Here is a 115,343-nt window from a genome sequence, read left to right as displayed (position 1 = left end):
CCTGCGCTCTTTTTTTCTCAATCAGATAAGGAATTTTTCGTTTAATATGAGACTTGACCCGCACCGCGTCATCCTCGTTTAAGAGCGGGCTGACCATAATGTAATCAATATGCTCATAGGGGATCGGCACGGTTGATACGATCATGTCATAGCTTGCAGCGTCGATTTCCTTTAGCTCCATTAAGGAAGATAGATCGAATTTGGCGATCTCAGGCAATTCTTTTTTTAATCGTGATGCGAGCATTTTTGACGAACCGATACCGCTTGAGCAAACGACCAATGCATGAATCTTGGTTTCTTCTTTTTTAATTTCAAGCACCGAACCAAAATGAAGCACGATAAAGGCAATTTCATCCTCTGGAAATTCGATCTCAGGAAAGAAGCGCTCCACACCTTCTTCAATCGCCATGAACAGCAAGAAGTAGTCTTTTTTTATTTGTTGTGTGAGCGGATTATAAATCCGCATCTTTTCTTTTAATCGGTTCATAGCTGGTTCAAGATGAGACACGAGTCCCTCATACAATGAATCGTTTTCATTTAAATGATAGCCTGTTTTATGAGAAATAAAGTCAATGAGTTTCTTCGTTCTCAGCGCGATATCTAACTCAATCTCATCAATGCGGTATTCTGCCGTAAAGCTTCGATTTGCACTGCGCAAATGGATGGTCATGTATCCAACTTCAGCTTCAGGAATCTCTACATTAAACATGCGTTCTAATGCTCGTGCGATTCTGAGTGAAGATTCAAATTCCTTCGTCCGCTTTAATTCAAGCAATTCTTCCTCTTCCATCCGAATGGTTTCACCAATTTGAATGCGTTCAATGGCATAGGTTAAGTGAACGACAAGTGCAATATAGGCACTATCTGACAAAGAGAGAGAGAGTCTGTTTTTCAAATGAAAGAGCAGCCTTTCTACCTTGAGCAGCTGTCCTCGACTGACTACCCCAAACACCTTTTCAGTCGCTTTCGTTCGATGTTTAATATTCATCTCAATCGTTTCGAGAAATAATTGAATGTCGAGACGGTCCACGATCAGGTTCCCGACAATTTTTCGTTTGGCTTCCTCCGGTCCTTTTAATTCAATGCCGTACCCACGCTTGCGGATAAGCAGTAAACCGTAAGGAGCGATCCAGTCCGTCAGTTCATCTAAGTCGTAGCTGATGGTCGCATTTGTGACCTGCAAGTCAGCTGCAAGTGTATATAATTTCACCGGTTCTTTTGCTTCAAGCAGGGCACATAGGATTAAGAGCTTCCGTTCATCAGAACTATATTCAATTTGGTCTTCATTTGAAATATGAGACAGAAGCCGCTGTTTGTCTTCCTGTTCACCGACCGCCTTCAAGCCCTTCCCCGGCTGTTTATCAAGTGATAGGTTGTAATTCTTTAAAATAGGTTTAATGGATTTAAGTTCTCTATGAATGGTTCTTGTACTTACTTGAACAGAATCGGCGATCTCACGAATGGTGACATAACGATTTTGCTGAATCATATATTTGATCACTTTCTGTTCTCGTGCCGTTATGTACATGAAATGCCTCCTTCTGCTTAAATAGGTCTATTGTCACACTTTAATATAAAACGCTTTCACTGATCGATGCAACCTGAAGTTGATCTAAATTTGGCACACAGGCTGTGACAAAATGAAAGACTCACACGTTTCTCCAAAAGGAAGGTCCATAATCCTTTTGATGAAATTGAATCGTTTGTTCATGAAATGGCAGTGTGCCCCCGACCTTTAATGAATAGGTAGGATTATAGACGGGAGAGCCAAAGCAATACTCCATCGTCCCTTCCTCCGGCCGAAACATGACGGTTCGCATCGTCCCAAACAGCTCTTCATAATTGTGTACAGTCAGACCAGCAGGGTATTCTGTCTGAAATAGTTCCGTAAGAGACTCGCTTGACGGCTGTTCTTCTAAAGCTTGAATTAACATGTCGTACCTGACAACAGAATGATGTTTCGTCAACCCTTTTGCCGTGTGATCAGCGAGCGGATGGTTCGTAGCCGCAATAAATCCACGCTCCGGCCTTCTCACCTTTTTTTGCCCATCTATCATTTCAATCACAGCCGCCTCTCCCTTCCGGTCAGCAAGCATGAGGTGAACATTAGACGCGACGGGCATTTCCTGTACCAAACGGACGGCATCCTCCACCGTTTTACAGGACTCTAGCACAGCACGAATGACATGATATACTTGCAAGCCAGCAACAGCCGGCGGCTTTAAGCCTGGTTCGTTGCCAACAGGCGGACCGCATGCAGAAAATGTTACCGATAGACCATGCTCATTCATCCCATCCGATCGACCAAATAAGATTAATGATGAGCCTGTATGGACTGCTGAGCCCTTCACATGTGTAGATACAAGACGCATATCATCAAACAGCGGAGAAAAATCATAGTTGCGAAGCATCACCGTCTGTTGATTGGCAGCCTCATTCCCCTGCATCACACAATGGGAACAGCCTGGCTGAAGATGCGAAGAATAGAAAAAGGTCAAATCGCTTTCATCTATTTGCATTTCATCACAAAATCCCGAGAGCTCTTCTTCTAACTGAGGAAGAAACGGTCGAATCAGCTGCTTTGTTTCCTTCACAGCCTCTTTTGATAACGGTTCTGATTGAATGTATTGTTTCTTAAGCAAAGGGCGTTCCTTCAGCCAAATAGCCTGCTGCTTTCCTACCTCATAAGCTGTTCCTTTCAATTCATGAAAATACGCACTCATCTCCTGCATGCATGCACCTCTTTTGTCTTTGTTTCTTTTATCATATCGAAACAGCCCTTCATTTAAAAGAATGAAAAAAACTGTAATCCCGCGGGATCACAGTTGCTTAGCGGATTTTTGAAACAGCGCTTCTGCCATTGCTTCATATCCTCTGTGGTTTGGATGAAATTGATCAATCGATAAGTATGCGCTTTGATGACCTTCAAATACACCGTAAATATCCACCACTTCTACATGTGGATTCGTAGCAAGCTGGCGAAGGTGATGGTTGTATTGCTTCAGCCATCTCTCGGCGATCGGAATCTCAGGAAAAGGATTATATAAATTCAATAAATATACGCAGTATGGTTGATGCTGCCCTCTTTTTATCAGGGCGATTTCTTGAACCATTTTGCTGAAATTCACCTGACAATGCATAGACGCTTGCAGCAGTGTCTTTTCATCTTCACCTTTTTCATACTGCAGAACAGCTTGAACAAGATCATTCCCGCAGCCTGTGATGGTGATGATGTCAGCATGAGCAATCGCCCGTCTTACATCAGACCGCTGAAAAAGCTGCAAGATTTCTTCCGTTGTTAACCCTGATTTCGCAAATACGGACAGTTTCACCGGTATATGCAGCTTCTTTTCAAGCTTCGCCGCATATCGCTCCGTAAAACCGCCGCCAAATAAACGTGCCCCCACCCCAACCGTTAAGGAATCTCCAATCGCAACATAGGATCGTCCCACTCTTATCCCTCACTCTCTCCTGCCTTCTCTTATATATACGAAAAAGAAGAAGAAATGCTTGTAGCAGATGGCTTAAAGGCATCCACCTTTTTTTCAAAGACGCAGGATGAGCGCATTTACAAACACTTTACTTGCGATATCGATCCATTTTTTGTTCAATGGAAGTAGGGTTTTTTGCTTAAATCGCGGACTTGAAGCGTTTCAGAAAAATTTACAAACTTTTTATCTTGATTTCAAGACTTTATACCTTGACTTCAAACTATATAGTGATTACAATGAAAATATCAGTTTTTATGTAACTGTGCTTGTTACATCTTTTTCATAGCATTCCAATATGATTAAAGATGCCACATATTCAGTGTATCTTTGGGATACGCTAAAAAAATCATTGAAACAGGAAGGATTGAATGAACATGGCAAAAGTTTTATACATCACTGCACATCCGCATGATGAAACAGTTTCTTACAGTATGGCTACTGCTAAAGCATTTATCGAATCTTATAAGGAAGCAAATCCAAGTGACGAGGTTGTACATATCGATTTGTACAAAGAAAACATTCCTCACATTGATGCAGATGTATTCGCTGGATGGGGCAAGCTTCAATCTGGTGCTGGCTTCGATACACTTTCAGCTGAAGAGCAAGCGAAAGTTGCTCGCCTAAACGAATTAAGCGATCAATTCGTTTCTGCTGACAAATACGTATTTGTTTCACCACTTTGGAACTTCTCATTCCCACCAGTTCTTAAAGCATACATCGACTCTGTTGCTGTAGCTGGTAAAACATTCAAATACACTGAACAAGGTCCTGTTGGATTACTAACAGACAAAAAAGCGCTACACATCCAAGCACGTGGCGGATACTACACTGAAGGTCCTGCTGCTGAACTAGAAGCAGGTCACCGTTACCTTGGAACAATTGCAAACTTCTTCGGTATTCCTTCTTTCGAAGGTCTTATTGTTGAAGGTCACAATGCTGAGCCTGCAAAAGCAGAACAAATTAAAGCAGATGCGATCGAACGTGCAAAAGCTTTAGGTAAAACTTTCTAATCATGAACACGCAAAAAGCCAATGATCTTAACGGTCATTGGCTTTTTATTTGTTCAGTTGCAAAACCTAACTCTTTTGAAATGCCGCTGGCCGCTTTTTTGACCTGCTCAATTAAATAAGGAAGCCGTTCCTTTTGATAGCCGGCCTCAAACCCTGCAATACTAATGCCTGCTGCCACTTCTCCGTGATGATTGAAAATGGGCGCTCCAATAGCCGCAGTATAGTTTTCAAGCTCTGAATAGCTTAACGTATATCCACGCCTGTTTGATTCTTCGATCATGTTTCGCAGGACATCTTTATCGGTAATGGTTCCGATCCCGATTTTCCCGAGCTCTACCGAATCAATATAGGCAAGTCTCTCTTCCTCTGGCAAAAAGGAGAGAATACTTCTCGCACAAGCTCCCGCATATAATGGGGATCTTCTTCCGACAGCGGTATAGAGCCGGACAGGCTGCGTTCCTTCCATTTTCTCCACATAAATGGCTTCATCTCCTTCACGAATAATGAGCTGAACAGCCTCACCTACCTCATCACGCAAGTTTTCCATAAAGGGCCTTGCAATTCTACGGATATCAAGGCGGTCTGCGACAAGCTGACCGTATCCAAGGAACATCAATCCTAATCGGTAAACACCTGAAGGATGCTTTTCTAATAACCCCATATCGGCTAACGAGTTGGCCATTCGGTGTACAGATGTTTTGGGCATGCTCGAGAGCTCAATCATGTCATTTAACGTTAATTGTTCGTGTGTGATAAAAAGCCGTAATATCTCCATTGATTTCACAACAGTTTTATTTGTGTTCTGCATGTTCCTCACCTTTTCTAAAACGAAAATGCTTCGAGTTTTAATCTTGCCGTCAGGTCCTTCATCTCTGCTTCTTGTGTGAATAAGGCTTTCTCTGCTTCTTGGCGGTCAATTTGTTGAAACGTGAGATTCGCTCCAGGCATCGCCTGCGCAATGAGCGGCAAATCGACTGTTGCCACCTCACCAATTCGGGGATATCCACCTGTCGTTTGACGATCTGCGAGTAGAATAATCGGCTGGCCGTCAGGAGGAATTTGAATAGAGCCAAAAGCAACCGCTTCTGAAATCAATTCAAGTTTTTGCTTTAAACGAATCGGTTCCCCTTTCAATCTGCATCCCATACGATCAGATTGGGGAGTGACCTGATAAGACCGCTCGAAAAAAGCTTGCTGCGATTCTTCCTGAAAATGAGATAAATGTCTGCCTGCAAGCACCCGAATGACTGGTGATTTCCCGAGAGGCAAAAAATGCGCATGATTGACTGTCCAGTCTGGCGCACGTTCCCCTTTGCTTTTTAACATGTGAACGAGGCGCTCCGCCAGTGGTGACGGTTCTCCAATTGGCAGGACGTCTCCTTTTTCTAGCGGACGCCCTTCTATTCCGCCTATCTTCGCTCTGACGTACGTACTTTTACTTTTCATCACCGGCTCAACATCAAATCCACCGGCTACAGCGAGGTAGGAGCGGCATCCCCTCTTACAAGGGCCAAAGGTGATCGTGCTTCCTGCTCGAATGAAGAGTGGTTTCCATAGAGGCGCTTGTTCCCGGTCAATCTCAATCTCCACATCAGCACCGGTCACGGCGATCAGCTGATCCTTCTGACATGTCAACACTGGGCCGGGCCCCATTAAAGTGATTTCCAGCACCGCTTCGTTTTCTTGATTCCCGGTGAGGATGTTGGCGATTCGGAGTGAGAGCGGGTCCATGCTGCCGCTCGTTAACACACCGTACTTCTGATAGCCTATTCTCCCTTTATCTTGAATGGTGGTGAACATTCCTGGCTTGATGACATGCATACTCAACGATCTTCCTCCTTCATGCTGAAAAATTCCTTTTCAGACAGTTGAACAAATCGAACCTCGTCCCCTGCCTTTAGTAGACTAGGTCTCTCAGCATTCGGCCGAAATAAGGACAAAGGGGTTTGTCCAATGAGCTGCCAGCCTCCGGGTGTAGATATCGGATAAACCCCTGTCTGCTTCCCCGCAATACCCACAGACCCTTTTGGAATCGACATTCTTGGTGTTTGTCTGCGCGGAGCTGCAATTTTTTCAGAAAGTCCGCCTAAAAACGGGAACCCAGGAGCAAACCCAATCATATAGACAAGATACGTCCCGGAGGTGTGAATGCGTACAACTTCTTCAGGCGTCAAATCATTGATACGGGCGACTTCTTCTAAGTCAGGGCCGAGCTCTCCTCCATAACATACAGGAATGTCGACGATCCGGCGCTTTGCCTGATTCCCCTCCTGCCAGTTGTCTTCAAGGAGGTTTTCAATATAATCTTTGACCCATTCATACGGAGAGATCGCACGTTGCTTAAGCTGAGCAGATTGATACACCTTATAGGGCTCATAAAAGACGGTCACATTTGTAAAAGCTTGAACAGCTTCCACATATCCTTCAAATGGATGCTGTTCAATACATGAAAACAGCTGCTTCACACGCTCATGAATGTCTTCACTTATGTCAGTCCCGGCTTGGATGACAATGGCTGCGTCTCCTAGCGGATGGAACGTGATCGTATCTTTTATCGTTGAAAATGCCACTCTTATGACACCTCTCTTTCTACAGGACACCGAGCTTTTGATCTCTTACATCTGTTATAAACATATGACCGGGTGCATGGGTGATCGCAATGTCTGGCTTAGTGTGCATGACGATGGCTTGCGGCGTCACACCACATGCCCAAAACACCGGAACTTCCCCTTCTTTGATCACAGATGGTTCTCCAAAGTCTGGTTGATCTACATGTTCAATGCCAATCACAGCTGGATCACCTATATGGATAGGACCGCCATGTACCGATGGGAATCTAGACGTCACCTGAACACTTCTTGTGACTTGATGCGCTGGGATCGGCCTCATGCTGACAACCATCGGACCATGGAATACACCTGCCCTTTCACATGAAATGTTCGTTTGATACATTGGGACATTATGTCCATTTTCAATATGACGGACAGGAATGTCATTCAGCATGAGTGCATGCTCAAACGTAAAGCTGCATCCGATGAGAAAGCCCACCATATCATCCTCCCAATAGGAAGAAATATCTGTTATCTCTTCTTGAAGAACCCCTTTTTTGTAAACACGGTATTTAGGGAAATCCGTTCGAATATCGGCATCAGGTGCTGAACGCCTTGGCACTGGATCACCTGGGTCGAGCACATCAAGCAAAGGACACGAAGCCGGATTCCGCTGACAAAATAAAAGAAAATCGAAGGCCAGCTCTTTTTTGACGATCATTAAGTTGGCTTGCGCAAATCCCTCAGCAAAGCCAGCCGTTGGTCCTGTGATCTTCTGCTTACGAATCAATTCCCTTATTTGTGACGGCTTATAGGTTTGATATGCTTTCATGTGATCAGCTCCATAGTTTTGGAATTTCATTCATGATGGTATATCCGCCCATGATTGCCATGATGACAACAACAAACGCACCTGTTGCGGTCAAAAAGAATGGATGGCGATAATCACCGACAATTTCTTTTTTATAGGCAGCAATCAGCAATGTTCCGAGTGCAAGCGGCAAGATCAATGCATTGATGGCCCCAACCAAAATCAATATGTTCACAGGTCTTCCAATCGTTATAAAACAAATGGTCGAGAGCGCAATGAATCCAACGATAATGCCTCGTTGATTTTTCTCGATTTTTGGTGAGAAGGTTTTAAAGAAGGAAACGGAGGTGTATGCTGCTCCAATGACTGAGGTAATGGCAGCAGCCCACATAATAATCCCGAACATTTTATATCCAACATTTCCAGATGCTAATTGAAAAACAGACGCAGGCGGGTTCGACGGATCAATCTGTAAGCCTTTTGAGACAACTCCTAGAACGGCTAAAAATAAAGCCACACGCATTACGGATGTGATCAAAATACCGAAAATGGAACTTTTCGTCACTTGCGGCAATGCTTCCTTCCCCTTAATGCCAGCATCCAGCAGACGATGACCACCAGCAAAAACGATATAGCCACCAACTGTCCCGCCGACAAGTGTGACAATGGATAACATGTCAATTTTCTCTGGCACGAAAGTTCTCATGACCGCTTCTCCAACTGGCGGTGCTGTGGAAATAGCCACATACAGCATCAGACCAATCATGACAAAACCAGCGATTTGTGTGAATCGGTCCATCGCTTTTCCTGCCTCTTTGATGACAAAAATGAGAATGGCAATGACTGCACTGACCCCAGCCCCTATGCGGGGATCGACGCCGAATATGACCTGAAAACCGAGACCCGCACCAGCGATATTTCCAATATTAAAGGCAAGACCCCCAATGACAATCAAACAGGCTAACACATATCCGAGCCCCGGCAGAACCATATTGGCAATGTCCTGTCCTCTTTTTTCCGAGACGGCAATGATACGCCATACATTTGTTTGCGCAAAAATGTCTAGCAAAATGGAAATCAAGATGACAAACCCAAAGCTAGCTGCGAGCTGCTGTGTGAACACCGTTGTTTGTGTTAAAAATCCCGGTCCAATGGCGGACGTTGCCATTAAAAAGGCTGCGCCCATCAGCATAGAACGGTTCCCTTTTGGAGCTTTCATCTGTTTGGCTTTCTCTCTTTTCATGCTGTTTCCCCCTTTGATGACGATTTATCGAAAGGCCTTGAGTTGAATAGTGGCTTCTTTTAGCTTCGCTGTAATGGTTTTTGCAAATTGAAGCGCGTGACTGCCATCCCCGTGGATGCATACCGTATCTGCTTTGAGCTGAACATCTTCCCCTTGCACTGTCTTCACTTTTCCCTCTCTTACCATACGGATGACCTGCTGAACCGCCCTTTCATCCTCTTCAATAAGTGCATGAGGTTCACGGCGGGATGTCAGTGTCCCGTCTGGTTGATACGTCCGATCAGAAAAAACTTCATGTGCCACTTGAAGACCGATTCTTTCCCCTGCTGACGCAAGTTCACTGCCTGACAGCGCAAATAACACAAGGTTAGGATCAATATCATACACAGCCTTCGCAATCGATTCAGATAATTCAGTATTTTTAGCCGCCATGTTGTAAAGGGCGCCATGTGGTTTGACGTGCTGCATCATGCCGCCTTCTGCTTTCAGAAAAGCTGATAGTGCACCAATTTGATAGATCACAAGATCATAGGCTTCCTCTGCTGAGATCGCGATTGGACGTCTGCCAAAACCGACTAAATCTTGCAGACCTGGATGTGCACCAATTTGAACCCCTTTATCCAGTGCCATTTTAACCGTCTTTCTCATCACAGTTGGATCTCCCGCATGAAAACCGCATGCAATATTGGCTGAGGTAACATATTCAAGAATTTGTTCATCTGAACCGATGGTGTATTGACCAAAACTTTCTCCCAAATCACAGTTAATATCCACTTGATACATAGGACCCCTCCTTGTCGTTCCGAATTGCGGAATAGAAAGTCCGAATATTCGAATTTATATTGATTATACCAACTTTGGATAGACTGCACATGAAATTGTCAGAAAATATAACAATAGAACTAGGAGAAAACAAAAAAAGTGAGAGGTCATGTCCTCTCACTTTTTCTACTCGTTTATTTAGACAGCACCCAATGTTGGATGGCTTTTGCTACCCCGTGCTCTGTATTAGGAGCTGTAATCCAATCAGCCGCTTCTTTCACAACTTCTTGTGCATTGCCCATTGCAATGCCTAATCCGGCTTCTTGAATCATCGCCATATCATTCAGACTGTCGCCAAGTGACATGACGTTGTCCATTGTGCAGCCAATGCGTTCTGCTACTTTCGCAAGAGCTGCCGCTTTGTTAATGCCTGCTGCATTGACTTCGATATTGGTTGGACTGGAATTCGTGATTTCTAGCTGTCCATTTGTTTTCAATGTATGGAGGACTTCCTCACGAACAGCATCGTCATGAATATCAAAACCAAATTTCAACCATTCGTGGTCATGAATGCGTTCTGGGAATTCTCCTCTCCACACTTTATCCACAGTAGATGCCCAGTAATCGGTTTCGTATCTGTTTTTTAGATCCCACATCATCTGAACGTGATCGGGATGCAGCAGTTCCCGTTCGATCAACTGGAAGTTTGAATCCCAAATTTCACTTCCGTTCGCTGTGACAAGATAAGAAGAGAGTTTCAACGGCTCGACCAGCTCTCGACATGTCATCAGCGTACGTCCTGTACTAATCACCACATGGACCCCTTTGGCTTCTGCTTCTTTAATGGCTTGTTTATTTTCCTCAGGAATGACGTGCTCACTGTTTAACAGCGTGCCATCCATATCAATGGCAATCAATCGGATGTCTTTCTTATCAGCTTGTGTTGACAAATTGAGTACCCCACTTTGTATCATTTTTTGAATCTATCTTTATTTTAATATAAAGATGAAGATGGCACAAAGGGACGAGTTTGATCCCAAAGAAAAAAGACCTTGTGACAGGTCTTTTTTCTTCTTCTTAACGTTCACATGCGATGCCGTCTTTATCACGGTCAAGGTGTGTATTTTTTAAGTAGAGTGCTTTTGATACATAAGGCTTGTACTTCGTTTTTCCACCTTTGTTTTTCGTATTTTTGCTTTTTGCCACGCCGCCTTTATACACTTTGTTGAGTGCTTTGCAGTTTTTGTACTTGACTGTCTTTGCATCCGCTGTGTGAGTGTCAACTTGTGTAAAGCTTAGTAAAAGACCGAAAGATATGACAGCCACCATGATTTTTTTCAACATGTAAGTTCCCCCTATTTTTTCTCATTTTACATTTTTATCATATGTCACCACATTTTGTTTTTCAAGACGAATGAGGTAGGAATATTGGTTTTTTTGGAATTAAATGAATCTTATTGCCTATGTGGTAAAATGAGTGGGAAACCTTTCCGGTTTTGACACGTATATGAAGAGAGGAGCTTTCCACATGAAAATGAAATATACCATTCTATATGTAAACGATGTTGAAGCAAGTATTCAGTTCTACCATCATATCCTCGGTTTCCCGATTAAATTGAGAGTTGAATCCTATGTTGAGTTTGATACAGGAGAAGTGACTTTATCGATTAATTCACGCCAAGATGTGAAAGAGTCACTTGGTCTGCCTGTTCCAGAGGCAGTTAGCTCGTCACAAACGTTTGAGATTGGCTTTGTTGTGGATGATGTGAATGAAACAATTGCATCCTTGAAGGAAAAAGGAGTACCTGTCATCAAGGAACCTGCCAAGAAGCCGTGGGGACAAACGGTCAGTTATGTGTCTGATCCTGATGGACATTTCATTGAAATATGTGATGCGGTCTCCTAATACCTGTCTGAAGGAGTGAAGCATAATGAGAAAGAAACATGCTTTTTTTGCTGGTGTTTGCTCCATGCTGTTGATTTGCAGTGCGGCGCTCATATTACAGCACCATGAATGGATTGGATTCGTCAGTGGTGGAATCTCTATTATTGCGTTCGTTGCATCTGGATTTCTTATGGGTGCATGGACCAACGGGGAAGAGGCACGAGCGGCCTATCACTCTGAAACAAAAGAACACCGGATGTTTCGTCTTGATACGGCTTTTCTTTTCATCATCTTTGCCCTTCCGCATATGGGTGCAGCACTGTTGTATGTTTTTATGTAAATAGTTGATTTGGTTCAAAGGAGTAATTAACATGGCTGTTTTTGTCTTATTCGTTGTATTTGGTTTCCCTATGATCTCTGTGCTGATTGGTATTTTCGGCACATTGTTTTTAAAGAACATTTGGTTTCCTACATTGATTGTGCTGGTTGCGAGTGTGATTCTGATGTTCACCTCTATTGGTGGAAATGAATCTTTTCTCATTTGGGTCATCATTTACACAGTCTGTGCATTTCTCGGTGCATTCATTACAAAGCGATTCAAAGCTGTTTCATAAATACTCATCAAAAAAAAGAACAGTTTGCACTGTTCTTTTTTTGATTAAATATCGGCACACCATAGCTCTATTTCGATTTTCAGCTCTGGCCACCCTAATGCAGTCACATAGGCAACGGTCATTGATGGATATGCCGTTTTGAAGATTGCATCCCACTGTGGATATAGATGATCCCAATCAATTTTTTCTGTTGCCCAAATATTGACTTTGATGACGTGTTCTTCATTCAACCCTTCTGATGCAAGGATTCTCTTTATATTTTCAAACGTATTGGTGACTTGGTCGTTTAAGCTTGATGGGATCTGTCCATCCGCTCCTGTCCCTACTTGACCTGATGTCACAAATAACCCCGCACCCTTTGGCACCCTTGTGATATGACTGTAGTTGCCAACGGGTTTCGGCATACTTTCTGGATTTTTTCTCGTGATTTTCTCCATGTAAATCCCTCACTCACTATGATTTTTCTGCGTGTTTTTCTTCCTGTAGACAGACTTCACCAATTTTTGTCTATCCTAAAAGAAAACAGCAGTGGAGTATCCGTAGCCACAAGGTAAGAACATCAATATTTTCTTTTTCATGGACGAAACACTCCTTTTTGATTGCGTGAGCAAGGTTTAGATTCATTTCATCCTACCTGATAAATGAACCACAGTCAAAAATAAATGATAAACGATAACGTGCAATATCTTGATTCTTATTGCCTATTATCTAAAATCGTTCTTTTCTTGTTCATGATTTGTTCAAATTTCTTCTATATAGTAGATCGTAATAGGAGGTAGGATACATCATGGCAAAAATAAATAAGAAAATGATTAGTCTTTGCACCGCAGCTATCAGCAGCTTATACATCACTGGTTATGCAACTACCCATCACGCGCAAGCCGTTCAGACAGCACAATCAAATACACAAACAGACGCTTCTAATCATACATCTCTCACATCAGATACTACCGCCACTCAAACAGAAGATACCACTTCAGAAACTGAACTCAAGGATGGTACTTTCTCTGGTACTGGATCAAATGAGATTGGCTCTATCAGTGTATCTGTTACCATCAAACAAGGAAATATCACTTCTGTCGAGATTACGAGTGATAACACTAGATACGGACAAAGCTCCATTTCCTCATTACCCAATGAAGTGGTCATCAGACAAAGTGCTGATGTAGATACGGTGAGCGGCGCAACATTAAGTACTCAGGATTTTGAAACAGCCGTTGCTCAGGCTTTAGAGCAGGCAAAGGCATAGAGAGGAGACACCATGATGAAATGGTTAGGACAACAAAAACTCATTACTTTTCAAAAATCCATGCTGGCTATGGGAACTGTTATCAATATTCAAGTGGTTGCCTATGAAGAAGATCGACGGGCTGTTTTAGAGGACATCAACCGTGCCTTTTCCATTTTTTACGATATCGAGCATCGTTTTAGCCGTTTCCGCTCTGATTCGGAAGTCATGAAGTTAGCCAATCGTTCAAAGCAAGAGGTATTAGTCAGTGAAATGCTTTTCGATTTAACAGCCTATGCGCTAGAGTTAGCCGAGTTAACAAATGGCAAGTATGATCCAACCATCGGAAAAATCATGGAACAAAAAGGATTCGATCGTTTATATACGACAGGACAAACTTTTTCATCACATGACGTTCCACATGCAGCCGTTCATTATCGTGACGTCCAGTTAAACGAGAAGAATCGGACGATTTATTTGAACAAACCGCTGATTTTGGATTTCGGTTCTATTGCAAAGGGATTTGCGTGCGATCTTGCCGCAAAAGAGCTTGAAGCATGGGAAGGCTTTATGATGAATGCTGGTGGGGATGTGTTGGTATCTGGATTTAACGAACAACAAGAAGAGTGGACAATTGGGATTCGGCATCCCATCCACAAACAGACCAACATCTCGGTCATTCAAACCACCAATTGTGCGATTTGTACATCTGGAAGCTATGAACGGATCAGTCGTTATGATCCTCATACGCACCATTTGATACACCCTCAAACGAAACAGTCTGAACAAAGTTTGTTAAGCTGTACCGTCATTGCACCACTTGGTATGCTCGCCGATAGTCTATCCACAGCTGCTTTTTTATTAGGTCGAGAAGAGGGTTATTCATTTTTAGCCGAACATGAAATACCTGCCGTGATGGTAGATCAAACCGCTGATATGATCGTAACACCGGAGATGAAGGAGGTTCACTCATGGAATCACAACCAGCACCTATCACAAACCAAACATTTTTGAAACCATCACCCTCACTAAAAGCCTACATTCGGACACCAAAACGGTATGTCATCGCCATTCTTTTGGTCCTTTTAGCCGCCGGGAGTCTGCACGCTGGTTTTCTTAGTGGTCTCGCTACAGTTGCTACCAGCATCGGGACAGCACTAATTCTTGACTCTTTCATCTCAAGAGTGATTTGGAAAAACAATAAACACACATTCCCTGATGGAGCTCTGCTCACAGGGCTGATTATTGGCATTGTTCTAAGTCCAGCTACTTCTTTTGCTGTTTCTGTTTTCACAGCCGCAGCAGCCATTTTATCTAAGCATGTCATCACTTATCAAAAGAAACCGATTTTGAATCCAGCTGCGTTTGGTTTATGGCTCTCAGTCATTTTATTTTCTTCCAATCAAAGCTGGTGGGGCGGTATGTCTCTTCTACCTTGGTGGACCCTATTCCTTGTGGTGGTCGGCGGTTATTTGGTGACAAGCCGCGTACAAAAATTCCCGCAAGTTTTCGCCTTTTTAGCAGCATACGGCCTGATCCACCTCATATTGGGATTCATTGGCTTAACGGATGCATCATCTGCTTTTATTACGCCCTACTTGAATGCTGTCTTGTTTCTTGCGTTCTTTATGTTGACTGATCCACCTACTTCACCAGCAAAGAATCGTGATCAAATCATCTTTGGTATTCTGTGTGCTGTCGTTTCGTGTGTGGACTTCTATTTATTTAACAGCCTATCTTACTTACTCACAGGGCTTTTATGTGCCAATGCTTGGAAAGCCTATCGAACGTACCAAACAAATCAAAAGCGACGGGCAATAAGGACGAAAGTTGTCTAAATAAAAAAACGGCCATCGACTTCTCGACGTCCGTTTGACCATACCTTATAAACGATAACGTGCAATATCTTGATTCAATCGCATGCTTAGCTCATTGAGCCTTTCTGCTGCCTTCGCCACATTGGAGATGGCGGTGACTTGTTCGTCTGTAGATGCAGTGATTTCTTCAATCGCTGCGGCATTTTCTTGAGAAATATGGGCTGCACCATGCATCGCTTTTGTGATGAGGTCGTTTTGTTCCAGTAATGTGTTCAGCTCTTTTGCCATCGCATTTGTTTCAACGATGGTTTGTGAAATCGATGTAGAGATGGAATTGAATTCTTGTTCTGTTGCGTGAACCGCTTCATCAAGCTCGGCAAAACGATCCATTGTTTTGGACATCATGCCAGCTGTAGCCGTCGTTTCTTCTTTAATGCCTTGAATCATCTGCTGGATTTGAACGGCTGATTGCTTTGTCTGTTCAGCTAAATTCCGCACTTCACTCGCCACAACCGAGAATCCTTTGCCATGCTCTCCTGCACGAGCTGCTTCAATGCTCGCATTCAGGGCCAGTAAGTTCGTTTCATTTGAAATGCTTTCAATGGTATCTGTGATTTGAGAAATATCTTGTACTTTTGTACTTAACTGCTCAATCCCTGATCGAATGCCTTGAGATGCCTGAATGGATTGCTCATTTGATTGTTTTAATTGCTGGACAATTTGCTGACCCTGCTCGGAAGATTGGTTCGACTGGTCTGAAATTCGTTTGATCTGGTCGCTTTGTTCTTTGACGTTTTCAATGGATTGATTGAACTGAGTCATTTGTTGATTGGCTACCTCAAGGTCTGATGCCTGATGAAGGGTTCCAGTTGAGATATCTCCAATCGCTCGGCCAATTTCTTCACTGCTAGCGGATGTTTCTTCAGAGATGGCGGATAGATCTGTCGCAGATTCGAGGAGCTGGCTGCTCGTTTCCTGCAAACCGCTCACAAGTGCTCTAAGCTCTCCTGACATATGATTAAAGCCTTTTGCCAACTGCCCAATTTCATCCGAGGTTTCTTTTAAGCTGGTGCGTTCAATATTGCCCGCCGCAATTTCTTTTGAAGCAGCCGTAACTTGCTTGAGCAGTCTCACTTTTCCTCGGGCTGCCAAATAAAAGACACCCATACTTAAAAGAGCGACACCTGCTGTAATGAGAATAATATAGAGCTTCATCTGCTCTAGTTCTTTATAAAATTCATCCTGAAATACGGCGATTCCTATACTCCAATTCCACGGTGTAAACTGGTTCATATAAGCGAGTTTTTGCTTTTCTTCCCCCGTGGCATCATCTTTATCCATATAGGTGATATAGTGTGCATCCTCGCCTTTTGCTGTAGCGCCAGCGACCATTTTTTGACGATTTGTCGTGTTATCTGGGATGACGCCGATGTCGTTAACCGGATGAACCTGTGATGAATAATCGGCTCCATATGCGACAAGGTAGCCTTTATTTTTATAGATGAAATCTGATTTTTGAAATTGATACCCTTTGCCGTCGTCATTTTTAGGCCCGTTCAAATAAATACGGGCTTGTTCCTGCGCATGTTCAAGCGTCAGTTCTTTTTTCTCCACACGGTCGTTCAATTGTTCAAGAGTGGCCATCGCTCCATTTACGATGTGTTTTAAATCTGCTTTCCCTGCATCAATTAAGACATTTTTCGCTAAAAAATACCCCGTTGTTCCTACAAGTCCGCCTGTTAAAATTGTAATAACGATAATGGCTGACATCAATTGAAAAAAGACACTTCTTGAAGCAAACGCTTTCTTTTTCATGTTCTAATTCCCCCTTACTACATATATCGTCATGCAGGGGAAAGTATTAAAAAAGTCATAGAAAAAAATCCCTTTCACGTTAGAAAGGGATCTTTTGATTATCGCTCGGTTTCTTTGAGGATGGCTTGATAGAGATCGTCTTCAGGTTTGAGTCCACATACCTCTTGAAGCACACCTTCAATGCCTTTTTCTTTCCTTAATGCCTGCAAGCGAACCGCTTCTTCGTCTTCTGCAAAGTCGTAAGCCAAAGCAGCAGTGATCCCTTTGATTAAGTACACTGGCTGCTTGATCTTTTTCGCTGGACCGATTAAACGGTCATCTGCTCCCAGCTTTCTAAGAGGAGAGCGTGCGACACGAGTCACTTCATCGGAAATAAACGCATTCTCAAATCGCTTGATGATTTTTTGAATATACGCATCATGTTCTTCTTTTCGGAAGCCATACGCGTCAATTAAATAACTGCCCGTTTCATGAAGGGCACCTTCGACAACTTGACGAATGTCTTGTGTATCAACAGCTTCTTTAATGGTTTTTACGCCTTGCTGATACGCGACATAAGCCGCTAGTGCATGTCCTGTATTGACGGTGAAAAGCTTCCGTTCAATATACGGCGTCAAATCTTGGACAAAGGTCGCTCCGTCAATTTGCGGAACATCTCCAATAAAGCCCGTCTCATCAATGACCCACTCGAAAAATGGTTCAACTGACACTTTGAGAATGTCCTCATGGTGCTGAATCGGAACAATGCGGTCAACCGCAGCGTTTGGAAAGCCAACGGTTTGTGATATCGCTGCTTGCTCATCTGCTGTTAAATGAGAGAACACCGCTTCTTTTAAATGAGCACTTCCCCCAATCATATTTTCACATGCCACGATGTTGATGATATGGTCAGGCTTTTTTTGTTTTAATCCTTCAGCAATCGATGAGGCAATGATCTTCAATACGGCTGGTCCAACAGCTGTTGTAATCAAATTGGCTGTGGCAACGGCCTCTGTTAATGCTGCTGGATTTTGCGAAGAATTAATCGCTGATACGGGCCCGACTAGTTCTTGCTTCTGCCCTGGTGCTGCCAGTTCAACCGTGTATTCTCCTCTTTCATTCAGCTCATTGATGACCGCTTCATTCACATCGGTAAAGACAAGCTCAAAGCCTGATGTCTTTAACAAAGATCCGATAAACCCTCTGCCGATATTCCCTGCTCCAAAATGAAGTGCCTTCATGTTAGTTCACCTCGTTAAAGATGGCGATCAGTTCATCCTGATCCTTTGCATGAATGATCCGTTCTACATTTTCTTCTTCTGAACAGACAATCGCAATTTGAGACAGAATATCAAGATGCTCGTTGTTTTTCCCAGCGATCCCAAAGACGACTTTCGCCACATTTCCTTCACCATATTCAACACCATCTGGAATTTGGATAATCGAAATCCCTGAATGAAGGACAGCCGCTTTCGCATCCTCTGTTCCATGAGGGATTGCAATGCCGTTCCCCATAAATGTAGAAGAGATCTCTTCTCTTTCAAACATTTTGTCGACATAATCACTTGTGACATAGCCGTTTGCTACGAGGACTTCGCCTGCTTTTTTGATGGCTTCTTCTTTAGAACCTGCTTGTTCGTTTAGAAAAATATTGTCTTTAGAAAGTACTTGTTTCATACATGATCACACACCTTTTTTAGAATAAAAATCAGGAAAACAACCAAAACGGGGAGTTCAATTAGGAAAAATTGGACTCAACCCGTTTCGTCATGTTATTTTTTCAATTTCTCAATCAGCTCATCATATTTCGGGCTGTTTAAGAAATTATCCACTGAGATATGCACAGCGCCTGGCAGCTTTGCCTTTGCTCTGTCTGTTAAATCTTTATGAGTAAAGACAACATCCGCATCGTCTGGGATGTTGCTGATAGATGTGTTTGTCACATCGATATCAAGCTCTGCCTTTTTCACTTTGTTTTTCAGAATGGACGCACCCATTGCACTTGAACCCATCCCTGCATCGCAGGCAAAGATGATTTTGTTCACGTCATCTGGATTGACATCACTTGGAGATGCTGCTTGCTCGTTTGCTTGAGCGTCTTCTTTTTGTGCCGTAAGAGCAGCGGCTGCTGCACTTTTCTTGCCTTTCATGTCCTGCATCTTTTCTGTTGCTGCTGTTAAATCTTCGTCAACTTCTTTAGACGCTTTCAAAATGACAGATGCGACAAGGAACGATACGATAGCTGCTACGACAACCCCTGCTAAAACGGCAAGGTGACCGCCTTTTGGAGACATCAGCATAAGCGCAATAATACTTCCTGGTGACGGCACAGCTTTTAATCCTGCATTTAATAATGTGAACGTCAGGACACCACTTGCTCCCCCTGCAATGACAGCCAAAATGAGTTTTGGTTTCATTAAGATGTACGGGAAGTAAATTTCATGGATTCCTCCTAAGAACTGAATGACAATGGCACCTGGTGCAGACTGTTTCGCATTTCCTCTTCCAAAGAACATATACGCAAGAAGAACCCCTAAGCCTGGCCCTGGGTTTGTTTCAAGCAAGAACAGAACAGATTGCCCTGTCTTCGCTGCTTGCTCGACCCCTAACGGACCTAAAATACCTTGGTTAATCGCGTTGTTTAAGAATAATACTTTTGCAGGTTCAATGAAGATACTTGCCAGCGGTAGTAAATGAGCATTGACAATGATATCTACACCTGCCGCAAGGGCTTTATTCAGACCTAGTACCACTGGGCCGATGGTGTAGAAAGCAATGACGACTAAAATGGCACCGAGGATACCTGCCGTAAAGTTATTCACAAGCATTTCAAAACCTGATCTGATTCGATCTTTAAACAGCTGGTCGATTTTCTTAATAAGATAACCGCCCAGCGGCCCCATGATCATGGCACCTAAAAACATTGGAATGTCTGAGCCAACAATGACCCCAATCGTAGCCGTAGCACCGAGCACTCCGCCTCGATGGTCATAGACGAGTTTACCGCCTGTGTAACCAATTAAGAGCGGCAGTAAGTAGTTAATCATCGGTCCAACGAGTGTAGCTAATTGCTCATTCGGAAGATAACCACTTGGAATGAACAAAGCTGTAATCAGTCCCCATGCAATAAATGCACCAATATTCGGCATAATCATGCCGCTTAAATAGCTTCCAAAGCGCTGTACTTTCACGCGGAATCCGCTTTTTTCCTGCATCTGTGAAAACCCCTTTCTTCTCTCCCTTTATTTCGGGCTTTATAGGTCAAAAGATATAAGAACAAGAGTCAGTGAAGCCCTTATACCTATCGTAAAACGCTTTCACTTTCCCTTCAATTGAAACTAAATGTCACTTTGTCACTTAGTGTGTGACAAAATTGAAAAATAATGTGACACCTCTCGGCATACCATAGATGATAGCGGGGTAAAAGTTGAATCTACTGTTGTTTTGGCGCAAAATTCATTGGAATTTCACAACTTTCAAATGGTCACTTCTTGTTTCCTCTACTTAAATCGAATAGGCTTATATTGATCAAACATTCAAGAAACGTCTGCGCAGACAAGACATGACACAGAAAAAGTGAACCATCTTGCTATTTGTTTCGTTTACCTTTTAGAGTGGGCGGTACAATAGAAAGAGCGGTTTTTCTGTGACTCACAGTTTACTGCCGCTTTCTTTCTGATACATGAGACATTTTCATAGGTAGAAAGGCGGTTATTCACATTGTTGAAATATAGTAAGTGGCTTTTGCTGCTCATCTTCATGTTCTCCTTCTTCATGCCAAAAGAGGCATTTGCTCATGCATATGTAGTGAGCTCAAATCCAGTGGCAAATGAAGAGCTGGATCAGCAGCCTCCTGCAGTCTCGATCACCTTTAGTGAAGGAATCGAAAGTGGATTTCATGCCATTAAGGTGTTCAATGCAAAAGGGGATCGTGTAGATCGAGGAGATACGGTCATCAAAGAGCAAAAGATCATGGAAGCAGCTTTAAAAAAGAATTTACCTAAAGGAATTTACACCATTCAATGGAATGCGGTATCAGCCGATGGACACTCTGTGTCTGGCATGATTCCTTTTAGTATCGGAAAAGCGGATGGAGGATTTGATCAATTAGATCAAGGACAGTCGAGTGAATCCATCGATATGGCTTCAACCATTGACAAAGCCTTTCTGTATACGTCATTTAGCTTATTTCTTGGAACCATTTTATTTGGGCTTCTATGGTTTAAAGCGGCCATAACCGACGTTTTAGCCCGGCGAATGAAGCGACTCTTAACTGTTTCATTGATCATGATGGGCGGAGCACTCTTGTTCCAGCTGCCGATTCAAACTAAATCAGCGGCAGACGTGTCCTTTTTAGGGGCATTTCAACCATCTCTTTTACAAGAAACCATTGCGTCGACTTCGGGCGGGAGTCTGTGGATGATGCTAATGGCGTCATTTGTTCTACTGACGATCTGGACAATTGTGGCGATGAAAAAAGGAAACTTCACTTCCTTCCGGGTATGGCTGTTTCCACTGCTCATTTTCATCGTGCTCCTTTGGCTGAAAGCACAAATCGGTCATCCAGCCGCAACAGATAATAAAATACTGACAACGTCACTTGACTTCATTCATCTCATTTCTGCATCTATTTGGGTCGGCGGCTTAACAGCCATTGTCCTTCTTTTGATGAAGAAACTGCCGAATGAAGATCAGCCGCTCATACGCAGCACCCTGACAGCTTTTCATCCGTGGGCACTGCTCTCGGTTGGACTGATTGTGTTTTCTGGGTTTGTGAATGCGATTTTTATTCTGCAATCATTTGATGCCCTTTTCCAATCAGCTTATGGACGCACCTTCTTAATCAAACTTGGTTTATTTATCATCATGGGTCTTCTTGGGCTCGTCCATTATTTGATGCTGAGATGGGAAAAGAAGCAGAAACGAAACGTATCTTTACGAGCAGAGTGGATCATTGGGATCGCTATTTTACTATTAACAGCCGTATTCACCAATATCCCAAGTCCTCCGCCGCCTGCACCAGAGCCATTCTTTGCAGCCAATCAGGTGGAGCATCGTGACCTTGTGTCTTTGAGCATTACCCCGAATGCTCCTGGTAAAAACACGTTCGAGGTGGCATTTACGAAGAAGGATGGACAAACGATCACAGACATTCAATCTGTGACAGCTAAGATCCACAAAGTCTCCTTGTTCGGTGATGAAACGCCTAACGAGTTTCAGCTGAAACGATTAAAGAATGGACACTTCTCGGCTGAAAACCTCTTACTAAATGAAAAAGGCACTTGGAAAATTAACATTCATGCGTTAACTGGTTCTTTTGACAACATCGATACGACATTCATTAGAAGAAACTAAAAGGAGTTTATATGATATGAAAAAATACATTAAAGCTTTATTACCAATGCTTCTCGCTTCATTTTTACTGGCGATTCCTGTAAGTGCACACGTGACAGTCAAACCTGATACATCCGCAACTAATGCTTGGGAAACCTATACGTTAAAAGTACCTTCTGAAAGCGACAGTCCGACAACAAAGGTTGTCATCACGATGCCTAAAGGCGTAGAATTCCAGCAATACGAGCCAGTGCCTGGCTGGAAAACAACAACTGAAGAGAAAAACGGAAAAGTCACAAGAGTCACTTGGGAAGCAACTGGCGATGGTGTCCTTGCTGGGCAGTTCCAGCAATTCGTGTTTGTCGCAAAAAACCCTGAAAAAGCCGGCGAAGCGGCATGGGATGCGTATCAATATTATAAGGATGGATCAGTAGTTGAATGGACTGGCGACAAGGACGCTGATAAGCCTCATTCGATCACAAATATTGTTGCGTCTAATACCGTAACGGATTCACATGGGCAAGAAAAACCAAAAGAAGAAAAGGCATCTGAAACAGCTTCTGCTTCTTCTTCACCCCTTGTTCTTGGTCTGTCCATTGCAGCCTTAGTTGTGGCATTGATTGCACTTGGGCTTGCTTTTAGAAAGAAATAAACCTTACATGAGCGATCGTTTTTTCAAGCGGTCGCTTTTTATTTTCCCAACCTATCATTTCCAATATAGGATTGAATAGGATACTCGTGCATGCCATAATGAGACACATGACCACCTAGGAGGCTATGAGATGAACCATCTAATCATATTTGCTCATCCCCAGCAAAGCTTAAATCAAACCCTATTAGATCTTGTTGTAAGCACTCTTTTGAACAATGGTCATGATGTGACAGTTCGTGATGTGTATGCCATTGGCTTTCCGCCAGAGCTGACAACAGCAGAAAAGGCTGCCATGAAAAATGGGCATGTGCCGATACCGGTTCAAAGAGAGCAGAAGCTGATTCAGCAAGCCGATGTCCTCACATTTATCTTTCCAATATGGTGGACAGGCTTGCCAGCGATGCTAAAGGGTTATGTGGAGCGCGTTTTTTCAGAGGGGTTTGCATATGAGATCAATGAAAACGGAGTGGTGAAAAATCTGCTTCGAGACAAAAAAGGGGTCATTATTAATACGCATGATGCACCGAGGACCTTTCTTGATTCAAATATGATCATCACCCCCAGCCATCACATGACGACAGATACAGCCGCCTTCGATCTGATCGGCGTTGAGCCAGTCGAACGGCTCTTGTTCAGCAGCATGGAACAAGCATCTGCAGACGACATCCACGAGATTCTCAAAGAAACAAAAGAAACGGTGGATCAACTTTTCCCACCGGCTGTTTAACATAAAAAAGACTGCCGAGGCTTCTCGGACAGTCTTTTTCACATGTTATTCGTCTAAACCAATTGACACATACTTCGTTTCTAAATAAGGTTCGATGCCTTCGATGCCGCCTTCACGGCCAATACCGCTCTCTTTCATACCGCCGAAAGGTGCCTGCACAGCGGATGGTCCCCCGTCATTCCAGCCAATAATCCCGTAATCTAGATTCTCAGATATATAGAGGCCATTGCGGTAATTCTCTGTAAAGAAATAAGCCGCAAGTCCAAAAGGTGTATCGTTCGCTAATTCAATGGCTTCATCTAATGTGCTAAATGTCGTAATTGGTGCAACTGGACCAAACGTCTCTTCATGCATAATGTTCATTGAAGGGTCGACATGAGTTAGCACCGTCGGCTGAACAAAATAATACGACTTCTCCTCGTCAAAATGGGTATCGCCGCCGACAAGAACTTTCGCCCCTTTTTCCACTGCATCATGAATTTGGTCAACAATTTTATCAAAGCCCCGCTTGTTGATAATCGGCCCGATGGACGTGCCTTCTTCAAAACCATTTCCTACTTTCAGCTTTTCTACTTCTTTGCTGAAGCTTTGCGCAAATGCTTCATGAATTTCTTCATGGACGATTAAGCGATTGGCACAAACACACGTCTGGCCTGCATTACGGAATTTAGATGCCACTGCTTGTTTCACAGCCAATTCAAGGTTGGCGTCCTTATCTACGATCAGCGGGGCATGACCGCCAAGTTCCATAGAAACGTGCTTCACTGTGCTCGCACTGTTTTTGATGAGATGTTTTCCAACTGGTGTTGAGCCAGTAAACGTGATCTTGCGGATCAATGGACTATCTGTGAAGATTTCCCCCACTTCTTTTCCATCTCCAATCACCCATTGCAAGGCATCCTCTGGAATTCCGGCTTCATGGCCTAATTTCACAAGTTCAATGGCCGTAAGCGGCGTGTCTTCAGCAGGTTTCACGATAAACGTACAGCCCGCCGCAAGCGCTGGTGCCGCCTTCCTTGTAATCATCGCCGCAGGGAAATTCCATGGTGTAATGGCGGCAACAGGACCGACTGGCTGTTTTGTGACAAATAGGCGTTTGTTTGTCGTATGAGATGGGATCGTTCTGCCGTAAATCCGCTTTGCTTCCTCTGCGTACCATTCAATATATCCAGCGGCATAGACGATTTCCCCTAATGCTTCTTGATACGGCTTCCCGTTTTCTTCTGTGATGATTTTTGCAAGTCTTTCTTTATGCTCGATCATGAGATCAAACCATTTGCGAATGATATTTGCACGTTCATGGGCTGACGTTTTTGCCCATGTTTTGAATGCTTTGTGTGAGCGAGTGATCGCATCTTCAATCTGTTCTTTTGTATGCTGAGCAACTGAGGCAATTTCTTCTCCGGTTGCAGGATTATACACTTTGAGTTCGTTTGTCATGCTCTATCTTCTCCTTCGTTCTTGGATTCATTACATATAGTATATACCCAATGAGTGCCCAACCTAAAAGCAAAATCCATTCAGCTGGCCATGACAAGGAAGCCGGCATCCCTGGAAAATAAAATGAAAGAAAAAGGAGACTGAGTCCAATGGCAAAAACGCCGGTCGTCCGCCAATACTTAATGCGGTATGGACGCTCAAGCTCAGGTTCTGTCTTGCGAAGTCTCATAAAGGCAATGGACACAATCAAATACCCAACGATGATGCCCACACCCCCTGCATTGACAATCCACACGAGGGCAGGTCGGCCTAGTAATGGTGCAAAAAAGGCCAATGCACCTAAGAACAAAATGGCATTTGTCGGAGTTTTATACTTCGGATGAATATACGCAAACCATTTGGAAATCATGCCTCTTTCCGCCATTGCGTAGAGGATACGGCTTGCACCAATGATAAATGCATTCCAGCTCGTCACAATGCCTGCTACACCACCAATGACAAGCACAGTCCCAAACGCCTGATGACCAAGAAGCTGTACCATGGCATCTGCTGTTGCTAGTGATGAAGCCTCAAGTTGACCTTTTGACAATCCTGCCGCTACTCCAAAGACAATGAGTAGATAAAATACAACCGCACTCACAATGGAGATAATCAAAATTCTCCCGATGATTTTCTTCGGTGCGTTAATCTCCGCCGCTACCTGCGGGATGACATCAAACCCAACGAATAAAAAGGGAATCATCACTAACACAGCCATCAGACCGCCAACCCCGCCTTGAAACATCGGCTCAAGGTTTGCAAAATCTCCATTAAATGTAGCTCCGCCTAATAGAAGAAAACCTGTCAGGATAATGGCCACTGTGAACACCGATTGAAAAATAGCAGCAGGCTTTGCGCCAATGTAGTTCAGAGCTGTTAAAAACAGCGCACCGCCAGATCCAATCAATACCCATGTAAAGTAAACATCCCATCCTCCTATATTCCATAGGAAACCAACATGCTGTGTTGGAATGACATAGTCAATGACTGTCGGAAGTGCGACAGCTTCAAACGTAATCACGGACACATAACCGAACAATACGCCCCATGCGGAGACAAACGCTGATTTAATCCCAAATGCCCGCTGGACAAAGACGAGTCCTCCGCCTGTTTCTGGAATCGCAGAGGAAAGCTCTGCATACGTTAGTCCAATAAAGATGACGAGAATGCCCCCTATGACAAAGGCAATCACACTTCCTAAAAATCCAGCTGTTAAAATCCAATCTCCCGAAAGTACAACCCAGCCCCAGCCAAGCATTGCACCAATGGATAAAAACAGTACGTCTGACTGCGACATGGTTTTAGCCATTTGTTGTTTTTGCATACAACCATCCCCCTTTGTTGTTTAGCGTGCTGTGAAGGCGTCTTCGATAATCCCTAATCCTTCTTGCAGCAGCTCATCTGTGATGACAAGTGGTGTTAAAAAGCGAATAATATTCCCATTGATCCCTGCCGTTAATAAGAGTAGTCCTTGCTTGTTTGCATAAGCTGCAATCGCTGCGGCTGTCTTCTTATCTGGTGTACGCGTTTTTTGATCTTCCACAATTTCAATGGCCGCCATTGCCCCTAATCGCCGGACTTCCCCGATGAATGAATACTGACTTCTCCACTCATTCGCTTTGTCCTCAATGACTTGTCCAATGTGTTCAGATCGTTCATTCAGTTGTTCTGTTTCAATAATATCAAGTACAGCCAATGCCGCCACACAGCCTAATGGACTGCCAGCATACGTCCCCCCTAGCTCCCCTGGGTCCGCTGCATCAAGTAATTCTTTTCTGCCAACGACCCCGCTCAGCGGCAGGCCAGCTGCAAGTGATTTTGACACAGTGATTAAGTCTGGCACCACATCGAAGTGTTCAATCGCAAAGTATTTCCCTGTTCTTGCGAATCCTGTTTGGATCTCATCTGCCACGAATACGATTCCATGCTGCTGACAGAATGAAGCGACGTGCTGGACAAAACGCTTCGATGGTACAATGAATCCGCCCTCCCCTTGGACTGGCTCCATCACCACACAAGCGACGGTTTCTGGTGCAACGGTTGCGACAAAGAATTGATTGAACTGATCAATGATGTATTCGTCGTAGGCTGCATCGCTTAATCCTTCAGGTTTTTGATAGTAATAAGGATACGGCGCTTGATACACCTCTGACGCAAATGGGCCGAATCCAAATTTATAAGGCTTGACCTTGCTTGTCATGCTCATCGTCATATTCGTTCTTCCGTGGAACCCTCTTGTAAAAGAGACAACCGCTTGTCTTTTCGTATATTTACGGGCAATTTTCACTGCGTTTTCAACTGCTTCGGCACCTGAATTTAAGAAAATGGCTTTTTTGTCGTGGTCGCCTGGTGTGAGGTGGCATAGTTTTTCTGCCAATTCGATATAGGATTCGTACATCATGACATTAAATCCTGGGTGAATCAGGCTATCTGCCTGTGCTTTGACTGCTTCCACAACCTTTGGATGGGAGTGTCCTACATTTAATGTACCGATGGCGCCTGCAAAATCGATAAAACGATTGCCATCAATATCGAAAAGCTCGGCTCCCTTCCCTTTTGCTGCAAGATGACGGTTGCCATTACTTACGCCTCTTGCGACGTATTGATCTCTTTTCCCCTGCCATTCCTCTGTTGAAAAACGGTTTGTTGTCGTTTGACTCATTGTCATCCATCCCCTTTATGTCTTTTTTATTATTCTGAATATTTTTTGGTATGATAGAAAGTACCAATATCATTTTTTTCATGGTATCAGAGAGGATGGAATGACGAGATGCTGACAATTCAACTAGATCAAACAGGGGAAAACGGGTTTATTTATCATCAAATTTACACGAAAATTAAAGAGGAAATTTTAAACCGCAACCTGCAGCCGCACGATCAATTACCGTCTAAACGAGAGTTAGCAGATACTTTAAACGTCAGCGTCAATTCAGTGAATGGCGCCTATCAGCAGCTGCTTGCCGAGGGATATTTATATTCAGTTGAACGGAAAGGCTTTTTCGTGGAATCACTGGAAACATTTCATGAATCAGGTCAACTGAAACCCTCTTCCCTTCCAGCGGATTTAAAAGAGAATCCGATTGAGCGAGATGACTGGTATTCCTTTTCACATATTTCTGTTGATACAGCCAATTTTCCTTTTAAAAGCTGGCTGAAAAGTGAGCAAAAAGCGATTCATCTCCACCAAGAAGCCTTTGGTGAGCTGCCGCACCCACAAGGCGTCTATGAGCTACGGGAAACGATCGCCCGGCTGATTGGACTTGCACGAGGGGTCAAATGCTACCCTGAACAGCTCATTTTAAGTGCGGGTACACAGTCACTCATTCATTCGTTATCTAGCATCCTTCCAGCTGATCAAATATATGGATTAGAAAACCCCGGCTACCGTAGACTGTATCAAATGCTGAAAAACAATCATCACCGGATTGAAACGATTGGCATTGATCAAAAAGGGGTGCGGATGAGTGATATCCAGAAGAAAGAGCCAAATGTCTTGATCATTACGCCTTCTCATCAGTTCCCAACAGGGGTGATCATGCCGATTTCCCGGCGGATACAGCTGTTAAACTGGGCAGCTGATCAGCCAGACCGCTATATCATTGAGGACGATTATGACAGTGAATTTAAGTACGGTACAGACAGCATACCGGCGCTGCAGAGCCTTGACCGCTATGACAAAGTCATTTATATGGGGACCTTTTCGAAATCATTGCTGCCCGGCTTGAGGATCAGCTACATGGTGCTACCGCAGCATTTATTAAGACGCTATAAAGAAGAACAGCACTTTTTTATTCAAACGGCCAATCTTTTTACACAATACACCCTTCTTTATTTTATAAAAGATGGCGCCTATCAGCGGCATATTAAAAGAATGAATGGGCTATATGAGGAAAAACGAAAACAGCTTATTGGAGAGCTTGACACTGTCTTTCGTGACAACGTACGAATTATCGGGGAAAATGCAGGGCTGCATTTTATCGCAGAATTCCGCTCAGATCGCACGCAGCATGAGATTTTACAACGTGCCAAAGAGCGAAAGCTAAAAATGTACGGAATGGACCGTTTCACCCTTGATGAGCATGTACCCGGTCACAAAGAAGGCTTTGTCCCGCTCGTCCTCGGTTTCTCTCATATGCGGCCAGAGGATATTAAGCCAGCGGTGAAACGCCTGTATGACTCGATTTATGGGAAATAAAACAGCCAGCTGCTTTTCTAGACAGCTGGCTTACCACCGCTCTTTATCTACGGCTAAAATGGATGACACGAGTTCAGGAAAAGCGGTCTCAATGTCTTCTTTTCTTAAAGAATAATAGCGGTGTTTTCCGTCAATTCTCACTTTCACGATGCCTGCCTCCCTCAACACTTTGAAGTGATGTGACAGCGTGGATTTGGCAATATTCATCTCATACGTGCCGCATGTCCTCTCGCCTGCTTCAGCTAAGCAGCGGACAATTTCTAACCGGATGGGATCGGCCAATGCGTGCAGCACCGAAATCAGTCTCATGTCTTCTTGGGTTGGATGGATTGGATTATTCATACGATAAATGTACCGTATTTCGTGCCAACATACAATCTCCTTACTCGCCTCATTAAAGTAACGATACATCCTTCGGAAACGACTATGACTATATAATAGCTTTCTTGTGAAGGGGAGGATCTCATTTGACACGAAAATTATGGACTTACTTTTGTTTAATGTTACTCACCATTTGCTTATGTGGATGCCAATCCGTCCGGTATGCCGAATCTAAACCACCTAGTGCAGAAGAGTTATTAGCTCTCGATCCACAGGCAGATTTATTTCAATGGGAAGAAACGATCTATGAAACAAACATAGATTGGACAAAATCATTAAATGTAACAAAACATCAGCAAGTAGGTGTCATTCAGAAAACAGCTGCCACACATTTTGAACATGGAACAGCTTCTCGGTTGAAAAAAGGAACACCTATTTACTCTGTCAAGGAGCGAGAAGACCTTTTAATCGCCGAACTTAACGGACAGATCATCATATATGCCGCACATGCGGAAGGATAAAATACCTGTCATCAGATAGGTGTTTTTTTAAGTTTCTTTTCTTGTCATGTGCCATTGGTTTTGTTATCATAGCAAAAGTGACCACTCGGTTTCCATTGTGACCATATGGTTTTGCCGATTCGGAAAGGACTTATGAAGATGAACGAAAAGCAAGAAGAGATTTTGCGGGTATCGAAGAAATTATTTTCTCAAAAAGGCTATATGAGTGTCTCCATGCAGTCAATTGCTGATGCCTGTAAAATATCAAAAGCGTCTATTTATAAACTGTTTGATTCAAAGGAAGCTCTTCTATTGGAACTGATTAAATACAATCAGCGCAAAATGAGAGAGATTTCTCAGATCATTCATTCCGAAACGACGCTGTCCAAAAAGGAAAAATTCACAAAAAAGATTAAGCTTGAGCTTGAAGAGTTTAAAGAGAATCATAAATTTTTGAATATGCTGTCCTTTGAAGCTTTTTCACAGCATTCGCCCATCGTCATTAAGCATTTACGTGAGACACGCTCCATTATCATGCAGCGACACAGAGACATCATTTTAAGCACATATGGTGAATCTGTTGCGCCTTATGTGTGGGATCTTGTGATTGTCCTCAACGGATTAATGAGAGAATTCATCTTGATGTTGGCGATTGAGCACAAGAACATCCAATTAGAAAATGCCGCCGAAATGATCATCGGTGTGATGGACCGTGTATCAATAAAGCCTTGCTCCATTGAGCCTGTGCTAACAGATCAGCTGATGAACTCTTATTTGCTTTCCACACAGGAAGAATATGATGAAGAAAAGCTTGTCATCTCGTACTTAACAAAGATGAAACAAGAGCTTCACACACTATCAAACGGAGAAGAAAAGGACGATCTCCTCTCTGCGTTTGAACTGCTGAGTCAAGAACTGTCAAAGGAGCAACCGAGAACCTTTTTAATTAGCTCATTGCTTGATTATTTAGGCAAACACAGCGTTTTATCTCAAAACGTGTCACAGCTGAAAAGCATTATTTTATAGATAAAGAAGGGATAATATGAACCAATCAACAACATCGTATAATCGGTCTGTGATTGTTGGGATTTTCCTCGTTGGGGCGTTCGTTGCGATCTTAAACCAAACGCTTCTCATTCCAGCGATCCCGCATATCATGGAAGAGTTCAATATTGATGTCAGTAAAGGCCAATGGCTGACCACAGCCTTTATGCTGACAAACGGGATTCTCATCCCAATTACGGCCTTTTTAATTGAGAAATTTTCAAGCCGTTCCTTAGTCTTAACGGCTCTTAGCATTTTTACAGCAGGTACCATTCTTGCTTCGTTCGCCACGAATTTCCCGGTGCTTCTTGCAGCACGTATCGTGCAGGCAGCCGGCGCAGGGATTTTGATGCCGCTCATGCAAACGATCTTTTTAACCATTTTCCCAAAAGAAAAACGCGGGCAAGCCATGGGTATGGTCGGACTAGTGATTTCATTCGCACCGGCGCTTGGACCAACACTTGGCGGCTGGATTGTCGATTCCTTTAGCTGGAAGTTCTTATTCTATATTGTTCTTCCAATCGGTATTATTGATCTCATTCTTGCTTTCTTCTTAATGAAAAATGTCACACAGCAAAGAGACACTCGTATCGATGTCTTATCGGTGATCCTGTCTTCCTTCGGATTTGGCGGACTGCTGTACGGATTTTCAAGTGTCGGAACGTATGGTTGGACGAGTGCGACCGTTCTGATTTCACTCATTGTCGGTGCTGTGAGCTTGTTCTTCTTTATCCTGCGTCAGTCGAATTTGAAAAGACCGATGCTTGAGTTTGGCGTCTTTAAGTTTGCGATCTTTAGCTTAACGACCTTCCTCGGTATGCTCGTCTTTGCCTTACTGATTGGAACAGAGACGATTCTGCCGCTCTATACGCAGAATGTCAGGGGGTTATCAGCCCTTGATACAGGGTTGATCTTATTGCCAGGGGCTCTCTTTATGGGATTCCTATCGCCGATTATCGGACGAATTTTTGACAAAGTAGGCGGTAAAGGGCTGGCTCTAGGCGGGTTTACGATACTAGCTGTCACTTCCCTGCCATTTATGATGCTGAGCCTTGATTCATCGATTACCCTCATTACAGTGGCCTACACGCTTCGCTTAATCGGGGTTGGGATGATCATGATGCCGCTGACAACAGCCGGTATTAACTCGTTACCACTGCATTTGATTCCGCACGGGACAGCAATGAATAATACGATGAGACAAATGGGCGGCTCTATCGGGACGGCTGTGCTTGTCTCCATTATGAGCAGCTCTGCTGCCAATGCAGCATTATCCGATCCAATGAAGTCAGCCGTTCATGGCATGAATACGTCATTTATCGTGTCTGGTGCTATTGCGGTCATTGGACTCGTTCTCTCGTTCTTCTTAAAAGAAAAACGTAAAAACAAAGTGATGAAGCAGGAGCTATCTTCTTCGTCCTCTTCTTCATAAAGACAAAGAGCTCGGCATATCGCCGGCTCTTTTTTCATATATTCACACATAACGTCCTCCCCAAAAATACATTTGTTCATTCAGAGAAGAAAAACCTTGATAATTTGAAGAAAAGAGTTGATAATAGAAACTATTCAATTTGTGAGAAAATTTTTACTATAGGAGATGTATGCATTGAAGGTCGTTAAATTTGGTGGCAGTTCTCTTGCTTCTGGCAAGCAGCTGCAAAAGGTATTTGACATTGTCACAGCAGATCCAGCTCGAAAAGCAGTCGTTGTTTCCGCACCAGGAAAACGGCATTCAACGGATACGAAGGTCACCGATCTATTAATTAGTTGCGGTGAACAATATTTACGTTTAGGTGAAGCAAACGATTTACAAGAAGCTGTCATCGAGCGATATGCCTCGATTGCGGATGAGCTGGGATTAGGTCAAGACATTATTGACACCATCCGGCAAGATGTAAACACGTTATTACAGGCTGATTCTTCTCATCCTGAGCGTTATCTTGATGCGATTAAAGCAAGCGGTGAAGATAATAACGCAAAGCTGATTGCAGCCTACTTTCAGCATCAAGGCGTCGAAGCGCACTATGTGAATCCAAAAGAAGCGGGTCTATTTGTCAGCGACGAGCCTGGTCAAGCGCAAGTCCTTCCAGAATCGTATGATCATTTGTACAAATTAAGAGAACGCTCTGGCATTATTGTGTTCCCTGGCTTTTTCGGTTTTAGTCTAGCGGGTGATATCGTCACTTTTTCCCGTAGTGGATCAGACATTACCGGTTCCATTTTGGCAAATGGACTGAAGGCAGATGTGTATGAAAACTTTACGGATGTGGATGCAGTCTACGCCGTCAATCCAACGATCGTTCATGAACCAAAGGAAATCACAGAGCTGACGTATCGTGAAATGCGTGAATTGTCCTATGCGGGTTTTTCTGTATTTCATGATGAGGCACTTATTCCAGCCTTTCGGGCAGGCATTCCTGTTCAGATTAAGAACACCAATAATCCAGCGGCCAAAGGCACGAAAATTGTAAATCAACGGGATCATACGAATGGCCCTGTTGTGGGAATCGCGTCAGACAATGGATTTTGCAGTATTTATATCTCTAAGTATTTGATGAACCGAGAAGTGGGCTTTGGACGTAAGGTGTTGCAAACGTTAGAGGAATATGGACTTACGTATGAACACGTGCCTTCTGGCATTGATGATATGACCATTATTTTAAGGCAGGATCAGCTGGAGGAGCAGCAGATTGAACAAGAGCTTTTAGACCGATTAAAGCTTGTGCTTGATGCAGATGAAGTGGTTCTAGAGCGGAACCTCTCGCTTATTATGGTCGTAGGAGAAGCGATGCGTCATAATGTTGGTACAACAGCAAGAGCGGCAAAAGCGCTGTCAAAAGCCAAAGTGAATATTGAAATGATCAACCAAGGCTCTTCAGAGGTGAGCATGATGTTTGGCGTCAAAGCAGCTCAAGAAAAAGAAGCCGTTCAAGCCTTATATGAGGAATTTTTCTCTATGTCCACGGTGCCTGTCACCATTTAATCAGCAGACTGTCAGATCTCCGGATCGGCAGTCTTTTTGATCTCACACGATTTGCGCATTAAAGTATATCTATTTCTCGTTTGATTTTGTATGATAGAGACAAATCAACTATTGTTCCGGCCATTGATCGGAGCTACAAGGAGTCCTAATCCATGCCTCGTCAACAACTATTAAAACAGTTTCGCAATTTTCATGATGCTTCTACAAGTATTTTAAACATGATGAGTCAATTCATTCATATGAATACACTGTTTATTGCTAAAAATGATCAAAACACCAATCAGATTGTGAAGGTGCTAAATCATGACGAGCAGCTTCTTGAAGAAGGGGAAGAAAATCCTTACGAGAAGACATTTTGCAAGCTGGCGGTCGATCATCGCGATACGCTGTTGATCCCTGATATCCGCTTGGACGAGCGTTCAAAAAACTTAGACGTCACGAAACAGCTGCAAGGCGGCTCATTTATTGGGGTTCCCATCGATTTTACTGATGGTACGAACTATGGAACAATTTGTGGACTTGACCTAAGGCCGCAGCAATTTACAGAAGAGCATGTTCATATGTTTGAAACGATGGCATCTTTGTTGAGTTACGTCTTAGAACTCGACCAGGCCAATCGGCAGATTCAGCAATTATCTGTACCGATCGTACCTGTTGTTGACGGTGTCGCCGTGCTCCCTCTTCTTGGTGATATCGAAGAGACACGTGCGCAGCATATTTTAGAAACCATTTTACAGGAAAGCTACAGGCTGTCGCTCTCTCATTTGGTCATTGATGTTTCAGGGACAAAACGACTCAATGAACAAAGCATTCAATACTTGGTCAGCTATGCGCAAACGTTAAGACTGTTAGGCATTTCAGCTGTTTTAACAGGAATTAAGCAAGACCTTGCGCTGAGTGCGATTCAATCGAATATTTCATTTAAAGACATCACCATTCGTAAGGATTTACCGCAGGCACTTGCTCATATCGGCCTAACGTTCTCCAAAACAGAATAAGTGATGATACATTAAAAAGGGCTAAACGGAGTTTAGCCCTTTTTCTTCTTTTCAGCGTGATAGAAAACCTTTGCAGTCTAGGAAAGACGAGTACCGGCGCGGAGCGAATTTCACATTCGTGAGCACCGGCACGCAGGACTGACACCGAATGCGAGGGTTTGTCTACACGCTGAGGCTAAACAGAGTTTAGCCCTTTTCCTGTGGAAGCGGTAAACGAATGATAAATGTTGTTCCCTTTTGTTTTTCACTTTTTAAATCAATCTGTCCGTCATGCAAGTCTACAAGCTGCTTGACAATCGACAGGCCAAGTCCGTATTCTCCATATGGTGTATTCGTTCTCGAAATATCCGCTTTATAAAAACGTTCCCAAATGTGTTTGACTTCTTCAGGTGCAATGCCGATTCCCGTGTCTTCTACTTCAATGATCGTTTCCCCGTTCTCTTCTTTCCCTCTCAAAGAAATACGGCCGCCTTCTGTAAATTGGATGGCGTTCTTTGTGATGTTGACGAGGATTTGAATGAGCCGGTCATAATCTGCGTATACCTTTTGTTCAGGGTGAACCTCTACCATGAGCTGATTGTTTTTCTCTTCAGCCATTCGGCTCAGCTGCTCCTTAATCACTTCAAACGTATCAATGAGTGGATAGTGAAATTTTTGAAGGGTGATTTGATTCGACCTGATTTTCTCATAATCCATATTTTCATTGACGAGACGCAGCATTCGTTTTGTCTCATCAGTGATGAGCGCATAGCATTTCTCTTTCTCTTCTGCCGGCACATCCGCAGTATTCAGCCATTCGACCAATCCTCGAATGGTCGTCAGCGGTGTTTTCAATTCGTGAGACACATCCGCAATGAATTGGCGTCTTCGTTTTTCGAGCCGGTCAATTTCCTCTCTTGACCGTTGAAGACGATTGGCCATCATATTAAAATCCTCACCTAGTGTGCCAATTTCATCAAGGTGTTTGTTTTCAAGATGAATGTTGTAGTCACCATGCGCAATTTTCTCAGTTGCCTCTCTCAATTTTTTGATACGATTCACATGGAACTTCGACAGAAACAGACTGAGAATAAAGGTAATCGTCAATGCCACAAACACGATGATATATAAATACCGGTTCATTTGAGCAATCAACTCTTCTGCTCCTTGAATAGGAGCTATGAGCACCACCCCGCCCTTCAGCTTTCCTTCTTCCATGACAGGAAGTGCCACAAGTGATGCTTCTTGATCAAGCCGGCGCGAATCACTTCGCTTGACAATGATTTCTTCTCCTTTTGCAAGCTTGGCCCACAAATCTTTTGTGAGTAACGCTTCATGCGGTGGCATCTCTTGCTGCTGAGACAGCACAGTCCCTTTTTCATCAAAGACGAAAAAACGGATTTGTCTTGTCGAAAGAATGTCTTCAAATGGACGCAAACGGAAGTTCATCTCGGCTTTCGACAGTTGTTTAAAATTCTCCAAAATTTCATTCCCATACGAACTCATTTCGTCTACCCTATTTTGATAGGCAATATCTTTTACAAAATGAGACATGAGGGTGCTGATAATAATGATGGCGATGAGCAATAACCCAAGGTGACTAATCAGCAACTGGTAAAAATATTTAATCTTCATCGAACTTATACCCTACGCCCCATACCGTATACAGAAAGGGCTTAGGTCCGTCTCCGATTTTTTGGCGCAATCGTTTAATATGAACATCAACTGTTCGTTCATCACCATAAAATTGGTATCCCCAAATTTGCTCAAGCAATTGTTCTCGTGAAAATACTTGCCGAGGATGCTGTATAAAAAAGCACAGCAGATCGTATTCCTTTGGCGTTAAATTTTCGATCCGTTTCCCCTCTAGAAACACTTCTCTCGTTTTTTTATCTAACTGAAAATGTTCGGTCTCTAGCCGTTCATCCTCTTTCGCTCCTTCTTGAGTAGATGTTGTTTGAGCAAAACGTCGTTTCACTGCTTTGATTCTTGCCATTAAGGTGAGCGGACTAAAGGGTTTTGTCACATAATCATCTGCCCCAAGATCGAAGCCCAGCACCTGATCAGATTCCGTTTCCTTTGCTGTCAGCATAATAATCGGAACATCACTAATCTGGCGTACTTTTTGACAAATGGTCAGACCATCCATTGAAGGAAGCATGACATCTAAGATGAGCAGATCCCAATCCTCCTCTTGCTTAAATCGATTCAATCCTTCTAATCCATCATGGACAAATTCCGCTTGAAATCCTTCTCGTTGAAAAAACATATCCGTCATTGTACAAACACTCTGGTTATCTTCAATCATTAATATTTTCATCATCAGCCTCCGCTGTTGCCTTTGTTTTTCTTTATGTAGCTTTATTTTACATGTTCCTTCTCAAATCTCAATTGGATTGATACGATTTCATGAACTTATCATGCTTTGGTCATCTTTTATTCATACTTTTTGATGGAGTTGACATTTTGGGGAATCACATTGTTCTTTTTTAATATAGTAGAATGGCAAAATGAAGGAATTGCAGAGGATAGTCTAAGATGAGGACAGTGTCATTTACATTCTTTCAGATGAAGAAGTCTCCCATTTAGTAAAAGAATGAAATGACACGCTTCCTGATCATTATAAATGGTCTATATAAAACAGTTTGGAACTGGACATGCATATCCAGGGCGGTGTGCCCTAACGAAGCTAATTGTGATTTTTTATAAGGCACCCCATTTCGATGCGAATTTCCTTTTTCTTTATATCTTCATTTGAATAAGAATTGACATTTAATCCAATCAGTTGAAAGCCATTTTTCAAATAAAACTGGATAGCTGGAAAATTGGATGATTGGGTTTCTAATACAATCATTCTAACTCCCAATTCACGAGCGCGTTTTTGTGCCATTTTAATGAAAGTGCTGCCAATACCTTTTCTTTTAAATTGTTTATCCACATATAAATCATGAATGAGTAATGTATTATTCCATTTCATGTGTTGAATGACTATAATTCCAGTTTCTTCACCATTCATCTCTGACACGTAAACCTCTGAACCCTCTTTATATGGATCGAAAATCTCCTCTTTTAGATTTTTTTTAACTGGCGCTTCAAATACTTCTTCTGTAAGGGAGATGTTCCAACCATTGTGACTGGTTTCCATATGAATTTCATAGTATTTTTCAGATGTATATTGATAATATACTTGTTTTCCTTTAGGATAATTTTTTTGATAGATACGACGAATAGTTAACATTTCATACTCCCTTCATATCAATGATTTAAATCTTTAAACGTACTACTAAATTCGTCGATTTGCGATTTGATACCTTTAAAAATACACCTAAAAGATAAAACTCGTTTTGCCTCTGTCATAGAATAGGGTCGTTTTTAAATGTGATTGTTGTAGATCAATTGTTCACCTGACGAAGTTTGACGTCATAGAGTGTATTCACTCTTATAAGAATAAGGACATTTAAAAAGCTCATCTCCAAAGATGAGCTTTTTTCATATCACACGAGCAACTTCAGATAGGCAGCGTCATTCCCCTCTTCAACCGCCTGTAAAAGCTGCTTTGCCTGTGATGTGCTGGTGACGCTGCTTAACTTTTGTATGATGTCTTCTGTCGATAACGCACAGCCTGGTGCTCCCCGAGGGATATCAACACGTTTGCTGATGGTTGACCCGTCAGATAAGGTGAGCTTTACAATCGTAAATCGTCCTTTTGGCACTGCGTCTGGATGGGGTTCTATCGTTTGATCATATACTCTATTTACCCGCTTCATCCATGTCCGCAGCTCTGGTGAAATGGCTTTTTTCGTAAAAGCATCCAGTGATAAAGGTTGTCCAAACACCGCTAGTGCGATGACATACTCGACACTAAATCGTCCCTCTTCTCCCGTCAAAGGTGTCCGTTCCGTGAGTGCGGCATCTCCGCCAGGCGGAAACATGACGTCGACCTGTTCGATCTTCCCCTGTAAGAAAGAGTGTTCTTGTACTAATGACTCGATCGCATCAGCTGCATGATGCGCCGCTGAACAGAACGGATACACTTTAAACCATAGACCTGGCGACACGATACGCCACGCAGTGCCATAGTCTTCTAGCAAACATCTTTCCGCTAGTTTCTGATCCCCATAGAGAGAAAAGAAGCCCAGCTCTCCATCCAGAAGCGATTCACTCCCGCCAAAACCTGAGCAAGCTAAATCTATGGACCATACGGCTGTTTTAGCGGCGAGGCCAGCTTGTAATGGTTTCATATCAGTCCCAAACTGCTTTCGCATTCCAGCTGATTGCGCACCTGCAAAGCCGATCGCTTTCGCCAGCTCTTTCTGTGAAACTTGTTTCAAATAACCAATCGCACAGACTGCTGCAATGGCTCCGAGAGTTCCGGTATTATGCCAGCCCCGCTCATAGTGCGACTTGCCGATGGATTCACCTAGCCTTGCCATTACTTCGACGCCAGTAATGCAGGCTGCTAGAAATCGATCACTGTACGCCTCCCCGTTGGTCAGCTGGGAAAGCAAGGCCGGGATGATGACCGCACTTGGGTGTCCTCTCACATCAGAATGCACATCATCATAATCAAGGGCGTGAATCAGGTAGCCATTTAGCATGGCCGCGGATTGACGGCTGACCTTCTTCCCTTGTCCAATGACAGGAATTTGAGCCGCGCCGCCTTCTTGTTCCACCAGCGCCATGAGCTTCTGAATCCCTTCATCCTCTTTTGCAGCAAGCGCTGCTGCCGCAGCGTCTAACAGACCGTTTCGAGCCATTTGAACGGCCTGTTGATCTTGCAACGGATCAGCAGAGAGCACTGCCTCTGCGAGCTGTTTCGTTAGTTCCATGATCTTGACTCCAATGCCCGAACCGCAAGCTCGGCAAAGAAGGCAGCGGCAACAGGGAGTGCGTCTTCATTTAACGTAAAGGCAGGGTGATGCCATTCCTCGGTACCGCTCGTCCCCATCCAGACGAAAAAGCCTGGAATGTGCTCTTGGTAAAGGGCAAAGTCTTCTCCGCCTGGTGACTGTTCTGCCTCCACTACTGCGAGATCAAGCGCTCCTGCCGTTTCTTCCACAACCTTTGTCAAACGCTCGTCATTCATCACAGAAGGTAAATACGGATGCCATTTCACTTCTGCCTTTGCGCCAAATCCTTCTGCGATACCGCTCACGATCTGTTTCATGAGATCTGGAATCATCGCTCTCACTTCAGGTTCAAACGTCCGAACGGTCCCTTCCATCTCGACGCGATCAGGTATCACATTCCATGATGTGCCGCCTTGAATACGTGTGATGCTGACAACCGCATGATGTAAAGAACTAATGCGGCGGCTGACAATTTGCTGTAGGGCGCTTGTGATCTGACCGCTGATGGCAATCGGATCAATTGTGTGATTTGGAATTCCAGCATGACCACCCGTTCCTTGAATGTCGATTTCAAACCGATCGACACTCGCCATTAACGCTTTTTCTCTTATCCCGATGGTGCCAACTGGCAGGTTAGGTTTATTGTGCATACCAAATATCACATCCACTCCATTTAAGACGCCTGCCTCTATGACGTGTTTCGCTCCTTGCGCCACTTCCTCAGCCGGCTGGAACAAAATGCGGACTGTTCCCTTGAGCTCATGTTTCCGTTCGTTTAATAGGACGGCCGCACCAAAAATCGAAGCGGTATGGAAATCATGGCCGCATGCATGCATTTTCCCTTGTATCTTTGAAGAAAATGGTTCGCCAGATGCTTCTTCAATCGGAAGTGCGTCAATATCGGCTCTCAGAGCAATCGTTGGTCCCTCTTGTTCTCCTTTGATTTCACAAACGACCCCGGTTTGAAGATCTGGGAAATCGAGCACTGTGATCCCTTCCTCTTGTAACCAGCCTCGTAGTTTTTTTGTCGTTTCATACTCTTCAAATGCTAGCTCTGGATGCTCATGAAGCGCTCGGCGCATGTTAATTAAACGTTTGTTTAAAGCTTCATTTCCTAATGATTTCACTGATACTCACCCCTCTAAAGAGTAAAAAGCAGCTTATGCTTCTTCAGCCGCTGCTTCTTTTTGGATAAATCGTTTTGTTCGTTCATTCTGCGTTTCGTCAAATAGTTCGGTTGGCGTTCCCTGCTCAATGATATGACCATCTGCCATAAAAATGACATGATCTGCTACTTCTCTTGCAAACGCCATTTCATGTGTCACGATGATCATCGTTGTTTCTTGAATGGCAATGGATTTAATGACTTGAAGCACACCTGAGACAAGCTCTGGATCTAGTGCTGACGTTGGTTCATCCAGCAGAATCGCATGTGGATCGACCGCTAACGCACGGGCAATGCCAATCCGCTGCTGCTGACCGCCGGATAGTGTAACCGGATAGCTGTCAGCTTTTTGTTCTAGCCCTACTTGTTTCAATAGCTCCATACCGATCTCATTTGCCTGCTGTTTTGTCATTTTTTTCGTCACAAGCAGTGACTCTGTAATGTTTTGCAGGGCTGTTTTGTTTTTGAATAAATTATAGTTTTGAAACACCATGGCCGTTTGCTGACGCAGGTGATGGGCTTCTTTACGTGTATATTTAGACGCATTCAGCTTCGCATCGCCAATTTCAATCGTACCTTCATCTGGCGTTTCTAATAGATTTAGACAGCGCAGCAATGTTGATTTACCGGAGCCAGAAGGTCCGATAATGGCCACAACCTGCCCTTTTTGCACGTCAAGATTAATTCCGTCTAAGACGACAAGGTCGCCGAATGATTTTTTCAAATTGGTGAGCTTGATCATGTCCACACCTCCTTAATTCCGGTAAGGTTTGCTGATTTTTCGTTCAAATAGGTCTTGCAGGAAACTATAAATGATGGTGAGCACCCAATACACAATGCCAACCGCTAAATACGTTTCAAAGTACTTATAGTTGGCCGATGCAATCATTTTCCCTTGCGCAAACATTTCTGCCACCCCAATGGTAAAGGCAAGCGATGTTTCTTTTAAAAGTCCAATAAAGGTATTCCCCGTCGCTGGAATGGCATTTCTGACGGCCTGCGGGAAAATAATTCTGACGTAAGACTGCCATCTTGTCATGCCGACAGATAAACAGGCCTCAAGCTGCCCTTCATCCACTGAATTAAGAGCCGCTCTAAAAATTTCTGCTAAGTACGCTGAGTTTTTAATACTTAAACCGATAATGACCGCTGTTAAGGCATCCATTGAGGTCATCGCAGGGAATAGCTGCGGAAGACCAAAATAAATGAGAAAGAGCTGAACCAAAGTTGGAACCGCTCTGAAAAAAGAAATATACAGCTTGGCAAATTGGTATAAGACAGGTATCCGGTTTTTCGTTATAAGCGCGAATACCACACCAATGATAATGGCAAATACCATGGAGACAATCGCCATGAAGATCGTTATCGGCAAGTATTGAATCAAGGTTGGAAAAACCGTCACCATATACTGCCAATCAATGTGATTCATGTCTGCTTTTCACCGCCGCTGTTGTTATTTTTTAATTGGAACTGTGACATCGTCTTTGAAATATTTCTCAGACAATTTCTTCAGTGTTCCGTCTTCTCTTAATTCTTTGATCGCTTGATTGAATTCTTCTCTTAGCTTGTCGTGCTTTTCATCTTTGGCAAATGGGTAGCCGACTTCTTCATATACGATTGGGTTGCCGACGATTTTGAGTGGAAGTCCTGTTTTTTCAATTTGAGCTAACAAGACACTGCGTCCGTTGACGTAAGCATCTACACGGCCATTTGCGACTTCATTTAAGACACCGTCTTGTGTTTCATATGTTTTGATGTTGATTTTCTTGTCTGGGTCTTTGCTCTCTAGGTTTTTGGCATGGTTTGAGCCAAGAACAGCTGCCACCGTTTTTCCTTTTAAGTCGTCAAGTCCTTTAATGTCCTTGTTGTCCTTCTTGACAATGATTTGTGTTCCTGCGTATGCATACGTATCTGTAAAGTTGAACGTTTGTTTACGCTCATCTGTAATCGCAACTTGGTTTGATACGGTATCCAGCTTACCAGATGTCAGCTGGCCCATCAGTCCGCTAAATTCACTCAGCTGCCAGTCTAGTTTGTAGCCTAGTTTTTTCGCAATGGCTTCTGTGACCTCGACATCAAATCCTACTAGTTTGCCGTTTTCTTTATAAGCAAATGGATAGCTTTGGCCTGTAGCGCCCACTTTAAGCACTTTCTCGTCTTTGCCTTCACTCTGATTGCCCCCGCCGCATGCTGCTAACACCGCAAGCATTGCCGCAAATAAAACAACTAGCCACTTTTTGTTTTTCATGTTCGTACACCCTTCTTTCCTCTTATGGTTGTGTAATATCTGATCTTAATTGTTTTTTAAAATAAATGGTGATATGGCCTTTACCTAGATCCTTTTCACCTGCTCTGACATAGCCTTTACGCTCATACATGTCCATGAGCCACGGATGCTTATCAGCTGTCCCAAGAGAGACATACGGTACCTTTAGTGTGTCCCTTAGCACTTCCGTTTCAACCCACTCAAGCAAGGCTGAGCCTGTGCCTTTTTTTGCCGCTGGTTCTGAAGCAAACCACCAAATATGAGGAACGCCGAATGGTCCTGGCTGTTCTCCCCAAGGCATACGGAGTGATAAGGTGGAGAGAAGCTCTCCGTTTTCTTCCATTACATAGCAAAGGTTCTTTTGTACATTTTTCTGAACGAGGGCGACATCTGCATGTGCTGCTTGGAACTGGATTCCGAGCTCACGAATCGGCTCGTAGGCTCTTGTTGTCAGTTCAAGTAGCGCTTCTATATCATCCTCAGTTGCCAGACGAAACGTATATCCCAACGTTAGTCACCTCACCTTTATGTCGTGTAGCGATTTTTTGGCTGTTTTAAGCCGAGATTTTCTCGTAAAGTTTGTCCTGTGTATTCTGTTTTGAACAGGCCTCTTTCCTGAAGGATCGGAACGACGCGGTCTACGAAGGCATCAAGTCCTTCTGGCAATAATGGCGGCATCACGTTAAAACCGTCGGCTGCTTCCTCAACGAGCCATGTCTCCATCACATCTGCTAGCTGCTCTGGTGTTCCAATGAAGATATGGTGCCCACGGGAACCTGCAACAGATTGGTAGAGCTGGCGAATGGTCAGGTTGTCCTTTCTCGCCATATTCATCACAAGGTCAAAGCGGCTTTTCACGGCATTTGACGCGCTTGGATCAATCTCTGGAAGCGGTCCGTCTAGTGGATACTGCGAAAGATCAATACCCCCTAAGTAGTTTTGTAAAATGCTAAGGCCGATTTCTGGAACAATCAGCTCTTGTAATTCTTGATACTTCGCTTTTGCCTCTTCTACTGTATCGGCAATGATTGGGAAGATGCCCGGCATGATGCTGACATCCTCTCTAGCTCGCCCAGCAGCCTCTACTTTTCCCTTCAAGCTTTGGTAAAATTCCTTCGCTTTGTCGAGATCGTTTTGTGCCGTAAAAATAAGCTCAGCCGTTTTAGCCGCAAGCTTTTGACCATCTTCAGAAGACCCTGCTTGAATGATCACTGGCTGTCCTTGAGGGGTGCGTGATACGTTAAGCGGACCCCGTACGGAGAAGAATTCACCTTTGTGCTGCAGCTCATGAAGCTTACTAGACTCAAAAAATTCTCCTGTTTCTTGATTTCTAATAAGTGCGTCCTCTTCCCAAGAATCCCACAGACCTTTGACGACATCGACGAATTCTTCAGCTCGTTCGTATCGTTTGTGGTGTGCTAAATGCTCTTCTCCGCTAAAATTTTTCGCTGTTTCTTCAATAGAAGATGTGACCACATTCCATGCTGCTCGTCCGCCTGATAAATGATCGAGTGAGGCAAACTGTCTCGCAATATGGAATGGCTCACTGTATGTAGTTGATGCTGTTGCTGCTAAACCAATTGTTGAGGTAGACTGTGCAATCGAAGAAAGCAGGGTGAGCGGTTCAAATCTCGTTAATACATTTGGATGAGAGGTATGATTAATTGATAAGCTGTCGGCTAAAAAGAGCAAATCCAGCTTCCCTTCCTCGGCCTTTTTTGCTAATTGTTTAAAGTAATCAAGATTCATGGCTGCGTCTGGTACTGCTTTCGGATGTCTCCAAGAGGCGACATGATGTCCAGTTCCCGCGATGAATACGCCTAGCTTGAGCTTCCGTTTCGGCTGTGACACTTGTTCTTCATCCTTTCTATATCTTCCTTGTATCAAGTGATTATTTTACAAGATACATTTTTCTGATTGAATTAATCGGTTTTATCCATAAAAAAAGGGCAAATGTTGTGAAAAATGAAAAATAATTATTACTATATGCCCTTTTTACATGATTGTCAACCGCCTTCTAAACCTCCAAAAAAAGGGATTTACAGGCGTTTACGGTGGATCAATTTCAATATTTCCGATGAGCCGGTCCGTGGAGTGCGTCATCAATTGACTGCGCTCTAGTACGTTATGGGCAATCACCGAATGAGTGGAAGATATGGTGCGGACGGCAATCGCTTTTTGAGGAGAGAGATTAATGATGTTATTCCGCAGCACACGTGCTGAGACAACCTCATCAAGAAAAACGGCTGTCGGCTGTCCGATTGAACGATTTAAATAAAAGCGGTTATCTCCAATTTGAGGTGAGCCATTTTTAATGTACATCACCACATATAAGGACGTTTCTTCAAAGGAATTGTCTTTAATCTCTAAAGGAGCGGTCGTATTGCTGTAGACGGCATAGTTTTGATAGTGCTTAAAACGATTCTGCCATATGAAAGCCTTTGCATTTCCTGTCACGCTGATTGTATACGAAGATGCGAGCTGTGAATGTCCTTCTTGAATAAAGTGATTGCCGTTGATCCCCGCTTCTCCCTCCTGCACCCATATCCCTCGGCTGAATTCCTTGAATTGATTATGCTGAATTAAGATATTCGTTCCTCTGACCATCGCCGCATCGATGACAGAGTAGACGGTATTGTTTGAAAAAACAATGCTGTCTGATTGATAAATACGCAGCGATGTACTTCTAAGCCGTGTGTTTGTCCCTGACTCAATATGGTTTCCTTCTATTAAAATACGATTGGCCATATAGACAGACACAGCCGCATCTTCAAAAAGACTGATTTTATTACCTGTGATGTGCACGCTGTCTCCCCTCACATCAATACCCTTTTCAAATCCTTCAATCATATTGCCAATAATGATCACATTGTTTTCCGATTGATCAAGCGGCACGCCTAAGCTCGTAATCCCTGCTTTTGTCACGCCCCCTCCCACTGCACGAATCAAATTATTCGCAATGATCATTTCAGTGGCGAAGCCATAGGAGATACTGCTGTCCGTTTGATTGCCTTCAATGATCACACCATAGCCGTTGAAATTATAGATAGAGCTGGCTGCGCCGCCTCTGACTATGTTGTTTCGAATTTGAATATTCAGCGGTTCCTCCAAGTTGGTCGCATTTTCTCCGTATCCTTCAATATCAATGCCCATTTTTGGCTCGACCCCGTTTACCCCTGCCCTTTCAAGCAAACAGTCTTCCACAATGACACCATCACAGCCTGTAATAGAAATATTGTTTCGCCTTGAGTCAGTGATGGTGCAGCCAGAAATATGAATAGACGAAGCAGGCGAGTACGATTCGATATGGGTCAATAAACCGTGTGGACTGACAATGATGCCGTCTCCCGTACAATTGTTTATTTGAACACGATCGATATTCACATGGGAAGCACCTTCAATACACACCCCGAAGCCCCATTCATGTGTTTTTCTTTCTGGCGGGAGTGCCTTGTACACATGCTCATCACGGTCGCCTTCAATCCGCCCGCCCCGAATGGTCACATGCTCTACCTCTCCTATATAAAAGGCTGCATATCCCCACGAATCATTTGGTTTCACTTTGATGACGGCATCTGATGCCATCTCAATACAAATATGACTTGGCACTCGTATGCCGGCATGACGAAAAGGAAAAAATTGATCCCCCCTGTACACCGCATCTATTAGATACGTTCCACTCGGCAGCCAGACGTGGGAGTAGCCCTGTGCTTTTGTCCATTCCAGGCATTCGTTCAGTTTCGCTGTACAGTCCGTTTTCCCGTCAGCAATCACGCCAAAGTCTAATACATTGACAATGGGTTTCTTCAGATCAGATTCATTTACATCCCCCAATGAAAACCCCTCCTTTTTACACATGTCCTCTTGTCATCCTATGCATGTGGGAAAGGTTTGCTTGTACGATATTTCAAATTTTATATAAATTCTTCTGAAATAACTTTCCGATGATTTTCACTTGAGCGAATTTTTCATCTTTTTGAGTCTTTACGCCTATTGAACTAACATTTTCCTGTTTTAGAATAGTTTTATATTGACACAAGAACTATACAAGAATATCATTTTTCTCATATCTCTTTTTTTAAGAAAGGATCTATGCCATGTCTACAATTGACCACGATAAAATTGTTAAAAGTGTTCCTCAAAAAGGGTTTTTTGGACATCCTAAAGGACTTTACACACTGTTTTTCACTGAATTTTGGGAGCGTTTTTCTTATTATGGCATGCGTGCACTACTTATTTATTATATGTACACAGAGGTGACAAAAGGCGGTCTTGGCTTCGACCAGACAACCGCTAATTCGATCATGTCTGTCTATGGTGCGCTTGTCTATATGTCAGGCATTATTGGCGGATGGCTTGCCGACCGGGTATTTGGTTCGTCCAGTACGGTCTTTTATGGCGGGGTATTCATTATGCTTGGTCATGTCATTTTGGCACTACCTAGCGGTGCAACAGCGCTCTTTATTAGTATGGGGCTGATTATTATTGGGACAGGTCTCCTAAAGCCGAACGTGTCAAACATAGTCGGTGACCTGTATACAAAAACAGACCCTCGCAGGGATTCTGGATTCAGTATTTTCTATATGGGGATCAACATGGGTGGTTTTATCGCCCCATTAATTGTCGGAACACTCGGTCAAAAAGTGAATTTCCACCTTGGTTTCTCACTCGCTGCCGTTGGTATGCTTGTTGGACTGATTACGTTTGTCATCACGAAAAAGCCGAATCTTGGACTTGCCGGCACTTATGTCACAAATCCACTATCAGCTACTGAACGCAAGAACTTCAAAATTTTCGGTACATTGATCGTGATTGTACTTGCTGTTTTTGCTGTCATCGGTATTCAAACAGGAGCGCTCACGATTAATCTATTCACTTGGTTTGTCAGTGTCCTTGGTGTACTGATTCCAATTGTTTATTTTATTGTGATGTATTTTAGTAAAAAAACGAGTGCAGTTGAGCAGTCGAGGGTACTCTCTTATATTCCATTGTTCCTAGCTGCGGTGATGTTCTGGGCCATTCAAGAACAAGGCTCAAATATTTTAGCCACATATGCAGATCAGCGAACAAACTTGAATTTCCTTGGCATGACATTAGCCTCTTCTTGGTTCCAATCATTGAACCCAATCTTTATTGTGCTCCTGTCACCAGTATTTGCTTGGTTATGGGTCAGACTCGGTAAGAAACAGCCGTCTACCCCGATTAAATTCTCACTTGGCCTTCTGTTCGCAGGATTATCCTTTATCATCATGATCATTCCTGCCTACATGTCTGGACCACATACACTTGTAAGCCCACTATGGCTCGTTCTAAGCTTCTTCCTTGTCGTCATCGGAGAGCTTTGCTTATCACCAGTTGGGCTGTCAGCGACAACAAAACTGGCACCTGCTGCCTTCTCAGCGCAAACGATGAGCCTTTGGTTCCTTTCAAATGCAATGGCACAGGCCATCAATGCGCAAGTGGTCAAGCTATTTGATAAAGTGCCAGAAACCGTCTATTTCGGGATCATCGGCATGCTCGCCATCATTTTATGTGGCGCTATGCTCCTGCTTACACCGGTGATTAAGAAAGCGATGAAAGGTGTGCATTAAATTGAAAAAGAAGCCTCCCAAATGGGAAGGCTTCTTTTTTTGAATTAAAACCGAATTTCATCATCTCCGTGGATTTGCAACTGGAGCGGTTCACTTTTCACCTGATGTTTTTTCACATAGCGGTGATAGACAACATATCCAATGATCATGAGCGGTACGCCGACATACAGCCCAATCCGCTGCTCCGCATCAAAGGCAAGACTGATTAGCACAATCGAGTTCAGCGTGATCGCAATAATCGGCAGTGCCGGATAAAGAGGGGTTTTAAATTTTAGGTTTTCCAGCTTTCCGCCTGCTTTCAAATATCTTCTGCGGAAAAGCAGCTGTGATAATGTAATCGTAATCCAGCCGGTTTGGGCACTCATGCCCGCAATAGACACGATCCAAGCAAAAACGGTTTTCTCTGCAAAGAATCCTGATAATAACGAAATACCTGTAAACAGGAAAGTGAGCAGTAAGGCATTCATCGGGATGCCCCGCTGATTGACTCGTCTAAACGCCTTCCCTGCCATTCCTTCCTTCGACAAAGAGTACAGCATTCTCGTAGAGGCATATAGGCCAGAGTTCGCCACAGATAATAAAGCAATGATAATGACAAAGTTCATGATATCTGCCGCATAAGGAATGCCCGTTCTCTCAAACACAGTGACAAATGGGCTTTGCAGCACACTCGCTTCTTTCCAAGGCACCATACCCGCTAAGACAAAAATAGATAAAACGAAAAAGACAAGGGTGCGCCAAACCGTCTGATGAATAGAGCGAGGTACGGTTTTCTCCGGATTTTCACTTTCTCCTGCCGCAATCCCGATCAGCTCCGTCCCTTGAAACGAAAAATTCACCGTGATCATCGTGACGACAACGGCCAGCAAGCCATTCGGAAACAGACCGTCACTCACAAAATGACTAAAGTAAGGAGCTGGTTCCCCGCTCGTCGTTTGAATAAAACCAAACATCGCCGCTCCGCCTACGCCAATAAATAGTAAGATGGCAACAATCTTAATGGTTGAAAAGAAAAACTCCGACTCCCCGAACGCTTTCGCTGACCTGGCATTTAATAAGAACAAACACAGCCCAAATATGAGACACCAAATCCACACATCCACTTGTGGAAGCCAGCGTCTCATCAGCTGCCCTGCTGATAAAAATTCCAGCGCCACGGTGGCTGCCCAGCCAAGCCAATAAATCCAGCCAACAGCAAAACCTGCTGCAGGACTCACAAATTTCGTCGCATACGTATGAAACGACCCCGACACAGGAAGCGCGACTGACAGCTCTCCCAAACACAGCATGGTTAAATACATAATCAATCCGCCCACTATATAGGAAAGAACAGCTCCAACTGGCCCTGCTTGTCCAATCGTATAGCCTGTTCCAAGGAAAAAGCCTGTCCCAATGACACCGCCAAGAGAAATCATAAATAAATGGCGGGAGGTCATCGCCCTTTTCAATTGTTCGGGCTGATTTTGTCCAACATCCACAATGATGCCCTCCTTCTTCTAAGATGTTCTGTTATCAAAACATGTCTCCATGTGATTATTCCATTTTCAAAACAACCTACTAATTATACATCTTTTATAATAAATATGCTTCCTTCTATCGTCACTGTTACAAAGTCTTTATTTTAGTAATGTTCGCACAACTATACGGTGATTCTGATCATTTGATAGGATGCCTTATATCCAAAAGAATTGCACGAAAAAACCAGCATACAAACTTACATGACACACTGGTTTCATTTCCCTCTATTCGAGTCTCATTTCAAACAGTCATGAGTCATTTTTCTTTTGTAGACACTCTTTGATAAAACCATCTATATCTTGAAAGCAGCGATTTTTAGATTCAGCGTGAAAAGTCGTAGAATCTGGATTGGCGAACCCATGCTGCCCCTTTACTATTTTCACGCATAGCTTTTCCTTTTTCTCCAAAACATTCGCAACCTCCCGAGGGTTAAAAGATGCTTCAACTTCCGGGAAAAATAACAGCGTATTGCAGGCAGGCGTCATATCGAGAAAATCTCTTATCCTTGAACCATAAAATCCAATGAATCCGGTAAACAACTGATCATATTGGCTGCATTGCCAAGCAATTGTTGCCCCCACACTAAAACCTATCAGACATATGTCTCTCTCTGCATTTTTCGTTTTTAACTCTTTTGCCACATTCAATACGATCTTTACCGATTCATCAAAACCAACTTTATTCATAAAGTAGTCATATGCCTCATTCTCACTGACATAAGGGAAGTGTTTAGCCTGTCCTAATAAATGAGGACAATAAACCTCAAAACCAGCTTTGTCAAAATGATCGATCATACTCTTCATATGATCATTTATTCCGTATATTTCGTGTACTAAAATCATGACAGGTTTTTGTTTCAATGTATGCAAATGATCACACTTCCCTTTTATTCCGTTTGTTCACTGGAGGATCGTGTACTTTAAAAAGTCATTTAAGTCGACTGATCAACACCCACATAAACTTCTTTCGATGTGAAACATAGCATCTGTAGCTTCCGGATCCGCCGCAGGCAAATCCGGAAGTGTACAGCAGCATGTTATCGACCATTTTAGAGGGAAGCGAGATGCCGCAGAGAGTTGCCGGGCGCTGACCGGCTTATGACTGCGAGCAGACCCTTAGGTGATCCCGCCTTTAACTGACCTAAAAAAACAGTCATTTATCAAACTCTTTGTCTTTGCTTAAGCAAAGACAGAATGGGCTTAAGCCTATTTCATATGTTTAAAAATGAAGTCTTTCAAATTTTAGGATATTGATATCAAATGTATGGTGCATGTTATAATTTAGGAAATACGGATCGAGAGAGGAGATAATATGAAAGTAGAAGTAGTAATCAACCTGTTTGAGATAGGACTACTCATTCTAGGGGTATCAGGTTTAATGTTAATTAAAGCTAATGAAGAGAGAAAAAGAAGCAGAAGGAGCTAGACCTGCTTCTTTTTATTTTATATTGTTATCCTTAGAGTAAAGTGCAGAGGGAGTGTATGTAATGGACGAAAAAAATACGATTACAGCTTTCCATTGCAAGAAGCAGAATGGTGAATTAAAGGTAAGGCCTAAAACTTTTAAGTGGCATATACCAAAGAGGCTAAGGGGGCTTATTAAACAAGGCGATATTGTACTGGCGGAATCACAGGGAAGAAAAAAGCCTGTTCTAGTCATTGATGTTTCAAGGGAAGAACTAGAGGAAACGGGTTGCCGTTATAAGAGAGTCATCAAAGTTTTGGATCAAGTAAATAACAAGGATGAAACTAACTCAGATCTTTAGATAGACGTTCTATGCTATTATACATGTAATGATCACTAATTTTTGAAAAATTAAGAAAGTTTGGTGGCTTATGTATCTTAAATTTTCCTTAACAGCTCTTTTTTCAAGTTTATTTACATTTTTTATTCTTCAAATTTCAGACAAGATCAAAGATGCAATTTTAGCTGTTTCAACTGTTGATCTGGCAGAAAGCAAGATTACAGAGTCACTGCTTACAGGCAGCCTTTTCATTGTTCCAGCAATTTTTTTGGTTTTAAGTGCTATTTTTTATTACATGCACACGAAAGGAGCAGGAAAATAATGCCTGATTTTTTTGAGTCCTGATGTTTCCCAAAAAAGACAGACCCTGCGTTCCAATTTTGAAAATTTTCGGTATCTCGCAAACAGATTTTCAAGTTGATTTCAGCAGACAAAACGAAAAAACGCATTTGAAGCCCTTATAATCGTTTTTGACGCATTCCCCTACAAATTATTACCTGAACAAAAACAAAAGCGATCAGAATCAAATTTGAGAGCTCTCAACGGCATTTTTGAAATAAATCCCTGTGTGCGTGCTAAACGTCAAGCGTGTAACAAAACAGAGAAAGGTGAAAACCTTTCTCTGTTCAAAAAATTATCCGTTACCCCAACCATCTTCTCTAACAGTTTTTTGTCGGTAAAGGAGAAAAAGGGAGGAATGTTCGAATGAGTAAGTCGAGTAAAATAATTCTAAACATTTTCTTGATAGGAACAATCTTTTTCTTTGGCAGTTATTTCGGATATAAATCAAATAGTGTTGAATTACCTGGTCTTCTTTATACTGGCTTAGTTTCATTAGCAGGTCTGATAATAACCGCTTTCATTGCTTTGGTGAAAAAAATAATAAACAACGTATGACATAAAAAAAGGCAGGCTCTTGTTGGAGCCTGCCTTTCTATGTAATTCTTGATGCCAACATGCCAATGAACCATGTCTTCAAATTTAGCAAAATTAAATACATCTCAAACAAAAAATCAATATTCACCAATCGTACATTTATTAAAAACTATGCTTTAGGTCTATCAGTAGAAATAAATTCTAATAAAAAACAAACTAAAGTTAAACCGATAGAAATTTTGATACTATCTGCAATACCAATTGAACATATAACACCAACAAAGAAAACAAATAAAAATCTAAAAAGTGAAACGAAAATAGTCTTTAGTATATTGTCTCCCATTATATGTTTTCCAACTGTAATAAATATATTGTCAAGAGTAAATGAATAACAAACTAACGCTAAACTCACAATGATAATTTGAGTGAAATCTACATTTAATCCTAATGACTTAACGATTACACTTATTGATCCTGTAGCAATCAAAACTATAAACATAATTACTGCTGTAGGAATTAAAGACAACAAAAGTGCACCAACAAATGTGGAAAACACATATCCCTCATTTGTTGTATTCTCTTCAGCTTCCCTTTTTTCACCTCTATACATAAAAAAGAAAAACAACGAAAAGAAAAATAAATAAATTAACATAGTAATTGTAAACAAATTCAATCCTGATCTCTCCTTATAAAAATATTCAATATCTATACCAAAAAGAAAACAACAACTTGAGCGATTAATTGCGCGTCACCTGGAGGAATTCCAGCTGCCATTAAAGCCGCAGTAACTTTAGCTTCACCGAAAGATGTTAACTGATCAATTACATCAGCTGCTTTATGTGACCATTTACTACAAGCATCACCAGCTTTTTGAGCCCACTAGTAAGGAATTTTCTTTATTAAAGTCCCTAAAGCTGGACCACCTACTCTTAATGCTTTGACTAGAATTTGTTTACCAAAAGGAATTCCTTTTGTACTCATTGTTGGATCATTTCCAACAGGAAGGGTAGATGTATTTGTTGTACCTATCTTACCAACACTTTCACGATTTGCTTCCGCAGCACTAGCATAACCGGGCGCAATAGCAGAAATTCCAAAAACACTTAGTGAAACCAATAAGAAAAATGATATAAATTTTTTCTTCACTTTAATCACTCCATCCTCTTTTCTTCAACAAAACCCATACTACCATTAAATGAGATATTTTTACTTTATAATTACTTTAAAGGTTAAAATAGTAAAAGAATATCATTTCAAGTTACCTAGCCATATGTAATTTTTGATGTCAACATGCCAACGCACCATGACCTCATTCGACAAAGAAACAGACCCTAAAGGTCTGTCAGTGTGTAGACAAACCCTCGCATTCGTTGTCAGTCCTGCGCGCTGGTGCTCACGAATGACAAATTCGCTCCGCTCCAGTGCTCATCCTTCCTAGACTGCAAAGGTTTTCTATCACGCTGAAAAGAAGACAAAGGGCTAAAATAAAGTTCATTTTAGCCCTTTGTCAACAATCTGACAGACCCTAAAGGTCTGTTTCTTTTCATGTACCGAATCGAATAAGACTCATCATGTCGCATTCCTCGAACGTGTTCCGTTTCTTACAGCAAGATCAATGTCTTTGAGTTGCAGATCGAGTTATAAGAGGAAAATCCATAGTAGTAAAACTGTTCCCTGTAGCATTTCTTACAGTCAGATCAACGGATTCAGGAGAAGTTGCCTTTCTAGAATTCGCATCAAAATCAACAGACGATAAAGAGATCACACCTAACAAAGCTGAAGCACTTAAAAACCCAGTAAGAACCGTTTTAAAATTCATACAAACAGTCGCCCCTTCGAATTTGTTTTTGAGCGTACACCATTTGCTGATACAAATATACTGAATTCTCCACACGCCCGCTTTTAGTATAGAACTGCGCGGCTTCTAATGCTAGGTCTTCCATGTAACGATATCCTTTCATGTTGTTCAATTTTCCCAATACATTCAAGATGTCACTCATATTAGCAGACTCAAAAAATAATTTTTTCATAAACTCCATATGTAAAATTTTCGGTATCTCGCAAACGAATTTTCAGATTGATTACAGCAGACAAAACGAAAAAACGCATTTAAAGCCTTTATAAGCGTTTTTGACGCATTCCCCTACAAATTTATTACCTGAACAAAAACAAAAGCGATCAGAATCAAATTTGAGCGCTCTCAACGGCATTTTTGAAATAAACCCCTGTGTGCGTGCTAAACGTCAAGCGTGTAACAAAAACAGCAGGCTCTATTAGCCTGCTGTTTGATCAAAGAATAATACTTTAAATATTTAAAAATGAAGCAAAACCTATAATCATACTTAAAGCAAATAACGCCAAAATAGAATAAATAGTTACTTTCCAACCTTTTGTTAAAGCCATCAGAATCACCTCTAATCCTACTTTTAGTAAAAATCACACTAAAAACATTCTTTTTGTACAACTCCTAGACTGAAAAACTCCACCCAATGCTTTGCATATTCAGCTGGGAGTGCTCTTTTAGTTACATTGATCGCTTTCTTTATAGATTTCGCTCTAGAATAACCTAAATTACGTTGATGCTTATAAGCTTTAATTAAAGCATTAGCCACCACTCGAGTTCCACCCATAATTTTAACAGCCTTCTTAATTTTTAAAATTTTAGACCAAGGTAAAGCATTCATAGCAATAGCTTTCCAAATTCCCCAAATACATCTACTCACACTCAAAGTACTCATAACTGGTTCATCAAAATGGTGATATTTTTAAGTATTCTCCATCAGCTATGAATTTCTGACCGGCAAATATTGCATTACTCCTATTCTTTAATTCTTTAATGCGTAGTAAAATAATAACACATTTAGAATAAAAAGGAGAGTTTAAAATTGAGTGAAACCATTATAAACCTAATCGCATCAATAATAGCTGTACTATTAATAGTATTTGTTCTCTCTCATAAAAAGTTAGAGAAAAAGCTTGATTTAACAATACTTATATTAGTAGCAACCACAATATTTTTGGTTAAAATTCAGTGGATTTGGATAACTGTCTTCTTACTTTCTTTCGTATATTTTGGGATCAAATATACGTATAAATCTAAAAAAGGATAAAACGTATCACAAAAAGTCGGATCAATTGCCGGCTTTTTATGTTTCTGAAATAGCACATGCGATAATCATCAAAACAAAAAAATGAATGGTTTTGGATCAAGTGGATAAAACCAGTAAAGAGCGTGAAAAATAAATAGCGTCTTTTGTTGGTGGCTTTTTGTCATGTTTTGGAGTTCTTTATTGTCTGTATGGTATGTCACATTACTTATTTTTACATAATTTGTTTAAAAAGGTCATTTGATCTGCGATAATGAAAGAAAGGGTAAAATGATAGGGGGAGGTTTGTTTGGCAGAATAAGTAGCAAGTCCACTTGTTGCTAAAATGATCGGTGATTGGTACGGATATATCAAGAAACAGGACATACAAAATGCAGAAAGTAAGAGAAAAGAGATTGTAGTAGCCTGCGAGAATATGGAAGAAGACCAAAATGTCTTATTATACTTTAACTTGATTGATTCCAGATACAAAATGATGGTACAGGAGTTTGAGGGATCAAAAGCTTTATTGAAGCAAATAGACATTGAAGAGAAACAGAAAACAGACGACATGATTCAGTATTATTATTTCTTCTTCAATGGCATGTATGAGTTCTATAAAAATCGATTTTCAGACGCTATCAACTATTATCATATCGCAGAGACCCGCCTTAGAAATGTTCCTGACGAATTAGAACGTGCTGAATTTAACTATCAGCTTGCGATTGCGTACTACAAAATCGCACAAAATCATTTCTCCATTAACCATGCAAAAAAAGCCTTAGAAAGCTTTAAATCAGCAGATTTACAAGAGAGTCGGGTAGCGACTACTCTAATGGTGATCGCTTCAAACAAAATGGATTTAAACCAACTTGTCCAAGCTGAATCCACTTATAAGGATGCTATCAATTTAGCAGCAGCTTCTAACCTTGATTTGCCACAAGCGCTAGGGTATTTCAATCTTGGGATATGTTATGAGCGCCAAGGAAAGCTTGCTGAAGCTTTCGACTCTTTCCAGAATTCCTTGTCTATCGAACTAAAAAAACCACACAAAACACTGAATATGAGAACAAAGTACATGTTAGCACGTGTACTCTTCCAGTTAGATAAAACAGCTGAAGGGCTGGAGGCACACAATGAGTCACTCATGTTAGCGAATGAATTATCTGACAATGCGTATATTGCTAAGTTAAACATCATACATTCAATGTATGTAAAAGATGATGAAATTCAGCTCGACGCAGCTCTAAATGTACTGAAAAATCAAAAACTTTGGAAAGATGCCGCCGAATTGTCAATTATGGTAGCAAGATTTTTTTAAAAGCAGGATAATCATAAACTAGCATCAAAATACTTTGATGAAGGTTTGGAATCACAAGCCAAAAAATTGACATGGATGGAGGAGGAAGCTGAATGAAGCACCTGAAAGTTATGATATTAAGCCTTACCTTATTAATTGGGATCACAGCCACAGTACATATAAATTCCTCGAATGATTTTCAAGCCGCAGAAGACGGATACTTTGGTTAAGCCATTTTTAAAAAGAAAAAGCCCTGTTCGCGTAGGGCTTTTTTGTATGTCTTTATTCAGTTCGATGTCTCATTTTATTGATCGTTCTAAAAGACGCTTCGACGCCAATGAATACGACAAAGAATATTACTATCCAACTGATCAAATCTGCCCAAATATTGGACATGTTAATCACTCCGAAGTTACTTAATCCCGATTGAATAACAAACGAGATTAAAGCAGTGATAAACACAGTTAAAAACCAATTTGTTTTCTTCAAGATTCACACCTCCTTAGAGGAATTTACACACATATTTAGTAGTCTTGTTTTCATTTTTGTAACGCTTGCAGAATTCATGGCCGCCCATGTCTAAAAGCTTTTTACCTAGCCATGCTAGACCTGCGCCAGCCAGTACTTTGGCCGCCCATATCACTAACGGAGCAACCATAGTTGTCACTTCACCTTTTTTCTGTGCAGCTAATTGATCTTGGTACACCTTTTCAGCATCGCTACCGCCCAATGACTCTAAACGATTTTTGATCTCTACCGCCATACCCTTTGGCAACCCGGCATTGACGACTTTAGATTCATCAAACGAAAAAGTCCTATTTTCTTCATTGTATGCAGCAGCATCGAAAATAGCCTGAGCAATTCTCTGCTGCTTTTGTGGGTTCCATTGTTCTTTTGCTGAAGCCTGACCGAAAGAAGATGTGATTCCAAGAGTCACAATAAGAGTTAATACCAGTGTAAGTTTTCCATTAAGCTTACACAATAAACCGTTCATACTAAACATCCTCCCCCTAAAAGTATTGTCTAACACCTACATGGTAACAATTAACAGGGGTTAATTTCCACAGTTTCATAAAAATAGGTAAAAATAGACTAAATAAAAGTCCCGTCATTTGTGACGAGACTGTGAAATGTTTCTTTTTTTAGCTATTTTGTCAGGGGGTTTTGACATTTAAAATATCTGCAAACCGCATAAAGTTTGTGTCGCCCCGATCATCCTTAATCCTGAATTCTTTTCTTAAATGATCCACGTATACAACTTTTCCATTGCTCTTACGAGTGAATCCTTGATCAAACAGCTCAAAATGAAGAGACAAGTCTTCACTCAATGCGGTTGCAATGGTATATTCAAACTCTTCCAATTGTTCTGGGCTTAATGTTGGTCGTTCTATTTTCTGCTTCTTCAGGTGCAGCTGCCTTAATACCTCGTTATGTTCAGGCAAGATAAATTTCATCTGCCATCTATTTTGATCTTTTCTTTCATCCCACACATTATCACCTCAATTGAGATTATAAACGAACATTTGTTCGGTGTCTAAATGATAAAACTTCCATGATGTGTTTATTCTTACGGAAGTTCAAAAAATGAACTTCCGTAAAATCTGCTTTGTTCCACAAGCTATTTTGTATCATTTCAATGCAACAAAAAGACAGACCTAAAAAGGTCTGCCATTTTTCATGTACCAAATCGAATAAGACTTATCATCATGTAGCCTTTCTTGAAGCAACTGACACATTTGAATCTTGTTGGAGGACAAAAGAAGACCCACTAACGATTAATAAACTAGCACAAACGATTGAAAGCAGTAAGGCTTTAAATTTCATACAAGAACTCTCCCCTTCGGATTTGTTTTTGAGCATAGATCATTTTGTTATAAAAATATACAGAATCATCCATATGCTCAATTCCAGTATAAAATTCCGCAGCCAAAAGCGCCAGTTCTTCTAAATATGGATAGCCTCGAATATCGTCAAGTGCATCTAAAGCATCCGCAACAGCAGTGGGTTTAGCCCCCTCTAAATAAAGAGCTTTCAGCACATTTAACAAATTCATGAAAAAACAATCATTGAACCTTTCAGCGCTTTCTATCCCTAAATCAAAATAGTGTTTTCCTGATTCATGCTCCTTTTTCTTGAAATGCAGTAAAGCCAACTCATAATAAATCTGTGTAAGTTCTTTAGCTCCAGACTCTTTAGCCTGATCAGCAGCTTTCACCAAAAAATAAAGCGCTCTGTCCTGATCCCCAATATTTTTATAAGAATCACCGAGGTTAAGCAACGCTTTAGCAAGCATATACTTGTTGCCTAAATTCCTGGCGGACTCTTCTGCTGCTCTTAGATGGGGTATCGCTTTTTCATGTGTACATAAATCATCATAATTGCCTGCAATGACAAAACGACATTGAATCACCTTGATCTCATACATCCCATTGGTTTTATGAGCTTTATAAGCATGATACGCCTGCTCGATATAATACATAGACAAATGCGTTTGCTTCATGTGATAAAAAATTTCTGCCATCTTATAATAAAATTCAGCCCGTTCAAGCTCATCAGCTACTTTATCCAGCTTCTTTTCTGCTTGTCTATAAAAAGCAATGGCTTTTATGTACTCACCCTTAGAGAATTCATACATCCCTTGAAAAAAGTGAACGTAGTATTCCATGATACCCGTCAACTTTTTACCTTCACCTTCAACCGCCCGTAAGTACTCCGCTTTGTTGACTATCTGCTCAGCTGGATTCACATATTCCAACATCTGCTGATGACGAAATTCCATTAGTTGAAAATAAAGAACAGCTTGCTCATCTTCTTCCATCACATCTAATTCACTTTTTATCTCATTACGAAGCATTTCCGCATCTGTCACATTGAATTTTTTAATATGTCGATACCACTCATTAATTTTTTGCCCAACCTCCGCAGCAGGAATACTTTTCATTCCACCTCTCCCCTTTCAACATCCCTTTTTATGTTAAATACTAGCATAATTTGCACGTCCTAGAATCCTCATTTGTACCAATTTTGAAAATTTTCGGTATCTCGCAACCATCTTTGAATTTTTCTCGGTTTCTCGCAATAAAAAAGAAATTTTTTGTTTTTTAATCTGCAACAAATCTCTCATATTCTTGATAAGGTTCAGCCTTAGAGTCATAAGGGTTTTGAATAGTTTAATAGCCATTATCACATGAAAAAAACAGACTCCAGTAAGAGCCTGCTTTTCTAACACAGAAGTTTTCCGGCACGTGCTGCGCTGATACTTCGCATCGATCCGGCCATACCTATCAACCATTGATAGGCGGAAAAATGTTCGCTTTTTACTATCAAAAATCAGATCTTCCTGGATAACATCATTCGTGTTTTTACGGAAGTTCAAAAAATGAACTTCAGGGCAATACCAGTGTAGAATGAAAAAAACTACACACCTACTTTTCGTAAGTTTACATAATGACCCTTCGGGGAAGTCTTTTTTTTAGCCGATCCTCATATTCGGGCAAATTCCGTCTTCAGGAGCGATTTTGGATTTGGGAAATAATCGAAAAATCGGCTCACAGTAAGTATGAGACAATCTCTGTTTTCCTCTATTTATCTCAATATTTCATATCAATTTCATAGTTGATCTTAATTCTGTATAGTTATATGATCTTGTGTTAAATATCATTTACTATACATAATACTCATGTGAATTAAATGGTAAAAAAGTATAATTATCCTATCAATTGTATAGGAGGAATGTTTGGAATGAAAAAGACTCTTGCTGCTTTATTTCTTATTGGTAGTTTATCTGTGAGTGGTGCTGCAACTTCTAGCGCAACTTCAGTTAGCAAAGACCCATTGGTCGTTAATGGAATTTTGAGTGCGCAAAATCCTCTTCAAGAAGCTGTTGCTAGAACACAGGCAACTCATGTTAAAAATGGTGTAACAAATAAATATCTAGGTAGTAACACAGCTTCAAATAAGTCAGATCAGGTGATTGGGCAATTCACGCCGGATAATGCTATCAAACTTACTATTAAAGGGTGGCAAAACTCAACAACACAAGTAGAAGCAGAGGTTTGGTACACACTTCGAAGAGGTGCATCAGAAGTTGAAACTATTAAAATAAAAGGAAACATAAAACCTACAGATACATCAAGATTGTTTTATAAAGAATTCACAAAATTTTTTCCTGGTGTAACATACACTGTGTGGGCAGAAAATAGAACATCTGTAGGTGTAAACGTTGGTTTGGATGCTTATTGGGATACAAAAAATTAATGTAAATGTAATAAAAAGAACCGGCATTAGATGCTGGTTCTTTTTTATTTATTATACTTTGTCTTACTGGTGCCATTAGAAAGAAAGAGGATAATAGCCATCGGATCGGAACTGTCATCCATTTTTGCAAAAAAGAAATGGCTGCATGAGCAAACTGTCATCCATTTTTGCAAAAAAGAAATGGCTGCATGAGCAAAAAGTGATCGATGACTGTCATCCATTTTTGCAAAAATAAATGGCCGCATGAGCAAAAAATAATCGATGACTGTCATCCATTTTTGCAAAAAAGAAATGGCCGCATGAGCAAAAAATGATCGATGACTGTCATCCATTTTTGCAAAAAATAAATGGCTGCATGAGCAAAAAGTGATCGATGACTGTCATCCATTTTTGCAAAAATAAATGGCTGCATGAGCAAAAATGATCGATGACTGTCGTCCATTTTTGCAAAGGATGCCTATTTCATAGTAAATACAATAATGCTAGAAGAGGCGCCAGAGGTGAAGTATATTGAATGAATAACACCTCATGTCCATTTAGATTAGATCAGAAATCGTTACAATATAATATGTCTGAAATGAAATATCGCAGGTAGGAAAATAAAAAGATCGCTCAAAAGTGAACGAATATTCTCACAGAATGAATAAAAAAATTCAATTCAATTCAACTCAATTCAATTAAAAGAACGTAGCGAGAAAATAAAAATAATGTAACGAGAAGTTTAAAATAATTGCACTCATAAAAAAAAACATCCTAACAGAATGTTTAAAATAAATTCAACTCAATTCAATTAAAAGAACGCAGCAAGAATAAAAAAATAAGCTAACCTATGGCATCAAATTATTTGTTGTGGTAACATGAAAGTGCGAAAGGATTTTATTCGACTTTGACTGAGTCGACCTAGTTTCCAAACTGGAGCTCGAGAGCTTCAATATGAATTTCACAATTAAAAAGAAATTTTATTTGAGCACTCGGCTGACTACCGTGTGCTTTTTCTATGTATAAATATTTTTCTTTGGCATACACTAATTAAAAAGAATAAAGCAGCCCTCTAAAAAAAGAAACGAGATAGAATCATTTACGACCTTGACTAGGGGAAGTAATGATGCTGCTTTATATCTCTTCAGGTAATCAATTTGAAATCTTGTCCCAGATCCACATTAAGAACGTGACTAGCGTTCTAAGTGAATTAACGACCAGGAACACAAGCTTGTATTTACAGGTAGTACAAGCTTGGTTTTTTTTGTGTCTATCGACACGCCGCGAAAAGATTTTATTTTTAGTTTCCAAACTGATCCCCTCCTTTCTCGGTATAAAAATACCTTTAATGGAAGGGTTAGAGGACTATCGCTTGCTACACGTTTCTGTATACATTTTACCAGTATATTCATTGAAACACGACTAGTATATGTTCGAAACAAGCAAAATTCTTAAAGGCCCCATCCCCCTACTCTTCTATACTTTGAAATATCAGCTTTTTACAGGTTTCTTTTAAAAATAAATGAAATTTTTAAAAAACCTGATGGGCTTAAGCCTATTCTTTCTTTGCTTAAGCAAAGATTTTGATAAAGAACTCTTGATGTTGTCAAATGGATAAACACTCCTACAAATTGCCTCCTTACTCTTAATATAAGACTTCAACACAAAATTTTTGATATTCCTCAAAATATTTTGGGTCTGCATTAATTAGTGGTAAGCGTATAGAAAGTGTTGCAGCGTTGAGACGATCAGCAAGCCTTCATATCCTTCTCGTCTTTAATATAGCGCTTCTCGCTGCATTTTCTGGACTCATTCCATTTTTCTTTCTCTCTCAATAGATGGCAAACGTATTACAGACGATCGGCAGCCCAGTCTGGCATCCCTCTAATCTTTTTGCATAGCGCTTCCTCCCCTATGGCTTGATATCAACCTTTAGAAAATCGGAAGTCAACTACTTTCTGCTTGTTTCAAAAAAGTGTACAAAAAAAGAAGCCGTTAATGGCTTCTTTTTTGTTTTCATATTTCCACTTTATAAAGCTATTTCAATCACGGCCACTTCTTCACCGTTATACCTTGTCACAAAAGAAACTTCTTCTTCCGGTATTCCCACACCTAACAAAAACGATTTAAAAGCACGGCCGCCCTCTCCGCCGTAATTGCTGGCTAAACCTCCGTTAATATATAATTTATAGCGCACAGTCTCCACATAAGTATGAAATCTTGCTTTATGACCATTTCTAAAGTGCGTAATGTGAGTGACTTTCCCTAATTTCGGCAACAAAGTTAAAGCAAAATCTAAAGTCGATTGGCTAGTCTGTTCCTGAATAATGATTGATGCTTCATCCATTGGAAATGGTGGTTTAAACTCTGTATGCTCTCCTAAATAATGTTCTTTAATAGTTGCCATTTCTATATCCTCCTTTAGTTTCTTGGCACGAATGAAAAATTGTGGCCGGCTTTCCAGATTTCACTCTTCCACGGCCAAAATTTCCTCTAATAGAATTCTTGCTCCTTCTGGACTTAATACAATACCTCCCGATAATGTCATGTTTTGATCAGACTCCTCGCCGGTGATGATACAAGCTTTATTTCGATAATATTTACGCAAAATGATTTTTTCGTCTTCAACAAGTATCTCCATCGGATCACGTTCTTTAATTTGTAATACCCTTCTCAGTTCCTTTGGTAAAACGATTCTTCCTAACTCGTCCACTTTTCGCACAATACCTGTACTTTTTATCAATTGTGCCTCTCTCCTCTCAAATTCTCAGGATGCTTCTGACGCAATTAGTGGGTGATTGTTCATCAAAATCAATTTAATTGCGTCAGATTGATCATATACAACACTGTTTCCCTGTAATTCTTGGGGTGCTTAGTTTTATACCTACTGTCCTCCTACATTGGCGATAAATTCAACATTATCGACTTTCCACTCTCCATTATCCAACGCAATCAGCTGTGTCTTGATTACGATTTTCTGTTCGCTCGCTGTGCCATTATAGCTTGTGCGTACAGTGAACTCATTCATAAAAGAAACTTCTTTATATTGTGTACTTGGGCATAATCGAATTTTTGGTTTTTCCCTCAGCCTTTGTCTCCTCCTGTGTCTAGGTATCTAAGTACATGATCAACATAAAGTGGATCTCCATAACTCGACCACCCTACTTTTGCAGCCTGTTCTTTACTGAATGAGGCAGCAAGCTCTTTCGTATACTTACCGCCATTTTTTTTAACGTAGTCAATGAACCCACTGCCATAGTTATAGGCTTGAAGTGTTAATTTGATGTCGCCACCTGCTTTATCTAGGACGCTTTTAAAATGTTTCATTCCAACATCTATACTGACTTCGGGATCAGTAATTGTGTTAGGCGGCAAACCAATGGATTCTGAGGACTGCATAACGTCTAAATGTCGGCCGCCGCTTTCTTGCATGACAAGAGCCATAATTACGTCTATATGCTTTGTAAGATCATACTTTTCAGCATATTTTTCAAACAAAGGGCGATACCGTTCCACATCCTGACTGATTTTCACTTTGCCTGAAATACTACTGTCTATACCGACTCGGCCGCCTTCGTCATCTCCAGCACCAAACAATAAGATGAACCCCATAAGGGCGGTATACCCAGCTACGGCCATGATGAGGCCGATGACAAGAATCTTTTTCATGCTTTATTCACCCCGTACCCGATTAGGGTTTTCAGGTAGATGTTTCTCGGAAACGTTCTGTGCTTGACGTTCGTTTTTTCTCTCGCCTCGGTCTTTTGGCTGAGAGCGATTAGGTCTTGCATTTTGTTTTTCATTTTCTCCTACTGGAGGCTCCATTGTCGAAGGGCTAGACAAATCCTTACCGCCAGTAGAACGTGTTCTCTCTACTGATCGAACTGTCTCATTCCTTTGTACATTTTGACTTTTCGATAGCTGCGGCTGCTGTTTCCTTTCACGTCTCACATTCTCATCCCATGATGTGACATGCGGACGTGTATTCTCACTCGGAGAGTTTTCTGATACCTGTTGAGTCCGGTATCGCTCTCTATCTAAAGACTCTGCCTTCAGCGTAGCATTCTGTGTCTGCGGTTGTCGCTCTTGTTTATTCCGATCTTCAACTGTACCCCCTGATTGCCGCTGCCGTTGTCTATCTGAATCTTCCTGAGATTCGCCTTGTAACGTCCTGTCTTTTCGGCCGTCCTTAAACTCACTCATATTGACAACTTTATCAGCTGAATTTCCTTGTAAGGTACGAGCCTCGGAACGGTCAGGAGAATCATTTAAATTGCTGTTTATCGCATTAGCTGAGACGTCGTTTGCGCTACCTGCGGTCTCACGGTTTTCATTTCGTTCTTTAGCTTGTTGCAATGCTGCAGCTGCACCGGCAAAGTTCTTAGCAGCTCCGATGGTTTTTGCTGTTGGCTGACGAATTCATTTATCATAAGCTTGTTTGACTGTTCCGCCATCCACTGAAACCACCCTACCAGCTGTTACAAACTCAATGATTTTATCTCGATACTTAATCATTAAGATGATAGCAAGAGCTGTCACAAAAGCATTCAGCATGTATTTACCGGGTGTATCCATTGGAATCAATTCACCTGTTATATCAATGATCAAAAACGTAAATAGAAGAATGATCCCTACAAAAGCTTTCATTAAAAATGCACCAACCAACCTGCCAAGTGTATACCAAGCACTATTTGAGAAATTCGGCAGAAAAGAAATAACAAAACTAATCGGGAGTATGACGCTTATTGCTAAAACAAGAATTTGAACGCAAAGTTAACAAATGCCACCAACAGCAAAGGAACACCCAACACACAAGCAAAGCCTAACGAAAAGATAGCCACGCCGATTTTATTCGGAATTCCTGATTGCGCCATCATGGTATTACCTAGCCGATTTGCCTCCTCCGCAGCAATTTTTTTCCTCTCTTTATATCCATCTTCATTAAGCTTATATTCCAGTAGTTTAGTGATTCTATCCTTATCATCCTTTGTGATCTTACTCTCATCTGTCATGCCATAGTTCATATTTAAATATGGCTTATAGACAGCAATATCAAAGTATATATTCCGAAGGAGAGCAATCATAGCATATTTTACCATTAAGTAGTCGAACTCTGTTCATCATCGTTTGAGAATGCGTTTGGTTTTATCCACCTTTTGTTTTGGGTATAGTTCTATCGTTTATCCGTTCAACCAGTTCAAGGCATAAAGTTGGTGAGATTCGCTCAAGCTAGTTTCAAATGCTTTACTTTTAGGTTGCTTCTCTGTAAGATCATATGTTGTAAATACCAACAAGAAAAGTGGGGAATAAAATGAAAAAAATGTTCTTTGCCATTATTTTAGGCGCTTGTGTTGCATTGATCACAGCATGTGGATCAGCTGCAAACGACAGCGCAAATAAACAATCTGGATCTAAGGAATCAGGTGACCTTTGGAAGTCCATTCAGGATAAAGGCGTATTAACCATCGGTACAGAAGGTACATATGCTCCTTTCACCTTCCATGACAAAAAGACAGATAAATTAACTGGCTATGATGTCGAGGTCATCACAGAAGTTGCAAAACGTCTTGACTTAAAACCAGAATTCAAAGAAACACAATGGGACAGCATGTTTGCTGGTCTGAATTCTAAACGTTTTGATGTGGTAGCGAACCAAGTTGGTAAAACTGGACGTGAAAATCAATATGATTTCTCTGATAAATACACAACATCTCAAGCCATTGTTGTGACAAAATCAGATAACAATGACATCAAGAAACTTTCTGATGTGAAAGGCAAAAAAGCAGCACAATCATTAACAAGTAACTACAACAAATTAGCTACAGATGCTGGCGCTAAAATTGAAGGGGTTGAAGGTCTTGCACAATCCATTCAATTGATTCAGCAAGGGCGTGCTGATTTGACGTTCAATGATAAACTGGCTGTCTTGAATTACTTGAAAACAAGCGGTAACAAAAACCTAAAAGTTGCATTTGAAACAGGAGATCCACAAGAAACGTATTTTGCCTTCAGAAAAGGCAGCGGCGAAGTCGTTGACAAAGTGAATGGCGCACTAAAAGAAATGAAGAAAGATGGTACACTCGCTAAGATTTCTAAGAAATGGTTTGGTGAAGATGTTACAAAATAATATCCTCGGAGTCGTCATTCCGTGGGATCTTCTTCAGCAATCTTTTTGGCCAATGGTGATGCAGGGAATTTATTATACAATTCCCCTCGCCATCATTGCCTTTATCATTGGTCTTTTTATCGCGCTTGTGACAGCTCTTGCTAGAATGTCTAAAATCAAAGCGCTCAGATGGATTTTTTCTATCTATGTGTCGGCTGTTCGCGGAACGCCGCTTTTTGTGCAATTGTTTATTATTTTCTATTTCTTTCCGACATTTAATATCACACTTGATCCATATCCAAGTGCTATCATCGCTTTTTCTTTAAACGTAGGTGCGTATGCTTCGGAAATTATTCGTGCATCCGTCCTATCTGTTCCAAAAGGACAATGGGAAGCGGGGTATTCGATTGGGATGACCCATCGCAAAACGCTCGTCCGCGTGATTTTACCGCAGGCAGTGCGTGTATCGATTCCGCCGCTGTCTAATTCATTCATTAGTTTGGTGAAAGATACATCGCTTGCCTCCCAAATCCTCGTGGCAGAGATGTTCCGTAAATCACAAGAAATTGCTGCGGCGAACTTGGATCAAATTTTATTTATTTATATGGAAGCAGCCCTGATCTACTGGGTATTCTGCTTCATTCTATCGCTCGTTCAACACCAAATTGAAAAACGACTTGATCGATATGTCGCAAGGTAAGGAGGGAACGACATGCTAACAGTCAAAGGCTTAAACAAATCCTTTGGTGAAAATGAGATTTTAAAGTCGATTGATTTTACGATCAACAAAGGGCAGGTTGTGGCGATTCTTGGTCCATCAGGTTCAGGAAAAACAACGATGCTTCGCTGTTTAAATGCACTTGAAATTCCAAATGCCGGCTCCTTTACCTTCGATGATTTCTCGATTGATTTTTCTAAAAAAAATAAACAAGCTGATTTGCTCAAGCTTCGTCGGAAGTCAGGCATGGTGTTTCAAGATTATCATCTGTTCCCACATCGCACTGTTCTTGAGAATGTGATGGAAGGTCCAGTCCAAGTCCAGCGCCGTCCGAAAGAAGCGGTGCGAAAAGAAGCGATTCACCTCCTGCAAAAGGTAGGACTTGAGGATAAAAAAGATTTGTATCCCTTCCAGCTGTCAGGCGGTCAAAAGCAGCGTGTCGGCATTGCCCGTGCACTTGCCATTCAGCCAGAGCTTATGCTTTTTGATGAACCAACCTCTGCGCTTGATCCTGAGCTTGTCGGAGAAGTCTTAAAGGTCATGAAGGATCTAGCGAAAGAAGGCTGGACGATGGCGGTTGTCACACATGAAATCAAGTTTGCCCAAGAAGTGGCGGACGAAGTGATTTTTATTGATGGCGGCGTCATCGTTGAACAAGGTCCTCCTGAAGAAATCTTCAAACGACCAAAGGAAGAACGAACAAAACAATTCTTAAATCGGATTTTGAATCCAGTATGATCAAAAAGGCTGTTCTCATCATGTGAGAACAGCCTTTTTTTATATCTCTTTTTGCAGCCGCAGCGCTAATAAATCTTGCAGGAGCAGTCTCGCTCCCTCTGGGCTGACAACTACACCGCCTGACAGCGCCTTATTGGAACAGGTGACTTGCCCTGTAACGATACAAGGTTTATCCTGCCAATAAGGCTTTATCACAATGTGACTTTCTTCTTGATAGATTTCAATAAAATCTTGTGGGTGAATTTTCAACCGTTTTCTTATATCTGTCGGCAGGACAATTCTTCCAACGTTATCTATATACTTTACATCTTCTTTATTTAACAAATTGACCCCCCCCTGCATCTCTAGATATGATATAGAAGATTCCCTGTTTATCAAGGGATTAAGCGCTCTAATCGGTTAATGAAAGAATGAGCTGCAGGCTGATCCAGTGGCTAAACACGCTTCCCATATATAATATATCTGTTTGGCGCAGGACCAATGAAAGAAAAAGGATAACATGTGGTGAGGACAAGTTCTTCCTTTTCCTGTTGTAGTGTAATAATACTTTGATCATCTTTTTTCACAATCTTTGTTTTCTCAATTTCATAGGTAAACCGACCGTATGAAAGCTCTATGACAAGTTGATCCCCTTTCACAAGTTCTCCTGTTCGTCTAAACACAGTATCACGATGCCCAGATAAAACGATTTGTCCCTGTTCGTTAGGAAAATAGCTCTCGTGATAATGACCAACTCCCTTTGCCAAATCCTCCGCCGCTGTTCCTTCTACAATTGGTAACTCAGCTTTTAACTTTGGAATGTGCAAGAGCCCAATGGTTTCACCAGCCTCCGGCACAAAAGAGGAATCCATTTTCCCCTTTTGCTGGATGGCTGCTTGCGCTGACTGGAATGATTGATCTACTTGTCTTTGTCCATCAACGATTTTCATATATCCTACAATCACAAGACAAATACCTGCTGTAATCAATAGAGCTGAGATGATTTTTTGAAACATGGACGATTATCCGTTTCTTTTTCTTCTTTTCCATACAATAAGGGATGCACCTATTAGTACAAGTGCAAATCCTGCTAGTAAAAGGTTATACATCTCTGTTGCAGTGTTCGGAAGATGATGACCAGGTGTATCTGGTTCTGAATGAGAAGGCTGCTCTGGATTTGCTGGCACCTCTGGCACATGCGGCGGTACTACCGTTGTTGAGTTTTCAGGTTTGTCTGGTTCGTCAACATTATCACCCTTCACAACTGCGATATTTTGAATGGTTTTACCTTCAGTTCCTTTTGCGACCTTCGCTTCAAAAGTCACCGTATGCCAGTCCGTGTCTTTGATATCACCAAATTGTCCGGTGACTGTGCCTTTTGTGTAGTCTCCGTTGTCGTCATCTTTTGCATCTGTGACAGCTTGTCCATCTACTTTTAATGATCCTTCGACGTATTCAAGACCTTTTGGCAGTTGATCTGTGATGACTAGATCTTTGATGATACTGTCTTCTACACTATTTTTTGTTTTGATGGTGTAAAGAAGGGTGTCACCTACTTGTACTTCTTTTTCATTTGTATTGCCTTCTGCTTTTTGAGAGATTTCAGATGTTTTTTCTGATTCAAGTTTTGGATCTATTGGATCAATGTTTGTTTCGGTTGTCGGCTCATCTGGCGGTGTGTTTTCGCCTGTTACTTTTGCTGTGTTTTGAATGGTTTTATCCGCTTGGCCTTTAGCGACCTTCGCTTCGAAAGTAACTGTATGCCAGTCTGTGTCTTTGATATCACCAAATTGACCGGTCACTTTGCCTTTTGTGTAGTCTCCGTTGTCGTCATCTTTTGCATCTGTAACGGCTTGTCCATCTACTTTTAATGACCCTTCGACATATTCAAGACCTTTTGGTAGTTGATCTGCAATGACTAGATCTTTGATGATACTGTCTTCTACACTATTTTTTGTTTTGATGGTGTAAAGAAGGGTGTCGCCTACCTGAACTTGTTTTTCATTTGTATTGCCTTCTGCTTTTTGAGCAATCTCAGATGTTTTTTCTGATTCAAGCTTTGGATCTCTTGGATCAATGTTTGTTTCGGTTGTCGGCTCATCTGGCGGCGTGTTTTCGCCTGTTACTTTTGCTGTGTTTTGAATGCTTTTACCTGATTGGCCTTTTGCGACCTTTGCTTCAAACGTCACTGTATGCCAGTCCGTATCTTTGATATCACCAAATTGACCGGTCACTTTGCCTTTTGTGTAGTCTCCGTTGTCGTCATCTTTTGCATCTGTGACGGCTTGGTCATCTACTTTTAATGACCCTTCGACGTATTCAAGACCTTCTGGCAGTTGATCTGAAATCACGAGATTTTCGACGATGCTGTCCTCTTCAAGATTCTTTGTTTTGATCGTATAAAGAAGGGTATCGCCTACCTGTGGTGTTTTTTCATCTGTGTTCCCTTCTGCTTTTTTCTGAATGCTCGCTGTCTTTTCTGATGCTAGTTTTGGTTCACGAGGATAAATTTCTGTTTTCGTTGTTGGATCATCTGGCGGTGTGTTTTCACCTGTTACTTCGGCAGTGTTTTGAATGTCTTGACCAGCCTGTCCTTTTTCAACTGTGACTTCAAACGTCACGGTATGCCAGTCCGTGTCCTTCACATCACCAAAATAACCTGTGACCTTTCCATCTGTGTAGTCTCCGCTATCGTCGTCTTTCACATCTGTGACAGATTCTCCATCAATTTCAAGAGACCCAGCGACATACGTCAGCCCTTTTGGTAATTGATCTGAGATCACTAGATTTTCCACAAGGCTGTCTTCTATCGTGTTCTTTGTTTTAATTGTATAAAGCAGGGTATCTCCTACTTCTGGATGCTTCTCATCTTTGTTACCTTCAGCTTTTTTCTGCAAGACCGCTGATTTTTCTGATTCCAGCTTTGGATCACGAGGATAGATTTCTGTTTTTGTTGTTGGATCGTCTGGTGGTGTGTTTTCACCTGTGACACTCGCTGTATTTTGAATGTCTTTGCCAGATTGTCCTTTTTCAACCGTCACTTCAAATGTCACGGTATGCCAATCTGTATCTTGAATGTCACCAAATTGTCCTGATATGGTACCATCTGTGAAGTCTCCGTTATCGTCATCCTTTGCGTCAGTGACTGCCTCTCCATCCACTTGAAGTGAATCCGGCACATACGCTAATCCTTCCGGCAGTTCGTCTGAGATCACTAAATTTTCAACGAGACTGTCTTCTATCGTATTCTTTGTTTTAATCGTATAAAGAAGTGTATCACCGACCTCTGGATGCTTCTCATCTGTATTGCCATCTGCTTTTTTCTGCAAGACCGCTGATTTTTCTGAAGTCAGCTTTGGGTCACGAGGATAGATCTCTACATTCGTTGTCGGCTCGTCTGGCGGTGTGTTGCCGGTTGTGACACTCGCTGTATTTTGAATATCTTTGCCTGCCTGACCTTTTTCAACTGTGACTTCAAACGTCACGGTATGCCATTTCGTATCTTTCACTTCACCGAACGTTCCAGTGACAGTTCCGTCTGTCATATCACCGTTGTCGTCATCTTTTACATCTGTGACTGGATTTCCATCTACCTGAAGTGAATTTGGTACATAAGATAATCCTTGAGGTAACTTGTCAGAAATCACAAGGTCTTCTATTACACTATCTTCAACAGCGTTACGGGCTTGAATGGTATACAGCAATGTGTCCCCTACTTCTGGGTGCTTCTCATCTGTATTCCCATCTGCTTTTTTCTGTAAGACCGCTGATTTTTCTGATTCAAGCTTCGGATCACGAGGATAAATTTCTATGTTTGTTGTTGGATTGTCTGGCGGTGTGTTTTCCCCTTTGACATTCGCTGTATTTTGAATATCCTTGCCAGCTTGCCCTTTTGCTACTTTCGCTTCAAATGTCACGGTGTGCCAATCGGTGTCTTTCACATCACCTATTTGACCTGTCACAGTACCATTTGTAAAATCACCTTTGTCTTGATCCTTTGCATCTGTTACGCTTGTGCCATCTACCTTAAGAGATCCAGAAACATAGGTTAAGCTGCTCGGAAGATTATCTGATATGGTCAGATTTTTAAGAATGCCGAATTGCACCGTATTTTTTGCTCTAATTGTATAAAGCAAAGTGTCGCCTACTTCTGGATGCTTTTCATCTGTGTTGCCTTCTGCTTTTTTCTGTAAAGCAACAGATTTTTCTGATTCAAGGTTAGGGGGATATGGATCGAATTCAGGCTTCACCCTTGAAGCTAAGTCGTAAGATAATGAATCACCTACAGTGCCCATATATGTTGTACTTAATGTTTTCGCATCAAGTGTAAAAAGAGTAGAATGACCAATAGAGTCATCTTTTCCTGATTGTAATAGCATTTGTCCATTGGGCAAAAAGCTAATTCCTCGTACTCCTCCCTCAATCGGTTTACCATCTGCATTTGTGATTGGAATCACTCGAATGACTTCAGCTGTTTCAGGATTCATTTGCGCAATGGACCCACTGGTATTAGATGCGAACCAAAGATAGCCATCCTTATCGACGACAAGGTCTCCGCCAATGTCTCCGCCAATGCCAGGGCCAACGTCATAACCGACAATTTTCTTGGACGTTTTTTGACCAGTTGCTAAGTCGTACGTTGCAAGGTAGGGTTCTCCATCAACCGCATACGAATGAATATATTTACCGTTATAAACAACGGCATTAGGCGCTCTTCCGCCTAAAACACCTACACGCTCTGCTTGTCCAGTGGTCGCATTTATTTTATAAAGAACTGGCTCTCCACTTGCTGTCGTAGTTGCATACACAGTGTTTTCTTGATCATTCACAGCAACACCGTTCACTACAGTCGAATTAATTCCCTTCACCTGTACACTAGCCTTTACGTTTGTTGGATTTTGCCCATCAAGCTGATAAAGAACTAACTTCCCATTTCCAATCATGTAGGAATCTGCGTTATTGACAACCACTGTCCCAGCGGCTTTCGTAACAGGTGGCGAAACTGTTAATAAATTCCCAGCAATCAGCACCAATATTAGAAATAATTGACTCGTTCTTTTTAATATGTTCATTTTTTGACATCCCCTTTTCCCTGCTCTAAATCATAATGGTATGTACCAGTTCACCTCCCACACTTTGGTAAAGAATATCAGTAACATTTCAGAACCCTCAACATGACTAAAAGACTATTTTCGACAAAAATAGCCCTTTTGTCATATACAGCTTTCGACATCTGCTCCATCTATGTTTTTTCCAATAAAACAAGTTTTTTTATTGTGTATCAAATATTTTATCTATCAATAAAAACAGGCCTAACGGCGCAATTTACATACAATCTATTCTAATTTATCTTGAATATTCTTTAATTGGATAAAGGTTGTTTTTTTGTCATTTTATATTGAATTTTTTTCTTATTTTCATAAAAATTGTTAATTATTGGTTCACTTTGTTAAAAAAAACAAGGCAAAAGTCTTGCTCCAAAATTTGATGTTTTCTGCTCTTTTTATGGAAAAAATTCTTTTTGTCGAGTAAGCGATTACAATTGAGCAAAGCCATTTAAAGGGGCGTGCGAGTATGTTACGATTGAAATCGAGTGTTTAAGAAAGAAGGGAAAGCTTTTGAAGCGGGAACATCTTTTACGTTGGTTTTTTTATTTTGTTGGATTGATTGTACTTGCTTTTGGACTATCGCTGACAGTGAAGGGAAAGATCCTTGGCATTGGTCCGTGGGACGCTTTTCATTATGGACTGTTTCAGCATTTTGGTTTAACCATTGGACAATGGTCGATCATTATTGGTGCACTGATTGTGACACTGACATCTGTTTTCACGAAATCTTTTCCAAAGATCGGCGCCCTTCTCAATATGGTGCTGATTGGCGTGTTTATTGATTTCTTTAATGCAGTATTACCTGCACCACATGGGTATTTACCTGCTTTATATGTATTTATTACGGGCGTGATTGTGTCTGGGTATGGCGTTGGCATTTATGTCTCAGCTAATCTTGGCGCTGGGCCAAGAGATTCATTAATGCTGCTCATCTCAGCAAAAACAGGGCTGAACGTACAGTGGGTTCGAAATGGTATTGAGTTAACCGTGCTCCTATTTGCATGGATGCTCGGCGGCCCGATTGGCATTGGAACGATTCTGACGGCCATCTTTACTGGACTCGTCCTTCGCTTTTCATTGCCACAATCGACACGGCTCTTGCAGCTGCTCATTACAAAAACAGCGGAGAAACCTGTTCAAACCCTTACCCGATAAGAACAAGCCATTCTACTAAAAGAATGGCTTGTTTTGTGCTAAACTAAATAGACGCAATATTCTTAAAACAGGAGATGATCCTCTGATGCAGCTTTTCCATTATCATTACTGGACACCATTTGTTGAGGAGACGGAGCAGGCGTACACCTCATTAGGCTTTGAAGTAAAGGGACGTTTCGCAAAGGAAGGTTCCTTTCCTCCTCCGCAGACATGGGATGATTTTAGAGAGAAGAAGCCCTCTTTCCGAATCATTGAGATGAGAAAGGGACAGATCAATATCACATTTGGTTATAGTAAAAAAGTCCTTTTTGATCACATCGGCTTTCTAGTGACTGATGATGAATATGATCAGCTGCTGGTACAAGCGCAAAAGAGAAACTGGGCAATCCAGACCGGGGAGCGAAGAACGTTTCTTTCTACACCAATGCGCTTAAGGCTTGAATTGCAGCGGCGGACAGATGTGATTGAAACTGGTGAAGAAGCAATTGCCGAGATGACGATCGCAGTACCTGATTTGACTCATACACCTGCGGTCGATCAGTTGCTGGATGGTTTGACACAACCTATTCATTGGAAAAAGGGAGAACGTCTCTCTTTACTTGAAGTGAAAATGATGGATTCTCATGGGATGAATACGACCGATCCAAACGGTGTTCACGTCCTCAAACAAGGATAAAAAGCAGCGAGATACGCTGCCTTTTTTATGATTGTTTACGGATTGGAATCCAAATCAATGTCACATGATCTGGAGAATGTATCTCTCCATCTAAAGGGTACGTTTCCATCTCCATTCCCCCAGCATGCTCATATCCTGAGGCAGGAAACCATTCTGTGAAAATACGTGTCCATGTTGAATGCACAGCGGTTTCGACAGGCCCCTTTGCCTGAAATACAGCCCATGTACTGGCCGGAATCTGCTCGACTGTCATGGTCGAATCTGGTTCTTCCTCACCTTGCTCAATCCCAATGATATAGTCAAATGTTTCAAGCGTTTCATCAAAATGCGCACATACACCGATATATCCGAGTTCTCCAGCTGCATGAGCCAGTGAATCCGTCCATCCTTCTTGATTGACACGCTTCCAAAAGGCGGGAATATCCTGTTTGTTTTGGCTATTCTTTGTTGTTGTCTTTAGTCTTCTGCCCCTGATTGAAAATGAATCCTTTTCCACAATTCGATAATGCATCGGTTCAACTCCTTTTATTTGAAGTTCGAAGGAGAGACGGGGGTAGGCTTTCACTGTATACTCGCCTGTTTTCACTGCTGCCGGTGTATATCCGTGATGCCGCTTGAAGGCTTTCGCAAACGACTCTGGGGTTTCATAGCCATACTTCACCGCCGCATCAATGACTTTCACTTGCTTGGTCATGAATTCTTCTGCCGCAAGGGTTAATCGTCTTTTGCGAATATATTCTGCTACTGCAATTCCCGTCAGCATATGGAATAGCCGCTGATAATGAAATTTAGACATACAGGCGGCCTCTGCCACTTCTTCGATCTGCAAAGGCTGATCCAGCCTCTCTTCCATATAATTGATACTATCCATGATCAAGTGAATCATTTTTCCCTCTCCTTCCTCTTCCACTATATCGAGAACCGCCCGCACCTTCCTGTCATTTTGTGCTTTCATTGAACAGGATGTCTGTTTCTCTTTTGCATGGGTTCATCCAATGGTACAATAAATGTAAAAAATTGAGGTCCGTTATGAAGATTTTCGCTATTCAATTACAACCTTTAGATGATAAAAATGCACGAAAACAAATAGAACAGCTGAAGCCTTTTGTATCATTTGAAAAACGCGCCGCCGCTGAGCGCTTTCGTTTTTTGATCGATGCAAGAAGAACGCTTTTAGGTGAGGTACTGATTCGTCACATCATTCATGAGATGTACGCACTGCCTATGGAACAGATCATTTTTGAAACAGAAGGGAATGGAAAGCCTGTTGTCCGGCAAATTCCTTCTTTTCATTTTAATCTTTCTCACTCTGGTGATTGGGTCGTGGGCGCAGTAGATGATGCGCCTGTTGGCATTGATATTGAAGAGATTAAACCGATTGATTTAGCCATTGCCAAACGATTTTTTTCAGCTGACGAATATCAAGATTTACTCTCACAGCCGGCAGAACGGCAGGAAGCCTATTTCTTTCATTTATGGTCCATGAAGGAGGCTTTTATCAAGCTGACAGGGAAGGGAATATCCTATGGTCTTTCATCCTTTACCGCTCGCTTGTCAGAGGATGGACAGGCTACTTTGAGATTACCTGATCACGAAGCCCCTTGCGTTGTCCAAACATATTCACTTGATCCTGCCTACCAAATGGCGGTTTGTACAAGAAAACCCGCTGCGGCTGAGCACGTCGAGATACTCACTTGTGAGAACATGCTATCTCGCCTTAATAACGTGTGATTTGTTGAAGTGATGACTTTAGCAAATCGACGCCTCGTGCGATTTCCTCTTCTTTTACATGCCAAATGTTCAGCTGAAGTATAGGCTCCTTTTGATAAGTAGAAATGAAATGGCGGTCGATCGGCTGAACCATCACAGAAGCCTTTTTTAGCTGCTGAATGAGCTGATTCATCGGAATGGACCGGTCGACACGAACGTGGGTATGGGTAGCTGGCTCCTCTTCTCCCAGCTCATAAGCGCCTTGATCATTTTTCAAACAGGCCACAAGTTGTTTGGATCGAGCTCTATAGGTCGCCTGCATCCTTTCTCTATGACGCTCAAACATCCCGCTTTTCAAATAAATTTCTAAAGCAGCCTGCGAGAGCATTGAGCTGTCGATATCTATAAGCCGTTTATGTTCACTAAAGGGGCCAATCAGCTCGTTTGGTAAGACGACAGCACCTGTTCTAAGCCCCGGAAAAATGATTTTTGAGAAGCTTTTTAAATAAATGACCTTCCCCGCCTGATCATATGAATAGATCGGGTCTCTTTTTGTATCGAATTCTAAATCAGCCAAATAATCGTCTTCAACGATGTAGACATCATATGCTTCGGCAAGGGCTGCAATCGCTATTTTTTCTTGTTTCGACAGACTCGTTCCAAGCGGGTTTTGAAACCTTGGCATCGTATAGAAAAAGCGAATATCCTCCTCTCGGAAGATACGCTCCAATTCCTGAAGATCGAGTCCTTTTTCCGTCCGCTGAATCCCCCGGACAGGCAGCTGGTTTTTCTCTAAGTATTGGAGGAATAGGTGATAGCCTGGCTGTTCGACCAATATGGTCCTTTTTCCATTTGGAAACGGGATGGTGCTTAAAATCGATAAAGCCAGCTGAATACCAGAGGTCATAACGATCTGTTCTGGAGAGGCAAACACTTGATAATCCGTTAAACGCTTTGAAATGATTGGCAGTAAAGATGGTAATCCATTGGTGGTGCCATAAATAAATAAATCATTTTGATACAGATCAATCGCTTGATTGATGCAGTGCTGAAAATCGACATACGGAAACACAATGGGATCAGGCGCAGAGGAAGCAAAATCAATCCATGTGCTGCCCTTCTTAACGGCTGACTGATTGGTTTTCACGACAAAATAGCCACTTCTTTCTACAGAGTACAGCAAGTGTTCACGCTCTAATGTGTCTAGTGCTTTTATGACAGTGCTTTTGCTCACAGCATATTGAGCCGCTAAGTGACGAATGGATGGAATTTTCATTCCAGCATTGTATTCACCGCTCTCGATTTTGTTTTTTATATTCAACACAAGCTGATCATATTTCCTCACAGTACTACCCTCCTTGTACCGGTACAGATATGAATAACTCTTATTGTACACTTTACTTGATCCGTTTACGATAAAAAGACAGAACCGGTCAATTCAACTGAAGCATGCATGCTCGTGTAAGGAGAATTCTGATGGATATGTCAAAACAAAAAGCGTATGTTGCTTCGATCGCATACGCCTGTATTATTGGTTTTTCATTCTTGTTTGTCAAAGTAGCCTTAGCATCAGCGAATCCAATTGATGTATTGGCACACCGATTTACCGTTTCTTTCGCAGCCGCTCTTTTGTTATTTCCATTTTTACGAAAAAAGTACCGTTTTTCCATTCAATGGCGTGATCTCATTTACATTGTGCCATTTTCCTTGCTTTATCCTGTGTTGTTTTTTGCATTTCAAGTGTGGGGGCTGATGTTCACCTCTTCATCAGAGGCCGGCATTATTCAGGCGACCATCCCTATTTTGACAATGGTGCTTGCAGCATGGTGTTTAAAGGAACGCCCTACCTCGATTCAGGTGCTGTTTACCATTCTTTCTGTGTCCGGGGTGATGCTCCTCTTTGTGGTGAAGGGAATTGATGTGAAACATTCTCATCTCATTGGTTATGTGCTGATCTTACTTTCAGCCTTATCATCCAGTGCCTATAGCGTATTTGCCAGGGTGATGACACGGCGATTCCATGTCATTGAACTGACTTTCGTGATGACATTCTTTGGATTTGTCTTCTTTAATGCTGCTGCTCTCATTCGGCACTCGGTAAATGCTACACTACCGCAGTTTTTCAGTCCGTTTACGCAGCCATCCTTTGTATGGTCTATGCTCTTTTTAGGCATTCTCTCATCACTGCTCACAGCGTATTTATCAAACTATGCTCTTTCCCACCTTGAAGCAGCAAAGGTGAGTATCTTTAACAATCTTTCTGCTTTCATTACCATTGCCGCTGGCGTGCTTATTTTACATGAAACGATTGATATGGTTCACCTCATCGGGGCTGTGCTCGTCATTGGCGGAGTGATTGGCGGGAATGTGGTGAGGAAGGGGAATTCAACACAGAAGAACTAGCAAAAACTAACAACAAAACCATTTATCATCTTGTATTTTTTTGTATAATAAGGAGAGAGACCCTTTCCTTATTATACAAACTAAAATGGACGTGTTATGAGTGCATATATTTATAGTATATACAAAGATATTGATCCTCAACGAGTTAAGAGGCTATCAACGTAACAGACCTTATTTATATGTGTTATTTGCGATGAACTACATACTAGCACCACTCTTCCTAGGTGGACTGCTTGCGTTTTTTGTCAAAAACGTATCAATCATCTACATCTCATTTTTCATTTTTTTAACAACGATTCACCTTGATAAAAGTCTTATGCGCATCTTATTTTCTTCAGATAAAAAACAGATGGCCATCCTGAAATTGAATATGGATCAATATATTTTTGGGAAAGATATGAGTAAATTTTTCGGTGTCATGATTGGTTTTATATGCTTTTTTTTAGGTTCTTTCTGGATGACTTTAAACACACATGCTTTGTATCATTCTTTTATTCTTGGAGCCTTAGGCATTAGCTCGTTATTATTCGGATATTTACTTAGATTGAACTTATTATTACTTCTTACTAGACCTAGAGTCTTTTCAATCACACCCATGATTCAATACATCACCACTGGGGTCATTGCTTCTTGGATGTTTTTTGTTTTTAAATTCGAATTATTTTCTATTCCTTTTTCTAACCAATTGGTGCTTACGCTTGCAGCTTTGATCTTTCTTACTAGTCTTATTTTGTTAATCAATTGGAAAAAGAACCTTAGATATACGCCTATCTTCCATTCAGAGGAGAAGGATAGACATCATCAAAACACAACATCAAGATCTTTCGATCATATTTTATTTTTTGAAATCACCCTTCTTTTGAGAAACCCTCCAATACAATGGTCGGTTTTACTATTTATATTAACAATATCTGGTGGTCTATTTACTCTCATTCTGTATGGTGTTCATACAAACCAAATCGAAACACTGAATATAGAAAATGATTTTTTGTTTATCTTTAGTGTGATATTCCCTATGATTTTTATTTCTAACGCCCTTCAATCTTATGTCTCTTTTGATGTTGATGGTCCCATTATTCCTTTAAAACATAGGTTACCTCACTTTATAAAGAACAAAATAAACTCTAAGTTGATATTATCCGTTTTATTACATATGTTTTTTTGTACTGTATATACTATCTTTTCTACTTTTACAATAAATGTAGATCACCCCTTTTATGTAATATTTACTTTGTTAGTTAGTAGCGTTTTAATAGGCGTATGCACAGTTGGTTCTACTGTTCTATTTCCTTATTTTAAATGGGAGTATGTGTATCAAGTTCCTAGCACACTGAGCAAATTAACATTAAACCTTTGCTTCAGTTTCATTTTAGGCTTATCCGTTATGTCCTCATATAACCTAGCCTCTTTTATTGCGGCAAATACGATCATGATTGTTTGTACAGTGATCATCATCGTCATCATGTTTTTATTTTGGGATAAAACGATTAACAAAAACTGCAAATCAGTTAAAACATTATTCGAGTGAGGGATTGTATGCTTTCAATTCATGATCTAATCAAGGAATATACAGAGTCCAACTTCAAAATATCAATTCATGAATTACATTTTCATAAAGGCTCAATTGTTGGATTATTAGGCAAAAATGGTGCTGGAAAAACAACCATTCTTGAAATAATCGCGGGGTTGATCACACCAGATAAAGGTGAATTGATCATACAAAAGGATATAGCAAATGGTTTTTCAACTGTCGGTTACATGGAAGATGATCCAACACTTTTTGAAAACTTAACATGCTTCGAATTGATTAAATATCAATCCATGTTAGTTGAACAACCGTTAAATAAAAAACAGATTCAACATTTATTAGAAAAATATGGGCTTGAAAAACAAGCCCATATTCGCTCTTCTTCTCTATCCCGAGGGATGAGGCAGAGAATTTCTTTTATATTAACCACCTTACACAATCCAGCTATTATCTTATTAGATGAACCATTTACCGGTCTAGACCCAGCAAATATGACACTTATGAAAAGACATCTAAGAGAATTTAAGGCTCAAAATAAAACGATCATTCTTTCTACACACATCCTGCAATTTGCCGCTAACTTATGTGACGAGATCCTTTTTATAAATGAAGGACAAATCGTTCATTCAGAAAAAAAACCTTCCGAAGAAATATTTGATGAAGGTCAGCTTGAAAAAAGATTCTTTGAAACGTTATCCTAAATAGCAGTTTCTCTGCGTTTAAAATGATATTCAGCTATAGAAAACAACGGCCCTCGTTTGACGGGGCCGTTGTTTTCTTTTATTGGCTGATGAATTGCTTTTTTGTTGTCTGCTCAATGACATGCCTCATATGTTCTGCGAACTGCTCGAGGTGTGTGTTGATATACATGTGGCCTCCTTCGAAATCAGTGCGTTCGATGGCGTTTGCCCATGTTAGCCAGCCGTCTGCGTCTTCCATGCATTTCTTATCTTGCTTTCCGTTCAATAAATAAACGGGTGATTTAATGATTGTTTTGTCTGTATGCTGGAAGGATTCTAATGCTTGATAGTCGGCACGTAAGGATGGTGTAAAGTAATCCATCATTGGTTTGTTCTCTAACAATTCTTTTGGAATCCCGCCCATTTCAGCAATATGCTGAACAAATGCTTCATTCGATAAATGGGTCAATATTTGTCTTTTTGTTTGCGGCGGCTGAATGGCAGAAATGACAACTGCTGCCGGATCGATGCCTTCCTTTTCTAGCAGCTGAGTCAGCCTGTACACCACAAGTCCGCCCATGGAATGTCCGAACAAAATAAATGGACGGTTTAATTTGCCTGTCAGTCCTTCTTTATACAATTCAGCCAGCCGGTCAATGCTTGTTTCAAGCGGCATGAGGTTCGTTCCATGACCCGGAGGTTCTGCTGCTGTCACTTCGGCCGTGTCCTTCAGCTGTTCAAAGAGCGGACGGTAAGAGGCGGAATATCCGCCTGCAAAAGGAAAACAAATAAGCTGAATGAGATCTGATTTTTTTTCAAAGGTTTTAAATAATTGGTTCATACGTCCTTACCCCTTTACGATCGTTTCAAGAATCTGCGCAAGTTGATCTGCCTGCGGTCTTTTCATCATGGTCACATGGTCGCCTTTTATTTGATAATACGAGCACGTTTCTCTCGTGTAAGCTTCCCAATCGGCAAATTTCTTCTGGAAATCTGTGGCGTGATCGCTGCTTTGTATAATATAAAACGGCACAGAGAATGGGTCTTTTTCTAATTCAATGGCTTGTGACATGATGGTATTATGAGTCTGCATTTGCAAGTATTTATCTAAATAGTGATCATTCATAAATTGATGAACGACTTCATCCTTTTCTGCTTCTTTGAGGATTTTCTGCTTCACTTCTTGGAAGCTGAGCCCTTGTAATGCTTCTGGTTTGATGCCGACGAGGTTGCCCATACCCAGGACGAGGGCCAGCATTTTCACTTCTTCTTCGTTCATATCGGCATGAAGCGCTTGATCTGCCTCATCTCTTAATACCGGAACCGTATCTAAAATGATCAATCCTTTTGGCGCTTTTCCTGCATGACAGAGTCTCTGATTCATTCCGTAAGCAAGATGTCCGCCCATAGAATGCCCTGCCAAATAATCAATGCCTGGTCGATAGAATGTCTCAATGGCTTCAATAAAAATGGTGACAAGCTCTGTATAATGAAGGAATTGTGGTTCTTCATCCTCATACAAGCCTGGAGACTGCAAGGCGTAAACAGCTCCTTCATGTGTCATGAGCTTGGCCACGTCGATATACCCCATCACCGTTCCACCAGCAGGCGGTGCAAAGAAAATTCTCGGTTCAGCCGGATCCCCTTTTTTCAACTCGATCACATAGTCTTTCGGCGCTCTTTCGACAGGATCGCCTGTTTCTGGCACGGTGTCCAAATATGCCGCTAACTGCGCTGGCGCTGGGTGCATGAAAATCCATTTCGGATCAACACGGACACCTTTTTCTTTTAATTTGGCAACGGCTTGAATACTCATAATGGAATCTCCGCCTAAATCAAAGAATGAATCATGAATTCCTACTCGTTTGACACCAAGCACTTCACTGAAAGCTGTCACAATTAGCTGCTGTGTTTCTGTTGCCGGTTGATCGTCTTCATGTGAGGAAGAGACTGCGTCTGTCGGCTCCGGCAATGCTTTTTGATCGACCTTCCCATTTGTTGTGACAGGAATTGCGTCAAGTACGATAAAGTAACTTGGAATCATATAGCCTGGCAGGCTTTCCTGTAAAAATGCTTTCCATCCGGGAACAGGCTCTCCCCCATCTGTGACAAGGTAGGCTGCCAGCCGTTTTGAGCTGCCGTACGTTTTAGCAATGACAGTACACTCTTTTACTTGTGGATGTTTGAGCAGGGCTGTCTCAATTTCTCCACATTCAATTCGGTAGCCTCTAATTTTGACCAAGTTGTCTTTTCGGCCAAGGTATTCAATACTGCCATCAGACCGCCATTTCCCTAGGTCACCGGAACGATACAGTTTGTCCCCTTTTAATGCCGGGAATGGATTGTCAATAAACCGCTCCTGCGTGCGCTCTGGGTCATGCAAATATCCTTTTGCCAGCCCTGTTCCGCCGATATAGATTTCTCCTTTGACGCCTGTAGGTACTGGATTGAGGTCATCATCAAGTATGACAACCGTTGAGTTGGCGACTGGCACACCGATTGGCACTGATCTTGCATCCTCGGGTACGTGTGTGACTTGATAAGTGGTCGCTAATGTTGTGTTTTCTGTTGGACCGTAAGCATTGATCAGCACACCCTTCATATGTGGCAATGCCTTTCGTGCATGCTCACTAGACATGGCTTCTCCGCCAACGAGTAATGTACGGTATCCAGCTACACTTTTTGGATCATGCTCAATCAACCGGTTGAATAATGCAGTTGGCAAACAGTTGGCTGTGACTTGATGCGTTTTGATTAAACGAGTTAATTCGTCCATATTCAGAGCAGCATATTTCGGGATCAGAACCAGCTGACCGCCATTGAGCAGCATTCCCCATAATTCAAAGGTAAAGGCATCAAATGCATAGTTAGACAGCTGGAGCATTTTATCTTCTGAACCAAGCTCAATATAGTTTGTTTCTTTCACTAAGCGGACCACTCCTGCATGAGGAAGCATCACGCCTTTTGGTGTGCCTGTTGAGCCTGAAGTGTAGTTAACATAGGCAAGCTGGTCTTCTCCTACAATCGATTTTTCCCTTTGATACACTGCGCCTGTTTCTGGTAATGGCTTGTCCATTTCAATCTTTGTGCCGCTCAGATCGTCTAAACGATTAATCAGATGCGACTGGGTTAAGATGATATCGCTTTGTGTATCGCGAACGATCAGACCGATGCGGGCATCTGGATACTCAGGTGACATCGGTACATAAGCAGCACCCGACTTGACGATCCCTAGAACTGAGACCATCATGTCAAACGAACGATCAAACAGCATCGGGACAAGTGAACCTGGTCCAACGCCCTTTGACTGTAAATAGGCAGCCAGTTTTGTCGCCTTCTCGTCTAAATCTTGATATGTCATATGCTCTTCCATATAGGATACAGCAATCCGGTGCGGGTCACGCTGCACTTGTTCTTCAAATAATTCTTGCAGCGTACGCTTTGGATAAGGCGTGTCAGTCTGATTTTTCCCTATGATCATGGCATTCTGTTCTGTTTTGTCCATGACGCAAAAGTCAGCAAATGTCCGTTCAGGCTGAGCCGTCATGCCATCTAACAGATTAAGATAATAATTCATCATACGGTGGACCGTTTCTTGCTCAAATAAATCCGTATTATATTCCACATGGATAGACAGCTTGTCCTCCTGCTCAAATACATGCAAGGTGAGATCAAATTTAGAGACGGTATGATGGACCATCACTTGTTCCGATGTCAGTCCTTTTAGGTTGATATCCAGCGAATCAGTGACATACCCCATGGCGACTTGGAAGATCGGTGAACGACTTAGGTCTCTATCCATTGAAAGGTCATCCACAAGCTTGTCGAATGGATAATGCTGATGCTCAAAGGCTTTTAACGTCATTTCTTTCACCTTTGCCAGTAAATCGGCAAAGGTATCGGCTTTTGAAACGTCCTGTCTCAGCGCCAACGTATTGACAAACATGCCGACGAGCTTCTCTGATTGTTCGACATCACGGCCAGCGATCGGCGATCCAACAATGACATCTGTTTGTCCAGACAACTTGTGAAGCAGGACATAATAGGCTGACAACATCGTCATAAATAGTGTTGTCCCCTGCTGCCTCGACAAGGCATGTAAACGACGAACAAGCGGTTCATCTATCACGATTTGCTCTGTAGCCCCATTAAATGTTTGAACCGGCGGACGAGGACGGTCAAACGGGAGCTCTAATACCGGCAACTCTCCTTGTAACGTTTCTAGCCAATAGCTCTGAGCCTCATGGTGGTTCTTTAATTGCTCATTCTCCCAATGAACATAGTCGGTCCATTCAATCTCAAGTGCAGGTAACTCAGGCGTTTTCTCTGATAATAGCGCACCATACACGACTTCTAATTCTTGAATAAGCAGGCTGAGCGACCATGCATCGGAAATGATATGATGCTGCGCACAAAGCAAGTAATATTCCTCTTTCCCCATATCAACAATTGTCCATTGTGCAAGCGGTCCCCGTTCTAAGTCATAGATGCGGTTCGCCTCTTGCTGAATCAGCTGTTCCAATCTTCTCGCTCTTGTTTTTTCATTAAATAATGAGAAATTCGCAACGGTTACTGATGGCGGAAGATCTTCACGGATGACTTGAACCGGCTTGCCGCCAATGGTTTGAAATGTTGCGCGCAGTGCTTCATGACGTTTTGTTAAGAGACCGATCGCCTTTGTTAACGTTTGGATGTGTAATTGGCCCATCAGCTTCCAAGCACCTAATATATTGTAATGATGGCTCTTTTCTAATGTAGATAAGAACCAAATTCGCTTTTGAGCGTGTGACAGCTCATAGCTTGTTCGTTTTTCCAGCTTTGGAATGCTGGCTTCCTGAATGGCTGGTGCTCCATTGATGTCATCGACCATTTGTGCCAAGTGTGCCAGATTCTTGCTTTCAAATAATATTTTTAGCGGTGCCTTTATTGAAAACTCATGATTAATACGAGAAATCGTTTGAGTGGCCTTTAATGAATGTCCACCAAGGTCAAAGAATTGATCCTCTTTGTACACACGATCGACTTCTAAAATATCCTCCCATATGGCCGCAAGCACCTGCTCTGTCTTCGTTTCTGGCAATTGCTTTTCAAACGGCTGTGCGTGTTTGTGATGGAACTGTTTGAGGGCTTCATGATCAATAGAGCCATCTTGTTTTTTCGGTATATCTTCCACTTGCCTGATGTCCCATTTCCCCTCTATGATGTCTGTGATCTTGTCAGCATCCACTTCTTTGCCTGATTGCACCGTATAGTACAGTTTCTTTTCAAAATGCGGGATTGGTGCTGGTTGAAGATGTTCAGCGATTTCTTGATTCGCCCCATCTAGGCCAATAAATAGATGCGCTTCATTCAGCCGAACACCTAGACATAATGAATGGAGTCCTTGTTTTTTTCCAATCAATTGAAAGCCCTTGCGAACGGTTAGCGCAGCCCCAGTATGTCCCTTAGACAAACCAAGATTATCCCACATGCTGAAATTCAACGAAATCGCTCTTCTTCCCTCATGATAGGTAAGAGCATGTGCGAGTCCATCTAAAAAGCTGTTCGCCGCAGAATATGCGCCAAATGTGGTGCCGCCAAAAAAGCCATTCACTGATCCAAAAAAGACGAGTGGGACAGACGGGTCATGCTTGAAAGCTTCCTGCAGCACCCAAGCACCATCTGCCTTCCCTGAAAGTTCTTTGACGAAATCTTCTTCTGTTGTATGAGCCAGTGTGTACGTATCCACATGCTGAAAGTGCTCAGATACATTGCCAGCACCGGCTAAATGAAGCGCTCCTCGGATCGACTGTCCGAAATGCTTTTCTGCTTCATAAATCGCCCGCTCGACGTCACATAAATTCGTCACATCGGCTTGTACATAAAGGACGTCTCCCTGATCTTTAAGTTGTGAGAATGACGCCTCTTTTTCTCTGTCTTCTTCAAGGGATGTCCGTCCAATTAACACGAGCTTCAAGCCAAATTGGAGCATTTGCTTAGACAGTTCAAATCCAATACCGCCAAGCCCGCCAGTCAGCAAGTACAAGCCTTCATATTCTAAAAACCCTTCTGTCTGAGGTGCCGTCATCATATTCACTTTTTCCAGCTTTGGTACGAGGCGCTGGCCATGCCGGTAAGACACTTCTGCTTTCAAATGAATCGCACCTAGTTCGTCCGCAATATGCTTGGCATCCTGTTCCACATTATCCGCTTCAATATCAAGGTGAGACACTTCTGCCCCTTCCCATTCTTGCGGGATGGTTTTTAATAATCCGGCAAGAGACGTTTTCTCCACATGAAGCTCATCTTGCGGTTTTACAAATTGACCACCTTTTGTGACAACAACGAGACGCATCGGCTCTTTATGTTCTTGTCTCAATGCTTGATACAAATACAAAATGGATTGGCTAGTGCTTGCATTCAGTTCTTTGAACTGCGCAGGGCTCGCAATCATCTCCTTGTCTGATACATTCCACAAGTGGAGCATACGGTCAATTTTTAATTCATCGGCTTCAAGCGCCGCCACAAGCCTGACGTAATCCCCCTTGATTCGAGGGTTCATCTGATACATCCCTTTTGACATGCGTAAAAATTCATAACCCTTTTTCACAGAAACATAAGGCAGGTTCATTTGTTCAAATTGTGTATAAAGCGATTGATAAAGCCCTTTTTCATCCTCAAATACGAGTACATGATCAGTGGATACTGGCTGAGATGGACCGATATTCTCTTTTACCCAAATACGTTTAAAGAACCAATCTGGGAGAGTTTGTTCATTTTCCGAAGCAAGATCAAGTGCACGTTCAATGTCATGAAATACCCCATCTTTCAGTGCCGCACCTAGTTGGGCACGTTGGATTTTTCCGCTTTCTGTTTTCGGAAATTGGTCTTTTTTCACCGGAATGATATGGTCAGGTTCGATTCCCATTTTGCGAATGATGCTCTCTCTAATCTGCTGAATCATTGTGATTTGATCCTCTATCGAATCCTTCTGCGTGACAAAAAAGACGGCGAGTGTGTCATTACTTGATTCGGGATTGTAAATGCCGTACGCAGCGGCAAAGGTGACTTCAACCCCCTCAACTTCTTCCACAACGGCTTCAATTTCGTAATTCAAATAGTTCGCTCCATTGATAACGATGATATCCTTTTCCCGTCCTGTGAGGACTAGACGCCCTTCATGAATAAATCCTAAATCTCCTGTATGAAACCAGCCGTTTTCCGCAAATACTTCTTCATTGGCTTCCTCATTTTGATAGTAGCCCATCATAATCGTTGGACTCTTCACCTGCAAGCGGCCGACTTGATCTTCTGGCAACACTTGGTGATGCTCGTCTACAATCCGAATCCATACAGAAGGGATTGGTGCACCGACTTCTGTAAAAGTCATCTTGTGCGGATGATCGTGCGTCACATATTGAATCTCACTTGTTAATGTGGTCTGATCAATGGTCAGTTGTCCACCCTGATCATCATGACGCATGAATTCTTTTGACTGGACAATGGCTGATGATGTTTCTGACATGCCATAAGCCGGCACCATCGTATGGCGGCTTAATCCGTGCTCACCCATGATGTGCATGAAACGCTGCGTCACTTTAGGAACAACTGCTTCGGCGGCGTTCATGATATAGGTCAAGGTGGAGAGATCCCAGCTCCCTTTGCGAATGTCTTCTTCATATTCATTCATCATCGCAAAGGCAAAGTTTGGCGCCCATGTCCTTGTGACACCGTATCTTTCTACCCAATCCAGCCACACCATCGGTCGTTCGATAAATTGATCAATGGATGGACTAATTTGCTGGCAGCCGAGGTAGACATCATGGACATGAAACATGACAATGCCCCCTACATGATCAAGCGGCATCCAGTTCATTGATACATCCTCATGCGTGAAACCATTTGCCTGCTCAAAGGAAATGATTCTAGATAAAATGCTTTGATGGTTGTGCCGGATACACTTTGGCACACCCGTACTTCCTGAGGACAGCAGCTGAAGCACAGGCTCATCCGGCTCTGGCTCATAATGCTGTTCATCTGGGTCACAGGCAAGTAATGTTTCGATTGTTAAAATCGGAATCGCTTTTGATTCAAACGTTTTACGTAGCCCTGCAATGTCCTCAGCACTCGCTTCGTTTGTAATAATGAATGGTTCATTTTGCAGCTGAAACACGCCCTTGAGCTTGTTCACACCTTGATTCATTTCATCATACACAGGCGGTACAGAGACTGGGGTTGGAATGATTCCACCGAGAATACAGCCCCAGAATACTGTGATAAAATCTTGATGATCTTTCAATTGAAGCAGCACTTGATCGCCGTTTGAAAGTCCGGCTGCCCTTAATCCAGATAGGACACGTTCCGCTCCTGTGAGTAATTCCGGGTAAGTCTGGATCACCTCATGACCGCCTTCTTTGAGATACGTGACTCCGCGATTTGGTGACATAAAGGCGGCTCGGATCAGTACCTCTGTCAATGTGACTGGTGTACCTGGTTTTCTGATCACATCACCTCCATAAACAAGAGCTGGTGGTTTTTCTTGTACGGAGGATTGTATGGTTTGACTGACTTCATCTTTTGAAAACGATTCGTTTCCATTTGTACGCTGTCTATCTGGGAAGAGGTCATCTAAATGATAGGGTGTTTGTTTTTCTGTCTGACTCTCTATCAAAACGGCTGCTTCCTCTACTCCATCTATGGCTTTCGTGCGCTCTTCTATCTTTCTTCGTTCCTCTTCATCTAGTACGTCAATGGCAAGCAGCGCCTCGGTATCGACCGCTCCATTTTCTTTTCGCGGCAAGGAAGGGACGAGGACGAGTGCGGCTGGCACTTCATCAGGATGAAGCGGGCCTTTCATCATATCCTCTCTTGTCAGCGAAGGGTCCTTCGCCTGTGCAAACAGCACAAGCGATAGGCCTCCTTCTTGATTTTTCTTCGGGATGAGCGCACATTCCTTTAGTGGAAAGTGAAGCATGAAGACTTTCTCTAATGCTTTGAGATCGATTCGTTTTCCATTGATCCTGACAATATGATTTGCTGCATTTCCTTTTCGTCTACTAACTAGCATTCTTCTTCTCCTCCTACATCCAATCCAAAATCTGAATCTTGCTTTCTTCCGTCCAAACGCCGACATCCCCTGTCGGATAAAGGTATTCGCCTGTTTGATGTTTGAATGGATGCGGAATTTTATGCGCCTCCATCCAATCGGCTAGCTCTCCAAAAAGTGCTTTGATCTCTTTGGCGCCGATAAAAATATCTCCAGGAAATCCAATCGGCATGAGCTGATGTTCTTCATTCAGGACATATATTTCCGTTTCATAGGCAGGATCATGTACGCCTGCATAAACTTCTTCTTGGTCTGGGTATAACACGCTGACATGTGCGTTTTTCGCCCAATCACTGATCATCCGCTCTTTTTCCTCACTTGTCACAATGGTGAAGGAAGATAGCGGCGTATCCACTTGTTCTGTCATGGCTTCAAGGGTGTGAATCAGCTGCTGCATCAGCGTTTGTATTTGCTTTTCTGTATATTGATTTAAGTTGTATGTGATCCGAAGCTCCAGCGTATCTCCCGGCACTGCGACAAGGGTTAAGTCATAATTTGTTTCTTCATGACTGGCGATGTCTAAAATGCGTACGCCATAGGGCTCAATGGACTCAATCGGATAGTTTTCAAACACGACAATGCTGTGAAACAATGCCTCTCCATTTGGAATTTCCGTCATCTGCTGAATATCTGGCAATACGGTATACTCGTATTCTCTCATCTGAAAAACGGTTTCCTGTGTATAGGCCAGCAATCGCGCAATCGTCCAGTCCGAATGGATCGGCAGACGAAGCGGCAATGTGTTAATAAAGAGCCCTGTCATGCTTTCCACTTCTGGTAAGTCGGCTGGCCGGCCAGATACGGTCACCCCAAATATGACATCCTCTGCGCCCGAATGAAGGTGCAAAAGCAGTCCCCACGCTGATTGAATCAGTGTGCTCATCGTGACCTTCTGCTTGCCAGTCATCTTCTCCAGCTTCTGCTGCATCTCTGGCGTCAGTTTGACGCTGGACTGCGCCATGCTTGCTTCTTGGTCTGAAGCATGTTCTTCGCCGTCTCCTGGAAGCGGTGTCGCTTCCTCTACGCCTGACATATAACGCTGCCAGAATTCTTGCGCCTTCTCTTGATCCTGCTTCTTCAGCCATTCGATAAAATCTTTATATGGACGGACTGTAGAAAGACTGATCTCTCGTTCGTCCACAAGAGAGCGATACAGCGCAAAAGATTCCTGAATAAAACTGAACAAACTCCAGCCATCGATTAAAATGTGATGAAAACTAAAGACAAACGTGCATCTTTCCTCATCACAACGGAATAAAGCAATCCGAATAAGCGGTTCATCTATATGGTCTAAATTGAAATCCTTTGAACGATCAGATACTAAAAATTGTTCGATTGTCTCTTCTTGCTCCGCGTCACTCAGGTGGCGCACATCGTGCTGAGTGAGGTGGATGCTTCCTTCTGATTGAATGAACTGAACAGGCTCCTTCAGCCCTTCCCAAGCGAATTTTGTTCTCAAAATCGAATGACGTTCTACAAGAAGGTTCCAAGCTTGTTCATAGGCATCACCGTTTGTTAAGCCTTGGAGCGTCATATGCACCTGACCAAAATAAGCTTGTGAGGCTTGATCTAGCAGTGCATGAAACAGCATTCCTTGCTGCATTGGAGACAGCGGATACACATCGACTACATTGTCTGGAAGTTCATCTATTTGCTTTTGCGTAAGCTGAACCATCGGAAAATCAGATGGTGTAAAGCCACCGCTCGTTTCAACACAATGCGTCAAGATGATCTCCATTTTTTCTTTAAAACGTTCAGGTAACAACCGCACCTCTTGATCTTGCAGCAGTTCACGATTGATCATAAAGTTCATCTGCAACTGACCATCTGTCACATATCCATACACATCGATCAAATGCTGTCTTTGTGCTTTCGGATCGTGAACATGTCCATTTCGTTCGTCTGCGATATAAAGCTTGGCTTCGCCATCTGCCTGATCTAACTGACCGAGGTAATTAAAGCTCATCTGCGGCGCTACCGTTTTGAGTAAACGAGATTCTGTCATGTATTGAAGCAAACCATAGCCGATTCCCTTTTGCGGCACAGCTCGTAAGGTTTCTTTGACGTCTTTGATTTGTCTTGCAACATCGGTTTGTATAAAAGGAATAAAAATAGGATAAGAGCTTGTAAACCAGCCGACTGTCCGTGACAAATCCATCTGTTCAAATAAATCCTCGCGTCCATGCCCTTCTAACGTGATGAGCATTGGCTTTCCAATGGCTTGCGTGAGTCCTGATAACAGTAAATCGTTAATCTCTGTTCGGTATGCTTGTGAGGCCTGTCTAAGTAACATATCTGTTTGTTCCTTTGTGAGCTGAACCGACAGGATCTCTGCATGTTCTTCTATATTAGAAAGCGCAGGCAGTTGGAAAGGAGAACCTTCTTCCTCTTGATCCTTGATTTTTTGCCAAAAAGAGGCCTGCGCTTGTAATTGATCTGTTTGTGCATATTCATATAAGGCATCTGCCCACTGCTTATAGGAGGCGGTTTTTTTCGCAAATATGATGTCCTGCCCCGTAGCAAGCTGTTTCAATCCATTTAGTACATCTTCTTGTATCATGCGCCATGATATGCCATCCATGACGAGATGGTGTGCAGCAATAAAGAGCTCAGACGTGTCTTCACCTGTATGAAAAAGAATCGCTTTGATCACTTCTCCGCGCTCTAATGACAATGTTCCTTGACAGGCACTTGTCTCCAAGCGGATTTGTTCCCGTGCTTCCTCCTGAGATACATCCGTCACATCAAAGAATGTGACACATGGTGTGACACCAGGCTCACGAATGGTTTGAATCCATGTGCCATCTGCCTCTTTTGTATAGATAGCTCTCAGCATATCGTGATGATCGACCAGTTTTGAAAGAACCTGTGTTAACTGTTCATGTGGAACAGATCGCTTCATTTCAATATGCGCCGATAGATTCCAATAATCTTGATTGGTCATCGATTGCTCAAAGAACCAAGATTGAATCGGGAGAAGACGAACCTCTCCTGTCACAGGTGATTGATCATAGACCGTAGAGACCTCTGCCTTTCTCATCGCTTGTGCGAGTTGTGAGATGGTCTGTTTTTCAAATACATCTCTCGGCTGGATGACGTAGCCTTCCTGTGCTAAGCGTGCCACCATTTGTATGACAATAATGGAATCTCCGCCAAGCTCAAAGTAGTTATCATGGACGCCAATAGAAGGAACGCCTAGCAGCTGAGACCACACTTTTTCTAACACACGTTCTTCCTCAGTAGCTGCTTTGTCAATGGCTGTTTCTACTTCTTCTTGTCTCCACTCTGGCGGCGGAAGACGCTTTTGGTCTACCTTGCCATTTGGCGTGAGCGGTAATTCATCCAGCTCTATTAATAGGCTTGGTACCATATAATCTGGCAGAATGTCTTTTAAGTTATGGCGAATGTCTTGCGTGGTCATGACGCCTTTTTGGACAACATAACCGATCAATCGCTTATGACCACTATCATGCTGATGCGGGATAACGGCACATTCTTTGATGTCATCAAATGTCAGCATAGCGGCTTCAATTTCTCCGCATTCCACGCGGTGTCCACGAATTTTCACTTGATGATCGATTCTTCCAAGACAGTCAATGATGCCATTTGACAGCCAACGGCCCATATCGCCTGTTTTATATAAACGCGCTCCTTCTTGGAAAGGATGCGGGATAAATGATGATGCTGTTTTTTCTTCATCTCCAAGGTAACCAAGTGCTAGCCCTGTGCCGCCAACATAAATTTCGCCGATGACGCCTTGCGGAACTGGCTGCATCATGTCATCTAATACATAAGCTTGTGAATAAGCAATAGGCTGTCCAATCGGGACCGTCGCCTGATCTTCTTCCAGTGCCCGAATGTGATGCACACAGGAGAATGTTGTATTCTCTGTTGGTCCATAACCATTTAAAAGCCCTTCAGGCAAATACGGTAGTGCTTTTCGGATATGAGCGGCTGATAAGGCATCTCCGCCGACCAATAATGCATGAAGTCCAGATAAAGCTTCTGGATGTTCTTCTGTTAAACGGTTGAACAGCGGCACAGTCAAGAACCCTGTTGTAATCTGATAAGTTTTTAGTGCTTCCGCTAATGTATCCATTGATAAAATGGTATTTCGATCCGTCAGTATGAGCCTTCCCCCGTTTAAAAGGGCACCCCATATTTCATACGTAAAAGCATCAAAAGAGAAGCTGGCGATTTGTAAAATGCGCGTTTGTTCATTAAGGGTGACATAGTCTGTTTCACACACAAGCCGGACGACCGCTTGATGCGGGATCAGTACTCCTTTTGGCTGTCCAGTTGACCCCGATGTGTAATTGATATAAGCAAGTCCATCAGGTCTTAGTGCAGCGGGCATGACCTCTGCTTCTGGTAAAAATTCTTCATACCCTTGATCAAGACAAATAAGTTCCGTTTGATGGATGGATACTTTTTTCAGCCATTCATTTTTTGTCAGTAAAAGCTGAATCCCTGTATCTCTCAGCATATAGTCAATGCGGGCATCTGGATATTCAGGATCAATTGGCACATAAGCCCCGCCTGCTTTCACAATGGCCAGCACCCCAAGAATCATTTCAGGCGATCTATCGATGAGCAGTCCAACTGGTTCATGCGGCGTCACGCCTCGCTGCTGCAAATAGGCTGCTAGACGATCGACTTTCTCATGTAACTCTTGGTACGTCCACTCATCTCCCTGGAACTCGAGCGCCACTGCATGAGGTGTCTTTTTCACTTGCGCTTCAAATCGTTCTGTCATAAGCAGCGGACCTTTTGGTTGATCAGTCTTTCCGCTCCATTCATAGAGCAATTGATGCTTTTCTTTCTCTGGCAGGAAATCCACTTGTCTGATCGGCTGCGCTGGATTTTCACAAATGCTTTCAAGCAGGTGCTCGTAGTATGCGAGGAATCGCTCCATCGTGTCATCAGAAAATAAATCCGCTTGATACTCAAGTTTTAACTGAAGGCCTTCAGCTCCTTCAAACACAAACAGGGAGAGATCAAATTTCGCTGTATCATTATCTTCAATGGCTAAAACCGACGTCGCCTCCCCCATTGGAGATGCTTCCAGCGGTAAGTTTTGCAGAACAAACATGACCTGAAACAGCGGCTGCTTACTGGCATCACGCACAATATTCAATTCATCGACCACCATCTCAAACGGCACATCCTGGTGTGCATAAGCACCGACGGTTGTCTCCTTCACTCGCTCTAATAATTCCGTAAAGGCTGGATTCCCGCTATGGTCGATCCGAAGCGCCAATGTATTCACGAAAAATCCGATTAAATGCTCCATTTCCGTTCGATTTCTCCCAGCAATGACCGAGCCAATGACAAACTCATCCTGTGAAGACAATCGATGTAAAAGGGTAGAGAAAGCCGACAGCAAGGTCATATACAGTGTGCTGTCTGTTTTCTTAGATAGCTCATCAATCTTTTCAGACAGTGACTTCGACAGTTGATATGTTTTCGTCTTCCCTTTGTAGGATTGAACGGCCGGCCGCGGATGATCATACGGCAATACCAAATCTTCAACAGGTGCCGCAAATTGCTCCTTCCAATAGGCAAGCTGCTTACGCAATGGTTCTCCTGTCAAATACTCCTTCTGCCACAGTGCGTAATCCGCATATTGAATAGGCAGTGCCGGCAAGTGAGGCTCCCGCCCTTCGATCGCCGCTGTATACCACTCAGATAATTCTCTTGCAACAATGCCAATCGACCAGCCATCTGACACGATGTGGTGAATGGACATAAGCAAGAGATGCTCTGCGGATGAAAGTCGAATCAGCTTCACTCGAAAGAGCGCTTCGTGTTCTAATTGAAAAGGTGTGGATGCCTCTTCTTTCGCCCATTCAGCCGCTTTTTGTTCTTTCTCTTCCTGTGACGCTATGCCTGAAAGGTCCATCAACTCAAGCTCTGGCAGGGCCATCTGTTCATGAATGACCTGTACCGGCTCATCCCCGCTCATCGTAAAGGACGTTCTGAGCGATTCATGCCTTTCCACCATATGATGCAAACTTTCATGAAGCACCTTGATATCTAAAGGCCCATTCATCCGAAACGAAATCGTATTATTGTAAAATGGCAGATCCGGCTCTAATTGATAGAGGAACCACTGTCTTTGCTGGGCATAAGACATCGGAATTTCCTGACCCTTCTCCATTTTTCTCATCGGAATCACTTCATCTGCTTTGGCATTTGAATCGATCCAGTCTGCTAATTCTCCGAGTCTCGTATGTTCAAACAACACAGCAAGCGGCACGTCAAACCCTGTTTTTTGCCTAACCGCAGACAGCATTTGCGTCGCCTTCAGCGAATGACCTCCTAGTAGAAAGAAATGATCGCCGCAGTTGACATCTGGGACACCGAGCAGCTCTGACCAAATGTGTGCGAGCAGTTTCTCCGTTTCTGTGTGAGGTGTTCTGTTGTCTGCATCCATTCCGCTTTCCTCTATTAATTCATGAAAATATGCCTCGTCTGGCGATCCATCTTCTGTTTCTTTCCAATATTCCTCAGGAAACAAATGTACGGCATATTCACCAGATAGACGGGACTGTAAACATGTATGAATCGATTGATACAGCCGCTCTTCCACCGCCTTTGTTTGATCCGTTTTGAAAAAGACGTAAAAGGTCTGCTCTGTTTGCATCTCCGCATCTGCATGGATCATCTCGTGAATCTCTTTCTTCGATCGATCCAACCCCGCATAAATGAGCGGAGCATCTGTCATCAGACATGCGAGCATCGTTTGGAAGCCTGCCTGCTTTGAAATTGGAAGATAACCTCTTTCTTTTAACATGCCTTTTATCATGGAGCCTTCACTCATGCCAATCTCGTCCCACATGCTGAAACTAAAGCAATATGGCTTCACTGTAGATGTCAGCTTCTGATAATGAGCAAATTGTTCCACGAACTCATTGGCAGCGCAATAGGCGCCGACAGTCATACCGCCCTTTAGCGTTCGGGCTGACGAGCTGGAAAGAAATAAAACATTCCTGCGTTTGGAGGCAGCTTCATGAAGCGCAATCGTTCCATATACCTTCGCTTCGTACATGTCATTCAGAGACACAGATGTCATATCAGCAAGTAGTTCTTCTTGAATGATACCTGCGAAATGAATGATGCCATCCAGCCTTTGATTTCCAGCGACCTCATGTCTAGAGATAATCGCTTCCACCTCTTTTTCAGCCGTGATGTCTGCTTTCTCATAAAGAACCTTGCCGCCATGCACTTTTGCCTGGTTTTCTAGCAAAGACAATGTCTCTTGCTGGTCACTAGAAAGTGCCTCTCTCTCTTTTCTTCCAAGCAACACAAGATGTGCTTGATAAGATGTCAGTAGGTGTTCACTGACTAAACGTCCAATTCCGCCTAGCCCGCCTGTTATGACATAAAGCCCAGATGATTCAAATGGCGGCTCTTTCCTTTTCTGTTCCTTTTCCAAATGAAGAGGTGCTAAAAGGGGAATATAACGAACACCTTGACGATAAGCAGCGACATGACGGTCTTGGTCATGTGTGAGTTCTGCCATAATCGCCATTGCATGGGAATGACTAGATACCGATTCTGCTAGAGAAAAATCAAGACATTGCACCTTGATAAACGGCCATTCATGCTGAACTGCTGTCATCAGTCCGGCTGTCGTTGCTTTTTCTACATCGTGGATATGATCCCCCGGCACATTCATCGCATGGGTGGAGACAAAAGTGATGGCCACCTGCTCCTCATAGACGGAAATGGCTTTTGTTAAAAATAATGCACTCATGCTGCCCGTTTTCTGCGCTTGTTTCGCCTTGGCCACATAAAGCTTGTCTTCTTGGTTTGTATAGTTCCAAAGGTGAATGATGTGTTTCACCGAAACGCCATACGAACGGAGCGTCTCAAAGAGTTGTTCGTAGTCAGACGGCCGATTCGGGTGGATGATGAAGTGAGTGTGTGTGAGTTGTTTGAACGCTTGACCCGGTTCAACCGTAATGTATGTTTGTTCACTGTTTGCGAAAGATTTCAAATGATCTGCCAGTCCTAATGGATCTGCGAAGATCACAACGTCCCCTACGATCTGCTTGTCAGCTGCATCAAGTGGAGCAGGTATCCACTTCTTTTGATAACTCCAATCAGGCAAGGTATGTTCATTTTCAAGTCTCATATCCATTTCCATGATCATTTCATCAAATTCGCCTTCTTGCCATCTTGTCTTGAGCTGTGCCCTTTCTATTTTTCCAGAGCTTGTTTTGGGAAATGCATGCTTCTGGATAGGAATGATGCGAGATGCAGACAAGCCCATTTTTGTTGCAATATGAGATTTAATGTGCTGACTTGCCCTCATAATATAAGCCGGCTCATACAGCTTCGGTGTAAAAAAGAGAATCAGTTCATCGGATGCAGAAGCCTCCATTCGGACGGAACAAGCAGCCACAAAGCTCGTTTCTACTCCCGGTACTTCCTCTGCTATGGCTTCAATTTCATAGTTGTGATAGTTTTTTCCGTTGATGATAATCATGTCTTTTTCTCTACCGGTTAGTGTCAGCCTTCCTTCGTGCAGGAAACCTAAATCACCCGTGTGAAACCAGCCATCCGCTTGAAATACTTCTTGATTCGCTTCGTCATTCCGGTAATAGCCCTTCATGGTGGTTGGGCCTTTTATTTGTACACGGCCAATATGATCTTCTGGAAGAAGCTCATGCTGATGATTGACGATGCGTATCGTGATACCTGGAATCGGTTTGCCCAACTCTGTAAAGCTGACGGTTCCTGTCTCACGTGCTTCTGCTGGTCTTAGCTGCTCTGTCAGCGATGTTTCTTCAAAGGTCAGAACCCCGCTGTTTTCATCTCCACGCTCAATCGCAAAGGAAAACACAACCGCTGATGAGATTTCAGACATGCCGAAAGCCGGTCTAATCACATCTCCCTTTAAGCCGTGCGGAGCAAGCAGGTTTAGAAATCGGTGGATGGTTTTTGGAACGACCGCCTCTGCCCCATTGATCATGCAGGTCATCGCCGACAGATCCCAAGACCCTGATGAAATCTCTTTCTCATAATCGTTGATCATCGCAAATGCAAAGTTAGGTGCCCACGTCTTCGTTGCACGGTAGCGGTCCATCCAGTCAAGCCACCTCAGCGGCTGAGCGATAAAGTCATCTGTTCTTGCCCGAATCTGCTCGCAGCCTGTGTACACATTGACAAGGTGGAACATCACGATGCCACCAATATGATCTAAAGGCATCCAGTCTAACGAGACATCCTTTTGTGTAAATTGATTCGCTGCCACTGTTCCTTTGACGTTCGCCAGCACACTTCTATGGGAATGCTCTACACACTTTGGCATCCCTGTACTTCCAGACGTTAAGATAAAGAAGACGGAATCATCCGGCGCGGCAGGGTGAGCGGCTGTATCTCTTTCTAATGTCAGCATCGGCTCAACTGCTGCGACACGTAATTGGTCTGTGTGCCACAGTAAGGCTAACCCTTGCACCTCCTCGATCAGTGAGTCATCTGTTAGGATGAGTGGATGCTCGAGCAGCTTCCAAGCATGATGAAGCTTCTTCACTGCAGCATTCATCTCCCGATAGGTTGGGGCAGCCGACACAAGCGTTGGAACAAACCCGCCTAATACACATGCCCAAAAGGCAGTGACCATGGCATGATTCGATGAGAATTGAAAGAAAACAGGATCGCCTGCCTTCAGCCCCAGTGCCCTTAAACCAGTCAGAACCCTCTCGGCGTCTCCTTGTAACTGTGCATAAGATTGTGTGAGTTCGTTCTTGCTATTCACGATATACGTAAGCCCATTTGTCGTTTTTGCAGCCTCTGTTAAGACTTCCTGTAAGGTCTGTGCGCCTTGTGTGACGTCGAGATCCCCTCCATAGGAAAGAGCGGGCGGCATGTCGGCCAAAGCAGGTACAGCCGTTTGCGTCTGTATCGCTTCCGCTGCGGCCTCCTGCTCAATGTGCTTGTCGAGAAATAAATGAGAGAGGTGATACGGCCGCGGTCGAATGGTTTTTTCACGTGAAAAAACAGCGAAGCGTTCGATTTCGTTGGTTTGTAAAATGGTTGTCTTTACATCTTGTAAAATCGCATTCATTGATTCATGTCTACTCGTTTGGTTAATGGTTGATGGTTTCATATGAGTTCCTTTCCTTTTTTGTTAGGCAGGACTGCAAGGCTGCATCCTGCCTAATCTAAAGTTTACAAGACTCGTTCTCTATTTGTTTGATTGACAATATGTTTGATCAGCTTTGCATTTTGAGCTGCACATTCTTTATGTTTGAACATATCAGCATGCCGGCCATAGCCTTGGTATTGGGTAAAAGATCCGGCCGTTGCCTGTGTCCACTCTTCCATCCAGTCCGGGATCGCTATTTGTTCTTCAGATTGGATGAACGTAATATCTGCCTGTATTTTGCCTTGATTCACCCCCTTAACAAACGTTTCATAGTAGGCGCGCGTCTTTTGGGCAAGCGCTTCTTGAACGATCTCCCCTTGAGCAAGTTCGCTTTGTTTCGTTTGATGAACAATCGCTTCAATATCATCATCAATGGATCGCCCTTCTAAATCACTTTCTCCAATTTTCTTATAGGAATCGATCATGATGACCTTCTCGACTGTCCGCCCTACTTGTTCTAGCGCTTGAACAAGCTCAAAGGCGAGGTAACATCCGCCTGAGTACCCCATCAACGTCAGCGGCCCTTTTGGCTGAAGGTGCTGAATATGCTGAACGTACTGCGCCATTCGGTTATTCGTTTCAATAAAATCAAAGGCGATCAACCGGACATCATCAAGCGTTTTTGCTGCTTCCTGATAGATAAAGCCGTAGCCTGGTAACGGCGGAAGAGCAAAGACTGTTGATGTTTGAGATTCATTGAATACAAGATAGCCAGCGGTTTCCCCGTCCTGATGCTGAATATAATGACTAAGCGCTTCAATCGTCGGGGTCTCAAACAACAAATGGATCGGCACCTGAACCTCAAACTCCTTTGATACTTTGGACAAAAGAGACATCGCTTTTAAAGAATGTCCGCCAAGCTCAAAGAAATGGTCATCTGTGCTAATATCTTCTCGTTCAAGTACTTCCCGCCACATCACCAACAGCTTTTGTTCCACTTCATTTGCGGGCAGTTTCACACGGCGGTTTCCTTGCGGCGCCTCTGGTTTTGGTAGCTGGCGTTTATCAACCTTCCCGTTTGGCGTAAGTGGGAGGTTCTCCAGTTCAATCAGCTCATGAGGCAGCATATAAGCTGGAAGACGCTCTTTCAGCCTTGATTTGATATCATCGAGTTTGCCTTTCCATGCATCATCACACGTGATATAGGCAAGCAGCCTTGTATGATTGGTTTCATCATGATCCGCTAGGATTACAGCTTGTTTTACACCTGGGTGCATGAGAAGGTTGGCTTCAATTTCGGTCAGTTCAATTCGGTGTCCTCGAATTTTTACCTGATCATCAACTCTGCCTGCATACTCAATCAGACCGTCTTCTCGAAAGTAAGCTAAATCCCCTGTGCGATACAGGCGCTCACCCGAAGCGAAAGGATGAGGAATAAACACTTGTTTTGTCAGATCAGGACGATTCAAATATCCTTTTGCCAGTCCTTTGCCGCTCAGACAAAGCTCTCCAACCATTCCAATCGGCTGAAGCTGCCTGTGCTCACTTAATATATAAGCGCCCGTCTGGTTGAGCGGCTTCCCAATTGGAATAGAATGTGCCTCTAAAGGGATCGCTTCATCTATCGGATAATATGTGGCAAAAACCGTTGATTCGGTTGGTCCGTATACGTTCAACAATCTGCCTTTTCCCATCACATCAAAGGCTTTTCTCACATGCTGAACCGATGCCCTCTCTCCCCCAAACAGCACCTTACGCACACCGCGCATCCAATCTGTTCCTTCATCAACGAGAAGATGGAATAAAGCGGTTGGAACAAACATGACAGAAATATGCTCTCCTTTTATCAGCTCAGTGAGCTTCCCCATATCTAAAATGGTTTCTTTTTGCGGCAGGACAAGCTTTGCTCCGTTTAAAAGCGCACCATATACATCAAATGTAAAGCCATCAAATACACTATTTGATAACGACAGCAATGTATCTGTTTCTAAAATAGTTAAGTAATTCGTATTTTTGACCACCCGGGCAATATTGGAATGGGTCGTCATGATGCCTTTTGGCTGTCCGGTTGTTCCAGATGTATACATGATGTATGCCGTATCATCTAAACCGGCTTCAAGTGGCAGATTCTCTGAGCTCATCAGTAAAATTTCTTGGTCATCTGCAAAAAGATACGTGCCATCAAATGCGAGTGACCTCGTCTGACTGATAAAGGATGAATGAGTCAGAAGATGCGTCGCTCCGCTGTCTTTCAGCATATATTGGATACGGCTTTCTGGATAATCTGGATCAATCGGCACATAGGTGGCACCTGCTTTTAAGACAGCGAGTAAGCTGACAATGAGTTCAGGTGTCCGCTCTGCTAAAATGGCGGTCACCGTTTGATGTTCGACCCCATTTTTTTGCAAATGCCTTGCCAGTCGATTGGCTTGTTCGTTCAGCTCCGCATATGTCATCGTGTGATCACCTGCTGATAATGCCACTGCATTCGGCTGTTTTCGAACATTATGTTCAAACCACTTTGTCAAATAAAGCTGATCATGCTCCAGCTCAGGTGCATTCCATTCCTCTAACATTCGCTGCTTTTCCTGCTTAGTCACAAGTGTCAGTGTATGAACTGACTGATCTGGATGTTTGATGGTCCCTTTGATCAAAAGGGTCAGCTGATCCTTTAATTTATGGACAAATGCAGGATCAAATGCACGCTGATTAAAGGCCAGCTTCAGCTGCAATTGTTCCCCAGGTGATGCAAGTAAATTGAGATCATAGTTCGATTTTTCATAGACATTCATGTCTTCTACTGTAAAGCCAAGCAGTGACTCCTGCTCGTCTTTCTTTGCAGCAGGGACATTCTCAAACACCACAATATGATCAATGAGCTGCTGCTGACCTGCTTTAGCCTGAATATCATAAATCGGGATATATTGGTGCGGTTCAGCCGCTAAAGACTGCTGCTGCGTCTCTGATAATAGAGAACGGAACGTCATTTGGTCTGTCAGCTGAATTCGTCTTGGAATGACATTAATGAACAATCCCACCATCCGGTCTACACCAGCCAAATCTGCCGGACGTCCTGACACAACCGTTCCAAACAACACATCGTTTGAGCGCTGATACCTGCTGAGTAAGATAGACCAAACCGATTGAAGCGCACTACTTAACGTGGCATTCTGCTGCAAGGCTAACTCTGATAAAGCAGCTGTTTCTTCTTTACTCATGGCCCATTCGATTTCGCCTAATTCATGCTCATTTGTTTGCTTTCGCTGTTCTTTAAAAGTCGATTGCCCCTCAAAGCCCGCCAAAGATTGCGTCCAATACTCAAGTGAGGCTTGTTTATCTTGTTTTTCCAGCCATTGAATATATTCTTTATATGGCTTGACTGGCTCCAGCCTGTAAGGGATGTCATGCAAAAGTGCATGATAAATCGCAAACAATTCCTGCACAACTAGACCAAAACACCAGCCATCTAGAAGGATATGGTGATAGCTCCATATCCAGCGATAGCTTGAAGGACCCGTTTGAAAAACAGAGGCCCGCATGAGCAGATCCTTCGAGAGATCAAATCCTCTCAGCTGATCCTTTTGTTTAAAACGATCGATACGTTCAAGCTGTTCACTTTCAGAAAGATCCTGTATGTCCACAATATCAAGCTGGAAAGGTCGATTCTTTAATACAACTTGGACAGGACGCTTCACTTTTTCGTGGAGGAACACGGTACGAAAAATATCGTACCGTTCCACGATGATATTCATGCTTTTCTCAAGCAGATCAGACCGAAGTGTCCCCTTCACGTTCATATCCATTTGTTCTACATAAAAGCCTTTTTCTTGATGATGGAGGGTATGAAACAGCATTCCTTCTTGCATCGGTGACAGATAGTACATATCTTGAACTTGATCCCTTTTAAATTGACTCATCTATTTCATTCCTCCTTTCCTTTTTCATGACTGATCTAGTGGTGTTAAGTCAATTTCTCCTCGAGCATGTCAAAGATATCGTCCATTTCATCCATTTCAAGGTCTGTAACCGAGAAGTCACTTGGCGTAAATTCTCGCTCTTGATGCGCTAAGCAATGAGTGATGATGAATCTGATTTTCTCCTTCAACAATGCGATGAACTGCTGTATCGTTTGTTCTTCATATTCACTTGCACAATATGAGCACGACAGAATGAATTGATTGTGCTGAACAAGACCGCTGAGGTTCAGCTTATAAACAGCTTCTGATTCAGGGCTTGCTTGACGGCCCATATCATAGGTTGAGGGCCCAAAGAGTTCTGTCGTCACTTCCTGATCAATCTGCCCGAGATAGTTCAAGCTGATTTCAGGCTGCACGTGTTTGACTGACGGTTCGGATGGTGTCATGTATTTTAAAATACCGTAACCAATCCCTTTATTCGGTACACGCCGCAGCATCTCTTTCGTTCCTTTGATAGCGTCTGCAATGGTCTGATTCGGTTTCGCTTCAAGAACGACTGGATACATGCTCGTAAACCAGCCAACTGTGCGGGATATATCTAATCCTGATAAAATATCCTCTCTTCCATGACCTTCAAGCTGTACATGTACATGAGATTGTCCTGTCCATTCCTGAACGGCCAGCCCGAGCGCACATAGAAGAATATCATTCATTTCTGTTGTGTACGGAAGATGGATATTCGTTAACAGATGCTCGGTTTCTGCTTCTGTCAGCTGCATTTTGACCGCTTTCGTATCCGCGACTTTTCTTTCTTTTACTTCATGGTCAACAGGTAAAGTCGTAAACGGTCTATTTTCAATCGCTGCCCAATACTCCTTCTGGTTTTTTAGCAGCTGTGACTGCGCGTATCGTTCAACCGCTTCTGCCCATTCTTTGAAAGAGTGCGTTTTTGGCGGCAGAACCATCGTTTCTCCTTTTTCTGCCTGATGATAAAGAGACATAAAGTCTTCTAGTAAAATCCGGCAAGAAACGCCGTCAATCACAAGATGATGTGTGATGATGAGTAAGTGATCACCGTTTTCTGTATGGAAACAAATCACTTTCATCAATGGACCTTTTTCAAGATTCAGTTGACGCTGATACTCATTGGCGTATGTGGAAATCGCCTGTTTCACATCTTGCGCTTTTGAAACATCACAAGAAATAATTGAAAATGGTTCTGTCAGCTCCCGCTGATTGTATTGCAGAATGTCATCATGCTCCTGTCTGAACACCATGCGCAGTGCATCATGATGTGAGAGTAGTCTTTGCAGAACTTGTTCTGTGACAGCCAAGTCAAACCCTTTTGGCGCATGAAGCATCATTGATAGATTCCAGTGGTGCTGGTGATCAAATTTACGTTCAAAGAACCAGCGCTGAATCGGTGTTAAAATGACTTCCCCTTCCACAGGTGATTGATCAGCTGTGAGAAGATCCGCTTCTTCGATATATGGGCGAAGCTCCGCAATCGTTGGGTATTGGAAAAGCAGTTTCATATCGAGCTTCCAGCCTTCTTGCGTGAGTCTGCTTGCCATTTGGATGCCTTTAATCGAATCTCCGCCAAGGAAGAAGAAGTGGTCGTGAATACCAACTTGGCTGACGCCAAGCACATCTTCCCAAATGCCGCAAAGCAGTGCTTCCACTTCATCTCTTGGCGCTTCGTATGCTGTTTGATTCGCTTCCACATCAGGTGCTGGCAGTGCTTTGAGATCCACTTTGCCATTTGCCGTCATCGGCAGTTGGTCTAGCTTGATGATCCATGATGGCACCATATATTCAGGCAAGGTGCGCTTTAAGCTTTCTTTCAAAATGGCCGCTTCTTCATCTGTGATGACGTAAGCGACAAGAGCGTCTTGACCACTTGCGTCTTTGACCGTTGTCACGACGGCTTCTTTCACTTCATTTAGCGCAAGGAGCTGCGCTTCAATTTCTGATAGCTCAATCCGGAATCCGCGGATGTTCACTTGATGGTCTTTTCTACCGAGATAGATCAGTTCGCCATCCTCTGTCCACTTCACCAAGTCGCCTGTACGATACATGCGCTCTCCAGGATAAAACGGATCTGGGACAAACCGTTTGTCCGTTTCCTCTGGGAGATTCCAGTAACCTCTTGCCAGTCCTTTCCCCGCAATCACGAGCTCACCCGGTACGCCTTGCGGCGAGAGGTCATATAACGAACCCATAATGTAAAAACGAGTATTGGCAATCGCTGTTCCGATAGGAAGCGTGCCTTGATCTGGATCAATGATCCCGCTTGTCGCCACGACCGTATTTTCTGTTGGGCCGTAGTTATTGACGAGTTTGTATGGAACGGGCTTCACCTGCTTTAACTTGTCCCCGCCTGTCAGTAAGTAACGGAGAGAATGATTGTCCATCGACATAAACTGCTCACATAGCTGTGTTGGCAGGAACGCAATGGTAATGCCTTCGTCATTGAAATACGTATTGAGCTTGATCATATCGAGGCGAATCGCTTCGTCGATGATATGGAGCTCTGCGCCGGCCATCCACGTCGGGAACATCTCCCAAATGGAGGCATCAAAGCCAAAGCCGGCATATTTGGCGGTTCGGTCTTGTTTCGTCACCTGGAAAGCATCATTGTGCCAGAAAGCAAGATTGACAAGAGACTGATGCTCGACCATGACACCCTTCGGCTGTCCAGTCGTTCCAGATGTGTAAATCATATAAGCGAGATCTGTTGGTTTGATAGGAACCTGAATCTCGTGTGCTTCTCCTTCTACTGCCTCTTCTATGAAGAGGGTATGACCTGTGAATGAAGGTGGTGCAGTGAGCCCTTTCTGAATCAGAAGGACCTCTGCCCCGCAATCTTCAAGCATATAAGCAATGCGCTGCGCTGGATAATCGGCATCAATCGGCACAAATGCCGCACCTGCCTTGAGAACTCCGAGAACAGCGGCTGTCATCTCAAGCGATGGACGTGTGAGAATGCCAATGCGGTCTCCCGGTTTTGTGCCGGTGGACATAAGTCTTGCGGCGACTGTATTCGCCCGGTTGTTCAGTTCTTCATACGTCCAGCTTGTGCCGCAGAGAGTTGCGGCTTTTTGATCAGGTACTTCCTGTGACTTCGCCTCAATCAATGCATGAACCGTTTGATCTGTCGGGACATTTAGATAAGGGCCCGACCAATCATCAAGCAGATGTCGCTCTTCTTCTTTTGTTAAGATGGAGATGGTTGAGATCGACTGATTCAATTTCGCAAGCATTTCGTCTATGACTCGCTCAAAATATTGACTCCATCGCTGAATGGTACTCTTTTTAAATAATGCCGCTGCATATTCAAAGCGCAAGCCCACTTGATCTTGTTCCTCAAAGACACCGAGCGTTAAATCAAATTTTGCCTGAACGGCTTCTTGCTGTTTGTGCGAAAGCGTAAGTCCATTCAATTCCGGTAACGTCAGATCACGCTCATCCGTTGTCATCATGACACTAAACAACGGGTTGCGGCTCGTGTCTTTCGGAAGGTCTAACTGCGCGACCAAATCCTCAAATGGGAATCCTTGATGTTCATAAGCTGATAGATTGTGATCTCTTATTTTTTCTAGCAGATGCTCTGCAGTTTCTTCTAACTGAACGTCATGTCGAAGGGCCAGTGTATTCACAAACATGCCCGGAATCCGTTCGATTGACGCATGTGTACGTCCAGCCGTTACAGCCCCTATGACGATCTCATGCTGCCCAGTCAATTTATGAAGGAGAATGGCAAAGGCCGTTTGCATCACCATGTTCAAGCTCACATTTTTTTCAGCCATGAGCACTTTGATATGCTGCGCCTTTTCAGCAGACAGCCATCTATCAACCCGATCTCCTGCAAATGACTGCACACTAGGCCGAGGGAAATCAAGCGGAAGTGCCAAGTCTTCTGGCGGCTGTGCATATTGCTCCAGCCAATACTGCCGCTGTTTTTCAAGTGCTGCTTGCTGCTCTTCCTCTTGCTGCCATACCGCATAATCCTTGTAGTGCAACTGAACTGGCGGTAACATCTTATGCTCATACAACTCCGCTAATTCTTGAATAAGCAGACTGCGTGTCACTCCGTCTGCGATGATATGGTGCATATCCATCATGAACACATATTTGTCATCAGACAGCTTTGCCACTTTCGCTCTCATTAGAGGTGCTTGATGTAATGAGAATGGTGTCATGAAGTTATCTACGACGGATTGTACCTGATCGCTTTCTACTTCAACCATCTGTAACGTAAACGGCACACGGCGATAGATTTTTTGGACGGGACTGCCATCAATTTCAACAAAGGCTGTCCGCAATGACTCATGTCTATCAATTAAAGCTTGAATCGCTCCTTCTAGCTGCTTCAGATCAAGGTTTCCTTCCATCATGAAAACGGCTGGCATATGGTAGGTGACGGATTCTGGATGCAACTGCTGTAATACGTACATTCGCTTTTGTGCGGAAGAGACTGGATAGAAATCTTGCTTTTCCGCTGGCTGAATGGATGTGACGAGCGAAGCATCAGCTTCTTCCAAATAGGCAGCTATCGCCCGTATCGTTGGCTTTTCAAAAAGAACCTTGAGTGGAACATGCTGATTCAGTTTGGCTTGCATTTTCGAAATGAGCACCATGCCTTTCAGAGAATGCCCGCCTAATTCAAAGAAATGGTCATCAATGCCGACTTTTTCAATTTCAAGAACATCTGACCACATATCACAAAGCGTCTGCTCAAGCGCCGTTTCTGGTGCTACGTGTGCCGTGCGGTTCATATGTGCCTCATGAGGAAGCGGCAGAGATTTTGCATCTACTTTTCCGTTTTGTGTCAGCGGCATATGATCCACTTTGACAAAATAAGTAGGAATCATGTAATCCGGTAGTGTCTCTGAAAGCTTTTCTCTAAATGTCAGCGTTCCAATGTGATCAGGTGCTGTATAATATAACGCCAGCTCCGGTAAACGAGTTGTGGTGATCACTTTGACATATACTTTTTGAATGGAAGAAAGGGCACGTGCGGCATGCTCAATTTCTTGTTTCTCAATTCGATAGCCGCGAATTTTCACTTGATCATCTACTCTTCCAAGGAATTCAATCTCTCCATTTGTATGCTGTCTGACCAAATCTCCCGTTCGATACATCCGCTCTTGAGGGAAATAAGGATTTTCAAGAAAACGCTCTGCTGTTAATTTAGGCTGATTCAAATAACCTCTTGAAACACCATCACCTGAAATGTAGAGCTCACCCGGTGCGCCATAAGGAACAAGGCGCTGCTCGCGATTGCATACGAGCGCTCTTGTATGAGCAATAGGCTTTCCGATGATAGAACGCTCCTTTAAAGCGTCCAGCTCATGCGGTGTCATTAGCTTGCTCACTGTACCAATCGTTGTTTCTGTCGGACCGTAATGGTTCATCACTGCAACGCATGGATGCTGCTTCATAAATGTCTCAACATCTTCAGAGACAATCGGTTCTCCTCCCAATACCACAAGCCGTAAAGCGTCAAATGTATGACCCTTCGAATCTGCCATCATATGAAATAAGGATGGTGTCATTTTGATATAAGTCAGCTCTTGTTCATCAATAAAACGCATGAGACGTACAGGGTCTGTATACACGTCTTCATGAGGAATATAGAGTGTCCCGCCTGCTTTTAGAACCGGGAAAATGCTTGTGTAACCAAGGTCGTATGCATAAGAAGACAGGAGTGCCGTTCGATCGCATTCTTGTAAAGTCACTTCATGTGTCAACCAATTGACGTAGTGTGATAGATTACGATGCGTGAGCTGTACACCCTTTGGCTTCCCTGTTGTTCCAGATGTGTAAATCACATAAGCCAGTTGATCAACCGATACGTCTGGCAGGTCTAGAGAATCGTTTCGTTGGACGGCTTTCTCCACATGTACGACCTGAATCGACTTGAGATGCTGATACGAATCGCCAAGAGACTCATTTGCCACGATGACTTTTGCCCCTGAATCTTTTAATGTGTAACGAATACGTTCCGCAGGAAAAGCTGGATCAATTGGTACAAATGCACCGCCTGCTTTCATTACACCTAGCATGGAGACAATGACATAGACAGAGCGATCAAGAATAAGTGCGACTGTGCTTTCTTTCTCTACGCCTTGCATCTTCAGCTCACTGCAAAGAGCATTGGACATGTGATCTAGTTCACGGTAGGTCAGCTTCCTTTCACCATCCATCACCGCAATGGCATCAGGCGTTTCCATGGCTTGACGTGAAAATTGCACATGGTACGGCTCATGTTGACCTGTTTGTTCCCCATCCCTTTTCTCCAGCCGCTCCATTTGCTCATGCTGATCCAAGAGGTTGAATAAGCCAATTTGTTCATTCGGATGCTGGACCGCCTCACGAATAATCGCAAGAAGATGTGTTCCGAACCGGCGGATGGTTTCCTCTTTAAATAATGCCGTTGCATAGTCTAGGCTTAGTTTTATTTCTCCCTCACGTTCAAATGCTTCTAGAGACAGATCAAATTTGACGGATCGGTGCTGCATTGCATAAGGCGAAATGTTCAGATCGCCGAGCTTTAGTGCAGGAACATCCATGTTCTGCATATTAAACGAAACACTAAAGAGCGGGCTTCGGGTTGTATCACGATCAAGCGGTAGACGCGCGATTAACTCTTCGAGCGGATAGCTTTGATGTGCAAAAGCATCTACACTCGTTTCTTTTATTTCTTCAAGCAGCTGTAAAAATGACTTTGTTTGTTCCGGTTTCCCGCGCATCGCAATGGTATTGATGAACATCCCCGGCATGTCCTGAATATCTGGATGTGTTCGTCCCGCAACAGGAGATCCGACAATGATATCTTCCTGTCCGCTGTAGGATGCGAGCAGCACTTGAAATGCAGATAACAAGAACATGTACAGCGTCGTATCTGTTTTCTTGAGCAGCTCATGAATACGCTGAGTTGTCGCTTGATCACAGCCAAACATCACTCGTTCTCCAGAAAAATCACGTTCCACTGGACGCGGAAAGTCTGTCGGCAAATCTAAAACCGGTACATCTCCTTGGAATTGCTTCAGCCAATACGCTTCATGCACACGCTGTTTCTCTGTTTCTTCTTCACTTAACTGCCAGACAGCGTAATCTTTATAATGAATGGCTCTTTCTGCAAGTGCCTCTCCATCATAGGCTTTCGCCAAATCCTGAATGAACGTCTTCATGGAGCTGCCATCTGTAATCAGATGATGTGCTTCCAGAACTAATAGATGACGATCATGACTCACTTTGAGCAGCTGTGCCCGCAGGAGGGGAGCGGCTGTCAAATCAAACGGCGCCTGACGTTCAGCAAGAAATGCCTCGGCCTCTTCTTCCTTTACATCATGGATGGGGAGGTCAAATGCCGCTCGTTCATGTACCCTTTGGACGATGTTCTCGCCTTTCATATGAAAACTCGTTCTTAAGATTTCATGCGTTTGAATCAACTCATCAAATGCTGAGGTGAGCCGCTGATGATCGAGCGTACCCTCAAGCGTTAAGACGATCGGAATATGATAGTTCGTACTCTTAGGTTCAAGTGTTTGTAAAATGTATAAGCGCCGCTGAGCTGGTGACACTGGATAGTTCTCCGCCTTCGCTGCGGGTAAGATCGGATGTCCTTGTTCTTCTTGACCGTCCTGGTCAATGTATGACGCAAGCGATCGAACCGTTGGCTTTTCGAATATCACTTGAATCGGAACTTCCTTTTGGAACACTTCTTGGATTTTGGCTGACATCATCATTGCTTTGAGTGAATGTCCGCCAGTCATGAAGAAATGCTCATCTATTCCCACCGTTTTCCCAAGCAGTTCCTCCCAAATTTGAGCAAGCGCCTTTTCCGTCTCGGTTTCAGGTGGAATGATCCTGATTTCTTCACGATCAGCTTCGTCAGGCGTTGGTAAAGCTTTTCGATCGACCTTTCCGTTTGCGGTAAGCGGAAAAGCATCTAGCTTCATGACGTGATGAGGTACCATATATGCTGGCAGTGCTTGATTAAATAGAGCCCGCACTTCTTCTTCCGTGATCGTTCCCGTATAGTAAGCGGTCATTTCTTTTTCATCTGAAGGAGACGCATGGATGAGCACAACCGCATCATCGATCCCCGCCTCTTGTTGAAGAATCGTTTCAATTTCACCGAGCTCAATACGGAAACCACGGATTTTCACTTGATCATCTGTCCGTCCGAGGAATTCGATTTGACCATTTGAACCGTACCTAGCCAAATCTCCTGTTCGATACAAACGCCCTTCTGCCTTGAAAGGATCAGCGATAAATGCTTGCTTTGTTAATTCTGGACGATGGAGATATCCTCTTGAGACACCGTCTCCGCCAACATACAGCTCTCCTGGCGCGCCAATTGGCTGAAGTCTTTGATTGTCATCTAAAATGTAAGCGGACGAATGATTGATCGGCTGACCAATTGGAATCGTGCCCGTTTCATCCCCTCTCACCTCATAAATGGTCGAGATGGTGGTGTTTTCTGTTGGGCCGTACGCATTCAGTAAAACAAGTGATGGATGATTTTTCTTCACAAGCTCTGCACTTTTCACATTGATCACATCACCGCCTGTGATCAATTTGGACAATCCTTTAAACATATGCGGTCGCTGCTGAGCAAGTTGATTAAACAAACCTGTCGTTAAAAAGAGCGCCGAGATTTGATTCGTTTGGATAAAGCGTTCAAACCGGTTGATGTCCAATAACGTGTCACGGTCAACAGGATAAAGCGTTGCACCGTTCAGCAGTGTGGTGAAAATTTCAAAAGTAATGGCATCAAAGCTGACTGCTCCTGTATGTGCCATACGATCCGACTTGTTCAAGCCCAGTGCCTCCTGAGAACATGCCAATCTGACAATATGTTGATGCTCAATTTGAACACCTTTTGGCTGGCCGGTTGACCCCGACGTGTACATGATATACGCCAATTGCGAAGGAGAGGTCTCGACTTCGAATGGTCCGTTGGAATGATTCGATATGTCCGACACACGAACGGCTTGGATACTTTCATGAACTGGCGGCTGGCTGTCCGCATAGAGCAAAACGGATGCGCCGCTGTCTTCAAGCATAAAGCGGATTCTCTCCTCTGGCTGGGCTGGATCAATTGGTACATAAGCAGCCCCTGCTTGAAGAATCGCTAAAATGGCGATCACTGCTTCAGCAGATCGATTCATATACACTGCGACGGCATCTTCTTGTTTCACTCCGCTATCAATCAAATATCCCGCAACACGATGGATTTCTTGGCCGAGTTCTTCATAGGTGAATGCCCGCTCTCCTTCGACTAACGCCAGATGATCTGGCTGCGTTTGAATGCATTCTTTAAGAAGCTCAGGAATAGACAGATGCTTTGGATAATCTCGTTCTGTCTTGTTCCATGCTTCAATC

The 115,343-nt window shown here is 42.7% G+C and carries 89 protein-coding genes and 2 pseudogenes (2 of these 91 running past the window's edge); 32 read left to right on the top strand and 59 right to left on the bottom strand.

Annotated elements, in window-relative coordinates; translation table 11 throughout:
* The 3 genes from NSQ64_RS02965 to NSQ64_RS02955 form a co-directional block, all read right to left on the bottom strand.
* A protein-coding gene (locus tag NSQ64_RS02965) for a BglG family transcription antiterminator (protein WP_008347174.1) crosses the window boundary here: on the bottom strand, positions 1-1,528 show its 5' portion. 560 nt of this gene lie to the left of the window's left edge; only the first 1,528 of its 2,088 coding nucleotides appear in the window; its start codon is at positions 1,526-1,528; its stop codon lies beyond the left edge, outside the window.
* Positions 1,529-1,649: 121 nt separating this feature from the next.
* Positions 1,650-2,732 (bottom strand): C45 family autoproteolytic acyltransferase/hydolase, encoded by a 1,083-nt coding sequence (locus NSQ64_RS02960; protein ID WP_024720224.1) that lies wholly within the window; start codon positions 2,730-2,732, stop codon positions 1,650-1,652.
* 87 nt (positions 2,733-2,819) lie between these two features.
* Positions 2,820-3,452: a GDSL-type esterase/lipase family protein gene (locus tag NSQ64_RS02955; protein ID WP_268383576.1), complete on the bottom strand. Its 633-nt coding sequence runs from the start codon at positions 3,450-3,452 to the stop codon at positions 2,820-2,822.
* Positions 3,453-3,865: 413 nt separating this feature from the next.
* Here NSQ64_RS02955 and NSQ64_RS02950 point away from each other — a divergent pair, with 413 nt between their 5' ends.
* The gene (locus tag NSQ64_RS02950; protein WP_024720223.1) at positions 3,866-4,501 is read left to right on the top strand and encodes an FMN-dependent NADH-azoreductase; all 636 of its coding nucleotides are present in this window, start codon (positions 3,866-3,868) and stop codon (positions 4,499-4,501) included.
* A gap of 34 nt (positions 4,502-4,535) precedes the next feature.
* Here the strand turns inward: NSQ64_RS02950 and NSQ64_RS02945 are convergent, their stop codons facing one another.
* The 8 genes from NSQ64_RS02945 to NSQ64_RS02910 all read right to left on the bottom strand — a co-directional run bounded on the left by NSQ64_RS02945 (position 4,536) and on the right by NSQ64_RS02910 (position 11,207).
* Positions 4,536-5,309, bottom strand: coding sequence for an IclR family transcriptional regulator (locus tag NSQ64_RS02945; RefSeq protein ID WP_341014980.1), 774 nt, complete (start codon positions 5,307-5,309; stop codon positions 4,536-4,538).
* Between the two features lie 14 nt (positions 5,310-5,323).
* Complete coding sequence (locus tag NSQ64_RS02940) at positions 5,324-6,328, bottom strand: 5-oxoprolinase subunit C family protein (RefSeq protein WP_341014978.1); 1,005 nt, start codon at positions 6,326-6,328, stop codon at positions 5,324-5,326.
* Positions 6,325-7,071, bottom strand: coding sequence for a 5-oxoprolinase subunit PxpB (pxpB, locus tag NSQ64_RS02935; RefSeq protein ID WP_024720220.1), 747 nt, complete (start codon positions 7,069-7,071; stop codon positions 6,325-6,327). Before pxpB ends, NSQ64_RS02940 begins: the two co-directional genes overlap by 4 nt.
* 19 nt (positions 7,072-7,090) lie before the next feature.
* Positions 7,091-7,882, bottom strand: a complete 792-nt coding sequence (locus NSQ64_RS02930) for a putative hydro-lyase (RefSeq protein ID WP_144679586.1) — start codon at positions 7,880-7,882, stop codon at positions 7,091-7,093.
* Between the two features lie 4 nt (positions 7,883-7,886).
* Positions 7,887-9,104, bottom strand: coding sequence for an NRAMP family divalent metal transporter (locus tag NSQ64_RS02925; protein WP_007498097.1), 1,218 nt, complete (start codon positions 9,102-9,104; stop codon positions 7,887-7,889).
* 24 nt (positions 9,105-9,128) lie between these two features.
* Positions 9,129-9,887, bottom strand: coding sequence for a LamB/YcsF family protein (locus tag NSQ64_RS02920; protein WP_058336797.1), 759 nt, complete (start codon positions 9,885-9,887; stop codon positions 9,129-9,131).
* 173 nt (positions 9,888-10,060) lie between these two features.
* Positions 10,061-10,840: a Cof-type HAD-IIB family hydrolase gene (locus NSQ64_RS02915; protein ID WP_370539173.1), complete on the bottom strand. Its 780-nt coding sequence runs from the start codon at positions 10,838-10,840 to the stop codon at positions 10,061-10,063.
* Positions 10,841-10,943: 103 nt separating this feature from the next.
* Complete coding sequence (locus NSQ64_RS02910; protein WP_024720214.1) at positions 10,944-11,207, bottom strand: excalibur calcium-binding domain-containing protein; 264 nt, start codon at positions 11,205-11,207, stop codon at positions 10,944-10,946.
* 187 nt (positions 11,208-11,394) lie between these two features.
* Between NSQ64_RS02910 and NSQ64_RS02905 the strand changes: the two genes are divergently transcribed.
* From NSQ64_RS02905 to NSQ64_RS02895, 3 genes are read left to right on the top strand one after another with little or no spacing between them, the layout of a single operon-like run.
* The gene (locus tag NSQ64_RS02905; RefSeq protein WP_058336799.1) at positions 11,395-11,772 is read left to right on the top strand and encodes a VOC family protein; all 378 of its coding nucleotides are present in this window, start codon (positions 11,395-11,397) and stop codon (positions 11,770-11,772) included.
* A gap of 25 nt (positions 11,773-11,797) precedes the next feature.
* Entirely contained in the window at positions 11,798-12,091 is a 294-nt protein-coding gene (locus NSQ64_RS02900) for a DUF5316 family protein (RefSeq protein WP_017358499.1), read from the top strand.
* Positions 12,092-12,122: 31 nt separating this feature from the next.
* Complete coding sequence (locus NSQ64_RS02895; protein WP_017358500.1) at positions 12,123-12,365, top strand: DUF2651 family protein; 243 nt, start codon at positions 12,123-12,125, stop codon at positions 12,363-12,365.
* 44 nt (positions 12,366-12,409) lie between these two features.
* Here the strand turns inward: NSQ64_RS02895 and NSQ64_RS02890 are convergent, their stop codons facing one another.
* On the bottom strand, positions 12,410-12,802 hold the full coding sequence (locus tag NSQ64_RS02890) for a RidA family protein (protein ID WP_144679590.1): 393 nt from the start codon (positions 12,800-12,802) through the stop codon (positions 12,410-12,412).
* A gap of 350 nt (positions 12,803-13,152) precedes the next feature.
* On the opposite strand from NSQ64_RS02890, the gene NSQ64_RS02885 reads away from it, so the two are divergent.
* Genes NSQ64_RS02885 through NSQ64_RS02875 form a run of 3 tightly spaced genes read left to right on the top strand, consistent with a single transcriptional unit; the run spans position 13,153 to position 15,431 of the window.
* Positions 13,153-13,614, top strand: coding sequence for an FMN-binding protein (locus NSQ64_RS02885; protein WP_096881014.1), 462 nt, complete (start codon positions 13,153-13,155; stop codon positions 13,612-13,614).
* Positions 13,615-13,629: 15 nt separating this feature from the next.
* Entirely contained in the window at positions 13,630-14,607 is a 978-nt protein-coding gene (locus NSQ64_RS02880; protein ID WP_160758168.1) for an FAD:protein FMN transferase, read from the top strand.
* Positions 14,565-15,431 (top strand): RnfABCDGE type electron transport complex subunit D, encoded by an 867-nt coding sequence (locus NSQ64_RS02875; protein ID WP_274660796.1) that lies wholly within the window; start codon positions 14,565-14,567, stop codon positions 15,429-15,431. The genes NSQ64_RS02880 and NSQ64_RS02875 overlap by 43 nt, the downstream gene beginning before the upstream one ends.
* A 45-nt stretch (positions 15,432-15,476) precedes the next feature.
* Here the strand turns inward: NSQ64_RS02875 and NSQ64_RS02870 are convergent, their stop codons facing one another.
* From NSQ64_RS02870 to NSQ64_RS02855, 4 genes are all read right to left on the bottom strand, one after another.
* Positions 15,477-17,225 (bottom strand): methyl-accepting chemotaxis protein, encoded by a 1,749-nt coding sequence (locus NSQ64_RS02870; protein WP_341014967.1) that lies wholly within the window; start codon positions 17,223-17,225, stop codon positions 15,477-15,479.
* Between the two features lie 98 nt (positions 17,226-17,323).
* Entirely contained in the window at positions 17,324-18,445 is a 1,122-nt protein-coding gene (locus NSQ64_RS02865; RefSeq protein WP_341014966.1) for a mannitol-1-phosphate 5-dehydrogenase, read from the bottom strand.
* A 1-nt stretch (position 18,446) separates the two neighbouring features.
* On the bottom strand, positions 18,447-18,881 hold the full coding sequence (locus NSQ64_RS02860; RefSeq protein WP_019743148.1) for a PTS sugar transporter subunit IIA: 435 nt from the start codon (positions 18,879-18,881) through the stop codon (positions 18,447-18,449).
* Between the two features lie 95 nt (positions 18,882-18,976).
* Positions 18,977-20,419, bottom strand: a complete 1,443-nt coding sequence (locus NSQ64_RS02855; RefSeq protein ID WP_341014963.1) for a PTS mannitol transporter subunit IICB — start codon at positions 20,417-20,419, stop codon at positions 18,977-18,979.
* Positions 20,420-20,924: 505 nt separating this feature from the next.
* Between NSQ64_RS02855 and NSQ64_RS02850 the strand changes: the two genes are divergently transcribed.
* From NSQ64_RS02850 to NSQ64_RS02840, 3 genes are all read left to right on the top strand, one after another.
* Positions 20,925-22,559 carry a copper resistance CopC/CopD family protein gene (locus NSQ64_RS02850; RefSeq protein ID WP_341014962.1) on the top strand — a complete coding sequence of 545 codons (1,635 nt, stop codon included), beginning with the start codon at positions 20,925-20,927 and terminating at the stop codon, positions 22,557-22,559.
* Positions 22,560-22,575: 16 nt separating this feature from the next.
* Positions 22,576-23,190, top strand: coding sequence for a YcnI family copper-binding membrane protein (locus NSQ64_RS02845; RefSeq protein WP_341014961.1), 615 nt, complete (start codon positions 22,576-22,578; stop codon positions 23,188-23,190).
* Positions 23,191-23,320: 130 nt separating this feature from the next.
* The gene (locus tag NSQ64_RS02840; RefSeq protein ID WP_039166209.1) at positions 23,321-23,917 is read left to right on the top strand and encodes an NAD(P)H-dependent oxidoreductase; all 597 of its coding nucleotides are present in this window, start codon (positions 23,321-23,323) and stop codon (positions 23,915-23,917) included.
* 45 nt (positions 23,918-23,962) lie between these two features.
* On the opposite strand, the gene NSQ64_RS02835 is transcribed toward NSQ64_RS02840, so the two are convergent.
* Genes NSQ64_RS02835 through gabT form a run of 3 tightly spaced genes read right to left on the bottom strand, consistent with a single transcriptional unit; the run spans position 23,963 to position 28,058 of the window.
* Entirely contained in the window at positions 23,963-25,357 is a 1,395-nt protein-coding gene (locus NSQ64_RS02835; protein ID WP_327862151.1) for an NAD-dependent succinate-semialdehyde dehydrogenase, read from the bottom strand.
* On the bottom strand, positions 25,332-26,720 hold the full coding sequence (locus NSQ64_RS02830) for an APC family permease (RefSeq protein ID WP_039166214.1): 1,389 nt from the start codon (positions 26,718-26,720) through the stop codon (positions 25,332-25,334). The genes NSQ64_RS02835 and NSQ64_RS02830 overlap by 26 nt, the downstream gene beginning before the upstream one ends.
* Positions 26,721-26,741: 21 nt before the next feature.
* Entirely contained in the window at positions 26,742-28,058 is a 1,317-nt protein-coding gene (gene gabT / locus NSQ64_RS02825; protein ID WP_058336807.1) for a 4-aminobutyrate--2-oxoglutarate transaminase, read from the bottom strand.
* A gap of 108 nt (positions 28,059-28,166) precedes the next feature.
* On the opposite strand from gabT, the gene gabR reads away from it, so the two are divergent.
* Complete coding sequence (gene gabR, locus NSQ64_RS02820; protein WP_217967545.1) at positions 28,167-29,591, top strand: MocR-like transcriptional regulator GabR; 1,425 nt, start codon at positions 28,167-28,169, stop codon at positions 29,589-29,591.
* A gap of 30 nt (positions 29,592-29,621) precedes the next feature.
* On the opposite strand, the gene NSQ64_RS02815 is transcribed toward gabR, so the two are convergent.
* Positions 29,622-29,933 carry an ArsR/SmtB family transcription factor gene (locus tag NSQ64_RS02815; RefSeq protein WP_041091115.1) on the bottom strand — a complete coding sequence of 104 codons (312 nt, stop codon included), beginning with the start codon at positions 29,931-29,933 and terminating at the stop codon, positions 29,622-29,624.
* A gap of 125 nt (positions 29,934-30,058) precedes the next feature.
* On the opposite strand from NSQ64_RS02815, the gene NSQ64_RS02810 reads away from it, so the two are divergent.
* The 5 genes from NSQ64_RS02810 to NSQ64_RS02790 all read left to right on the top strand — a co-directional run bounded on the left by NSQ64_RS02810 (position 30,059) and on the right by NSQ64_RS02790 (position 35,437).
* Positions 30,059-30,433 (top strand): hypothetical protein, encoded by a 375-nt coding sequence (locus tag NSQ64_RS02810; protein WP_341014956.1) that lies wholly within the window; start codon positions 30,059-30,061, stop codon positions 30,431-30,433.
* A gap of 138 nt (positions 30,434-30,571) precedes the next feature.
* Positions 30,572-31,438: a TetR/AcrR family transcriptional regulator gene (locus NSQ64_RS02805; RefSeq protein ID WP_341014954.1), complete on the top strand. Its 867-nt coding sequence runs from the start codon at positions 30,572-30,574 to the stop codon at positions 31,436-31,438.
* 16 nt (positions 31,439-31,454) lie between these two features.
* Positions 31,455-32,888, top strand: a complete 1,434-nt coding sequence (locus NSQ64_RS02800; RefSeq protein ID WP_341014952.1) for an MDR family MFS transporter — start codon at positions 31,455-31,457, stop codon at positions 32,886-32,888.
* 174 nt (positions 32,889-33,062) lie between these two features.
* Positions 33,063-34,439: an aspartate kinase gene (locus NSQ64_RS02795; RefSeq protein ID WP_341014950.1), complete on the top strand. Its 1,377-nt coding sequence runs from the start codon at positions 33,063-33,065 to the stop codon at positions 34,437-34,439.
* Positions 34,440-34,591: 152 nt separating this feature from the next.
* The gene (locus tag NSQ64_RS02790) at positions 34,592-35,437 is read left to right on the top strand and encodes a GAF domain-containing protein (protein WP_024720194.1); all 846 of its coding nucleotides are present in this window, start codon (positions 34,592-34,594) and stop codon (positions 35,435-35,437) included.
* A gap of 186 nt (positions 35,438-35,623) precedes the next feature.
* Here NSQ64_RS02790 and NSQ64_RS02785 read toward each other — a convergent pair whose 3' ends face one another.
* The 11 genes from NSQ64_RS02785 to NSQ64_RS02735 form a co-directional block, all read right to left on the bottom strand.
* Positions 35,624-37,051 (bottom strand): HAMP domain-containing sensor histidine kinase, encoded by a 1,428-nt coding sequence (locus NSQ64_RS02785; RefSeq protein ID WP_341014948.1) that lies wholly within the window; start codon positions 37,049-37,051, stop codon positions 35,624-35,626.
* On the bottom strand, positions 37,041-37,736 hold the full coding sequence (locus NSQ64_RS02780) for a response regulator transcription factor (RefSeq protein WP_024720193.1): 696 nt from the start codon (positions 37,734-37,736) through the stop codon (positions 37,041-37,043). The genes NSQ64_RS02785 and NSQ64_RS02780 overlap by 11 nt, the downstream gene beginning before the upstream one ends.
* A gap of 369 nt (positions 37,737-38,105) precedes the next feature.
* Positions 38,106-38,654: a GNAT family N-acetyltransferase gene (locus NSQ64_RS02775; protein ID WP_341014946.1), complete on the bottom strand. Its 549-nt coding sequence runs from the start codon at positions 38,652-38,654 to the stop codon at positions 38,106-38,108.
* A 256-nt stretch (positions 38,655-38,910) separates the two neighbouring features.
* On the bottom strand, positions 38,911-40,245 hold the full coding sequence (locus tag NSQ64_RS02770; protein WP_341014943.1) for an MmgE/PrpD family protein: 1,335 nt from the start codon (positions 40,243-40,245) through the stop codon (positions 38,911-38,913).
* Positions 40,236-41,393, bottom strand: coding sequence for an amidohydrolase (locus tag NSQ64_RS02765; RefSeq protein WP_341014941.1), 1,158 nt, complete (start codon positions 41,391-41,393; stop codon positions 40,236-40,238). Before NSQ64_RS02765 ends, NSQ64_RS02770 begins: the two co-directional genes overlap by 10 nt.
* Positions 41,394-41,426: 33 nt before the next feature.
* Positions 41,427-42,173: an amino acid ABC transporter ATP-binding protein gene (locus tag NSQ64_RS02760; protein ID WP_181891224.1), complete on the bottom strand. Its 747-nt coding sequence runs from the start codon at positions 42,171-42,173 to the stop codon at positions 41,427-41,429.
* Positions 42,174-42,185: 12 nt separating this feature from the next.
* Positions 42,186-42,860: an amino acid ABC transporter permease gene (locus tag NSQ64_RS02755; RefSeq protein ID WP_007498163.1), complete on the bottom strand. Its 675-nt coding sequence runs from the start codon at positions 42,858-42,860 to the stop codon at positions 42,186-42,188.
* Between the two features lie 24 nt (positions 42,861-42,884).
* Entirely contained in the window at positions 42,885-43,679 is a 795-nt protein-coding gene (locus NSQ64_RS02750) for an amino acid ABC transporter substrate-binding protein (protein ID WP_007498164.1), read from the bottom strand.
* Positions 43,680-43,701: 22 nt separating this feature from the next.
* Complete coding sequence (locus NSQ64_RS02745; RefSeq protein ID WP_045035007.1) at positions 43,702-44,205, bottom strand: GNAT family N-acetyltransferase; 504 nt, start codon at positions 44,203-44,205, stop codon at positions 43,702-43,704.
* Positions 44,206-44,222: 17 nt separating this feature from the next.
* On the bottom strand, positions 44,223-45,548 hold the full coding sequence (locus NSQ64_RS02740) for an LLM class flavin-dependent oxidoreductase (protein WP_341014938.1): 1,326 nt from the start codon (positions 45,546-45,548) through the stop codon (positions 44,223-44,225).
* Between the two features lie 198 nt (positions 45,549-45,746).
* Positions 45,747-47,531 (bottom strand): right-handed parallel beta-helix repeat-containing protein, encoded by a 1,785-nt coding sequence (locus NSQ64_RS02735; RefSeq protein ID WP_341014935.1) that lies wholly within the window; start codon positions 47,529-47,531, stop codon positions 45,747-45,749.
* A 263-nt stretch (positions 47,532-47,794) separates the two neighbouring features.
* Here NSQ64_RS02735 and NSQ64_RS02730 point away from each other — a divergent pair, with 263 nt between their 5' ends.
* The gene (locus NSQ64_RS02730) at positions 47,795-49,288 is read left to right on the top strand and encodes a peptide MFS transporter (RefSeq protein ID WP_341014931.1); all 1,494 of its coding nucleotides are present in this window, start codon (positions 47,795-47,797) and stop codon (positions 49,286-49,288) included.
* Positions 49,289-49,332: 44 nt separating this feature from the next.
* On the opposite strand, the gene NSQ64_RS02725 is transcribed toward NSQ64_RS02730, so the two are convergent.
* Together NSQ64_RS02725 and NSQ64_RS02720 are read right to left on the bottom strand one after the other, a co-directional pair.
* Positions 49,333-50,766 carry an amino acid permease gene (locus NSQ64_RS02725; RefSeq protein WP_041091095.1) on the bottom strand — a complete coding sequence of 478 codons (1,434 nt, stop codon included), beginning with the start codon at positions 50,764-50,766 and terminating at the stop codon, positions 49,333-49,335.
* A 288-nt stretch (positions 50,767-51,054) separates the two neighbouring features.
* Positions 51,055-51,675, bottom strand: coding sequence for a dienelactone hydrolase family protein (locus tag NSQ64_RS02720; RefSeq protein WP_341014929.1), 621 nt, complete (start codon positions 51,673-51,675; stop codon positions 51,055-51,057).
* A gap of 617 nt (positions 51,676-52,292) precedes the next feature.
* On the opposite strand from NSQ64_RS02720, the gene NSQ64_RS02715 reads away from it, so the two are divergent.
* From NSQ64_RS02715 to NSQ64_RS02705, 3 genes are all read left to right on the top strand, one after another.
* Positions 52,293-52,571 carry a DUF5839 family protein gene (locus NSQ64_RS02715; RefSeq protein ID WP_341014927.1) on the top strand — a complete coding sequence of 93 codons (279 nt, stop codon included), beginning with the start codon at positions 52,293-52,295 and terminating at the stop codon, positions 52,569-52,571.
* Positions 52,572-52,641: 70 nt separating this feature from the next.
* On the top strand, positions 52,642-52,872 hold the full coding sequence (locus tag NSQ64_RS02710; RefSeq protein ID WP_341014924.1) for a hypothetical protein: 231 nt from the start codon (positions 52,642-52,644) through the stop codon (positions 52,870-52,872).
* 383 nt (positions 52,873-53,255) lie between these two features.
* A complete protein-coding gene (locus tag NSQ64_RS02705) occupies positions 53,256-53,447 on the top strand; it encodes a hypothetical protein (protein ID WP_268382424.1) in 192 nt (63 codons plus the stop codon).
* Between the two features lie 148 nt (positions 53,448-53,595).
* On the opposite strand, the gene NSQ64_RS02700 is transcribed toward NSQ64_RS02705, so the two are convergent.
* The 5 genes from NSQ64_RS02700 to NSQ64_RS02680 all read right to left on the bottom strand — a co-directional run bounded on the left by NSQ64_RS02700 (position 53,596) and on the right by NSQ64_RS02680 (position 56,149).
* Positions 53,596-54,099 carry a hypothetical protein gene (locus NSQ64_RS02700; protein ID WP_268382422.1) on the bottom strand — a complete coding sequence of 168 codons (504 nt, stop codon included), beginning with the start codon at positions 54,097-54,099 and terminating at the stop codon, positions 53,596-53,598.
* A gap of 206 nt (positions 54,100-54,305) precedes the next feature.
* On the bottom strand, positions 54,306-54,581 hold the full coding sequence (locus tag NSQ64_RS02695) for a hypothetical protein (protein WP_341014922.1): 276 nt from the start codon (positions 54,579-54,581) through the stop codon (positions 54,306-54,308).
* Positions 54,582-55,038: 457 nt separating this feature from the next.
* The gene (locus NSQ64_RS02690; protein WP_341014920.1) at positions 55,039-55,245 is read right to left on the bottom strand and encodes a hypothetical protein; all 207 of its coding nucleotides are present in this window, start codon (positions 55,243-55,245) and stop codon (positions 55,039-55,041) included.
* On the bottom strand, positions 55,235-55,456 hold the full coding sequence (locus NSQ64_RS02685; RefSeq protein WP_341014918.1) for a hypothetical protein: 222 nt from the start codon (positions 55,454-55,456) through the stop codon (positions 55,235-55,237). Before NSQ64_RS02685 ends, NSQ64_RS02690 begins: the two co-directional genes overlap by 11 nt.
* 411 nt (positions 55,457-55,867) lie before the next feature.
* The gene (locus tag NSQ64_RS02680) at positions 55,868-56,149 is read right to left on the bottom strand and encodes a hypothetical protein (protein ID WP_341014916.1); all 282 of its coding nucleotides are present in this window, start codon (positions 56,147-56,149) and stop codon (positions 55,868-55,870) included.
* 697 nt (positions 56,150-56,846) lie between these two features.
* On the opposite strand from NSQ64_RS02680, the pseudogene NSQ64_RS02675 reads away from it, so the two are divergent.
* A pseudogene (locus NSQ64_RS02675) lies at positions 56,847-57,002 on the top strand (response regulator aspartate phosphatase); the annotation flags it as partial.
* A gap of 3 nt (positions 57,003-57,005) precedes the next feature.
* The gene (locus tag NSQ64_RS02670; RefSeq protein ID WP_341018223.1) at positions 57,006-57,833 is read left to right on the top strand and encodes a tetratricopeptide repeat protein; all 828 of its coding nucleotides are present in this window, start codon (positions 57,006-57,008) and stop codon (positions 57,831-57,833) included.
* 261 nt (positions 57,834-58,094) lie between these two features.
* Here NSQ64_RS02670 and NSQ64_RS02665 read toward each other — a convergent pair whose 3' ends face one another.
* The 4 genes from NSQ64_RS02665 to NSQ64_RS02650 all read right to left on the bottom strand — a co-directional run bounded on the left by NSQ64_RS02665 (position 58,095) and on the right by NSQ64_RS02650 (position 60,753).
* Entirely contained in the window at positions 58,095-58,301 is a 207-nt protein-coding gene (locus tag NSQ64_RS02665; RefSeq protein ID WP_268382411.1) for a hypothetical protein, read from the bottom strand.
* A 13-nt stretch (positions 58,302-58,314) separates the two neighbouring features.
* On the bottom strand, positions 58,315-58,806 hold the full coding sequence (locus tag NSQ64_RS02660; RefSeq protein WP_268382410.1) for a hypothetical protein: 492 nt from the start codon (positions 58,804-58,806) through the stop codon (positions 58,315-58,317).
* 160 nt (positions 58,807-58,966) lie between these two features.
* The gene (locus NSQ64_RS02655) at positions 58,967-59,302 is read right to left on the bottom strand and encodes a YolD-like family protein (RefSeq protein WP_268382408.1); all 336 of its coding nucleotides are present in this window, start codon (positions 59,300-59,302) and stop codon (positions 58,967-58,969) included.
* Between the two features lie 323 nt (positions 59,303-59,625).
* A complete protein-coding gene (locus tag NSQ64_RS02650; RefSeq protein ID WP_341014912.1) occupies positions 59,626-60,753 on the bottom strand; it encodes a response regulator aspartate phosphatase in 1,128 nt (375 codons plus the stop codon).
* Between the two features lie 800 nt (positions 60,754-61,553).
* Here NSQ64_RS02650 and NSQ64_RS02645 point away from each other — a divergent pair.
* Complete coding sequence (locus NSQ64_RS02645; protein ID WP_341014910.1) at positions 61,554-62,069, top strand: hypothetical protein; 516 nt, start codon at positions 61,554-61,556, stop codon at positions 62,067-62,069.
* Positions 62,070-64,077: 2,008 nt separating this feature from the next.
* Here NSQ64_RS02645 and NSQ64_RS02640 read toward each other — a convergent pair.
* The 7 genes and pseudogenes from NSQ64_RS02640 to NSQ64_RS02610 form a co-directional block, all read right to left on the bottom strand.
* Positions 64,078-64,455, bottom strand: coding sequence for a hypothetical protein (locus NSQ64_RS02640; protein WP_268382402.1), 378 nt, complete (start codon positions 64,453-64,455; stop codon positions 64,078-64,080).
* A gap of 60 nt (positions 64,456-64,515) precedes the next feature.
* The gene (locus tag NSQ64_RS02635; RefSeq protein WP_268382425.1) at positions 64,516-64,788 is read right to left on the bottom strand and encodes an AbrB/MazE/SpoVT family DNA-binding domain-containing protein; all 273 of its coding nucleotides are present in this window, start codon (positions 64,786-64,788) and stop codon (positions 64,516-64,518) included.
* A gap of 144 nt (positions 64,789-64,932) precedes the next feature.
* Positions 64,933-65,076 (bottom strand): hypothetical protein, encoded by a 144-nt coding sequence (locus NSQ64_RS02630; RefSeq protein ID WP_341014907.1) that lies wholly within the window; start codon positions 65,074-65,076, stop codon positions 64,933-64,935.
* A gap of 62 nt (positions 65,077-65,138) precedes the next feature.
* Positions 65,139-65,687: pseudogene (locus NSQ64_RS02625) on the bottom strand (lysozyme family protein); the annotation flags it as partial.
* Between the two features lie 33 nt (positions 65,688-65,720).
* Positions 65,721-66,404 (bottom strand): hypothetical protein, encoded by a 684-nt coding sequence (locus NSQ64_RS02620; RefSeq protein ID WP_341014905.1) that lies wholly within the window; start codon positions 66,402-66,404, stop codon positions 65,721-65,723.
* 63 nt (positions 66,405-66,467) lie between these two features.
* On the bottom strand, positions 66,468-66,695 hold the full coding sequence (locus tag NSQ64_RS02615; RefSeq protein ID WP_268382396.1) for a hypothetical protein: 228 nt from the start codon (positions 66,693-66,695) through the stop codon (positions 66,468-66,470).
* 101 nt (positions 66,696-66,796) lie between these two features.
* The gene (locus tag NSQ64_RS02610; protein ID WP_341014902.1) at positions 66,797-67,147 is read right to left on the bottom strand and encodes a hypothetical protein; all 351 of its coding nucleotides are present in this window, start codon (positions 67,145-67,147) and stop codon (positions 66,797-66,799) included.
* Between the two features lie 212 nt (positions 67,148-67,359).
* Between NSQ64_RS02610 and tcyA the strand changes: the two genes are divergently transcribed.
* Genes tcyA through NSQ64_RS02595 form a run of 3 tightly spaced genes read left to right on the top strand, consistent with a single transcriptional unit; the run spans position 67,360 to position 69,610 of the window.
* Positions 67,360-68,175: a cystine ABC transporter substrate-binding lipoprotein TcyA gene (gene tcyA / locus NSQ64_RS02605; protein WP_007498178.1), complete on the top strand. Its 816-nt coding sequence runs from the start codon at positions 67,360-67,362 to the stop codon at positions 68,173-68,175.
* A complete protein-coding gene (locus NSQ64_RS02600) occupies positions 68,162-68,854 on the top strand; it encodes an amino acid ABC transporter permease (protein WP_008347286.1) in 693 nt (230 codons plus the stop codon). The genes tcyA and NSQ64_RS02600 overlap by 14 nt, the downstream gene beginning before the upstream one ends.
* Before the next feature lie 12 nt (positions 68,855-68,866).
* A complete protein-coding gene (locus tag NSQ64_RS02595) occupies positions 68,867-69,610 on the top strand; it encodes an amino acid ABC transporter ATP-binding protein (RefSeq protein ID WP_309173925.1) in 744 nt (247 codons plus the stop codon).
* Positions 69,611-69,649: 39 nt separating this feature from the next.
* Here the strand turns inward: NSQ64_RS02595 and NSQ64_RS02590 are convergent, their stop codons facing one another.
* The 3 genes from NSQ64_RS02590 to NSQ64_RS02580 all read right to left on the bottom strand — a co-directional run bounded on the left by NSQ64_RS02590 (position 69,650) and on the right by NSQ64_RS02580 (position 74,661).
* Positions 69,650-69,934, bottom strand: coding sequence for an AbrB/MazE/SpoVT family DNA-binding domain-containing protein (locus NSQ64_RS02590; protein WP_041508244.1), 285 nt, complete (start codon positions 69,932-69,934; stop codon positions 69,650-69,652).
* A 110-nt stretch (positions 69,935-70,044) separates the two neighbouring features.
* Positions 70,045-70,605: a class D sortase gene (locus NSQ64_RS02585; RefSeq protein WP_341014896.1), complete on the bottom strand. Its 561-nt coding sequence runs from the start codon at positions 70,603-70,605 to the stop codon at positions 70,045-70,047.
* A gap of 6 nt (positions 70,606-70,611) precedes the next feature.
* A complete protein-coding gene (locus NSQ64_RS02580; protein WP_341014894.1) occupies positions 70,612-74,661 on the bottom strand; it encodes an isopeptide-forming domain-containing fimbrial protein in 4,050 nt (1,349 codons plus the stop codon).
* A 546-nt stretch (positions 74,662-75,207) separates the two neighbouring features.
* On the opposite strand from NSQ64_RS02580, the gene NSQ64_RS02575 reads away from it, so the two are divergent.
* Together NSQ64_RS02575 and NSQ64_RS02570 are read left to right on the top strand one after the other, a co-directional pair.
* On the top strand, positions 75,208-75,852 hold the full coding sequence (locus NSQ64_RS02575; RefSeq protein WP_007498187.1) for a YczE/YyaS/YitT family protein: 645 nt from the start codon (positions 75,208-75,210) through the stop codon (positions 75,850-75,852).
* Positions 75,853-75,937: 85 nt separating this feature from the next.
* On the top strand, positions 75,938-76,528 hold the full coding sequence (locus NSQ64_RS02570) for a hypothetical protein (protein WP_041508242.1): 591 nt from the start codon (positions 75,938-75,940) through the stop codon (positions 76,526-76,528).
* Positions 76,529-76,553: 25 nt separating this feature from the next.
* On the opposite strand, the gene NSQ64_RS02565 is transcribed toward NSQ64_RS02570, so the two are convergent.
* A complete protein-coding gene (locus NSQ64_RS02565) occupies positions 76,554-77,414 on the bottom strand; it encodes an effector binding domain-containing protein (protein WP_217967556.1) in 861 nt (286 codons plus the stop codon).
* Positions 77,415-77,557: 143 nt separating this feature from the next.
* Here NSQ64_RS02565 and NSQ64_RS02560 point away from each other — a divergent pair, with 143 nt between their 5' ends.
* A complete protein-coding gene (locus tag NSQ64_RS02560; protein ID WP_217967557.1) occupies positions 77,558-78,259 on the top strand; it encodes a 4'-phosphopantetheinyl transferase family protein in 702 nt (233 codons plus the stop codon).
* On the opposite strand, the gene NSQ64_RS02555 is transcribed toward NSQ64_RS02560, so the two are convergent.
* A complete protein-coding gene (locus NSQ64_RS02555; RefSeq protein ID WP_341014890.1) occupies positions 78,246-79,583 on the bottom strand; it encodes an aminotransferase-like domain-containing protein in 1,338 nt (445 codons plus the stop codon). The two genes, NSQ64_RS02560 and NSQ64_RS02555, sit on opposite strands and share 14 nt — an antisense overlap.
* A 131-nt stretch (positions 79,584-79,714) precedes the next feature.
* Between NSQ64_RS02555 and NSQ64_RS02550 the strand changes: the two genes are divergently transcribed.
* The 3 genes from NSQ64_RS02550 to NSQ64_RS02540 all read left to right on the top strand — a co-directional run bounded on the left by NSQ64_RS02550 (position 79,715) and on the right by NSQ64_RS02540 (position 82,870).
* Entirely contained in the window at positions 79,715-80,641 is a 927-nt protein-coding gene (locus NSQ64_RS02550) for a DMT family transporter (protein ID WP_212361715.1), read from the top strand.
* 193 nt (positions 80,642-80,834) lie between these two features.
* Positions 80,835-82,169, top strand: coding sequence for a hypothetical protein (locus NSQ64_RS02545; protein ID WP_341014888.1), 1,335 nt, complete (start codon positions 80,835-80,837; stop codon positions 82,167-82,169).
* A gap of 8 nt (positions 82,170-82,177) precedes the next feature.
* On the top strand, positions 82,178-82,870 hold the full coding sequence (locus NSQ64_RS02540; protein WP_212361711.1) for an ABC transporter ATP-binding protein: 693 nt from the start codon (positions 82,178-82,180) through the stop codon (positions 82,868-82,870).
* A gap of 79 nt (positions 82,871-82,949) precedes the next feature.
* On the opposite strand, the gene NSQ64_RS02535 is transcribed toward NSQ64_RS02540, so the two are convergent.
* The 5 genes from NSQ64_RS02535 to NSQ64_RS02515 form a co-directional block, all read right to left on the bottom strand.
* A complete protein-coding gene (locus NSQ64_RS02535) occupies positions 82,950-83,690 on the bottom strand; it encodes a thioesterase II family protein (protein WP_341014883.1) in 741 nt (246 codons plus the stop codon).
* A 6-nt stretch (positions 83,691-83,696) separates the two neighbouring features.
* Positions 83,697-91,895 (bottom strand): amino acid adenylation domain-containing protein, encoded by an 8,199-nt coding sequence (locus tag NSQ64_RS02530; protein WP_341014880.1) that lies wholly within the window; start codon positions 91,893-91,895, stop codon positions 83,697-83,699.
* A 13-nt stretch (positions 91,896-91,908) separates the two neighbouring features.
* Positions 91,909-102,051 (bottom strand): non-ribosomal peptide synthetase, encoded by a 10,143-nt coding sequence (locus NSQ64_RS02525; protein ID WP_341014877.1) that lies wholly within the window; start codon positions 102,049-102,051, stop codon positions 91,909-91,911.
* Between the two features lie 62 nt (positions 102,052-102,113).
* Positions 102,114-105,947, bottom strand: coding sequence for a non-ribosomal peptide synthetase (locus tag NSQ64_RS02520; RefSeq protein WP_341014875.1), 3,834 nt, complete (start codon positions 105,945-105,947; stop codon positions 102,114-102,116).
* Positions 105,948-105,991: 44 nt separating this feature from the next.
* A protein-coding gene (locus NSQ64_RS02515) for a non-ribosomal peptide synthetase (protein WP_341014873.1) crosses the window boundary here: on the bottom strand, positions 105,992-115,343 show its 3' portion. Its footprint extends 1,343 nt past the window's final position; the window shows 9,352 of its 10,695 coding nt (coding positions 1,344-10,695); its start codon lies off the right edge, out of view — the gene reads right to left on this strand; its stop codon occupies positions 105,992-105,994.

This window comes from Bacillus sp. FSL W8-0183 (assembly GCF_038006825.1).
In the GTDB taxonomy this organism is placed as follows: domain Bacteria; phylum Bacillota; class Bacilli; order Bacillales; family Bacillaceae; genus Bacillus; species Bacillus altitudinis.
The sequence above is the reverse complement of the archived record's forward strand: the minus strand, read 5'-3'. Positions and strand labels throughout refer to the sequence as shown.

Bases quoted from the DNA above. Each gene is read 5' to 3' on its own strand.
- NSQ64_RS02960 (WP_024720224.1), bottom strand. From the start codon at position 2,732: ATGCAGGAGATGAGTGCGTATTTTCATGAATTGAAAGGAACAGCTTAT.
- NSQ64_RS02950 (WP_024720223.1), top strand. From the start codon at position 3,866: ATGGCAAAAGTTTTATACATCACTGCACATCCGCATGATGAAACAGTT.
- NSQ64_RS02945 (WP_341014980.1), bottom strand. From the start codon at position 5,309: ATGCAGAACACAAATAAAACTGTTGTGAAATCAATGGAGATATTACGG.
- NSQ64_RS02930 (WP_144679586.1), bottom strand. From the start codon at position 7,882: ATGAAAGCATATCAAACCTATAAGCCGTCACAAATAAGGGAATTGATT.
- NSQ64_RS02925 (WP_007498097.1), bottom strand. From the start codon at position 9,104: ATGAAAAGAGAGAAAGCCAAACAGATGAAAGCTCCAAAAGGGAACCGT.
- NSQ64_RS02920 (WP_058336797.1), bottom strand. From the start codon at position 9,887: ATGTATCAAGTGGATATTAACTGTGATTTGGGAGAAAGTTTTGGTCAA.
- NSQ64_RS02915 (WP_370539173.1), bottom strand. From the start codon at position 10,840: ATGATACAAAGTGGGGTACTCAATTTGTCAACACAAGCTGATAAGAAA.
- NSQ64_RS02905 (WP_058336799.1), top strand. From the start codon at position 11,395: ATGAAAATGAAATATACCATTCTATATGTAAACGATGTTGAAGCAAGT.
- NSQ64_RS02900 (WP_017358499.1), top strand. From the start codon at position 11,798: ATGAGAAAGAAACATGCTTTTTTTGCTGGTGTTTGCTCCATGCTGTTG.
- NSQ64_RS02895 (WP_017358500.1), top strand. From the start codon at position 12,123: ATGGCTGTTTTTGTCTTATTCGTTGTATTTGGTTTCCCTATGATCTCT.
- NSQ64_RS02890 (WP_144679590.1), bottom strand. From the start codon at position 12,802: ATGGAGAAAATCACGAGAAAAAATCCAGAAAGTATGCCGAAACCCGTT.
- NSQ64_RS02885 (WP_096881014.1), top strand. From the start codon at position 13,153: ATGGCAAAAATAAATAAGAAAATGATTAGTCTTTGCACCGCAGCTATC.
- NSQ64_RS02880 (WP_160758168.1), top strand. From the start codon at position 13,630: ATGAAATGGTTAGGACAACAAAAACTCATTACTTTTCAAAAATCCATG.
- NSQ64_RS02875 (WP_274660796.1), top strand. From the start codon at position 14,565: ATGGAATCACAACCAGCACCTATCACAAACCAAACATTTTTGAAACCA.
- NSQ64_RS02870 (WP_341014967.1), bottom strand. From the start codon at position 17,225: ATGAAAAAGAAAGCGTTTGCTTCAAGAAGTGTCTTTTTTCAATTGATG.
- NSQ64_RS02865 (WP_341014966.1), bottom strand. From the start codon at position 18,445: ATGAAGGCACTTCATTTTGGAGCAGGGAATATCGGCAGAGGGTTTATC.
- NSQ64_RS02860 (WP_019743148.1), bottom strand. From the start codon at position 18,881: ATGAAACAAGTACTTTCTAAAGACAATATTTTTCTAAACGAACAAGCA.
- NSQ64_RS02855 (WP_341014963.1), bottom strand. From the start codon at position 20,419: ATGCAGGAAAAAAGCGGATTCCGCGTGAAAGTACAGCGCTTTGGAAGC.
- NSQ64_RS02845 (WP_341014961.1), top strand. From the start codon at position 22,576: ATGAAAAAATACATTAAAGCTTTATTACCAATGCTTCTCGCTTCATTT.
- NSQ64_RS02840 (WP_039166209.1), top strand. From the start codon at position 23,321: ATGAACCATCTAATCATATTTGCTCATCCCCAGCAAAGCTTAAATCAA.
- NSQ64_RS02835 (WP_327862151.1), bottom strand. From the start codon at position 25,357: ATGACAAACGAACTCAAAGTGTATAATCCTGCAACCGGAGAAGAAATT.
- NSQ64_RS02830 (WP_039166214.1), bottom strand. From the start codon at position 26,720: ATGCAAAAACAACAAATGGCTAAAACCATGTCGCAGTCAGACGTACTG.
- gabT (WP_058336807.1), bottom strand. From the start codon at position 28,058: ATGAGTCAAACGACAACAAACCGTTTTTCAACAGAGGAATGGCAGGGG.
- gabR (WP_217967545.1), top strand. From the start codon at position 28,167: ATGCTGACAATTCAACTAGATCAAACAGGGGAAAACGGGTTTATTTAT.
- NSQ64_RS02815 (WP_041091115.1), bottom strand. From the start codon at position 29,933: ATGAATAATCCAATCCATCCAACCCAAGAAGACATGAGACTGATTTCG.
- NSQ64_RS02805 (WP_341014954.1), top strand. From the start codon at position 30,572: ATGAACGAAAAGCAAGAAGAGATTTTGCGGGTATCGAAGAAATTATTT.
- NSQ64_RS02800 (WP_341014952.1), top strand. From the start codon at position 31,455: ATGAACCAATCAACAACATCGTATAATCGGTCTGTGATTGTTGGGATT.
- NSQ64_RS02790 (WP_024720194.1), top strand. From the start codon at position 34,592: ATGCCTCGTCAACAACTATTAAAACAGTTTCGCAATTTTCATGATGCT.
- NSQ64_RS02785 (WP_341014948.1), bottom strand. From the start codon at position 37,051: ATGAAGATTAAATATTTTTACCAGTTGCTGATTAGTCACCTTGGGTTA.
- NSQ64_RS02780 (WP_024720193.1), bottom strand. From the start codon at position 37,736: ATGAAAATATTAATGATTGAAGATAACCAGAGTGTTTGTACAATGACG.
- NSQ64_RS02775 (WP_341014946.1), bottom strand. From the start codon at position 38,654: ATGTTAACTATTCGTCGTATCTATCAAAAAAATTATCCTAAAGGAAAA.
- NSQ64_RS02770 (WP_341014943.1), bottom strand. From the start codon at position 40,245: ATGGAACTAACGAAACAGCTCGCAGAGGCAGTGCTCTCTGCTGATCCG.
- NSQ64_RS02760 (WP_181891224.1), bottom strand. From the start codon at position 42,173: ATGATCAAGCTCACCAATTTGAAAAAATCATTCGGCGACCTTGTCGTC.
- NSQ64_RS02755 (WP_007498163.1), bottom strand. From the start codon at position 42,860: ATGAATCACATTGATTGGCAGTATATGGTGACGGTTTTTCCAACCTTG.
- NSQ64_RS02750 (WP_007498164.1), bottom strand. From the start codon at position 43,679: ATGAAAAACAAAAAGTGGCTAGTTGTTTTATTTGCGGCAATGCTTGCG.
- NSQ64_RS02730 (WP_341014931.1), top strand. From the start codon at position 47,795: ATGTCTACAATTGACCACGATAAAATTGTTAAAAGTGTTCCTCAAAAA.
- NSQ64_RS02715 (WP_341014927.1), top strand. From the start codon at position 52,293: ATGGACGAAAAAAATACGATTACAGCTTTCCATTGCAAGAAGCAGAAT.
- NSQ64_RS02710 (WP_341014924.1), top strand. From the start codon at position 52,642: ATGTATCTTAAATTTTCCTTAACAGCTCTTTTTTCAAGTTTATTTACA.
- NSQ64_RS02705 (WP_268382424.1), top strand. From the start codon at position 53,256: ATGAGTAAGTCGAGTAAAATAATTCTAAACATTTTCTTGATAGGAACA.
- NSQ64_RS02690 (WP_341014920.1), bottom strand. From the start codon at position 55,245: ATGAATTTTAAAACGGTTCTTACTGGGTTTTTAAGTGCTTCAGCTTTG.
- NSQ64_RS02685 (WP_341014918.1), bottom strand. From the start codon at position 55,456: ATGAAAAAATTATTTTTTGAGTCTGCTAATATGAGTGACATCTTGAAT.
- NSQ64_RS02670 (WP_341018223.1), top strand. From the start codon at position 57,006: ATGATGGTACAGGAGTTTGAGGGATCAAAAGCTTTATTGAAGCAAATA.
- NSQ64_RS02660 (WP_268382410.1), bottom strand. From the start codon at position 58,806: ATGAACGGTTTATTGTGTAAGCTTAATGGAAAACTTACACTGGTATTA.
- NSQ64_RS02650 (WP_341014912.1), bottom strand. From the start codon at position 60,753: ATGAAAAGTATTCCTGCTGCGGAGGTTGGGCAAAAAATTAATGAGTGG.
- NSQ64_RS02645 (WP_341014910.1), top strand. From the start codon at position 61,554: ATGAAAAAGACTCTTGCTGCTTTATTTCTTATTGGTAGTTTATCTGTG.
- NSQ64_RS02640 (WP_268382402.1), bottom strand. From the start codon at position 64,455: ATGGCAACTATTAAAGAACATTATTTAGGAGAGCATACAGAGTTTAAA.
- NSQ64_RS02630 (WP_341014907.1), bottom strand. From the start codon at position 65,076: ATGAATGAGTTCACTGTACGCACAAGCTATAATGGCACAGCGAGCGAA.
- NSQ64_RS02615 (WP_268382396.1), bottom strand. From the start codon at position 66,695: ATGAAAGCTTTTGTAGGGATCATTCTTCTATTTACGTTTTTGATCATT.
- NSQ64_RS02610 (WP_341014902.1), bottom strand. From the start codon at position 67,147: ATGGTAAAATATGCTATGATTGCTCTCCTTCGGAATATATACTTTGAT.
- tcyA (WP_007498178.1), top strand. From the start codon at position 67,360: ATGAAAAAAATGTTCTTTGCCATTATTTTAGGCGCTTGTGTTGCATTG.
- NSQ64_RS02600 (WP_008347286.1), top strand. From the start codon at position 68,162: ATGTTACAAAATAATATCCTCGGAGTCGTCATTCCGTGGGATCTTCTT.
- NSQ64_RS02595 (WP_309173925.1), top strand. From the start codon at position 68,867: ATGCTAACAGTCAAAGGCTTAAACAAATCCTTTGGTGAAAATGAGATT.
- NSQ64_RS02585 (WP_341014896.1), bottom strand. From the start codon at position 70,605: ATGTTTCAAAAAATCATCTCAGCTCTATTGATTACAGCAGGTATTTGT.
- NSQ64_RS02580 (WP_341014894.1), bottom strand. From the start codon at position 74,661: ATGAACATATTAAAAAGAACGAGTCAATTATTTCTAATATTGGTGCTG.
- NSQ64_RS02570 (WP_041508242.1), top strand. From the start codon at position 75,938: ATGCAGCTTTTCCATTATCATTACTGGACACCATTTGTTGAGGAGACG.
- NSQ64_RS02565 (WP_217967556.1), bottom strand. From the start codon at position 77,414: ATGATTCACTTGATCATGGATAGTATCAATTATATGGAAGAGAGGCTG.
- NSQ64_RS02560 (WP_217967557.1), top strand. From the start codon at position 77,558: ATGAAGATTTTCGCTATTCAATTACAACCTTTAGATGATAAAAATGCA.
- NSQ64_RS02550 (WP_212361715.1), top strand. From the start codon at position 79,715: ATGGATATGTCAAAACAAAAAGCGTATGTTGCTTCGATCGCATACGCC.
- NSQ64_RS02545 (WP_341014888.1), top strand. From the start codon at position 80,835: ATGAACTACATACTAGCACCACTCTTCCTAGGTGGACTGCTTGCGTTT.
- NSQ64_RS02540 (WP_212361711.1), top strand. From the start codon at position 82,178: ATGCTTTCAATTCATGATCTAATCAAGGAATATACAGAGTCCAACTTC.
- NSQ64_RS02535 (WP_341014883.1), bottom strand. From the start codon at position 83,690: ATGAACCAATTATTTAAAACCTTTGAAAAAAAATCAGATCTCATTCAG.
- NSQ64_RS02530 (WP_341014880.1), bottom strand. From the start codon at position 91,895: ATGCTAGTTAGTAGACGAAAAGGAAATGCAGCAAATCATATTGTCAGG.
- NSQ64_RS02525 (WP_341014877.1), bottom strand. From the start codon at position 102,051: ATGAAACCATCAACCATTAACCAAACGAGTAGACATGAATCAATGAAT.
- NSQ64_RS02520 (WP_341014875.1), bottom strand. From the start codon at position 105,947: ATGAGTCAATTTAAAAGGGATCAAGTTCAAGATATGTACTATCTGTCA.